Consider the following 87,768-nt stretch of genomic DNA (forward strand, 5'->3'; position numbering starts at 1 on the left):
CAATAATTAAAGCTACAAAGGATATTTTTCATCTATTAGAGGAAAAAGATCGTACCAAGGGAATAGTTTATAGTGATAAGCATACTGGGTATGAAAAAGAAACTAATATGCTATTTGTAAACGCTCTAACTATAGTGATTTTGATGTTAGTGTCATATGCGGCTTACGGTTATCACTTAAAGTCTATTTCATCTAAGATTGAGTTAGCCAAATATAAGATAATAATTAAAAATCGTGAAGATAATATGTGTGGTCATATTATTAGTAACGTAGGTGATAATATAGTTATATGGGATTACAGCTCTGATAAAGTTGTGGCTTTAAACAAGAGTGCAGTCGAAAGTTACAGTGAGATGAGGTTGTCTCCACCTCCATTTGAATACAAATTGATATACCCTGATGGAACCTCAACGCCGCGCAAACATGGCTGGACTTCACAACCCCCCAGAAATATAAGAATAGAAACTGAAGACACTAAGAAAGCACTTAAAGAGTGGAAAAATAGTTTCCTAAAGCAGTGCTCCCACTCAGGATGAAAATATATTTTTAGTGACTATTTAAACGCTAATTGCGCTAAGTTGGCTTCCTAAATAAGTTCTGACTGGTAAATTTTCTCTGTTAATCTTTAAAGTTATTGTCTAATAGTTGAATGACTTTTAAACCTTTGGGGGTTATTTTTGCTTAGTCGCAAACAGTTCATTAACCTCTACACACCTTAACCCCAATTCCCGCATGTTTAAGCGCAATAATCTGCCCCTTACCGTTATGTGCCATAGCGAGCATATCACCCGTATTTATATTACTTTCTACCGCGTGTTTACCTTTTAAATCACTCAACAGCGAATGCTTAATTTGCACTAGCACCTCGTCATTACAGCTGACTATATACCAGTCGTTATCTACCTTCACTAGAGTGCCGTATTCTATGTGGCGTTGTTGGTGGCGGCGTAAATCATTAGCGAATTGGCTGTCGAGTGCGTGTTTTTGCTCTGTAATAGAGCTTGCGTAGCTGCCGGATGGATTTATTTCGTGTGTTTTAATAATTGAATAGTCGTGAATGTCTATAGTCTTAAGTACGCTGTTAAGCACGGTTTTGGGCTCTGTATTTATTATGTTGTTATTATCAAACACAATAAATGCAAACACACCCAGTGCGCAGGCTAGGCTGATTAGCTGTAGCGTAAAGCCGATTTTTTTAGGCTTAGTGTGCGTGGCTTTATTAAGTAGCACTTTTTGCTGATCACTTGTAAGTGTAGTGCGCGCTTTTCGCTCTTTGTAATGTTGTGTGAGCTTTTGATCAAACGGCTCATCAGGCTTGTTCATTGTTTGCTCCTAATAAACGTTTAAGGTTTTGCTTGGCATAGCGCAGCCTTGTTTTAATGGTCTCGAGGCTGCTTTGCGTTATAAGTTCTATGTCGGTGAGCGAAAAGCCTTCTTGTTGTAATGTAATGGCTTCGCGTTGTACAAAACTCAGTTGTTTAAGTGCGGCGTCGAATGCTTCGTAACTTATATTTGTATCGCTTTGCTCACTTTGCTTTGCGGGTAAATACGTGTTTTCGTCAAACTCTACAAAGTGTTGTTGCCTGCGGTATTCGTCAATGAGTGTGTTGCGGGCAAGTTTAAATAACCACGCTTTGGGTGTGGTTTGTGCTTGGTAAAGGTGGCGCTTTTCGATTACTTTTAGCCATGTTTGTTGACTTACGTCGTATGCTAAATGCGTATTAGATTGCGTAACAAGGTAGTGGTATAAGTCGTTACTGTAGAGGGCGATAAGCTGCTCTAAGTAACGATTGTCGCCACTTTTTGCGTAACTTGCCATGCAGTCCTTGCTTGGCGTTTCAAATAACCATGACTTAATACTTAGTAGCATAGGCGTTTAGTCCGTTAAATAGAGTTATCTAATTTAAAATCGAGCTGTACAGTTTGACCTGTTTGTAATTGTGCCACACCTTCAATTACTTTGGGGCGATATTTCCAGCGTTTAATGGCTCTTATTGCTTCGCGGTCAAAGGTACGTTTTGGCTCGGCGTTAATAACTACTGGGTCGATTACCTCCCCCGTTGGCGAAATACTAAAGCTTAGTTGCACCCAACCTTCAATACCATCGCGCGCTGCTGTTGTTGGGTATTTAGGGCTAATGCGCACAATGGGTGTTGCATCTCCCGTTGGGCGATTAATGGTGTTGTTAATGTCGCCACCAAAATCGTCAATTGTAATCGGCGTAAAGTCGCTAATTGCCAGCACAGGATCGGCTGATGTATCAAGCGGTGGAGCTTTTTGCGGCACTTTAGGCATTGGCGGTGGCGGCTGTATTTTTTGTATATGCCTTAGCTTTGAATCCTCAGGCGCCTTAAAAATTTCTACTATAATATCGTCCCCTGGTTTTACCGGTGCGCGTTGCTCGCCACTTATTAAATATTGCATAAACGCAAAAGCTGCAAAAGTCATCGCGGCGCCGCCGATAACGGCAGTCGATGTTTTAATAAATACTGGGTTGTTAGGTACTTCAAGTGTGTGCATAAGCCGCTCCAAATTTTATTGACCACTACAATTAGGGTGTTTTCAAAGCTATAACGGGTGGCAAATCAAAAAGGGGTGAAATAATTTTATAAAAAATGTGGGGTTTAGTTACAATAGCCATTCGCAAATATTAAAACTTAACTTTTTAGGCTGTTATGCAACTCATTGAAATAAATAAAGCGCGTTACCGTAAACATTTAAACCGTGTTATTGCAGGATGTGGTATTGGTTTGGCGGTAGGCAGCTTGGCTATATCGCAAACGCTGATTGCTTTATTTCCTGATGAAAGTGGTAGCCACTTTCATTGGAACTTAATAGGCGTTGCTATTACTAGCGTTGGGCTTGCGTGGTTACTTCATAAATATCGTACACATACGTTTATGACAGAAGTTGTTTATGTGTGGGAGCTTAAAAAAGCACTTAATAAAATAACCCGTAAAATGGCTAAGTTAAAAGCCGCTGGCCGTGAAGGTAATGCCGATGCGTTATTAGCGATTCACTATAGCTACGCGGGCTCTCGGTTATTGTGGCAGTTAGACGATAACCTAATCACTATGGACGATTTAGCCATTAAACAAGCTGAGCTTGAATCTGTTGCAGCGCAACATAACGTAACGCTTAACGTTGAAGATTACGACGCAAGTATTTTAAAACAGTTTTAAAGCTTAGGTTTTTAAATTAGTTAGAGGAGCCTTAATGAAAAAAGTACTCATAGTTTGTTTAGGTAATATTTGCCGCTCGCCAACCGCAGAGGCGGTATTAAAAGCCCGTGCTAAAAAACTAGGCGTTAACGTTAAAGTTGATTCGGCAGGGACTATTGGTTACCACGAAGGTAAAACGCCTGATAGTCGCTCAATGGCAGCAGGGGAGAAGCGCGGTTATAGTTTTAAAGGTATTTATTCACGTAAAGTACGCACAAGCGATTTTACTGAATTTGATTTAATTTTAGCGGCCGATACACAAAATTTAGCTGATTTAACAGCGCAATGCCCTGAGCATTTACGCTATAAGCTGGCGCTATTTTTAGAATATGGCGAGCAAGCCCAAAGCGCTATTCCCGATCCTTATTACGGCGGCGATGATGGCTTTGAAAATGTGCTCGATTTAATTGAAGCGGCTAGCGACAAAATACTCGCTAAAATTTAATCCCTATTTTATTACTAAAGCTAAATTTAACGAGCTTTTTGTCGTATTGCATGATGTTCCTAAAGTAAGTACATTTTATACTTACTCAAAGGGAACTTTATGAAAAAAAAAATATTACTACTCACTTTATCTATCGCTTCTTGTTCTACTTTTGCTAACGATGTTAGTTTTTCGATTGGGGGTGGCTATCCTTATTTAGTTATTCCTGAAGTGTCTTTGTCGGCTAACGACGACACACAACGCTGGTATGCAAATTATAAACTAGGCCTTGATGATGGTTTTTCAGCCGGTTTTGAACAAGCAGTTAGCGATAATAAAAAACATGCTTTTGGCGCGCTTGTGGGCGCTATTGGTGCAAGAGATACAGACCAAGAGTGTGAAAGTTCAACTAATGATGTAGCAACTGACTTTGCTAATACGCTAGGTTGTGTAATTGGCGGAATTTTTGATGAAGAAACAACAAACGGCATAGGGCTTACTTACAGCTATAACTTTAATGGATTGAACAGCGCTGGTTTTAGATTAGAGCTAGATGTGGGCTATGGTAAAGCAAGCGATAGCAACGAAAAAAGAGCCGATGGCGGTATTAGCGTAAGTTACGAATTTTAACTACGTAGAATTTGTATTAGTTGGTATTAAAAAAGGCGCATAAAGCGCCTTTTTTAATGAGCCGCTTTTAGTGGCGGTTAATTTTAAAGTCGAGCTGTACCTGAGAAATAGCGCTAACGGGTTTGCCATTTTCAAACTTTGGCGCGTAACGCCATTGCTCAAGCGCTGCTTTGGCTGACTTTTCAAATGCGCTGCCGCCTTCAGAGCTAAGTACTTTTGGGTTTTTTACAAAGCCAGCTGCGTCTACCTCAAACTCCATAATAACGCTACCATCGGTACTAAATCTGGCTTTGTGCACTGGGTATTTAGGATTAACACGATAGAGTGGTGTTTGCTCTTGCGATTCTTTCCATGGCACCATTTGAGCGATAGCGAGGCAGTGTTTAGTTGCTTCTTCGCTTTTGCCTTGTTTTTCGTACAGACCTACAAGTTTAGAATGAGCGGTTAGCTCAGCACTGTGATCGTATTTTAAGTTATCGTCAAACGCGGTAACTATGTTGTTTAAGCGCTCAATTGCCTGATTATATTTTTTACTGCCTTCGGCAAATACGGCTATTAAAAAGTTAGCTTTAATTTGCTCTACCGAGCTACTAGGTAGATTTTCACGGTAGTATTCGTCGGCTTCTTCTAGGTAGTTTTTCGCTTCGCGATATTTTTTAGAGCTAAACTTTTTAGCAAGCAGTGATGCCGCTTCTAGTTTCATGTCGGCTACAAACTTAGGCTTATTTTGTGTTTTAGCTATATCTATTACTTGTTCTAAAAAGTTAGCTGCTTTGTAAGCTGATGTTGTGTAGTTAGCTTGGCCGAGCAGTGCATCAATTGTTTCTATTGATAGTTTACCGTGGTTTGCAGCTAAAATAGTATGGGCTTCGTTATAAAGTGCAAAACGCTGTTCGTTTAGCTCATCGCCGTAGCCTTTTATTGCTTTAGCGTAATTAATAGCTAAGTTGGCAGTATTGTCGTCGCTTTTACCGTAAACGGCTTTACCTGATGTGTAAGCAAGTTTGGCAGTTTGTTGTACGTTTTTGTCTGCTTTAACTGCTGCTAAATAGCTTTGGTATGCTTGGCTAAATACCGCTTGAGGATCGCTTGCTTGGCTGGCGAGTGCTGTAGTACTTAAAGTTGTTGCGCTCAAAGCAGATAAACTTAAGCCTATAAATAAAGCGAGTTGCTGACGTTTCATAATAATCCCTATTAACTTTTAAATTGAAACTAGGTTGACGTAATTACAACAGTTTCTTATTAATATAATTTTTGACTGAATGGTAAAACTACTTAAAGGCGTTCAAAATACAGTTCAGCTTGAGTTGTTGCATTTACAGGTTTTCCATTTTTAAACTTTGGAGCGTAACGCCATTGTTTAACAGCGGCTATCGCTGATTTTTCAAACGCTTTAGAACCTTCAGAACTAATAACCTTAGGATTTTTCACAAAGCCATGGGTATCAACAGTAATCTCTAATATAACTATTACATGACTTTTAGTTTCACCGCGAGGGTATATAGGCTCGGTTATGTAGAGTGGATTTTGCTCTGAGGTATTTTTCCAGTGCGTATTTTTAGCAAAGGCTAAGGCGTGTTTAGTCGCTTTATCGCTTTCATCTTGTTTTTCATATAGCTGAACTAAGCCAACATGTGCATTAAGCTCAAAGCTTTGATCTAAATTTTTATATTTATCAAATAAGCCAACTATACGGTTTAGCCTTTTAGTTGCTTTGTCGTAATCTTTACGGCCACTCTCAAATGAAACCATTAAAAAGTCAGACTTTATACGCTCTACTGCATTATCAGGTAGCTGGGCTTGGTAATACTTATCTGCATCTTGAGCGTATATTTTCACTAAAGAGTATTCGCTATGGCTAAACCTATAAAGTAATGTTTCTGCAGCTTCAAATTGCATATTGGCGACAAGGCCTGGGTTATTTTGTAATTCAGCGATTTTAATGAGTTGCTTAAAGTTTTTGACTGCGATATATGATTTATTGGTATGAGTGGCTTTGGCTAGTAGCGTATCCATAGTCTCTATTGAGTTTTCGCCATAGTTTTTAACTAAAATACGGTGGGCCTGTGAATACAAATCAAACCGTTTCTTTTCATTGCCATTCCCTATAACCATAATGTTCTTTGCAGTATAATTATTGATGGCTTTGGCGTAGTTAATAGCAAGCTTTGCCGTTTCATTGCTATTTTCTCCATATAGAGCGAGCCCTTTTTGATAGGCAAGTTGTGCTTCTTTTTCAGCTTGTTCTTTGGCTGCAACAAATGCTGAGTCAGTTTCTTCGGCGTTTGCAGATACAACTTGAATGCTATTTACTTGGTTTGCGAAAGTGGAGTTAGCAAAGGCTAATAAGCTTAATCCTATCGATATGGCGAGCTGTTGGTACTTCATAATAATCCCTATTATTTATTAGCCCATAAAATTACCAAAACTATCAAGGTTTGTCATTATTTTAGGTAAATTAAAGTAAACAAGCGAGGTTGTAATATTCGGGTTATTAATTGCTTAACGATCATTGAAAATAACGCCTGTCGTCGCCATATATTTGCCATAAACAGTCTTGTACTACGGTGTATTTATCCTATTTTGTGATATTATCACTTTATTGTCGTGTCGTAGTTATTTAAATATTTGGATTTGTCGTGGCGCAAGTAAGAGCAAGAGTCCAGCTTAATGTTGGCAGAAATAGTGATATCCCTGCAGAAATAATCTCATTTACTGATTTAAAAGATGGTAAAGAACATATTGCTATGGTGTTTAACAACGCTGATACAGAGCAAGATGTACCGCTTATTCGTATGCATTCAGAGTGTTTAACAGGTGATGTATTTTACTCATCGCGTTGTGATTGCGGCGAGCAGCTAAATGAATGTATTGAAATGATGCACGAGCAAGGCGGTATTTTATTGTATTTACGCCAAGAAGGTCGTGGCATTGGTTTATACAACAAAATTGATGCTTACGTATTGCAATCGCAAGGTATGAACACCTACGAAGCTAATAATCATTTAGGCTTTGCTGATGATTTACGTGACTTTTCGGATGCTGTGTTAATGCTTAATGCGCTTAATTTAAGCCACGTTAAATTAATGACCAATAATCCTAAAAAGCTTAACGCATTAAAAGATGCCGGTATTAATGTTGACTCGGTTGTGGGCACGCATGCGCACATTAAAGCGGGTGTTGCGGGTAATAAATCGTACCTAGAAACAAAAATTAAGCATGGCGCGCATATGTTAGATATTAAGAAAATTAAAAAACCTTAATCATTTAATTACGTTTCGTCTATTAATACCCCCTCACGCCAAGTTATACTTGGCGTGTTTCGTTTTAAATTAAGAGCAAGTATGTCTACACAATTACGAATTTTTAAAGCCGATGCAGGGCTAAAGTGGTTAAAAGCCGGATGGCTTATTTTTAAAACCCAGCCAGCAACCTTTATTTTTATGCATTTATTTATTGGTATTGTAGGGCTGCTGTCTTTATTTTTACCGCTGCTGCAAGTAGTAGCAGCACTCGCTACGCCATTTTTAACCGCAGGGTTTTACCAAGCGGTGCTTAGTAAGCAGCAGGGCGGAAAAATTATGCTAGCCGATATTCTCAAGCCATTTACGGCTAAGGGAAATCGCTTAGGGTTATTGCGTTTAGCACTTTATCAAATGGGTGCGGGCATTTTAATGGCGTTACTTGCTAATGGCTTATTTGCCGATGCAGTGGCTGTTATGAGCCAACCAGGACTTGATCCAAACGTAGCACTTGAACAAATGCTTGAGAGTATTTCGGGCGCGAATGTCATTTTGTTTTTTATGGCAATGCTAATTTATTTAACGGCGTTTGCTTACGCTGTACCGCTTGTTTATTTTAGTAAAGAAACACGTATTTTAACGGCGCTTAAAAAATCGTTAATGGTGTTTTATCATAACATTTTGCCACTTGGCGTTTTTGGCCTTATTTGCGCATTATTTATGGCGCTTTCGATGTTCTTATCGTTCTTACCACTGTTGATTTTAATGCCGATTTGCTACATTAGCTTTTTTGTATCTTATCAAGCCATTTTTATGCCTGTTGTACCACCAAGTGACGACATTAATGTTAAGCCACTTAGCAGTGAAACAAGCGGGCGTTTTGACGCTTAATGGATGATAAATTAAAGCAAAAACTAAAAAACTATGTACTTTGGTTACTAGGGCGCCAAGAATATTCGCGTCGTGAGTTAACGCTTAAATTACAGCAAAAAGAAGCCACAGAAGAGTTTATTGAAACGCTGCTTGATTGGTGCGAAAAGCATAATTTTATTAACGAGCAGCGATACTGTGAAGGCTTTGTAAGAAAACACATATTTAAATGCCACGGGCTTAAGCGAATACAAAGCGAAGCTATGGGCAAAGGGATTGATCGTTCGCTACTTGAATTGGTAGTTGAAGAGCTTGAAGTAGATTGGTTTGAGCTTGCGCAGGATGCGTACAATAAAAAATATTCGAATACACCGGCCGATCTCGATTACAAAGATAAAGCTAAGCGCGTGCGCTACTTAATGTATCGGGGTTTTAGCTACGATGAAATTAATTTTGCAATGCAAGCACAGTAAATACAGGTGAGACTTTCAAATGCAGCACATGACTACCGCACAAATTAGGCAACAGTTTTTAGACTTTTTTGCCAGCAAGCAACATCAAATAGTACCTTCTAGCTCGCTTATACCGGGTAACGATGCCACGTTGTTATTTAACAATGCCGGCATGGTGCAATTTAAAGATGTATTTTTAGGCGCAGAAAGCCGCCCTTATACACGTGCGACAAGCTCGCAGCGCTGTGTACGTGCTGGCGGTAAGCATAACGATTTAGAAAACGTAGGCTACACTGCTCGCCACCATACATTTTTTGAAATGTTAGGTAACTTCAGCTTTGGTGATTACTTTAAGCAAGACGCGATTAAGTTTGCATGGGAGTTTTTAACTGAGGTAGTAAGCCTACCTAAAGAAAAACTTTTAGTAACTATTTATCACGATGACGAAGAAGCGTTTGGTTACTGGGCTAACGAAATTGGCTTGCCAGAGGACCGCATTATTCGTATTGCGACCTCAGACAACTTTTGGTCTATGGGCGATACTGGTCCGTGTGGTCCGTGTTCTGAAATATTTTATGACCATGGCGAGCATATTTGGGGCGGTCCTCCGGGCTCTCCTGAGGAAGACGGCGACCGTTTCATCGAAATTTGGAACCTTGTATTTATGCAATACAACCGTCAAAGCGACGGTACAATGTTGCCTCTACCTAAGCAATCTGTTGATACGGGAATGGGCCTTGAGCGTATTTCTGCTATTTTGCAGGGCGTGCATTCAAACTACGAAATCGATTTATTCCAAGGCTTAATTGCTGCTGCTGCAAGTGTTACTAATGCACAAGACATGGACGACAAGTCACTACGCGTAGTGGCGGATCATATTCGTTCGTGTGCGTTTTTGATCTCAGACGGTGTTATGCCATCTAACGAAGGCCGTGGTTATGTACTGCGCCGTATTATTCGTCGTGCTGTGCGCCACGGTAACAAATTAGGTGCACAAGGTTCGTTTTTCTATAAATTAGTTGCTGCGCTAATTGAGCAAATGGGTCAAGCGTACCCTGAGCTTGCTAAGCAACAAGAAATTATTGAAAAAGTATTACGCATTGAAGAAGAACAGTTTGGTAAAACACTTGAGCGTGGCTTAGCTATTTTAGAAGAAAGCTTAAGCGACCTTAAAGGCGATATTATACCGGGCGACTTAGTATTTAAACTTTATGATACGTATGGTTTTCCAGCTGATTTAACGGCCGATGTTGCGCGTGAGCGCCAGATGACAATTGATCATCAAGGCTTTGAAGAATGTATGGCTGTACAACGTAAAACAGCGCAACAAGCGGGTAAGTTTGGCGCTGATTACAATGACCAATTAAAATCAGATAAACACACTGACTTTAAAGGTTACGACAGCACACATTACAGCGCGACCGTTATTGAAATTTTTGCCGGTGGCGAAGCTGTTCAGTTATTAGAAGATGGTCAACAAGGTATTGTAGTACTAGACCGCACACCGTTTTACGCTGAATCAGGCGGTCAAACGGGTGACACGGGTACTATTACAGTTGCTGGTGGCGAATTTAATGTTACTAATACCACTAAGCTTGGTAATGCTTTTGCTCACCACGGTACTGTACAAGGCCGTATTGGTGTTAACGATAAAGTTGACGCCACTATTGATGATACGCGCCGCGACAGCATTAAGAAAAACCACACAGCTACGCATATTTTACACGAAGCACTACGCCAACTATTAGGTGACCATGTAGGCCAAAAAGGCTCACTTGTTCAGCCAGATCGTTTACGTTTTGACTTTTCGCATTTTGAAGCAGTTACTAAAGATGAGCTACGTGAAATTGAGCGTGTAGTTAATGACGAAATTCGTCGTAACTTTGCACTTAATACTGAGCTTATGGCTATTGATGATGCTAAAGCGAAAGGTGCTATGGCATTGTTTGGCGAAAAGTACGATGACGAAGTACGTGTAGTTACTATTGGCGACTACTCTATTGAGCTTTGTGGTGGTACTCACGTTGAGCGCGCTGGCGATATTGGTTTATTCAAAATTGTATCTGAAAGCGGTATTGCCGCAGGTGTTCGCCGAATTGAAGCGGTAACCGGTGCAGAGGCTGTAGCGTACGTTAGCGAGCAAGAGCAACAACTTAGCGATGTTGCAGCTTTAGTTAAAGGCGATAGCGCATCGGTACTTGAAAAAGTAACTGCGTTGCTTGAAAAATCTAAAGGCCTTGAAAAGCAAATTGCACAGCTTAGCGATAAGCTAGCAAGTGCAGCGGGCGCGTCTTTACTTGATTCGATTGTTGAAATTAATGGCGTTAAGCTACTTGTAGCAAACGTTGAAGGTACTGAATCTAAAGCGCTTCGCAGTATGGTTGATGACCTTAAAAACAAGATTGGCTCAGGTGTTATTGCACTGGGTGTTGCCAGTGGCGACAAAGTAAGCCTAATTGCCGGTGTAACGAAAGACTTAACAGGCAAAGTAAAAGCCGGTGAGTTAGTTAATCATATGGCAGGTCAAGTAGGTGGTAAAGGTGGCGGTCGTCCAGATATGGCACAAGCTGGTGGTAGTGAGCCACAAAATCTTGCTGCTGCACTAGATAGCGTTACAGCTTGGTTAACTGAGCGTACTTAAGCCTAAGTGGCGCTTATTGTTCAAAAATTCGGTGGCACTTCGGTCGGCTCAATAGAGCGAATTGAAGCGGTCGCCGACCTTGTTGTTAAAACCAGGCAACAAGGACATCAAGTGGTTGTGGTGCTCTCGGCTATGTCGGGAGAAACCAACCGCTTAATTAACCTCGCCAAACAAATTGATACTCGCCCGAGTAGCCGTGAACTAGATGTACTTATTAGCACCGGAGAGCAGGTTTCTGTATCACTGCTTGCTATGGCTATTATCAAACGTGGTCATTCAGCTGTAAGCTTATTAGCGGATCAAGTCAATATTCTAACCGACAACATGTTTGGTAAAGCTCGTATTGCAGAGGTTGCTGCTACGCGCTTAAAGCATGAGCTTGAGCATAATCGTATTGCTATTATTGCTGGGTTCCAGGGACGTGATATTGAGGGCAATATTACAACGCTTGGACGCGGCGGCACCGATACATCGGCTGTAGAAATAGCAGCGGCTATAAAAGCCGACGAATGCCAGATCTATACAGACGTTGACGGCGTATATACTACAGATCCTCGTGTTGAACCTAACGCGCGCAGAATGAGCCAAGTTACTTTTGCCGAAATGCTAGAGCTGGCAAGTTTAGGCGCAAAAGTTTTGCATATTCGCTCGGTAGAAGCTGCAGGTAGACACAATGTGCCACTTAGGGTGCTTTCTAGTTTTAATCCTGATGAAGGCACATTAATAAGTTTTGAGGAGAACGATATGCCAAGCAAGGTGGTATCGGGAATTGCGTTTAATCGTGACGAATGTTTAATTAAAGTAGATGGTGTGCCAAGCGGTACGCAATATCTTTCAAAAATATTGAAACTTTTTGCTGATAATGGCATCGAAATAGATATGATTAATCAAGTTAATCATATCTTTGAAAAAATAGACTATGCTTTTACTGTGCACTCGAATGATTATCTGCAAGCACTTGAATTATTGAGCGAAGATCAAGCTCAACTCAGTGCTCGAAATATAAGCGGGTTACCAACGGTAGCTAAAGTTTCTGCTGTTGGAATGGGTATGAAATCGCATTCTGGTGTAGCAAGTTTATTTTTTGATGCATTAGCGCAGGAAAATATTAATGTGGTTTTAGTCTCGACTTCTGAGATCAAAATTTCAGTTTTAATAGATGAAAAGTACCTAGAGTTGGCAGTTCGTGCATTACACAAAGCATTTTTAACAGAAAATGGATAGATTGAGAGTTTTTACTTACTTTTCAGTCTAATTTTCATTAGTATGTTTAAGCGGAATCTTATAATTTTTATTGGAACATGGGAGCAAGAGAATGCTAATACTAACTCGTAGAGTAGGTGAAACCCTAATGATTGGTGACGAAGTAACAGTTACTGTTCTAGGTGTTAAAGGAAATCAAGTTCGAATCGGTGTTAATGCACCAAAAGACGTATCAGTGCATCGTGAAGAGATTTACATGCGCATACAAGCTGAAAAGTCGAACCCTAATCCGGGCAATGCTTAATCAACACGTATACGTAGTTGAGTAATTAACTCAACTAGTCAAAAAGCCACTCACTGAGTGGCTTTTTTGTTTATAAAGGCGAGTATTTCTGGGGTTAGTATTTGTTTTGAAATGTACTGCATTCCGCTTTTATTTTTAATAATAATACCTTGCTGAGTATCTATTACTTCGCTTATGTCTTGCCAAGTTAGCTGAAAGCTTTTGTAATGATTAGCCGATTTAATGCCTTCTTCATCAAAGGTAAGTGTAACCTCAGAGCCCGACGCTCTGCTGAGCATTTGTCTGGTTACCCACCAAGGTCTGCGATAGTAAAAAGCGACGCACTCTAGTACACCTAGCATGATCATAAACGATCCTAAGTAATGATCGTTTAAAACATAAATGCCAAATAAACCAAGCGCAACGAGGAGTACAAGTAAAAAGTACTTAGGTTTGGCGCGCTTACTGTACGGGAGTGACTCATCAAAGCACTCGTAAAAGTAAGGTTTATCTAGTGTGTAGGTTGTTGTAAATGCCATATTGCCTTGCTTTAAATATCGTTTTTTTTATTTTAACAAGCTAACCGCTAAATGAGCAGCTTTATAGTCAGTGATTTTATTACAGGCACAAAAAAACGGCCCTAAGGCCGTTTTTTAGCGATACAAGAAGAATTAACAGTTAGTTTCTTCAGCGTTTACGCCTTCTTTAACATTTTCACATGCATCTTCTACTTTGTTTTGCACGTCAGTTACTGCTTCGTCAATACGTTCGCCTGCGTCTTCTGCATGATTATCTTCACAACCCATGATGAAGAAACTTGCGAATAGACCGATTAGTGCTGCTTTTACAGTTGTTGAATTCATAATGTAATTCCTTGTAAGTATTAATTAAATTTTAGTGTTTGTTAGTTGAATGCTTTATCTACCTGGGTGATTTACCACGTAGTGCACCTGAAACTAATGAGATCACTAAAAGTACTAAAAAGATAAAAAATATAATTTTTGCTATACCAGCTGCGGCACCTGCGATGCCACCAAAACCTAACACTGCAGCGATTAAAGCAATAACTAAAAATGTAATTGTCCAGCGTAACATTGTTTTCTCCTTGGTTATCAAATTTGCTCACAATAACTAATGCCAGTTACATGCCAAAGTTTATTTTTTATTAATATCAATAGCTTATGTTTTTTGGTTGTATTTTTAGTTATTTGTTAGTTAGTAACTTTTACGCTTTGTTATGTAAGTTATTCACACTGTTACAAATTGCTGGCAAAAATCCGCTAAGAATAATTTTTTTGGTAAGACCAATTAACAATTGGTGCGTATTTTTATACTTATTATAAAGTTTGGTGTTTATTTTTATTAAGTTGAATAGTTAATTAACAACTTCTATATAACTATTAGCTATAGTCGTTATTTCCTAAATGTATTGTAGGGCGCATGATTGCTGGGTTATGGCATGTAAATAAGTTGATTGTTATGTTGTTTATAGTTTAATTGGTTTTACCAATTTACAAGATGTAGACAAAGCGACTAGTTTTGTTATTATCCAGTGAATAAATATTTAATTAAATCGATTTTTTATTTTCGATATTGGTTTCAAGGGGGAGAAAAATGGATATAGGTGCTCTACTCACAACGGCTGGTAGCTTAATGCTAACTGGTATGGTTGGGGTGTTTGTATTTCTGTCGATATTAATTGGTGCAGTAACGCTTATGTCTAATTTGGTGACGCGCTATAGCGAACCAGAAGCATCACCAGCTAAATCACCGTCTTTTAAATCTCAAGGTGTGCCAAATGAGCACATCGCTGCTATTAGTGCTGCCATTGCTCAGTACAAATCAAATAATAAATAAGGGGCACACACATGGCTAAATTAAAATTAACAGAATTGGTATTACGCGATGCGCACCAATCATTACTCGCAACACGTATGCGCCTAGACGATATGCTACCGATTGCTAGCAAGTTAGACGATGCAGGTTACTGGTCTATTGAATCGTGGGGTGGTGCTACATTTGATTCGTGTATTCGTTATTTAGGCGAAGATCCTTGGGAGCGTATTCGTGCGCTTAAAAAAGCGATGCCTAATACTAAACAGCAAATGCTTTTACGCGGTCAAAACCTATTGGGTTACCGCCATTACGCTGATGACGTAGTTGAAAAATTTGTAGAACGCGCACATAAAAATGGCGTTGACGTATTTCGTATATTTGATGCAATGAACGATGTACGTAACTTAGAAACAGCGATTAAAGCGGCTATAAAAGTAGGCGCACATGCTCAAGGTACTATTTCATATACTGTAAGCCCTGTTCATACGCTTGATATGTGGTTAACTCTTGCTAAGCAATTAGAAGATTTAGGCTGTCACTCAATTTGTATTAAAGACATGGCGGGTTTATTAAAGCCGTACGATGCTGAAAAACTAATTAAAGCACTTAAAGAAACCGTATCGGTTCCTATTGCTATGCAGTGCCACGCTACAACTGGCTTAAGTACTGCGACTTATCAAAAAGCGATTGATGCAGGCATTGATATGCTTGATACCGCTATTTCATCTATGAGTATGACTTACGGACACACCGCAACTGAAACGATAGTATCGATAGTTGAAGGTACCGAGCGCGATACTGACCTTGATTTAAACCATCTAGAAGAAATTGCTGCTTACTTTAGAGATGTACGTAAAAAATATGCGGCATTTGAAGGTAGCTTAAAAGGGGTTGATGGTCGTATTTTACTAGCTCAAGTACCTGGTGGCATGCTTACAAACATGGAAAACCAACTTAAAGAGCAAGGCGCGGCAGATAAGCTTAATGAAGTTTTACTTGAGATCCCACGTGTACGTGAAGATCTTGGTTTTTTACCTTTAGTAACACCCACGTCGCAAATTGTAGGTACTCAAGCAGTACTTAACGTGCTAACCGGTGAGCGTTATAAAACAATCACTAAAGAAACTGCTGGCGTATTAAAAGGTGAATATGGCTTAACACCAGCACCAATGAATAAAGAGCTACAAGAGCGTGTGCTTGATGGAGCTGAGGTTATTACTTGTCGCCCTGCAGATAACATTGCACCAGAGCTTGCAACGCTTGAAGCTGAATTATTAAAAGAAGCGCAAGGTTTAACATTTGCTGATGATCAAATTGATGATGTACTAACTTATGCATTGTTTCCACAAGTTGGTTTTAAGTTTATTAAAAACCGCAACAACCCTGATGCATTTGAGCCTATTCCTACTGTTGAAGATAAGAGCAATAAGGTAGCACCAAAATCAGGCTCAAATAATAGTAGCGTTAAAGCTGAGCAATACAGCGTAAAAGTAGACGGTAAAGTTTACGATGTAGTTGTAGCGCAAGGTGGTGAACTCAAAGAAGTAACTTTAAAGGATTCTGAGCACATTCCTCAGTCTGCTTCAGTTGCATCAGGTGAAACACTTAATGCCCCTTTAGCCGGTAATATTTTTAAGATTAAGGTAAAAGCTGGGCAAGTTGTTAACGAAGGCGATGTAGTGATTATTATGGAAGCCATGAAAATGGAAACTGAAATACGCGCTACGCATACCGGAACAATCGCTGAAGTGTTAGTTAGTGAAGGCGATGCTGTAACTACCGGCGACGCTATGATTGCATTAGCTTAGGAGTAAATAGAGGATGGAAGGTATTTTAAACCTCTGGAATGCTACTGGCATTGCTAACTTTACAATCCCATCGTTAATTATGATTGCGGTAGGGTGTTTATTACTGTTTTTAGCGATAGCTAAAGGTTTTGAACCATTATTACTATTACCAATTGGTTTTGGTGCAATTTTAACAAATGTACCTGTGGCAGGTTTGTCAGACCCAGGTGGGCTATTGTATTACGTTTATTACGTGGGTATTGATACGGGGATTTTTCCGTTATTGATATTTATGGGAGTAGGGGCGCTGACCGACTTTAGCGCGCTTATTGCAAACCCACGTATGTTGCTATTAGGTGCGGCTGCACAATTTGGTATTTTTGCTACACTGTTTGGCGCAATATTACTTAACTATGTGCCAGGTTTTGAGTTTACTCTACAGGACGCATCGGCTATTGCCATTATTGGTGGTGCAGATGGACCAACGGCAATATTTTTAGCGTCAAAACTGGCACCTGATTTACTTGGTGCAATAGCGGTAGCCGCATATTCATACATGGCTCTTGTGCCAATTATTCAACCGCCAATTATGCGTGCGTTAACAACCCCAGAAGAACGTAAAATTAAGATGCCAGAGCTTCGCAAAGTATCTAAAAAGGAAAAGATTATTTTTCCTCTAATGGTACTTAGTTTAACGGCTATGTTTTTACCGGCTGCTATACCGCTTGTAGGTATGTTTTGTTTAGGTAACTTAATGCGAGAGTCGGGTGTTGTTGATAGATTAAGTAACAGTGCTCAAAACGAAATCATCAATGTTACAACTATATTTTTAGGTTTAGCTGTAGGCTCAAAGCTTGCTGCAGATAAGTTTTTAACTGTTGAGACGATTGGTATTTTAGTGCTTGGCGCACTGGCTTTTGCAATTGGTACGGCATCTGGCGTATTTATGGCAAAAGGACTTAACCGTATATCTAAAACACCTATAAACCCATTAATTGGGGCGGCAGGTGTATCGGCTGTGCCAATGGCGGCACGAGTAGTTAATAAAGTGGGCCTTGAAAGTAACCCACATAACTTTTTACTTATGCATGCTATGGGACCCAACGTAGCGGGTGTACTTGGTAGTGCAGTTGCTGCGGGTATTTTATTAGCACTTGTTGGCTAATAATTAACGTGGTAGTTAATAAATGATTTAGCGCAGTTTACTGCGCTTTTTTTTGTTCTTAATTTGTTCATCGCTAAATAGTTTCTTGTTCAGCGCTTTTTGTTTACAGTAACAGCTCTTCAAAATTTTAAGGATAGTTATCATGCTTCACACACCTTTAGCAAAGCACTTACCTCATGTTAGTAAGCTTGTATTCGGATGCATGGGTCTGGGCGGCGGTTGGAATAAAGACGCAATCACTGATGCACATGTTAAGCAAACTCATGAATGCATAGATAACGCTATTGAAGGTGGCATTAACTTTTTTGACCATGCTGATATTTATACTTTTGGTAAAGCGGAGCAGGTTTTTGGTAAAGCATTAAGCGAGCGACCAGAGCTTAGAGAGCACATGTATATTCAATCTAAGTGTGGGATTCGTTTTGAAGATGACTTAGGGCCAAAGCGCTATGATTTTTCATCAAAGTGGATTGAGCAATCAGTTGAAGCATCCTTGAAGCGATTAAATACAGACTATTTAGACGTACTTATGCTACATCGTCCTGATCCACTCATGGAAGTTAACGAAATTGCTCGTATATTTAGTTGCTTAAAAGAAAGCGGTAAAGTGCGCAATTTTGCCGTATCGAATATGCAGCAACATCAAATGAATTTTTTACAGCATGCACTTGATATGCCGATTGTGGCTAATCAAATTGAGGCTAGTTTACAAAAACATCAGTTTGTTGATGAAGGTGTATATGCCGGTAACAGTGACGGTAAAGATCTTAATTTTACGCCCGGTAGTATTGAGTACTGTCGCCATTTTGAAATTCAAATTCAAAGCTGGGGCAGTTTATGCCAAGGATTATACAGCGGCAGTGATTTATCAAACGCATCGCAGGCTGATATAAACACGAGTCTTTTAGTTAATAAGCTGGCTGCACTTTATGATACGTCTGCTGAGGCTATTGTTATTGCATGGTTACTGCGCCATCCCGCATCTATTCAGCCGATTATTGGAACAACTAATGCCAAGCGTATTAAAGCCTCTTGTGATGCTGTAAACGTACAACTAACTCGTGAGCATTGGTATGCACTTTATGTAAGCGCTAAAGGCCATGAGCTACCATAAGTAGGGCACTAATATGAATATATTCGTTATTTTAATTGGTTTGTTTGTCGCGCTAGCGATACTTATTCCATTGCTTGAAAAATATCAAAGTAAAATAGGGCTCAACGGTGCAACCAAATACAGCAAATATATTTGGCCATTAGTGATGATGTCCTTAGTGATTCAGCTCATTTATGTACTAATGTACTAATGGTTTTTAGCGTATACAAAAAAGCCTTTGCAGGTTTAACCTGCAAAGGCTTTTTTAATGTTTATTAATAAACTTTATTTAAGTGCTAACTGTAGCTCGCGATTACGCTCAAGTTGGGCAATAAAGTTATCTGCAATAGGTTTAAACTTAGCAAGTTCTGAGCGAGGTAATGGCTCTGATTTGGGAAGTTTTACTGTTTTAGGATTACGGTGAACGCCATTTACTAAAAATTCATAGTGTAAATGCGCGCCAGTAACACGACCAGTAGAACCTACAGTACCAATTTGTTGGCCCTGTTTAACTTTTTGGCCCGTTTTAACTAGTTTCTTATTTAGGTGTAAGTACTTAGTTACATATTGTGTGCCATGGCTAATAAATACGTAGTTACCGTTGTACTTGCTGTAACCCGCTTTAACTACCTTACCGTTACCTGATGCAACCACCGGTGTGCCAGTGCGTGCTGCAAAGTCGATACCACGGTGCGCTCTAACTTGCCCAGTAACTGGGTGTAAGCGACGAGGATTAAAGCTCGAACTAATATACTTAAAGCTTACAGGTGCACGTAAAAATGCTTTTTTCATGCTACGCCCTTCAGGCGTATAAAAATTGCCGTCGGTATGGCGAATCGCTGCAAAGCGCTGACCTTGGTTTACAAATTCAGCGGCAATAATTTTACCGGTACCAATAAACTCGCCATCAACATAATGAGACTCATAAATTAAGCCAAACACATCGCCTTTACGAATGTCGTTTGCAAAATCAACATCCCAACCAAATATGTCAGCAAAGTTCATTATTTGACGTTCGCTTAAACCTGCCGCTATTGCTGAAGTCCAAAAGTTGTTAGATATTTCGCCGCCAGCGGTTTTGGTTAGCGTTTCAATTTCTTTACTATCAATAGCTGTATCGTAGTTACCTTCTTCATTTAAGGTAACAAATAAAGTATCGGTTTTTGAAATCACATAGCGCAGTTGAGCCAAAGAGCCATCTTCAGCTGTCGCAAAGCTAAGTATTTCACCGGGGTGAATTTTAGTTAGCTTGCGCGTTTCTGCGTTAGTGTTAATTAGTTTATGGAGCGTTTGAGCTGAAAAACCAGCACGTTTGAAGATAATTGCTAAATTGTCGCCATTTTTAACTTTATGATCGACAAAGTCGTATTCTGGTAACTTTTCTGCTGCTTGCTCTGAATTTAACTCAGTTAATTTTTCGTTGTCATCAACTTTAACTTGTAACTCATAGCGCTTGCCTATCTCTAATGCATCTGCATTATTGTCTTTAGAAGCAGTCGCTTTTTCAGAAGGAAGAAATGCCAAGCCGGCAATAGCAGAAACTAAACCTAAAATAAGCAATTTGTGTTTTTTTGGGAGAGTGTTAACCACGTGAACCATAACGTGCCTTTTTCTGCTGTCAAGATAATAAATACATAATATTGCAGGATATACTTAATAATGTACGAATACTAGTGCTTTGTAGATTTAAACTAACCTTAAACTACGCTAAAATCAGGGTTAAGAAGCCTTTTTTAACGTCCTATCTAACTAAGACTCAATTCATTTTGTTTAGTTGCATTAATAACTTAAAAAGTTATTTTAATTAGGTAGAAATTTGTTATGTTAGCTACATATATATATTCGGTTTAAACCTATATTAAACCGTGATTACAAGTAACTAGTCCGCCCCTTCGTAGGCAGAATTTTGGAGTAACACAAAGTGGATTTACAAACCGCTCTAGCAGAGATAAAACGCGGTGCAGAAGAAATATTAATTGAAGACGAACTAGTTGAAAAACTAAAGTCGGGCAAAAAGCTAAAAATAAAAGCTGGCTTTGATCCTACAGCCCCTGATTTACATTTAGGGCACACTGTACTAATTAATAAAATGAAAACCTTTCAGGATTTAGGTCATGAGGTTATTTTCTTAATTGGTGACTTTACTGGCATGATTGGCGACCCAACAGGTAAAAACGTAACGCGTAAACCACTTACTCGCGAAGACGTACTAGCCAATGCCGAAACATATAAAGAACAAGTATTCAAAATTCTAGATCCTGCTAAAACCACTGTTGCATTTAACTCTACTTGGATGGAAAAGTTAGGCGCTGCAGGTATGATAAAACTTGCTGCTAACCAAACAGTAGCGCGCATGCTTGAACGTGATGACTTTAAAAAGCGTTACGGCAGCGGTCAACCAATTGCAATTCATGAGTTTTTATATCCACTGGTACAAGGTTGGGATTCGGTTGCACTAGAGTCAGATGTTGAACTGGGCGGTACTGATCAGCGCTTTAACTTGCTCATGGGTCGTGAGCTACAAAAAGTTGAAGGGCAAAAGCCGCAAACAGTATTAATGATGCCATTACTTGAAGGTACTGACGGCGTTCAAAAAATGTCTAAGTCGCTTGGTAACTATATTGGTATTACTGATGCGCCAAACGATATGTTTGGTAAAATAATGTCAATTAGTGATGTGCTAATGTGGCGTTATTACGATTTATTAAGCGCGCTTTCTATTGAAGAAATTGCAGCTCAAAAAGAACGTGTTGAGCAAGGTACTAACCCGCGCGATATTAAAATAGAACTAGCTAAAGAGTTAATTGCTCGTTTTCATAGTGAAGCTGATGCACAAGGTGCACATGATGATTTTATTCAGCGTTTTCAGAAAAAAGCGTTACCAGATGAAATCCCAGAGCTGACAATCACTATCGCAGAAGATACTATTTTAATTGCTAACTTGCTTAAAGAAGCAAATTTAGTAGTTAGTACGTCAGAAGCAATGCGTATGATTAAGCAAGGTGCAGTTAAACTTAACGGTGAAGATAAAATCACTGACACCAAACTTGAAATAGCAAAAGGCACAACAGCTATTTACCAAGTAGGTAAACGTAAGTTTGCAAACATCACTGTAGCTTAAATACCGTTTGAAAACTAAAAAACCAGCCTAGGCTGGTTTTTTAGTGCTCGTATTTTGGGGTCTGTAAATAGTTACGAGGTAGTCACTAAATAGTCACTAAATCACTTTTAATATTTCAATACTTACAATTACTAACAACCAAAATACACGCGCCTGATTTAATCTATTAATTATTACAGGTATATCCTCGGGTGTAGGTAGTCTATCAGTACCTATACGCATTTTATTAAAGCGAGTACCCAAATAAACTGCAGGCCCGCCCAGCTGCACACCAAGTGATGCAGAGCATGTGCTTAGTAGCCAACCTGTATTTGTTTGGTAAAAATGTCTGCCATAATGCTTTATGTAGTGCATGCTTTGTTTGCTCGCTCTACTTGCTGCAATAGTTAAAGCGAGTAAGCGCATTGGAATATACTCAATAATAAACAAGAGAGTTTTAAGCGGTTTTAAAAAGTAGCTATTTGGGGATATATCACTACGCCAGGCTTGTTGTATTAAAGTAAGCAATCGATAGGCGAGGGCAGCAATAGGGCCAAAGGCTAAAAATATAAATATAACTACGAAATAGTATCGAGCAGTGCGCAGTATTAAGCTTTCAATTAATGCTTTAATAATACCAGGAGATGAAAGCCTATTAACTTCACGGGCAAGCAGTGGTTTTAGTAATTCGCGTGCTGTCGATTTTTGATTTTGTTTAGTTAGCTTTGCAATGCGAAGTGCTTTTTTATCAATACTCTTACTTTCTAAGCATAAGTATAAAATAAGACCTGCGAGTAATTCAGGGTAAAAAGCAAACTCGAGTAGTAGCACTACAATAATGAGAATGACACTTAAAATGAGCGTGCTTGCGAGTATAGCTGCCAAATATTGATAGCTTTTAGGTTCTTTGCTTTTGTATATGCGCTTGCCAATAGCACTAAAAACAGCATTTAACGCTGTATTAGGATGATACCAGCTAATAAGGGGAATAAAGCGCTCAGCAAGGAGCGCTAGTATGAAGGCAATAAAGTCCAAGTGGTTTTGAACAATATTGCTAAGCATTTACAGAGACACTGCAGTTAGCTTTTCTAAAAGTGCGACAACCATTTTAGATGAGTTGATTGATGCTGTTTCTAGGTATTCTTCAAATGATTGTGGTGACTCTTTACCTGCTATATCAGACATTGAGCGAATTACAACAAATGGTGTGTTAAGCGTAAAACACGTTTGTGCAATTGAAGCGCCTTCCATTTCAACGGCAAGCATTGTAGGAAAATCACTGCGTGCTTTATCGATACGCACAGGGTCACACATAAATGTGTCACCAGTACAAATTAAGCCAACAAGTGTTTTAACATCACTGATTTGTTCGATTGTTTGTTGTGCTGCTTCAACTAATTTAGGGTGAGCTGCAAAGCCTGCTGGCATTTGTGGTACTTGGCCAATTTCGTAGCCAAAAGCAGTAACATCTACATCGTGATGACGTACTTCTGACGAAATTACTACGTCGCCAACACTTAGAGAAGGATCGAATCCACCGGCAGAGCCTGTGTTAATTACGCAATCAGGTTTGAAGTTATCAATCAGTAAGGTAGTTGCAATTGTTGATGCTACTTTACCAATACCAGATTGAACAAGTGTTACTGTGTTACCAGCCAATTCACCAGTATAAAAAGTGAAACCTGCTTTAGTTAAAATTTGTGGGTTTTGCATCGCTTCACGTAAAATTTTAACTTCTGGCTCCATTGCGCCAATAATACCAACATTCATAATGTTTAATTCCTGAGTTTGAATCACTTGATTATACGTGAAGTTAGCAATAAAAAACAAAAAAGCGAGCTTGTTTATGAGCTCGCTTTAAATACTTTTTAGGAGAGTATTTAATTTGGTTTTTAAATTTCAGCTAAAGCAGTTGTTTGTGCTTTGGCTTGAGAAGGTGAAAGTACCGCTGGCTTATGTGAGCGATTACGAACAGGGCGCTGCGTTTGTGTTGCTGCAGGCTTACCAAGTTTAAACATAATTGCATCGCGTACTTCAGAAGGACGGTAGCCTGATTTAACTTTCATACGAATATGTGGAATGCCCGCAGACTCTAGTGCACCGTTTACAAACCAGTCGCGTTGAGCTTTGTGACCATCTTTATTCGCATTGTTAACTAGGTCAACGGCCGCAACAATAGTGAGTTTTTCTTTATCGATTAATACAAAGTCGAGTTGCTTATTTTTAGCTTTAGCTAAAGCAGCACGTTTAGATTTAATAGAAAGACCTTGCTTACAGTCAATAACGTCAATTAACTTAACGCGACTAACAATTTTATATTGATCGCCTACAGCACGCTCGAGAAGATTTAAAAAAGCGCCTTCAACCTGCGTAAAAACAGTTTGCTTGCGGGTAAAAGGATACGGGTTTCCGCCATCGTCATTAAATTTTGACGCAACAACAGAAGCCCCGACAACTAATACTAGAATTAATAATAAAGCGAATTCCATACGGTAACTCCATAACAACAAATTGACACTGCTCAAATAAAGCAATTTACGTGCCTAAAAAGTATGAGTTATAAAATAATTACCAACTGTTTGTAAAAGCTAAAACTATGTAGCTATTAAGCTTTGTATCCACCTTCAATACCTTTAACCGCAATAGCTACAGCATCGTGTGCATGGAGTGATTCATAATGGTTTATTTGCAGCCAGTAATCGCTGTAATTGTCAGCATCTAGCAAGGCTTTAATTTTACGCGCTGCATCTTCACAAAACATAAGATTTTGACCATTTAAACGGGCAAATTCTTGCTCGTCTTCGCGTTTTACTGCCGCTTGTACAGGCGTTTTAAGTTCAGCTTCGAGGGTGTTTATTAGAGTCACTACGTCAAATTCTTGAATATTGCTATCAAGCTTTACTTTTACGTTGGCAATAGAGCGCTGCGAGTGAGGTGTAGCAACTATGCCTTGTGTAGTGCCTAGCCATTCGTGCACATCTTTTTGGCTTAAAGTTTCTTGGTTAAACTTTTCGTTAAACGCGTTTTGTATAAGCTGGCGTGCAAGTGCTGCAGAGCAAGGGCATGTTGAAGAATAGGTAACATCTACGGTTAGCTCGTAGCTAATAATGTTATTTTCAATTGTACTGGTAAGTACAACTGGGTAGCTTTTCCAGCCCGCTTTACCACTTAATAGTGATTTACGGCGTAGCGGTAATTCAAATTTAAATTCAATTTGTGCTTTATCACTCAGCCCTTCGTGGCTAGTTATAAAAGTATCGAGTGCTTGCGCTATTGTTTGCGGATTGACTTGCTGCTCAGTTGAAAGCAGGTCAAGTGCTAAAAATAGACGTGACATATGAATGCCTTTGGCATCTTCTTTATGCAAATTTACAAATGCACGAGCTTTGGCATTTACTGTAACTGGAGATAAGTCTCGTGACTCAAAAATAAATGGCAGTTCGATTTCGCCCATGCCAACCCAGTCTAATTTACCTGTTTGTAAAGCGGGTGCAGTGTCTGCTATATCTGGCATATTGGTTTGCATGTGCGCTACTCGTATTTTGGAGATAATAAAGCGGGGCATTTTACACTAAATAATTTATTGCTGAAATGATGAGTTTAAGAGATGAGCAAAATCAAACATGAAAAATTCTGTTTTTATCGCACAACATGGGTAGTGGTAGGAGAAAAATGCTAAAATCTGGGAAAATGGTATGTTTATACATGCGCATTGCCTTCTTTATATTTAAGCACACAGCTAAGAGATAAAATTACGTATGACCGATTATTCTTTGAGCCCTTGGGCTCGGGTACTTTCCAGCTCAATAACGCGATTTGGTGAATTTAAAACCGCAGCTATTTGTTACACTTTATTTTTAACTGTATCTCTTATTTTATCGAGCATGTTTTATTATGTTGCGATAGGCGAATTACACCTTGTTGATATTTTGGCTGTGGTATTTTTTACTGCTGTGGTTTCTCCTTTAATTATAAGTGTATTACTTAATTCAATTCGTCAATTAGATGCCTCGTATGCTTATTTAGATAGCGCAACCAAACAGGAAAAACTCTTAAACCAAACCCTAAAAGACAACATTAGCCGTTTAAATATTGAAATTGATGAGCGTAAAATGGCATTTCATGCCAAGCATCGCGCTATTGAAGAGCTGCGCCGAGAAATTGCTGAGCGTAAAAAAACACAACAAGAACTTGCCCAACAAAGTATGTTGCAACGCTCAATCGTTGATTCATCTCCCGATTTATTTTATTACCGCGATAACAACGGTGTATTTGCCGGCTGTAATAAAATGTTTGAAGAGGTAATGGGAAAATCAAGTAGTGAGCTAATAGGAAAAACGGTTGAGCAGATATTCCCGAGTCATTTTTTATCTGAGGTTTTAGCAACCGATAAAGAAGTAGAGCAAAGCCATAAAGCGCTGACTATCGATGTGGGTTATGAAGTAAATGGTGAAACACGTTGGTTTGAGCTGCGTAAATTACCTTTTATAAATGATGACGGTGACTACATTGGTTTACTGGGTTTTGGTCGTGATATCACTAGCCGTAAAGAAGCAGCACAAGCGCTCGAAACTGCCTATAAAGACAAAGGTAAGTTTATTGCTACGCTGAGCCATGAACTACGTACTCCTTTAAATGGCATTGTTGGTTTAACGCGTATGTTATTAGATACAGAGCTTAATAAGCAGCAGCGTAGTTGGGGTAATACTATTTTTTCGAGTGCTGAAACACTCGGTAATATTTTTAACGATATTATAGATTTAGATAAAATAGATAGAGATCAGCTCGATATAGCAACTAATTCTATTAATGTGTCAGACTTTATAAACGATGTAGTTAATTTTGCAGGCTTAATAGCAGAGCAAAAAGAGCTTGAGTTTGATATTAAGCGCAATGGCATACTTGATGTTTACGCGCAGCTCGATCCGACTCGATTACGCCAAGTTGTTTGGAACTTAATTAACAACGCCGTTAAGTTTACTCAGCAAGGCAAAGTAACACTCGAATGCAGCAGAGAAAATCGCGTAGAAGGCCCATGGTTAGTTATTAAGGTACTAGATACAGGTCAAGGTATTCCACCAGAGCAGCTTGCCCATATATTTGATATGTATTACAAAGCGCCGGATTTAAAAGGGACTAACGCGATAGGCTCAGGTATTGGTTTAGCTGTAACTAAGGCACTTGTAAGTGCAATGAAAGGGATAATTACGGTAAATAGTACTGAAGGCGAAGGAAGTTGTTTTACAGTGCAAATACCGCTTAGTTTATGTGTTGCACCAACAGAGCAAAGTTATGTTGGCCGTGGTTTGTATATTCTACTAGTAGAAGATGTGCCTCTTAACGCCGAAATTGCTACAAATCTATTAGAGCAACGAGGCCATGAAGTGTTATGGGCTGAAACCGGTGAAGATGCACTCTCATTCGTCGAAACCGAAGATGACTTAGATTTAGTACTACTTGATATGCAATTGCCAGATATAAACGGTGACGTGGTTGCTAAGCAAATACGTTCAGATAGCCACTTTGATAAATTACCTATTGTTGCTTTAACTGCCAATGTACGCAGTGCTGAAAAAGAGCTTGAAGGTATATCAATACAAGGTGCGTTGGCTAAGCCAATTAACACAGTTAAGCTTGATAAAATGCTGGCTGACTTATTTGGCATTAAACAAAGTGAATGCACAGAGCCACAGCTAAAAGTAAGTGAAGAAGCGCTAAAGGGCATTGATGCACACTTATTAGATATTGAAACAATAGAAGACTTTGTAAATTCGATGGGCTTGGTTGTATTTAGACGCAGTAGTCAGTTATTTGAAAAGCTAAGTCCACAATATCAGCAAGAATTACTTACTTCATTAAATGCCGGCGATAGAGAAGAGTATGAATCAGTAGCGCATAAACTTAAAGGTGCGGCTGGATCGGTAGGTTTAAATGATGTGCAGCTTCATGCCAAAATAATGGAGCATGGTGCGATTGATGAATCTGATGAAGTGTTAAAGCAGTGGTTAGATGTTTTAGCAGATAAAATAAATGAAGGACAAAAAGCCCTTCATTTATTTTTACAGCAATTAGAGTAAAACTAATTAGCTCTAATTAAGCGTCAATTTTACCAATGAAACGGTAACCTTCACCATGGATGGTGCTGATTAACTCTGACGTTGAGTTATCACTTTCAAAATGCTTACGAATGCGACGAATAGTAACATCAACAGTACGGTCATTTGCACGAAGCTCACGGCCTGTCATGTGCTTGATTAATTGCTCACGACTAAAAATACGACCTGGAGAATCAAGCATTAAACGAAGTGCTCTGTACTCACCTTTTGGTAAACGTTTAGCGTCGCCATTTGGAGAAGTAAGACAACGGCTATTCTCATCAAGTTCCCAACCGTTAAACGTAATAACACCATTTGTTTCTAGTGCTGACTCTTCACCGCCTAAAGCAGTACGAGTAATAAGGTTGCGAGCTCTAATAGTTAATTCACGCGGGTTGAATGGCTTAGTAACGTAGTCATCTGCGCCAATTTCAAGACCTAAAATACGGTCAACATCGTTATCACGACCCGTTAGAAATATAAGACCTACTTTACGCTTTTGGCGTAATTCACGGGCTAAAATAAGACCGTTTTTACCAGGAAGGTTGATATCCATAACTACAAGATTAACGTCATCGTTATTTGTAAGCTTGTCATGCATATCATCGCCATCAATGGCTTCAATAACTTTGTACCCTTCAGCTTCAAATAAACTAACTAGGTTCAGTCGAGTTACGTCTTCATCTTCTACGATTAGAATGACTGGCGTTTGCATTATTAATTAACCTTTTGGAATATTTTATTTATAAAAAAAACCGGTGACGAATTTATAACCGATTACTAGAGATTATAGGATTATACCCATTTGTTAACAAGGAAAAAACAAATTGGATAAAAATAAAACAGTAGGGTGTCCAAAGTCTACTAAAAAGGGCAGTGCAAAAACTACTGTTTAATTGATATATACGTGGATGTAGCTATTTGAATCATAAAGTCGAAGCCATTTTCCTTTAATAATTGATACATCATTCAATCAAACAAGGTACTTAAAATAATCAGACTAATTCAAAGCAAAACTATATCACTTTCTAACCTTTCATCAATGTATGTGATACAGCAAAGATAAAAAAGTTCATAAATCGCTTGGTAATATTTATTTAATGCAATTAAATAATGTTACGCGCTTATCACATGCCTCATTAATGAGGTCATTAAATGCTAATTCAAGGATAAATTTTAAATATATGCACTTTTTAGTGATCTTTATTTAAGGAATAGTAATTATAAAGCGAGCACCGTGTTTTTCTTCAAGATCAAACATAACTCTTCCGCCAAGTGCTTGTGTTACTAGGTTGTAGACCAAGTGCATGCCTAAGCCGCTTGCGCCTTGTCCACGCTTTGAAGTTACAAACGGGTCAAAAATTCTATTTTTAATGTTTTTATCAACGCCTTGACCATTGTCAGAATAAACTATTGTTAATTTTTTCCCTACTAGTTCTACGTCAAAGCGAATTTCATTATTTTCTTTACCTATAAATCCATGAATCACAGAGTTCATAAGCAACTGCTGAAACACTTGTTGCAGAGGTTCAGACTTACTATGAATAGCCAAGTCGGTCGGACAGTTAATAATAACGACAGGCTTTTTAGGCAGTAGTTCAGATTGAATCGATGTTAAAACATCACTTATTAATTTATGTACATTAATATAGGTATTAACACCGTCGTCTTGAATAACGGCCACTTTTTTAAAGTTAGATATCAGGTCTGCGGCACGATTTAGATTACGATAAATTAAGTCTAAGTTTTCAATACCTTCATCTATAAAGCGTTTTAGATGGCTTGAGGTAAGTTTTTTATCGTCAAAGCTTTGCTGTATATCTGCCAGTTTATCTCGAAGTAATGTAGAGCCTGTAATACCTAGCCCTATTGGTGTATTCACTTCATGGGCAACCCCAGCAACCATTTGCCCAAGCGATGCCATTTTTTCGTTTTCAACAATTTGCGTTTGGTACTGATGCATTCGCTCAAGGGTTGATAAAAGCTCTTGATTTGCTTCTCTGAGAGCGATTGTTCGCTGGTTTACTTTTTCTTCAAGGCTTTGGTTTAGTTGTTTTATTTCTTGTTTATCTTTTTCGTGGCGCTCAAGTTGCTTTTTGGTGCGTGTAAGCATGATATTTAAACTATTTGAAAGAGCGGTTATTTCTTTTACATCGGTTATTGGCGCGCGTGCATCATAGTTATGATTTTTAGATACATCCTGCAATAGCATGCTTAACTGCTCTATTGGCTTGGCTATACGTCGTTGAACTTTTATAGCAATAAAGTAAACAACGATTAAAATTAATAGAGTTAATAGCACGTCTATTAATATTTTTCTCTCAATATAAGTCTCTAAACTTTCGAGGCTCCCTCGCATATATACATAACCTACCAACTTTTCGTTATCGTAAATAGGGCGGGTTAGTTCAATATGATCGCTCGTAATTCGTGGCGTTTTTAGCTCATCAACACTGTCTATTCTTAACGGCACTGGAGGCGTTTTTTTTGCATTAAAGCTAATAAAAAAAACAGGTTTTTGAGATGCTTTTTCTATTGAATAAATATGTATGTTTTTTACAAGGGGGATATTTTCAAATGACTTGAGGCGTTTTTCTTCTGTTTTTCTATCATCTTCAACTACTGATTTACCAGCATCAAAAGCTACAATTTCAGAAAGGATGACGAGTTTATTAATGATTAATTGCTTTTGCTCTTTTACGCTTAAATAAGTAGATATCGAAATAGATAGCGACAAGCAAATAGCTGTAATAAGCATAATTAAATTTATGAGTGCTTTGCGAATGCTACTTTGATGAACTTTTTTAGGCATTATTTCGTTATCGCCTGAATTAATTTTGATTATTTAGAGTTTTAGTTTAGCAAAGACGGGAGAAAATGAAGGAAAAAAGCTAAATTAATTCTTATATTTATGCGAAGGTTAGCTTGAGCGCGTTTGCACTCAAGCATTTTTAAAAATAATACTAGCTGCTATATACGGCAAACTTGTTATTTTTAAATACCGTTTGGTAGCTTTCAAATTGCGTTTCTAAAATAGGCGGGTATTTTAAAAAGCTATTAGCAACAATATTCAGCTTTCCTATTTTAGTTAAATGCTGTTTTGCATTTGCTAAAAATGTTTCTGCTACTGTGTAGTCGGTTGCAATACCTGTATGAAAAGGTGGATTGCTAATAATTAAATCAAACTTACCGGTAATGCTTTTAAGGCCGTCACTTAATATCGCTTCGCCTTTGATGCTGTTAAGCTTTAGAGTCTGCTGTGTTGCGTAAGTTGCCAGTGCACTTACATCACTACACACAAACTCGAGTGCTGGATTATGCAGCCCTAAAAAGGTTGCTATTAAACCTGCGCCACAACCAAAGTCGAGAACCCTACCTTGCTTAATTGTCGGTGCGTTTTCGAGTAGAACTTTCGTTCCCATATCTAAACTACCGTGATTAAACACCCCTGGGACACTAATAGCTGTAAACTCGGTGTCGGCAACATTAACAACAAACTTTTTATGGTAGGTCGTAATATCAAAATCAGGGTGCTGGGTAATCTCAGCAAATGAGTAAAGAACGCAGTGCTTAGCTGAATCAATTTTGTTACTAAACTCAGCTTTACCAGCTAATTGCTTTTCAATTGATTTAACACCACTTTTGTTTTCACCTACCACCAATAGTTCGGCATCATCAGTAATAGCAGATCGAATATTATCAAGCGCCATTAATAACTCAGGTTTTGATTTAGGATAGTAAAGAATAACTAAATTGTAGCCGTTACCAGGTATTGTGTGATTTACACAAATCTCAACGTCTTTGGTGTTTTTAGCAAACTCACCGTTAGCATGGTTGTAGCTAAATGCAGTTACCTTGCTTTGCGGGTTAAGTTTTTTAAGCTCTGTTAAAAAGCCATCTTGAACAAAGTTGACCACCAAGATAGATTTGCCCGTTAGTGCCTCGCTATTACGAAGTAACAGTAAACTTGGGTTGGTTAGTACGCTCATAAATGGCTTTGCCTTACAGTATGTTTAGTTTTATTAAAAATAAAAGTGAGTGCTTAAAGTTACTAATTACTCAGTACGTTCAAACATTAAATCCCACACGCCATGACCTAGGCGATGTCCGCGTTGCTCAAACTTAGTAAGCGGGCGCAAATCTGGACGTGGAACATAATCGTTTGTTTCTGATTGGTTTTTAAAACCAGGAGCTACATTCATTACTTCGAGCATATGCTCTGCATAGTTTTCCCAATCTGTTGCCATATGAAAAACGCCACCCATTTTCAGTTGGGCTCTTAGTTTTTCAACAAACTCAGTTTGCACGATACGGCGTTTATGATGACGCTTTTTATGCCAAGGATCAGGGAAAAACAACTGTAGTGTTGTTAAGCTTTCATTAGGTATACAGTCTGCAAGTACTTCAACTGCATCGTGTTCAAAAATACGTAAGTTAGTAATGCCTGCTTCATCGGCATCCATTAAACAAGCACCAACGCCTGGGCGGTGTACTTCAATACCAATAAAGTTTAGGTGAGGGGCATTTGTTGCCATTTCGACAAGCGATTTACCCATACCAAAACCAATTTCTACTACTACATCGTTGTTGTTGCCAAAAACTTCGCTTAAATCAAGCATACCGTTTTTATGCTCTAGACCCATTGTTGGCCAGCATTTTTCGATTGCAGCGGCTTGGCCTTTGGTTAATCGACCTTCGCGTTTTACAAAACTGCGAATGGTGCGGATGTATTTACCTTCTTGCTTAGCTTGCTCAAGGTTAGTGTTGCTTGATTCACTCATATTATTGGCCTGACAAAAACAATGTGTTTAAAAATGGTTGCATATTATCCCTGACCGAGCCCGCAATCACAAGTATTAGCTGGTTTTACACGCCCTATAGCTTGATCTTTTTATTAACTACAATAGACTGAGCCGCCATTGAGCATCAGTAAAAGTACAATATGTTGGATTTAAATAAAGAACAGTCTAATTCGTTTTCTAATCAAGTCGTTGATTGGTATCACCTTCATGGGCGTAAAACACTTCCATGGCAGTTGGGTAAAACACCTTATAAAGTGTGGGTGTCTGAGGTGATGCTCCAGCAAACTCAAGTTATTACTGTTATCCCATATTTTGAAAAATTTATGCAAAGCTTTCCAGATATTATTGCTTTAGCCGATGCTGATGAAGATTTAGTACTGCATCACTGGACCGGCTTAGGGTATTACGCTCGTGCGCGTAACTTACATAAAACAGCTAAAATAGTACGTGACAAGTACCAAGGCGAATTTCCGCAAACGCTTGATGAAGTAATGGATTTACCGGGAATAGGGCGCTCTACTGCCGGGGCTGTTTTATCATTGTCGCTTGGACAGCATCATCCAATTTTAGATGGGAATGTTAAGCGAGTCTTAGCGCGCTACTTTATGATAGAAGGTTGGTACGGTGTTAAAAAAGTCGAAAACCAGCTTTGGCATTTATCAGAGCAATTAACACCTAAAAATAATGTCACCGAATTTAATCAAGCTATGATGGATTTAGGTGCGAGTGTTTGCTCACGCAGCCGGTTTGATTGCGAGGCTTGCCCATTAAATTCAGGTTGTGGTGCTTTTAATGCAGGTAAAGTAAAAGAGTTTCCACATTCTAAACCTAAAAAAGCAGTGCCGAAGAAGAGTTGTCATCAGTTAATTGTTCAGTGTGGCGATAAAGTGCTTATGGAAAAACGCCCTAACAGCGGTATTTGGGGAGGACTATTTGGCTTTTTTGAATTTAATGAGTACGAGGAGCTTCAAATGTTTTTAGCTCAGCAAGGATTAGAAGCCAACTTAGTAGAGCTTGAAGCGTTTATTCATGTGTTTTCACATTTTGAGCTGAAGATTAATCCGCATGTGCTCAATGTTAAGAACATTCCTGATGTAGTAAATGACAAACAATTAGTGTGGTATCCGCTTGATCAATCAATAGAGGTTGGCCTAGCAGCGCCAACTAAAAAGTTGGTTAAACAAATTACAGCAATAGTATAGAATAGCCCCATATTTAGCGTTAGAGAGAATCAATCATGGCACGTACAGTATTTTGTCAAAAGTTACAAAAAGAAGCCGAAGGGCTTGGCTTTCAGTTATACCCTGGTGAAGTTGGTGAAAAGATTTTTAATAACATCTCTAAAGAAGCGTGGGGTCAGTGGCAGCATAAGCAAACAATGCTTATTAACGAAAAGCATTTAAATATGATGGATCCAGAGCACCGCACATTTTTAGAAGAGCAAATGGTTGGCTTTTTGTTTGAAAACAAAGATGTGGAAATTGAAGGTTATCGACCGCCTGAAAAATAATATTTTGAACATAAAAAAAGGGCTAAATAGCCCTTTTTTTGTGTGCGATTATTTAATCACTTAACTCATCTTCTTGCTCAGAGATTTTAATTTGTTCTTTTAAAAATTGAGCTGCCTTAGAGTATTCAATTTCTAACTTATCTCTTAAGTCTATTAATTCATCGGTAGTGAGTTCACCTTTTTTACATTTATCTTCAAATGCACTTGAAAGTTCAGCCACCGTTAGGGCACCAATTGTTTTAGAGATCGATTTTAATTGATGACACCCTTCAATAATCTCATCTAAATCGTTAACCATAACGCCTGAATTAATCCCCTTAATTAGCCCTTGGCTTTGTTCTAAATACATTTTGAAAAAGCGTAACTGTTTAGCTTCGTCACCATTTACATATTTAGCAACTGCTTCCATATCAATAGGTAGCGCCATGGTTTGATGGATAACTACATTTGGGTTTTGGCTTTGCTTATCGCTCCAGCGTTTTAAAGTGTCCTCTAACGCGTTTAGCTCTATAGGTTTGGTAATGAAGTCGTTTATACCTACGGCTAAGCAACGCTCTTTTTCGCCTTTAAGTGCGTTTGCTGTTACAGCAATAATGTAAGGCTGTGCATCAATTGATTCTAATAGCTCTGCTTCGTTACGGATTTTTTCGACCATATCGTAACCCGACATTTTAGGCATGTGTAAGTCGGTTAAAATAAGTGAGTAATCACCTTTTCTCCACATATCTAAGCCTTCTTCACCGTTGTTTGCTATCTCAACGCCAAAACCTAGTATGTGTAATTGATCGGTCAGCACTTGTTGGTTTAGAAGGTTATCTTCAACAAGTAAAACCAATTTGTTTGATTTACGAGCTTGCTCAACATTTAAATAGTTATTAAGTGTTTTGGTTTTTTTAATTTGTTTAGGTGTATGCAAACCTGCAGCGACTAAAATAGACAGCATAAAGTTAGACTTACATAAAGGAGAGGCATTAATATAAAAAATATTATTATGATTTATAGCCGCTTCATCAAGCTTACTTAGTACAACAACTTGTTGGTTATAATCCTCTAATGAATAAAATAAGCGTCTTAGCAGCGCGTTTGTTTTATCCATATTGTCTATGCCATCAGCCACCCAAATAATATCTTGCGAATGTTGATGCTCTTCAATTTCTTCTTCTGTGTGTGCATAAACTATTTTAGCGCCCATAAACGATAAATAACGGTACATTGTTTTTTCACGTTCTAGGTGATTACTAACTACAACAATTTGCTTACCATTTAATGCACCTTTGTGTGCGTACTTAATTCTACCCGATGTGCTAAACGGCAGTTCAACAGTAAACTCACTGCCAATTCCTGTATGGCTAGTTACATGAATAGTCCCTAGCATAAGCTCAGTTAAGCTTTTACAAATAGAAAGACCTAAACCTGTCCCTCCATATTCTCGGGTAATCGAATTTTCGGCTTGAATAAACGGATTAAATATTTCGCGTAGTTGTGCCTGCGACATGCCTTTACCGTTATCAGTTACGCAAAAGCGTAAGGTAAAGTGATCAGTCGTATTATGTACCACCTCTACTGATATTTTTACATGCCCTTGGGTTTTTTCATCAGTGCTCGTAAATTTAATTGCGTTGCTACATAGGTTATAAAGAACCTGACGTACACGTACGCTATCACCGGTAAGATTTATAGGAATATCTGGTGCTATTGCTAGCTCTAAATCAAGCTCACGTTTTTTAGCAACAGATGAGAGCACACGAGCAACTTCTTCAATAGTATCGGTTACCGAAAATGGGATCGGGTCAATATTTAGCTTTCCAGCCTCAATTTTAGAAAAATCTAAAATATCATCCAAAATGCTCAATAACGAAAATGCTGATTCACGAATAATCGTACTTAAACGATGCTGAGCGCCATCAAGTTCGGTCTGGCGCAGTAAATCAATAGTACCTATAACACCATTCATCGGTGTTCTTATTTCGTGACTCATCGTTGCTAAGAATGTTGTTTTAGTTTCGCTTGCTCGCTCTGCTTTTAATGTGGCTTGCTCAAGCGCTAAGGTACGATTTTGCACTTCGGCTTCTAGGCCATTTTGTAATTTATAAAGCTCTTTTTGTGCAGAGTCATTCTCGCTCATTGCAGTTTGTACTTTTTGTAGCAATAAGTTGATGTTTTTTGCTACTACACCTAAACCAATATCAAGTTGCTCATCAACATTACTATTGTAATTAGCATCTTCAGTGATTGCCTGTAACTCTTGAGTAAGAGTGTCAGTACTTTTACGTAAGCGCGTATTAATGTACATATTAAACATTAAAGTAAGTATAAATAATGCAGCAACACTCGCTATCGCGATGATGTAAGCGATAACTTGAGAGTCTTGAGCGCTTAAAGGCGTGGCTGGTATGTTTTGCTTAATAATAAGCTCGCCAATGGGCTGATCGTTTAACAATAGTAGGTGATGCAGGATACCTTCTTCTTTTAAGTGCTTTTCAGTTTTAACAGAAGCGATGGCTGGTTTACTGCTGCTATATACCAACTGAGTATCTGATGTAGCATTGAAGCGATATAGAGTATATTCAAAGTCACCGTCTAATAAGGAGGTTAAATCAAGTAACTGTTTTACTTTACCTTGACCATACATAGTTAATGCATCAACCATAGGTAAGTCTAATCTATCGGCAAGCGTTACAATATTAATAGAGGATGCTGGTTGGGCTGTCTTAACTTCAGTTTGTGTATAAAATGAGTGGGCAACAATGGCGAGCGCTGTTACAGCAATATTAATGATTAAAAAAAGTGGCAGTAAGCCTTTAACTGGCGATGAGAATTTACTCTGCATTGATTGTTTCCAATTGATGTGTTTTTACTACGATAAGTCCCTATCGTACGTATCTAAGCTAATCGTAACATTTACAAAAAATAATTCACTACGGTTTTAGTCTGATTTAGTTATATTTATTTATAGTTATAGCCCGATTTGTGGTAAAAATGAACGTTATTAATAAAAAACGTACTGAGTTGTCTGAAAACTGTTCAAGCAGTTATAAAGAATAAAAAAAAAGTTGACTTGTAAGGGCAAAACTCGTTTAATACGCCGCACGCCCAGATAGCTCAGTCGCTAGAGATGAGTGGGAATTGTATTAAAAATCCTTTAAGATTTTTAATTAGCACTGTTTAAGTGCCTCGATAGCTCAGTTGGTAGAGCAGAGGATTGAAAATCCTCGTGTCCCTGGTTCGATTCCGGGTCGAGGCACCATTTATTAAAGTAGTGGTGTTTAATCAACAGTTTAAACATTATTACGCGTGCCTTAGCACACAGTTTTGTGTGCCGACTTAGCTCAGCTGGTAGAGCAACTGACTTGTAATCAGTAGGTCAACCGTTCGACTCGGTTAGTCGGCACCATTTATTTAAAGTTAATTGTAAAGTATCACAATTAACTAGCACAGTTTATGTGCCTCGATAGCTCAGTCGGTAGAGCAGAGGATTGAAAATCCTCGTGTCCGTGGTTCGATTCCGCGTCGAGGCACCATTTACTTTAAGTTCTCAATCTTTAAAATTGAACGTGCCTTAGCACACAGTTTTGTGTGCCGACTTAGCTCAGCTGGTAGAGCAACTGACTTGTAATCAGTAGGTCAACCGTTCGACTCGGTTAGTCGGCACCATTTATTTAAAGTTAATTGTAAAGTATCACAATTAATTAGCACAGTTTATGTGCCTCGATAGCTCAGTCGGTAGAGCAGAGGATTGAAAATCCTCGTGTCCGTGGTTCGATTCCGCGTCGAGGCACCATTTATTGAAAAGCCTTGCTTATGCAAGGTTTTTTTATTTTAAGTGCTTTATAAAAGTTCTCAATCTTTAAAATTGAACGTGCCTTAGCACACAGTTTTGTGTGCCGACTTAGCTCAGCTGGTAGAGCAACTGACTTGTAATCAGTAGGTCAACCGTTCGACTCGGTTAGTCGGCACCATTTATTCAAAAGCCTCGCTTATAGCGAGGCTTTTTTGTTTTCAACTTGAGAATTAAAAATACCCATAGTTAAGAGCAAAGCAACTGACTTGTAATCAGTAGTCTGTATAAGTTATCCGTTCGACTTAGTTAGTCGGCAGCATTTATTCAAAAGCCTCGCTTATAGCGGGGCTTTTCTGTTTCTATATGTCTAATACCAATCCGCAATAATACTTAATCAATTTGAGGGATTAAATCTGCCGTTAACTGCGTTAAAAATTTCTGATATAAGACAAAAATAACGAAATTTTTGCTTTGTTATCGACACGATTTTCTTACCTCAAAATAGATCACTTAATTAAGCGAATTGGTATAATCTCTTAGACACACTACAAAAAGTTAATTTTTTATTATTAAAAATTGCTGATCATTTGCTCATTTTTACCGTATAACTGGCTATTATGTTAGTTCATCGCTAGCTATGTAATGTTATGTAAAGTAGGTTGAGCAAAAGTTGCCAAAGTGCTTGAATTACGTTCATAAATAGCAGTAATTTAGGTTTAATTATGATTTGGCAATGCAAGCCAACCCTATTGGCAATTAGTGTGATGCTGCTTAGCGGCTGTGCGAGTGATTTTAACTCGTCTCAGCGCATGCAAGCGCCTAATAATATGCCACAGCAATGGCAGCAAGAAGCATCAAGCTCGGTATTAAAAGTACAAGAGCAATGGCTTACACAACTACAAAACCCTACGCTTAACAAATTTGTACAACAAGCACTTAAAAACAACCAACAGCTTTTACAAACTAGTTACGATGTAGAAATTCAAAAACAACAGCTTATAGTATCGGGTGCTGCGCTTTGGCCTAGCCTCGATTTATCAACGCGTACTAGCCGTAGTAAAGACAACCGCCCAGTGAGCTACGACAACGCAAGTTCAGTTAGTTTAAACTTAACTTACGAGGTTGATTTATGGGGTAAGCTTTCTGATTCAAAGCGCGAAGCTAATCTTAACTATTTAGCGCAACAGGCCCGGTTTGAGCAAGCTAAACAGCAACTCGTTGCTGATGTAGTAACTGGCTGGTTTGATGTTGTTACATCGCAACAATTACTCGATTTATTTAAACGTCGCGAAGCCAATGCACAGCAGAGCCTTGATATTATCGAGTCTGGCTATCGCCAAGGTATAAACGAAGCACTCGATGTATATTTAGCCCGTAATGAGCTCAATACTGAACGCGCTCGCATTGCCACTCAAACGGCAAACCTATCGGCTTCAGCACGTGTACTTGAGCGTTTACTGGGTGAATACCCAAAAGGTGCCATTACTGCTAGAAGCGACTTACCCGTTATTAATACCGATATTCCACTAGGCTTACCTTCTGAACTTATAACACGTAAACCTACGCTGCGAGCAAGTTGGTATGATCTTTTAGCCACCGACGCTTCATTGGCGTATGCGCACAAACAACGCTTTCCAAGTTTAGATTTAACAGCTTCACTAAGTGATAGCACCGACAGAGTAAGCGACTTGTTTTCTCCATCAAGCCTTGCATGGTCGTTATTAGGTAGTATTTCAGCACCGCTTTTTGAGGGCGGACGTTTAAAAGCGAATGAAGAAATAGCGCGCCTTAATACTCAAAAGCAAGAGCAACTTTATTTGCAAACGCTTTACGATGCATTTGGTGATGTAGAAAATGCGATTTCGCAGCAGCAGTCCCTCAAAGCGCAATATAGCAGCACCCTTGAGGCGCAAGAAAATGCACTTGCTGCAGAGCAATTGTCGTTTGAGCAATATCAAAGCGGTTTGGTAACTTACACTACGGTGCTTGACGCACAAGACAGGTCTTTCGATGCGCAAAGCTCCTTAATCGACATTAAAAACCAATTAATAGCTAACAGAATTAACTTACACGTTGCCCTTGGTGGTGATTTTGCAAAGCCCTCAAGTGAACTAAAGAGCAATAATGATGAAAACTAAAACAGCAAAAATTATTATTCCAGCGGTGGTTATTATTGCCACTATTTTAATTGTTATGTTTATTAAAGGTAATCCGCCAGAGGCTAAACGCTTTGGCTCACCTCCTAAAGCATCAATAAGTGTGGCTGCGCTTGAGCTTAAACCACAAAATTACCAAGTGATGATTGATAGCTACGGTACGGTAAAACCACGTACACAAAGTTTATTAGTTGCTCAGGCATCTGGGCAAATAATTGAAGTAAGTGATGACTTTAGAGAAGGCGGCTTTTTTGAAAAGGGCGATGTACTTTTAAAGCTAGACGACAGAGATCATCAAGCTGAAGTTAAATCTGCTCAAGCCAATTTATTAACGGCAGAGCAAGGCTTATTAGAAGAAAAGGCACGTGGGCAACAAGCTATTACTGATTGGAAACGCCTTGGCGGCTCAAATCAGGCAAGCAGCCTAGTACTGCGTGAACCACAACTTGCAGCAGCCGAAGCAGAAGTTTTATCTGCTCAAGCAGTACTTGAAAAAGCCATGCTTGATTTAGAGCGCACTAAAGTAACCGCGCCATATGCGGGTCGTATACTTAGCCGTAGTGTTGATTTGGGGCAAGTTGTTACTAACAATACCCAGCTTGCCACTATTTACGCAATCGATAGCGTAGAGATTCGTTTACCGATTAAAAATAAAGATCTTCCGTTCGTAAATTTACCAGAGCAATATCGTGATGGCGCCAAAAATCAAGCAGGTTCAATTGTTAAATTTACCTCTGACTTAGTGGGTGAGCAAACGTGGCAAGGGCAGCTAGCGCGTACCGAAGGTGCTATAGATGAAGGTGCACAACAGCTTTACGTAGTTGCTAAAATTAACGACCCATATAAAGCAACGGCTAATAACCAGTACCCAATAAAAATAGGGCAATACATAAAGGCGCAAATTACCGGTAAAACAGTTCCTAACGCACTTATAATCCCTAACAGTACTATTTATCAAGGGACGTATGTTTATGTTGTTGAAGAGGGTGTACTTAAACGTAAAGACATTACACTTGCTTGGCAAAATGCGACACAAGCGATGATAAAAACGGGATTAAATCCAAATGATAAACTGGTTATTACTCCACTAGGGCAAGTGAGTTCTGGTACTCAGGTAAGTATTTTAGGCGAACAAAGCACAGAGCAACCTAAAAGCCGAGGAGCTAATGGGCAAGGTAAAGGAAAGCGCCCGACGCCAGAGCAGCTTGAGCAAAAAGCAAAAGAGCAGGGTATTAGTGTTGAAGAGCTAAAAAAACGCCGCGCAGCAAAACAAGGAGATAAGCCATGATCGCTTGGTTTGCCAAAAACCATGTTGCTGCTAACTTATTGCTAGTAACGCTGTTACTGTCGGGACTTTTTAGCTTATCAAGCAAAATACCGCTTGAGGTATTTCCTTCATTCGAAACTGACATGATAAGCGTAAATGTAAGTTTGCGTGGTTCAACACCAGAGGATGTAGAGCAAGGTGTAACTATACGAATAGAAGAAGCCGTACAAGATTTAGAGGGCATAAAGCAAATATTTAGTCGCTCTTCTGAAGGTTCTGGCTCTGTGACAATAGAAGTGGAAAGCGGTTACGACCCTCGTGAGCTTTTAGCTGATATAAAAAGTCGTGTAGACGCAATTAACACTTTTCCAGCCGATGCTGAAAAGCCGATAGTAGCGCTTGCTGAGCGAATTCGTGAAGTTATCGCGGTTACCGTATCGAGTGACTATGGCGAAAAAGAAACCCGCGAATACGCAGAAACAGTACGCGATCAAATCCTACGTTTACCTAATGTAACGCAGGTAGAGCTAAGTGGCGTTCGTGATTACGAAATAGCCATTGAAGTAAGCCAAGATATTCTTCGTCAGTACGATTTAAGCTTGGCACAAATATCGAGTGCTATTTCTAACTCAAGCTCAGATATTTCTGCTGGTAACTTAAAAACAGAAGGCGGGGACGTACTTATAAGCTCTAAAGGGCAAGCATATCGTAAAGATGAATTTGCCAGCATTGTTGTTAAAAACCAAGCCGATGGCACTATTATTCGCTTAGGCGATATAGCAACTATAAAAGATGATTTTGAAGAAACACCAGTACGTACTCGCTTTAATGGTAAACAAGCTGCATTTATCGACGTATATCGAATTGGTCCACAAAGTGCGATTACAGTTGCTGACGATGTTAAAAACTACATAAAAGAGCAACAAAGCTCTCTCCCGCAAGGGTTTGAACTAAGTTACTGGGATGATGATTCGGAGCTGGTTAAAAGTCGTATTTCGACCCTTACTACCAATGCTTTACAAGGCGGTATTTTAGTACTCGCTTTACTTACTTTGTTTTTACGCCCTGCAATTGCATTTTGGGTATTTATTGGTATTCCGGTTTCGTTTATGGGGGCGTTTATAGCGATGCCTATTTTTGGCGTAACCCTTAATATTATGAGCTTATTTGGCTTTATATTGGTACTGGGGATTGTTGTTGATGACGCCATAGTTACCGGTGAAAACGTTTACACCCATCTAAAAACAGCTAAGTCGGGCGAGCAAGCCGCAATTTTAGGTACTCAAGAAGTAGCAACACCAGTAACATTTGGTGTGTTAACTACCGTTGCTGCCTTTTTACCTTTGGCCTTTATTGAAGGGGCGCGTGGTGCCTTGTTTGCACAAATACCGGTAGTAGTTATTCCGGTATTATTGTTTTCATTGATTGAATCTAAATTTGTACTACCAGCACATTTAAAATATATAAAACTACGCCACGAAAAAGGCGAACCTTCAAAGTTTGATGTTATTCAACAGCGTTTTGCAGATGGATTTGAAAACGCGATTTTAAAATACTATCAACCCACTTTAAATTTAGCACTGCGCCATAAATTGGCTTCGGTAAGCTTGTTTATTGGTGTATTTGTTATAATTTTAACCATGATCACCAGCGGTTGGACTAAGTTTGTATTTTTCCCGCGCATACCAAGCGAAACAGTCCGCGTTAACTTAACACTACCAACAGGTACACCGTTTGAAGTAACTAATAAATACGTAATTGACATGTCGCAAAAGGCGCAGCAATTACAAGAAAAGTACCGCGACCCAGATACTGGCGAAAGCGTTATTTTAAATATATTAGCCACAACAGGCGGGCGTGGTGGTGTATCTAATTCAGGCTCTGTACGCTTTGAAATAACACCGGCTGAAAAGCGTGAATCAGACATAGGATCACGAGAACTTGCCAGCGAATGGCGCGATTTAATTGGCGTAATACCAGGCGCCGAAAGTTTAACGTTTAGAGCCGAAATTGGCCGAAGTTCTGACCCAATTGATGTTCAGCTTAGCGGCACTTCGTTGACTATTTTACAAGACGTGGCTGATCACATTAAAACCCGTTTATCGACCTATCCAACGGTATTTGATATTGCCGATAGTATGTCCGACGGTAAAGAAGAGTTACAAATAGAGCTTACGCAACAAGGTTTAGCGCTGGGCTTAAATAGAGTCAATGTAGCTGGGCAAGTACGTAACTCGTTTTTTGGCTCGCAAGCACAACGTATTCAGCGAGGCAGAGACGATGTACGTGTAATGGTACGCTTACCTATAGATGAGCGCCGCTCTGTAGCTGACCTACAAAACATACTTATAAATACGCCTGATGGAGGCTCAGTGCCTTTATCGCACGTGGCAACACTTACTGCTGGGCAAAGTCCATCAACTATTAATCGAATAGACCGTTACCGCACATTAAACGTAACAGCCGATATCGAAAAAAATAATACCAACATGACCATACTGCAGGCTGACCTAACGGAGTATTTAGATGGTTTAATGCAGCAATATCCTGGAGTAGATTACAAACTAGAAGGTGAGGCTAAAGAGCAAAGAGAGTCGTTTGGTTCGTTGGCTTGGGCACTTGTGTTTGTATTTTTCATAATCTATGCGCTATTAGCAATACCGCTTAAATCTTACTTACAACCAATCATAGTAATGAGTGTAATCCCATTTGGCATGATAGGTGCTGTAGTAGGGCATTGGATTATGGGAATGGACTTAACTATTATGAGTTTACTCGGTATGCTTGCGCTAACCGGGGTGGTGGTAAATGATTCATTAGTACTCGTTGATTTTATTAATAAAAAGCGCAGTGAAGGTGGTAAAGTTCTCGATGCTATAAAAATTGCAGGTGCATCGCGTTTTCGCCCTGTAATGCTAACTAGTTTAACGACCTTTATTGGTTTAATGCCATTACTGTTTGAAAAAGCCACTCAAGCACAGTTTTTAATACCAATGGCGGTGAGCTTAGGGTTTGGGATTATTTTTGCTACCTTTATTACTTTATTGTTAGTACCAATAAACTACATGCTAATGGAGCGTTTTCAAGGTTGGTTTAAATAACTTCACTCTTAAATACGTGATTATTAAAGCTGTAGGTAAGTAATTACCTGCGGCTTTTTTTATAAGTTAAAAGTAATATTAGACAATTGAAGATAAGTGAATAAAAAATTTAGATAAATATAAGAGTAAATAGGAAGGTTAATTTTTTTTGATAAAGCCTTTTAAAGGCGAGGGTTTGCTAAAAAGGTGTTCCCCAAGATACGGTACTCGGTTTCAGTCCTGAAACCAGAAGGTTTCAGGGCGGGAATCTGCGGTTTACCGTAGGCTTCTCAGTACATGCCGAGCCTGCACAATAGTAGACGAACAGAAACCCTGGTATAAAATTTATCGGCTCAGGGACTTAACTAAGCTCCGGTACCCCAGGGAACAATTTAAGTATATAAGACATAATCCAATCCTTAAACCCCAAACGTAAAAAATTATATCGTTCGCTTAGTTTTTCCGCACCTTTAACTCATCATTTACTTTATCGCATGGTTTTTGAGCTTGATCATACAATTAATTGGAGTTGCTTTTTATCGAGTGGTAGCATTGCCTTAACTTGCAAAGCGAAGATTCGATTATGAACGATTTACCCGATTACGAAAAAGCTCAACTGCTTTTAGAAAAAAACGAAATATTTGTATCACCTGCTGAAGCGCATGGTGTAATTAGTGGTTTACTTGCGTGTGGTTTAACCATTGACGACAAAGAATACTTAGGCCTTTTGAGCGATGTGTTTAACGATGGTGAATCGTTTAGTAACGATTTAAAGCAGTTTTTTGGCACTATTTATAAGCAAGTAGTCGCGAGCTTTAATGATGATGAATTTCAGTTTGATTTATTTTTACCAAGCGACGATGAAACACTCATCGATCAGGCTAATGGCCTCGTATCATGGGTAGCGGGTTTTATGCTTGGTTTTGGTTTAAAGCAAAAAGACTACGGTAAACTATCGAGCGATGTTAAAGAGGTTATTACTGACTTTAGCGAAATTACTCGCCTAGATACTACTTTTGAAGAAACCGAAGAAGACAGCCAAGCGCTGCACGAAGTGATTGAATATGTGCGTGTATCAGCACTACTTTGTTTTGCAGAGCTTGGTAAAGAGCAAAGCACGCAAAGTACTAAAAAAACACTTCATTAACTTTTAAAAAGTAAAACGGGTTGGTTAATAATGGTTGAAGTACAAAAGTCAGAATTTAAAGCACGTCGCGAGCGCTTACTTGCTCAAATGGATGAAAATAGCGTTGCTATTATTCCCGCTGCGAGCGAAGTGACGCGCAGCCGCGATACCGAATATGCATTTAGACAAGATAGCGACTTTTTTTACTTAACTGGCTTTAACGAACCCGACGCCGTACTTGTACTCTGTAATAACAGCGATGCACCCAGTACTTTATTTTGCCTAGATAAAGACAAGCTTGCAGAAATTTGGCATGGCCGCAGAGTTGGCTTTGATAAAGCTAAAAGTGACTACCTGTTTGATGAAGCTTACCCGCTAAGTGAATTAAACGATAAAACACTCGATATGCTAAATGCAAAAAATGCGCTCTATTTTGCACAAGGTGCTTACCCCTCATTTGATACCAAAGTGTTTTCGTTACTAGGTACACTTCGAAGTGGCTCTCGAAAAGGCCTCAAAGCACCGAGTACTTTAAAAGAAATACGCGGCCTAATTCACGAAATGCGTTTGTTTAAATCGCCAAGTGAGATAGATGTTATGCGAGAAGGTTGTGAAATTAGTGCGCGAGGGCACATGCGCGCCATGCGTTTTTCACATGCCGGAGCTACTGAATTTCAGCTAGAAGCAGAGCTACATCATCATTATGCAATGAACGGTGCGCCGCATCCTGCGTACGGCACAATTGTTGGTAGTGGCGACAACGCCAATATTTTACATTACACGCAAAATAGCGACGTATTAAAAAATGGTGATCTGGTACTTATAGACTCTGGGTGCGAGTTACAAGGTTATGCTGCTGATATTACGCGTACATTTCCGGTAAATGGTCAATTTAGCGAAGAGCAAGCCGCGCTTTATAATATTGTACTTAAAGCGCAAGAAGTTGCCTTTGATGAAGTAAAACCCGGTGGTTATATGTCGCATGCTAATAAACTAGCAATGGAAGTAATGACCCAAGGTTTACTCGACTTAGGTATTTTAATTGGCGACTTTGACGAGCTAATGGCAAAAGGTGCGTGTAAAGAATATTACATGCACGGGCTTGGGCATTGGCTTGGTTTAGATGTACATGATGTTGGCGAATACAAAGTAAATAACGCTGAGCGTGCATTTGAGCCTGGTATGGTACTCACTATAGAGCCAGGGCTTTATATAAGCGAAGACTCAAGCGCACCGCAAAAATACAAAGGCATTGGTATTCGTATCGAAGATAACTTGCTAGTTACCGAAAACGGCCATGAAAACTTGACCCTAAGCGTACCTAAAAAAATTAGCGATATAGAAGCACTTATGCAAAGTGCTAAAAACGTATAAAGCTCGGAGAGTAAAGTGGCTAAGCAGTTTGATGTAGTTATTATTGGCGGTGGTTTAGCGGGAGCAAGCTGCGCATTAAGTGTGGCTAAAACTAATCCCGCGTTAAATATTGCCGTTGTAGAAGCGAATCAAGTAACCGGCGACTACCACCCAAGCTTTGACGACAGAAGCATTGCACTTGCTCAGCAATCGGTAGAGTATTTACAAAGCCTCAATTTATTTGAACAAAATGCCCCTTACACCGCAGCAATCAAAAAAGTGAGCGTGTCTGATAGAGGCCACTTTGGCAAAGCGCACATTAATTGCGACGAATTTGCTAAGCTCTCACTTGGTTACGTAGTAGAAGTAAATCCATTTGGCCGAGCGCTCCACCTGCGTTTAACGCAGTCAAATATTACGCTTTTGTGCCCCGATAGCGTAACTGCCATTGAGCAAACTCTGCATAGCAATACACTCACCCTACAAAGCGGCGAGCAATTAAATGCAGCACTATTGGTTATTGCTGATGGCGCACAATCACCAACACGTAGTTTACTTGGGCTTGGTTTTAATACCCAGCCTTATGAACAAGGCGCTATTATTGCTAATGTAGAAGTGGCTGGTGGGCATAATAATCATGCCTTTGAGCGCTTTACACAAAACGGGCCTATGGCGTTATTACCCATGAGCAATAACCGTTATTCGTTAGTGTGGTGTATGCGCCAAGATCAGGTTGAACAGCACATGGCACTCAGTGAGCAAGGTTTTTTAAGTGCACTGCAAAGCGCGTTTGGTTATCGCGGTGGTCAATTTACTAAAGTAGGCATGCGCACGAGTTACCCGCTCGTTTACGGGCAAGTTGAGTCTTTAACTGCGCACCGTACAGTGGTTATTGGTAATGCTGCACATGCTATTCATCCTATTGCAGGGCAAGGTTTTAATTTAGGTCTTCGCGACGTACAAGTACTTAGTAATTTAATAGCAGATAGCCAGCACGATTTAGGCAGCTATGCGTTTACACGTGAATATTCAAAAAAACGCAGTGATGATATAAAAACAGTAATGAGTTTAACAGATGCACTTGTTAGGCTTTTTTCAAACTCATCGCGAGTGCTCGCATTGGGGCGCAGTATTGGGTTGTTTTCGATGGATTTATTTCCCGCATTAAAAGCGCCATTAGCCAAACAGTTAATGGGGCAAGTTAAACAAGGTAGGCGTTTATGAAGCAAGCACAGGTTTGTATTGTAGGTGGCGGCTGTGTAGGGCTAACACTAGCACTTGGATTGGCAAAAGCCGATATAAGCGTCGTTGTACTCGACGGCGCACCAACACAAGCGTTACCAACTGACGAATATGGTTTGCGTGTAAGTGCGTTAAGCATTGCAAGCCAAACCTTGCTTGAACAATTAAATGTATGGCCCGAAATTATCGCACAGCGAGCGTGCGCTTATACACATATGGATGTACGTGATGCCGACAGCTTTGGCAAAATAGCGTTTAATAACGAGCAACTTGAGCTTGAACATTTAGGCCATATTGTTGAAAACGACATTATCCGCTTTGCGCTTATAAAAGAGCTAGAGCAACAAAGCAGTGCAACACTAATGTTTGATACACAGTATCAGCAAATACATCAAAGCGAATCTGATGTATTTATAACACTTAAAAGCGGCGAGCCAATTATTGCAAAACTGCTGGTGGCGGCTGATGGTGCAAATTCAGCTATACGTAAACAATTTAATATGGCGCTTAGCTTTAAAGATTACGATCACCATGCGCTAGTCGCGACAGTTAAAACTAAAGAGCAACATGCAAACACCGCACGCCAAGTCTTTTTACCAACAGGGCCACTCGCGTTTTTACCATTGAGCGATGAGCATACTCATTCAATTGTGTGGTCTACCAGCCCCAATCATTGTGATGAATTATTAGCAATGGACGACACCGCCTTTAATAAAGCCGTAATGGCTGCAATAGATGGTCAATGCGGGCTGTGTGAAGTGCAAAGTGCGCGCACTGCTTTCCCACTTAAAATGCGCTACGCCCAGCAATGGGTTTCAGGCAAAGTGGTACTCATTGGCGACGCTGCACATACAATCCATCCACTTGCAGGGCTTGGTATGAACCTAGGCCTAAAAGATGCGGCTTATTTAATTGAGCTACTCACAAGTGATAGCAAGGAGCTTGCAAGCACGCGCACACTTCGCGATTACGAACGTACCCGTAAGCTCGATGCGCAAAAGCACATAGCCATGATGCAAGGGTTAAAAGAGCTATTTGCAGGTGCAAATCCGGTTAAAAAACTTATCCGCGGAGTAGGGCTGTCACTCGTTGATAATTTAGGCCCAATAAAACACCTGTTCGCCAAAGAAGCGATAGGCAAATAAGTAGGTTGGGTTGAGCGAAGCGAAACCCAACGGATAAAGTAAAGTGATGAGCTTGATTAAAAAAACGATGTTTAATTTAAGTGTCGGTTTTGTTTTATGGTGGTTTTAAATATATTAAAAGCTGCGCTTTTTACGCGAGCAAGCTCAGCGTCTACATGCAAAGTTTCACACTGAGCTTAATTTTACCTGTAGGCGTTTAGCTTGCTGACGCGACGAGCGTAGCTCGTAATTACTATCATTAGCTAAAAAGTGCTTTGCGTTAAATCAGTTACAAATTCTCTTGTGCTTCATTCACCATATCCTTGAGCGCATCAATTAACATTGGATCTCGCGAGTTTTGCTTAGCAAGTTCTAATGCGTGTTTCATACTGGTGACGGCCTCTTTGAACTGCTTATTTGCAGTATAGCCTTGCGATAAACGCATGTGAGAATAGGCAGCATTAGGGTAATGGGTAGTAAAGTGTTTAAGCGTGGTAATAGCTTTAGCTGTGTTACCAAATTTTTGCTGGCTATGAGCAAATTCTACGTATACATCTTGTGGAATTTTAAGCTCAAACCCATATTTATCACTCAGTGCTTGGTAATAACCTGTAATGAGCGATACATCAGCAAACTTTCCGTGCTCGTCAGTAACGCTAAAAATTAGGTCGCCAAATAAGTGAATTAGGCTATCGCTAAGGGCTGGTAGTATGGTGCCCATATGACTAAAGGTAGGGTAATGCTTATATTCCCATTTTAGCTGTGTGGGCATTTGTTGCTCTAAATTTACTAAAGTATTTAATACACCTGTATAAAAGCGTGACCCTTCACTTGCTACACTAATAAATAACGATTGACCGCCTTTAGGGTTTTTAGTGTATTTTATAATATTATTTTTTAATTCTTCATCACTCCACCAACTGTTTGGGCTTATAGCTATATAGTTATTAAATAACTCAGGCTGATTAACTAAAGTATAAAGCGCCAAAGTACCTGCATTAGAGTGGCCAATTAAGGTGTTGTAGCCGTTAGTTGAGTAATTACTGTTTATATAAGGCATGAGTTCATCAGACACAAAGTTTAAAAACTTGTCGGTTTGTCCAGCTTCAGGCCATTTGTTTTTAACAAAAGTTTGAAACTCTGTTTTAGGCTCGCCTTCTACTTTTGGTAAATAATCGCGAACACGGTTAGTTGTATCAATACTAACGAGCATTGCGTTAGGTATCTGCTCGTAATCAACAAGGGATTTAATAACACCAGACACCGTATGAAAGTGCTCAACACCATCAAGTAAATAAATAACATAAAGCGGCTGATCGTCTTTTACAGTGTCAGGTATGAAAATTTTAATGGGTCTGTCTTCGTTAAGTATTTTTGACTGCAGAATGACTTTTTTACCAACGGTTATGTCAGTTGTATTGGTTTTTGCGTGGCTTAAAAATGGTGTACTAAAAGTAAGTATTAATACAAGCGATAGTAAGAGCTTCATAAATATCCTTATTTAATAATGTATTGCTTAATAATTGCACGGCTTTAAGCTTGAGTAAATGTTTATATTTTCGGGGTAAACATAAAGCTTAAGCAATTAAAAGCTATCGCTTTTCACGCGAGTAAGCTCGGCTTCTACAAGAGATATTACACTCTGCGCTTAACTTTTGCGGTAGGCGTACAGCTTGCTGACGCGACGAGCGAAGCTCGAAATGTTTACCTTTAAACACTTATCTATAAAAGCTTAAAAAACCTGCTTGCTTAATTATCCGTCTAAGCGTAAAATGCGCGCTCATTTCGGCTTTTAAACTATTAATTCCTTGCCTTAAACCGACCGGCCGAAACGGTAGAAGGCTCTATTAACCGTAAGGAATATCCATGCGTCATTACGAAATCGTATTCATGGTTCACCCAGATCAGAGTGAGCAAGTTGCTGGTATGATCGAACGTTATACTGGTTCTATCACTGAAGCTGGTGGTGTTATCCACCGTCTTGAAGATTGGGGCCGTCGTCAATTGGCTTACCCAATTAACAAGCTTCATAAAGCTCACTATGTTCTTATGAACGTTGAAGCACCAACTGAAGTAATCAGCGAGCTAGAAACTACTTTCCGCTACAACGATGCAGTGCTTCGTAACTTAGTTATCCGCACTAAAACTGCTGAAACTGAAGCGTCTCCTCTTGCAAGAGAAGAGAAGAAAGAAGCACCAGCTGCTTAATTGTTTTGAGTCCTAGCATGGCATGTAATCAGCAGTTACTATAATGGTTAGCCCATATATGAATCAGCTGGTTATATCTGGGGTAGTTTGTAAAACTCCCAAGTTTAGCCAAAGCCCTGCTGGCATCCCGCATTGTATTTTTGTTGTAGAACATAAATCGATGCAAACCGAAGCAGACCTTAACCGTAATAGTTACGTGAGGCTTCAGGTAGTTGCCAGTGGAAAGCAAATGCAACAACAGACTCAACATTTGCACGTTGGGCAGGCATTGCAAGTGAGTGGTTTTTTAAATCGCCACGAAGGTCGTAACGGCCTTAGCCAATTGGTTTTGCATGCTCAGCATATAGAAAGAATTATTTGAGGAATTAATCTCATGGCACGTTATTTCAGACGTCGTAAGTTCTGCCGCTTTAAAGCGGAAGGCGTAAAACAAATCGATTACAAAGATCTAGCTACTCTTAGAAACTATGTTACAGAAAGTGGCAAAATCGTACCTAGCCGTATCACAGGTACTAGCGCTAAATTTCAGCGCCAGCTAGCAACTGCTATTAAGCGTGCTCGCTACTTAGCCCTTCTTCCATACACTGACTTACATAAGTAAGCAGCGGATTAACAGTTTTTAAAAGGTGTAGAAACATGCAAGTTATTCTACTAGATAAGATCGCTAACCTAGGTAGCCTAGGTGAACAGGTTGTAGTTAAATCTGGTTTCGCACGTAACTTCCTTTTCCCTCAAGGTAAGGCAGTTCCTGCGACTAAAGCTAACATTGAAACGTTTGACGCTCGTCGTGCAGAACTTGAAGCGAAAATCGCTGAACAGTTAGTTGCTGCACAAGCACGCGCTGAAAAACTAGAAGCATTAGCAGAAGTTACATTAGTATCTAAAGCTGGTGACGAAGGTAAGTTATTCGGTTCAATCGGTACTCGTGACATCGCTGACGCTATCTCAGCTGTTGGTGTTGAAGTTGCTAAGTCAGAAGTTCGTTTGCCTCTAGGTACTATCCGTGAGACAGGTGAATTTGACGTATCAATTTCAGTTCACTCAGACGTAACGGCTACTATTAAAGTAATCGTAATCGCTGAAGCTTAATTTTTAATTAAGCGACAAAAGCCGTGCTATTAGCACGGCTTTTTTGTGTCTGTAATTTGGCTAACTTTATTAGTTAAGGGCACTGTTAAATACAACCTCGTACAAGCCCTTTTTTTATTCAATTATTTTTTCATTCCCTTTAAACCTTTTCGAACTGTTATTACGTCTAACTTATCAATACACTAACTCAATAATAATAATTAAAAGGCGACATCACGGATGTTACACGTTAAACCCGAACAAACGCCTTTATGCGAAGCTAAACTCATTGAGCGTGTTAAATCAGGTGATCAAGGCGCATACACAACGCTTTATGAGTTACATATAAAACGAGTCTACGGTTTATGTCTACGCTTATTAGCGGACCAAGCGCATGCTGAAGATGCAGCCCAAGAAGTGTTTGTACAGGTATGGCGTAAAATAGCGCAATTTGACGGTCGCTCGCAGTTTTCTACTTGGCTTTACAGCGTTGCCAGTAATGTTGCGATTAACTACTTACGCAAGCAAAAAAATTGGCTGCAAAAAGTAGTGAGCATTGAATACTGCGGTATGGATGAGCAATCAGCTAATGACTGCAAAGGCTTAAATGGTCTCGATAAATTAATAGTAAGGCTTCCTGAGCGCGCACGTATGGTGTTTGTGTTGTTTGCAATCGAAGGTTACAGGCACGAGGAAATAGCCGAGCAATTAGGTATGGCTGTTGGTTCAAGTAAATCGCAATATCATCGTGCTAGGCAGCTACTACAAGAGTGGTATGAAAATGAATAAACCAAATTTTGACGACTATTTAAATGAGTCATTAAACACGCTTGATAAAGACATTACGCCACAAAAAGACCTGTGGGCGGGAATTGAGCGAGCAATGGTTAGTAATAAGCAGGACCTAAAAGGCACTGCTATTTGGCCAAAACTAACAGCAATAGCTGCCTGCACGTTAGCTGCTTTAATTGCTGTAAATCTATTTGTTATAGCGCCCGAGCCACAACCCGTAGTGGCTATAAGTGATTACTTTTCGGCGCAAAAAAACAGTTTGTTGGTTGAATATGAAAATAAAGAAGCATTGACCACTAACTGGCAAACGCAGCTACAAGAGCTTGAAAACGCAGAGCAAGCAATAAAGCAAGTTCTTAAAAATGAGCCACAAAACCAAGCGCTACTAACAATGTTAGCGCAAATATATCAACAACAACTTGATTTAATTAACAAGGTGCATGCGCCACGTTGGCAGCACATTTAGGAGTACGACATGAAAGCGATTTTATTAGGACTGAGCTTATTTCCGTTGGCGGTATTAGCGGGTGAAAAAATAGATAAGCAAATAGACGTACCAAGTGGCGGCACTATTTTTATTGAAAACCAACGCGGTGATATACATATTACAGGCTGGGAGAAAAACGAATTTAAAGTATCTGGCGAGCTTGATGACAAAGCCGAGGGTTATGAGCTTAAAACAAATGGCGATAAAACTCAGTTTATTGTAAAAATGCCACGTAAATCAAATTGGGGTAATAATGGCGATGGCTCAAGCTTAACCATATTTATGCCTAAAAGCAGTAGTTTAGAGTTTGCTGGCGTTAATGTATCGGTGACTGCAAAAGAGTTAAAAAATGGCGCTGAAGTTGATGTGGTTAATGGCGAAATTACAGTAGATGATATTGCCGGTAATATTAAGCTCACCACCGTAAATGGTGATGTGAACGCTGAAAACTTAAACGGTAATATTCAATTTGAAACCGTAAATGGCGAAATTAACGATAGAGAATCAAGTGGTGAACTACGTTTTAGCGCTGTTAATGGCGATATTAAATCAACCTCAAGCGCCAATGATGTGCGCCTTGAAAATGTAAATGGCGATATAGATTTTACGCTATCGTCAATTAAAAACTTACGTATTAACACGGTGAATGGCGAAGCCGAAGTACATATTAAAGAGCTTTTAAAGGGCGGTGATGTACGTTTTGAATCGGTAAGTGGCGATGGTGATTTTTACTTTCCTGACAGCGTATCTGCAAATTTTGAAATTAAAGCGCACGCTAATGGAAAAATCATTAATAAAGTTACTAGCGATAAAGTCAGTAAAGCTAAATACGGCCCAGCCAGTGATTTAGAATTTAGCATTAATGGCGGTAATGCTAATGTTGAAATGGATACAATTAGTGGACGCATAGAGCTTCGTATTAAATAACGCTCATTCACCTTCACGATTACAAAAAGCAGGAAAAGATTTCCTGCTTTTCTATTTGCACAGCCCCTTCAAGTCGATAGAATAGAGCCATTCAATTTTACTACTGTGAAGTTATGGCCAAACCAGATAAGCAAGTCGATACACTTAAAGTTCCTCCCCATTCAATAGAAGCTGAACAATCTGTTTTAGGTGGCTTAATGCTTGATAACCAAGCTTTTGACCGCGTAGCGGAGCTTGTTGTATCACAGGATTTTTATACCCGCACGCACAAGTTAATTTTTGAGGCGATGACGGCACTTGCTGAGATTGGCGATCCGATAGATTTAATCACTATTTCTGAAAGTTTAGAAAAAAATAATAAACTTGCAGGAATTGGTGGCTTTGCTTATTTAGCAGAAATAGCTAAAAACACGCCAAGCGCTGCTAACATTGACGCTTACGCAAGTATTGTACGCGAACGTGCTGTTGTACGTGAAATGATTGGCGTAGCGAACGAAATTGCAGAAGCGGGTTTTAACACCGAAGGGCGTACCAGTCACGACTTGCTCGATTTTGCCGAAAGCAAAGTGTTTAAAATCGCTGAGCAACGAACAAAAAATAATGAAGGCCCGCAAAGCATTCATAGCATCCTTGAAAAAACCGTTGATAAAATAGAAGAGCTTTATCAATCACCACAAGATGGTGTTACGGGTGTAAGTACAGGTTATGCCGATCTAGATAAAATGACGACAGGCCTGCAACCTTCTGACTTAATTATTGTTGCAGCGCGTCCATCTATGGGTAAAACTACCTTTGCGATGAACCTTGCAGAACATGCTGCAATGACTCAAGACAAACCAGTATTAATTTACTCTCTAGAGATGCCTTCAGAACAAATTATGATGAGGATGTTAGCGTCTCTTGGCCGTATTAACCAAACTAAGGTACGTACTGGTCAATTAGATGATGACGATTGGGCACGACTTTCATCAACAATGGGCTTGTTGATGGAAAAAGGTAAAATGTACGTTGATGATGCGTCGGGCTTAACACCTACCGATGTGCGTTCACGTGCAAGGCGTATAGCCCGCGACCACGGTGGCATTAGTATGATCATGGTCGATTACTTGCAGTTAATGCGTGTACCAAGCCTTGCTGATAACCGAACGCTCGAAATTGCTGAAATTTCACGTTCACTTAAAGCACTAGCAAAAGAGCTAAAATGTCCGGTTGTTGCGCTTTCGCAGCTTAACCGTACGCTAGAGCAACGTGCCGATAAACGTCCTATTAACTCAGATTTACGTGAGTCAGGGTCGATAGAGCAGGATGCCGATTTAATCATGTTTATTTACCGTGATGAAGTTTATAACGAAGACAGTACTGACAAAGGTATTGCTGAAATCATTATAGGTAAACAACGTAACGGCCCAATTGGTAAAGTGCGTTTAACATTCCAAGGTCAATTTTCTCGCTTTGATAATTACGCGGGACCAGCGGTAGATGACGATTACTAATGCGCTTAGCCACTGCTGAAATTAATTTAGCTGCACTTGCGCATAATTTAGCGCAAGTTAAGTGCTTTGCACCTAACAGCAAAGTAATGGCGGTGCTAAAAGCAAATGCTTACGGGCATGGTTTAGTAACGATTGCGCAGCATTTAAATAATGCTGACGCATTTGCTGTGGCGCGAATAGATGAAGGGCTTGCCCTTCGAGCTGGGGGCTTAACAAAGCCAATAGTTTTACTAGAAGGCTTTTTTAACAAAGCCGACTTACCTATTTTACTCGCTAATAACTTTCAAACTATTATTCATGATGAATACCAATTAGCCGCGCTTGAAAAAGCAAAGCTCGATGCGCCAATAACATGCTGGTTAAAAGTAAATACAGGTATGCATCGACTAGGTATTGCGCCAGAGCAGTTTGAAGAGTTTTATAACCGCTTACAAAAAACACCTAACGCCAAAAATACCGTTAATTTAATGACACACTTTTCGTGTGCTGATGATGTTGATAATGCCAAAACGGTTCAACAAATCACGTTATTTGATAACTTAGTGAATGGCATTGACCAAGCACATTGTTTATCAAATTCAGCCGGTATCATTGCATGGCCAAACGGACATGGTGATTGGGTACGCCCTGGGCTTATGCTATATGGCGTATCGCCAATGGCAAATAGCGTTGGACAGCAACACAAGTTAAAGCCTGTTATGCGCTTAACTACGCGCGTAATTGCAGTGCGTAATGTACCAGCTAATGAGGCGGTAGGGTATGGCGGACGTTGGAAAAGCGATAAACCAACCAAGTTAGCTGTTGTGGCTATGGGTTATGGCGATGGTTACCCTCGGCACGCTAAAGAGGGCACACCAGTAATAATTGGTAAGCAGCGTTATGGTATTGTTGGCAGTGTTGCTATGGATATGATTAGCGTAGATATAGGCGTTAATGAGCACAATATTAAAGTGGGCGACAGAGTCACTATGTGGGGCCCTGAGCTACCAGTTGAAGAAATAGCATTATGCGCTGATACTATCCCTTACGAGCTATTATGTAATATTACACCGCGCGTAAGTTATGAGTATCAGCGTTAATACAGCTATAAAGCGGTACTTACTCTTTTATAAAGTATATGTCGCTAAAGCCCATACGGGCAAATTCTTGGTCGCGAAAGTTACGAACAGAAGCAGACCCTTTTGAGGTCATTTCTATTTGCTGTACCATGCTCAAGTAACTAGTTAGATCAATACCTTCGGCAGCAGCAATTGCTTCATACATGTCATGGTATTTATCTTTAGCGAAATTAATCTCGCGCGGTTCGTTTTTAAATTTGTAGGTTATTCTACGTGCCATATTAAGCTCATTTCAATTGAGTGTTGCAGCGATTTTACACTGTATTTAATAACGGCTCTAGCATTGAATGACTTGTTGTAATCGGTAATTAAAATAAAGAGTCAAAAATGAAATTATCAGTAGAGATCAGTAAATACCCACTTCACCAAGATTATATCCCGTTTATTCAGGGCTTTATTGACAGATTAAACGAATACGATGATTTAAAAGTGATTACTAACACGTTATCAACGCAAATTTTTGGTGATTACGATTTAGTAATGCAGGTGTTAAGTACCGAAATTAAACGTTCATATGAAGAATTTGGTAAAGCTATTTTTGTATGTAAGTTTCTCTCTGGCGACTTATCGCCTGAATAACCTATAATACCAACCTGCATAAATCTTTGATCAATTTAACGAATTAAATTGCACTATAACGTTGTTAAAAATTTTTTATTTAGAACAACTAGATACAAAAATTTTTGCCTAGTTCTAGCGTAATTTTCTTAACGTTAAATAGACCCCGTATATAAGCAGATTGGTATAACAATCGGCACAACTAAACGGTAACTGCATAATATGGACTTTTTAACACAAACCTTAAGTGGTTTTACAGCAATGTCGCATTGGGAGTATATTGCGGTAGGGTTGTCGATGGCTTATTTATTATTAGCAATAAAAGAAAGCTTATGGTGTTGGCCAGCGGCATTTTTTAGCACGCTCATTTATACAATAATGTACTGGAATGGCGCATTGCTTATGGAGTCATTACTTAATTTTTATTATATGTACATGGCTGTATTTGGCTGGGTTGTATGGCGTAAAGGCAAAGCTGCAAATTTAAATATTACATCGTGGTCGATAAACCGTCATGCTGTTTTAATTAGTTTAACAACCGTAGCTGCAATAGTTATTGGTTACGTTATGCAAAACTATACTCATGCCGATTTTGCTTATCTTGATAGTTTTACAACGTGTTTTGCCGTAGTAACTACTTACTTAGTGGCTAAGAAAGTCCTCGAAAACTGGCTGTACTGGATTGTAATAGATGCCGCTTCTATGTATTTATATTACGAAAAAGGCTATTACCCAACGCTAGCACTCTTTATATTTTATACCATTATGGCAGCGTGGGGCTTTAAAACTTGGTACGAAGAGTACGAACAAAGCCAAGCTAAGCCTCTAGCACAGCTTTAATCAATGATTGAGCATACTCAGTTAGTAAAAATGTGTAGTGCGTTTATAGAGCCTACAAGCATTGTTTCAAGCGAACGATTACTTAATGGCTTTAGTAACGATAATTTTTTAATACGTACCGAGCAACAAGGGTATTTGTTAAAGTGTTATAAAAGCCATTGGCCAAGTGACGGCCTTGAAGCGCAGCGCTTTTTAAGTGACTTTAATATATGTCCTGCGCCTATTTGGCTTGATAAAGAAAACGGTCGTGCGGTATTTAATTATATTGAAGGCAAGAGCGCGCAATCGGATATAACGCTTAGCTTTATTAATAAACTTGCTCAAGTGCACAATTACAAAGTGTCTACCGCGCCAATGGATATAGCTAAAGAGCTTCATTTTTATCAAAGCACCGACGTATATACGCAATATAAACCTCAAATAGAGAAGGCACTCAAAGCCGTTGCAGCTATGTCATTTAATGCAGGCTTTTGTCATAACGACTTAGTAAAAGACAACATTATTGTAAATGCTTCAGGCATGTATTTAATTGACTTTGAATATGCACAAACTAATGATGTGTATTTTGATTTGGCAGCCCTTGCAGTGAGCTTTAATCTTAATGAGAGCAGTGAAAGTGCATTGTTAAATAACTATAAAAATAGTATCGATAAAACAAAAACGTTTAATCCTTCAATGGATAAGCTGAATTACTATAAGCTGTTTTTTTTAGTGTTATGTATTGGCTGGTATGAAGAGCGCAGCATAACTAGTAAATCTGTAATGTTACGCGCGCAGCTAACTAAACTCGTTAATAATACTTTTTTATAGATGTTAAAGACCACCAAAGCGCTCGGCGAGCTCTTTGTATTTTGTTACTTCGGCTGTATCAAATTGTGGTTCACCATTTTCATCTTCTGATTTCGCAATTAATAAACTTTCTCTAGAGAGGCGTTTTACACGCTCTACTTTTACACCTAAAAACTCAGCAACTTGCTCAGTAGACATTAAACTCATCATTATTTCCTCGTATTAAATCCATCCGCACAGCGACAATCATAGTTTCAATGTTACTAAACCGTTACTGTTTCCTATTCAATAAGAATAAATAGCGTGTTTTTAAGCCATTGTGAAGTGTTTTATTTAAAAGAGTTTAATTAATAAGCATATAAGCTGATGTTACTGGTATTTATTTAAAGATCTCTTTATCATTGCTGATGCTAAAGCACTGATATCGCGAGTTGGTGTGGCGGCAACAAATGTGCTCTCGTGGTGAAATGGATATCACGTGGCCCTCCGGAGGCTGAGTTGTAGGTTCGATCCCTACCGAGAGCGCCATTTGCTTTTACATCTACTAATATTCCCCTCTATATTATCTAGCTTCTCATTAATTACTTTTGTATTTAAAAATGTATTACTGCATAAATTTTGAAATTTTATTGTAAGAACAGCTTTCTAGTTATTTATACAATGCAAAATTGCATTATTCAAAATGTTATCTAACGTTATGTATGCATATACGACGAAATTATAAATGAGGAAAACCGATTCAATGTTAAATAGTCAGTTAGAAATACTCGCTCAAGGACATGCTTATCTTGAAAGTGTAACTAAAGAGGATTATTCGCAAATCGTTGCTCCTAATTTCATTAGTTCAGCTGGGTCACATATGCGCCACATTATCGATCATTACCAATCTTTAATGACGGGCTTTGGTATAAATAATATTGATTACGATAGTCGCCTACGCGGCAGTAATATTGAAAGTAACCCCTGTGAAGCTATAAAAAAAATTGCAGAGATAGCATCGTGGATTGAACAGCTAAGTACAGATGATTTTAATAAACCGCTGTTACTTTCAAGCGAAGTATCAATTAAAAGTAAAAATGTACAAACTGTAACAACCTCATTAGCACGAGAGCTTATATTTGTAGGAAGCCATGCAGTACATCACTATGCGATGATTTCACAAATTACCTTTGCACAAAAAGCATCATTCGACCAGAACTTTGGGTTAGCACCAAGTACAGCCACTTTTTTGAGAGAAAAAAGCCAACAAAGCCAATTAAAATCACTGCAAAGTTAATATGTGCACTTTAAGTTACTTCCTAACTGATGATGGCTACGAGTTATTTTTTAATCGTGATGAACAAAAAACGCGAGAAATGGCAATCGCCCCGAGTAAGCACACAGATAACGCAATTTACCCTATCGATCCGCAAGGGGGTGGTACTTGGCTTGGTGTATCGCATTGGGGGCAAACATTAGCTTTATTAAACGATTATCAAAGTGCATTTGATATAACAGCCGTAAAGCACAGCAGAGGCCTCTTAATCCCGCATTTACTAAGCAATAAGACCCCTGCATTGTCTCAATTAAAAAATATGGATTTATCGGGTTACGCGCCTTTTAAATTGTGTATTTTTCCGGATAAATTATCGCTAAATAATGGTCACATCGCTTTTGTTCGGTGGGACACAAAAAAATTAATCGATTGCCAAGTTGAATCGCTTGCAACGTCGTCAGGTGTTGAGCTTGAAACGGTGACACAAAAGCGTAAACAACAATTTAAGCAATTTATTGACTTAAGATATCCTGCAAGTGAGCAGTTTTTAGCATTTCATTACAGCAAAGCAGAGCAAGGCCAATATGGTGTAAATATGCAAAGAGAAGATGCAATGACGGTCAGCATTAGCCATATTAAGGTAGGCAATACTATTCGCTTTAATTATTTTGATAAGCAGTCTCAGCTCATTAGCAGCATTAGTTGTTTAAAAGTGGCTGCAGCTTAACTAAATATTTTTATAGCCATAACTATTACATAATTAAAAACAAAAAAGTCGATGTAATTAATTACATCGACTTTTTTGTTAACTGTATTTTACCTGCAGTATTAATACAGCAGGTGAAAATTATGAGTGATTTATATAATCATCTTTTTTATCACCAAGATAGAGCTTAAGTAGCTTTTCAGGCGCACTTGGTAGGTGCACACTTAAAAGTAATCCTGGGGTGTGATTAAAGTTACTGTCAATTCCCACACAATGAAATTGAGCGCCTAGCTTATGATATTGCTTTAATAGAATTGGTATGTCTTTTTTATCTTCTTCTATTCCCATAACCAATGTTGATACATGATCTATGTTTAACGTGTGATCACTAATAAAGTCTTCAAACTCTGGATGAATTTTATTATTAAAAGGCGTATTGGCGCTAACACCTTGTTTATTATTAACCATTGCATGGTCAATAATTGCGACAGAACGAGGGTCGTAAAGCTTACTTAATGAAACCGTGCCATATAAAGTCCTATAACGTGGGTTTTGCGCCATAAACGCACCGATCCCTTTAAATAGCAGTAATAAGCCATGGTAACTGCCTTGATGTTTTTGAACTATAAACGAGCGACCCATTTCCAAGCACGGCTGTTGTTGATTAATAAAAGAGGGTTCAAAATTAAACATTTGCGATAAATAAAGGGCGCTCACGTCGCTATTTTTTTGTAATAAATCAGTTTGTCCAATTCGATAAGCTCCAATGATCTCTTCATTTTTATGATCAAAAATAAATAAATGCATGTAGGTTGCGTCAAACTTATCGGTATCACATGGCTCGCCGCTTCCTTCGTTTAATGTACGAAAGGTTATTTCTCTAAGGCGTGTTATTTCAGCAACACAATTAGGTATTTGATCTTGATAACCGTAATAAACGGAGTAACTTTTAAAGTTTAATAAGTGCTGCTCGCTTGGTAAGCTAGCAAGTTCACTCGTCATTTTTGTTTTATCAACATCCAGCATAATCGCTTTTAGCTGCATTGATTGGGCATCGTCTTGCCAAGGTGTTACAAAGCGTTCATCGTTTAAATAGCAAAGCAGGCGCGCAATATCGTTAATGTCGTCAGTTTTCTCAAATTTATTTAATAACTTGGGTGTAAGTAAATTACCAGCACCTAAATTAATGGACCTTTTTTGAATTTTAAGTAATTCACGTATTAGCATTAATAATCTAAATCGGTAGTAAATACGTCCCAAATTGTAAAACATAGGGCTATTTTGACCACTAATAAACACAGGTAATAAAGGGGCTTGTGTTTTTAAGGCTAGTTGAGCCGCTAAGCGATTCCATTGACCGTCGGTTACACGTTGTTTTTTTGATTGAAAAAACGAAACCCTGCTAGCAGGAAAAACCACAAGTAAACCATCGTTATTTACATGTTTAAAACACTGTTTAATTGCACTGGTATTAATGGCTGCTTTTGGTTTTAGCGGATTGGCAAAAATAAAATAGTCTTTAATTTCTGTAAATATTTTTAAACCAACGTTAGCCATTACTTTAGTATCGCTACGATAATGGGTGAGTAATTTAGCAATTATTACGCCCTCAATCATGCCATAAGGATGGTTACATACTACTATGCAAGGGCCTTGCTTAGGTATTTTGTTAATAACACTTTGTGCCCCAAGTACATTAATACCCAATACATTTAAAAGCTTTTCACTAAACTCCTGCTTATCTAAACCCGATAAATTATTAGAGAGGTATATATCACGCAGTTTATTTATACCTAATAAGCTATCGAGCAGTGGAGCGGCTGCTTTTAATATATGACCCAAAGGCGAGGCTGTGTTTATTGCAGCCACACTCAGGTTTGATACGGGGTGGTTTAGTTTTGTCATATATTAGTACTCTTAAGAATTTAAAGCAGTTGTTATTAAGTGCTGTGTATATTGAGACCGAGGCAAAACAATATTATGTTCAAGAAAGGTTAATAAAGTTCGCTTTTTTATAATGATTAGATAAATTTTATAGCTAAATCACCTGCTTTTTAGTGATAAGCAATTTAGTGTAGTTGAGATGAGAGTGTTTAATTATTAAAAAGTAAAATAATCAGAATTACAATACAGCTCAAATAGGGCTGTAAATAATGCTTTTAGTCATATATAACTACTTACAACTCAAAAACTAGACTTTTAGGCTTAATTAATGCTATTTAAGGTACATATTCCTTAATAGAAAAATCCCGCCTTTATGCTAATTACTTTGCCCGTGTCTGAGCTTACTCCTGGTATGTATGTTGATAGCGTTACTAAGCAACATGAAGGGATCAATAGCATAAAAATTAAGACCAGTGGCTTAGTACGCGATAGATCTATTATTAAGCGTTTAGTCTCTGAAGGGGTGCTTGAGCTGCTTATAGATTTTGCTAAAGGTGATGCCCCAGTTCCTGCCAAATATAAGCCTCAAAGCAAACCTAAAACATCTAATAGCCAGCAAAAAGCCGAAAAAACACCTATAGCAATCTCAATTGAACAAGAATTTGCTAAAGCGAGTGTCAATTACGATCAGCATGGCCGAAAGCTACAGTCGTTATACGGTGACTTAACATCTGGCCTGAGTGTTAATATAAAAGTGCTTGATGAAATAGCCAGCGAAATAGTCAGCTCAGTTTTTCGTAACGCCAACGCCATGACTATTCTTACTCGTATAAAAGACAAACATAGCTATAACTGGCGGCATATGATCAACTGCGCCATTTTTACCGCTGTATTTGCTAAATACTTAGGGTACAAAATGGCTGTTGTGCAAGAGCTTGCCATGGGCGCGTTACTTCATGATTTAGGCCAAGCTAAATTACCGCAGGGTATATTTTCAAAGCCAACTAAGGTTACTAATAATGAGCTCTTAGCTATTAAAAAGCATGTAGCGCAAGGTTTGGGTTTAGTTAAAGGCGAGAAGGGTATAACACCCCTTATGCTTGATATGATAGTGAATCATCATGAGCGCTTAGATGGCTCTGGTTATCCGCGAGGCCTACAGGCAGAGAAGTTAAGTCGTCCAGCGCGTATAATGGCAATTGTAGATGTGTACGATGCAATGACTGCCGATAGAATGCATCAAGATGGTGATGAACCAATCAACGCATTGCGGTACTTATTAGCCAATAAGCAATTGTTTGATGGTGAGTTAGTACAGCGTTTTATAAAGTGTTTAGGGGTTCATCCAGTAGGAACTATTGTAAAATTAACGAATGAACGTTTAGCTTTAGTGCTTGAAGGGAACGTATTAAATCCTATTAAACCTAAAATTAAGCTATTTTATAATGCTAAGCACAATCATCATGTTACACCGAAAGACATCGATTTAAGTGAGCACACCCAAGAGCTTAAAATACTATCAAGTGTTAAGCCCTTAGATTATCAGATTAATTTGTCTCGCCTGTTAAAAGAGCATTTGTTGAACTAGTTTTACTGCATTGCCTTTTTTTAGTTTGTTTTGCAGAAATAAACGCACCCAAAAAGCAATTTCCCATCAGTGTTAACCATAACAAAGTGCCTAGCTCTACGTGCAATGCAAAACAACACAGCGCTAAAGAAATCAACGCATTTAACATTGCCCCTAGCCAATAATGGTTTACGGGGTTATCGCATTGTCCTGCTTGAGTACATGCACAGTAGTTTGCTTTGTAAAAGCAAAACACACTCGCCCCACAAAATATTAGCCCTGTAATAATAAATAAAATGATCACAGTTTTACTTCCATTGCGATTTTATAATGAGTGTAAGTTGCTACTAATTTCAAGTCAATCTAAATGATAATTAATTACATTTAGAGTGTTTACTCTAATACCACACTTCTCATCCGATGAGTTTTAAATAGTTGTTAAAATGTCGTTAAGAAACATGTTTTTTACTGTCTTTTGACGTATTCATAGAGTTTTTTACAAAAAATTAAGGTAGTGTAATCACGTTTTAAATCCTAATAACAACACACATAGTACCCAGACAGTCAGTTTGGTTAAGGACTCAACAATGAAATTTTCTAAAACTCTTATTGCAGCTTCGCTTGCATTTGTTTCAGCTGATAGCTTTGCAGCTGCGTTTCAATTATCAGAGCAAAATGCATCGGGTTTAGGCCGTGCATACGCTGGTGAAGCTTCTATTGCAGACGATGCGTCTGTAGTTGCACGTAACCCTGCACTAATGACTTTATTTAAAGATAAGCAACTAAGTGTTGCTGCTATTGGCGTAATTCCAGATGTAAGCTTAGAAGGTGAAGGCGCGCCAACTGGTATTGATCAATCTTCATTAGATGACGATAGCATTGCACCAAGTGCAGTGGTACCAGCAGCTTACTTTACTATGCCTTACAACGATAAAGTATCGCTTGGTTTTGGTGCATTTTCTAACTTTGGTTTATCAACAGACTTTGACGATGACTACTCAGCAGGACAGATTGCTGGTAAAACAGAAATCTTCACTGTTAACTTAAATGCAAGCGTTGCTTATAAAGTTACTGAAAAGTTTAGCTATGGTATTGGCTTAAACGTAATTTACGCTGACGCAACAATAGTGCGTCATGCTGGCTCTGGTTTACCATTCGCTGCAAATAATGAAGTTGTGAACTTGGAAGGTGATGATACAGGTTACGCTTTAAATGTTGGTTTAATGTATCAGCTAGATGATAATAGCCGTTTTGGTTTTAATTATCGTACAGAAACAGATATTACATTCGAAGGTGAATACTCGAATCAAATACCAACAGCTTTTGGTGGATTGAATGGAGCTGAACTACCTGGCTCTGTCGAAATCACACTTCCTGCAATAGCTGAGTTTTCAGGTTCTCATCAGTTAGATGAAAAACTTGGTCTTCATTACAGTATTTTATGGACAGGTTGGAGTAGCTTTGATTCATTAGAAGCACAAGTTACAGCTCCAACTGGCGATAAGTTTAGCGCATTTAATAAAGATGAAAGCTTCTCTGATTCATACCGTTTCGCTGTTGGTTCAGATTACCAATATAACGAAGATTTATTACTTCGTGCTGGTGTAGCATTTGATCAGTCTCCAGTATCACAAGATCACCTGTCGATCTCTATCCCAGATACCGATCGTTTCTGGCTTTCATTCGGTGGTAACTACACAATTGATCAAAACTCTAACGTTGACCTTGGTGTAAGTATTATCCGTGGTAAAACTCAGAACTTTGAAGAAGATGGATTTGAGTTTGAATCAGAAGGTAATGCAGTACTTATTGGTGCTCAGTACAACTACAAGTTTTAATGTAGAAGTGTCTTGTGGTTAATCACAGGGCACAAAAAAGCCGCTCACTTTAATTAAAGTGAGCGGCTTTTTTAATGCCTATTAAATAGTGTTAATAGGCATTTTATGAAAGCTTATAAGCTTTCTATTTTAGTTTTTTGCTCAAGTAGCTTAGTTTTAGCATCGCTAAATTCAGCCAGTTTTGCATTTTCTTTAGCAAGTACAGCTTCAGGTGCGTTGTTTACAAACTTTTCGTTAGCGAGTTTGTTTTGCACTTGTGCTAGGCCTTTTTCTGCTTTTTCGAGTTGCTTATTAATACGCGAAAGCTCGGCTTCTACATCAATTAAGCCCGCCATTGGGATCATGATCTCAAGGTTGCCAACATAAGACGTTGCACATGCTGGTGCGTCGTCTTTGTTTTCAAGCATTGTAAACTCTTCAATTTTTGCAAGTGATGCTAAAAATGATTTGTTTTCTTCAATGCGTCGCACGTCGTCGCTCGATGCATTAGCAAGTAATACGCTAAGTGGTTTACTTGGACTAATATCCATTTCACCACGAATATTACGAATAGCTAAAATGAATTGTTTAACCCACTCCAAGTCATCCATCGCTTTAGCATCAACGCTTGCTTCATTATATACAGGGAACGGCTGAACCATAATGCTGGTGTTTGCTGTTTCAAGGCCTGCAAGTGGTGCAACACGCTGCCAAATAGTTTCAGTGATGTATGGCATCATTGGGTGCATTAAACGCAGTAAGCTTTCAAGTACAGTAATAAGTGTATTACGTGTACCACGTTGCTGCGCTTCATTACCTTTAAATAATACCGGCTTAGTTAGCTCTAAGTACCAATCACAAAATTGGTTCCAAGTGAATTCGTAAAGTGTGTTAGCAGCTAAGTCAAAACGGTAGTTATCTAAATGCTCTGTGTAGGTTTTAACGGTTGCTTCATATTGACCTAAAATCCAGCGGTCAGCTAATGAAAGCTCCGTTTGAGCACCGTTTGCAAAACCACAGTCTTGCTCTTCTGTATTCATTAATACGTAACGGCTCGCGTTCCATAATTTGTTACAGAAGTTACGGTAACCTTCAAGGCGGTTCATATCCCAGTTAATATCACGACCGGTAGATGCCATTGCAGCAAGGGTAAAGCGAAGGGCGTCGGTGCCGTGTGCTTCAATACCGCCTGCAAATACTTTACGCGTATCTTTTTCGATTTTAGCGGCAAGTTTTGGCTGCATCATGTTACCAGTACGTTTTTGTACTAGGTCTTCAAGTTCAATGCCGTCAATCATGTCTAGTGGGTCAAGTACGTTACCTTTTGACTTAGACATTTTATCGCCATTGTCGTCACGTATTAAGCCAGTTACATATACGGTTTTAAACGGAACTTGTGGTTTGCCATTTTCGTCTTTTACAAAGTGCAGCGTCATCATAATCATGCGTGCAACCCAGAAGAAAATAATATCAAAACCAGTTACCAACACGTCAGACGGGTGGAAGGTTTTTAAATCATCGGTATTTTCTGGCCAACCTTGTGTAGAGAAAGTCCAAAGCGCTGATGAGAACCACGTATCAAGTACGTCTTCGTCTTGGCTTAGCGTTACGTTATCTGCAATGTTGTTTTCACGGCGTACTTCAGCTTCGTCGCGACCAACAAATACGTTACCTTCATTGTCGTACCAAGCTGGGATACGGTGACCCCACCAAAGCTGGCGTGAAATACACCAATCTTGTACGTCGTTCATCCACGAGAAGTACATGTTTTCGTATTGCTTAGGTACAAATTGAATATCGCCGTTTTTAACAGCGTCTTTTGCAGGTTCAGCAAGTGGTGCAACACGTACATACCATTGGTCGGTAAGTAGTGGCTCAATTACAACACCAGAGCGATCGCCGTAAGGAACCGTTAAACCATGGTCTTCAATTTTTTCAAGTAAGCCAAGTTCTTCAAATTCTGCCACAATTGCTTTACGCGCTGCAAAACGATCAAGGCCGCGCAAGCGCTCAGGAATTGGCGCATCAAACTCAAGCTCTTTACCGTCAAAGGTGTATGTTTCACCTTGGGTTAAAATAGCGGCGTCTTTATCGAAAATGTTGATCATCGGCATTTGATGACGCTTGCCCACTTCGTTATCGTTAAAGTCGTGCGCTGGGGTTATTTTTACACAGCCCGTACCTTTATCTTTATCGGCATGTTCGTCAGCAACAATTTTAATACGACGATTAACGATAGGTAATAAAATTTCTTTACCGATTAAATCTATGTAGCGTTCGTCATCAGGGTTTACTGCAACACCTGAGTCGCCAAGCATGGTTTCTGGACGGGTAGTTGCTACTACTATGTAGTCTTTTCCGTCTTGCGTTGTAACGCCATCAGCCAGTGGGTAACGTAAGTTCCACATGTGGCCTTTTTTGTCTTTGTTTTCAACTTCAAGATCAGAAATAGCAGTGTGTAATTTAGGATCCCAGTTTACTAGGCGTTTACCACGGTAAATTAGGTTTTCTTTATGAAGGCGTACAAACACTTCTTTAACGGCTTCAGATAGGCCATCGTCCATTGTAAAGCGTTCACGATCCCAATCAACCGATGCGCCAAGGCGACGAAGCTGCTTGGTAATAGTGCCGCCAGATTCTTTTTTCCATTCCCAAATTTTATTAATAAAATCTTCGCGGCCTAAATCGTGGCGTGTTTTGCCTTCTTCGGCATGCAGTTTACGCTCAACCAACATTTGCGTTGCAATACCTGCGTGGTCAGTACCTACTTGCCATAATGTGTTGTTACCTTGCATACGTTTAAAACGCGTTAGGGTATCCATTATTGTATCTTGGAAGGCGTGGCCCATGTGTAAGCTACCAGTGACATTTGGCGGCGGGATCATAATTGAATATGGTACGCCTTGGCCAGATGGCTTAAAGTAGCCTTTTTGTTCCCAGTCTTGATATAGAGACTGTTCAATATCTTGCGGATTGTAGGTTTTATCCATTACACAGAACCTTAAATAAGTACTTAAATTAGTTGGTTAGTTTGCCTGATTGGCTAGCTATTAATATCTTGCGTGGTGAGATTGGCACCGAGTTGGCGTAGCTTTTTAAAACGCTCGCGGGCTGCTTGCTTAGCAGCTGGTTCTACGGGTACAAAATCAAAAACTTGGTTAAACCGACGAATGTAATCCGGTAACTGAGTAGCCAAGTTAATTAAAACTTTACGATTGCCAACAGGTGGCGTAATACCAATTTCTACAGGTGCGCCGCCTTTAGGGCCTTCACCTTGTAAATTATGTGGCACAAAACTATCTGGATCGAATGCCCAAATTATTTCATCAATGGCACAGGCTGCTTCGTTATCGTTAACACAAATAAACACACGCTGCCCATTTCGATACTGATCGGCTGCAATTTGAGCTGCCAATGCAAAATGATCGTCAGCCTTCGCTTTAGACTCATCTTGTTGCTTTAGAACGAAAAATTTAGCGTTCATGTTCATTGTATCGGGGTTTCCCATGACATTGAATGTATACCAAATTGATATACATAAATTAAGAGGCAGATTTTGCCATATAACGGGGTTTGCTTCAATTAATACACAAATAAATAAGGCGCCAAATGGCGCCTTATAAATAGCTAAATAGATTATTAATCGTGCGTAGCTTCGCTTACACCCGCTCGGTTTAATAAATACTGAGTAAGCATAGGAACAGGACGGCCCGTTGCGCCTTTTTTAGCGCCACTGCGCCACGCTGTACCGGCAATATCTAAATGTGCCCAATTATACTTTTTAGTAAATTTAGATAAGAAACATGCCGCAGTAATAGTACCCGCAGAGCGTCCACCTAAGTTCGTAAAGTCAGCAAATGGGCTTTCTAGTTGATCTTGATAGTCATCCCATAACGGTAACTGCCATGCACGGTCGCCACTTTGCTCAGACGCTTTTAATAAATCGTGCGCAAGTGGGTTATGGTTTGATAGTAAACCAGTAGCATGCGCGCCAAGGGCTACAATACACGCGCCAGTTAGCGTTGCTACGTCAATAACCGTATCTGGATTAAAGCGTTCAACATATGTTAGTGCGTCACATAATACTAAGCGGCCTTCAGCGTCGGTGTTTAACACTTCAACTGTTTGCCCTGACATTGTTGTTAAAATATCACCTGGGCGATACGCATTTGAGCCAGGCATGTTTTCACAACCCGCTAAAACACCAATAACGTTAATCGGCAATTGCATTTGTGCAAGTGCACGCATTGCGCCAATAACGCCTGCTGCTCCGCCCATGTCGTATTTCATTTCGTCCATGCCTTCGCCTGGTTTTAATGAAATACCGCCTGAATCAAACGTTAGACCTTTACCAACAAGTACAATAGGGGCTTGGTCATCAGCGGCGCCTTTGTAGTTAATAATCGACATAATCGATTCGTTATCACTACCTCGGCCAACAGCTAGGTAAGAATTCATACCAAGTTCTGCCATTTGCTTTTCGCCAATAAGATCAACAGTAATGTTGTCAAAATCAGTTGCCAGCTCTTGTGCTTGTTCACCTAAGTACACAGGGTTACAAATATTTGGTGGCATATTAGCTACGTCTTTACATAGCTTACTACCTGCTGCAATGGCTAAACCATGCTCAATAGCGCTTTCGCCAATAGTTAGTTCGCGTCGTGTTGGTACGTTAAACACCATTTTGCGAAGTGGACGACGAGGGTCTACTTTTTTACTTTTCAGTTGGTTAAACGTATATAGGCAGTCTTGCGTTGTCTCAACTGCCTGACGTACTTTCCAGTAGGTGTCGCGACCTTTAACGTGTTGCTCTGTTAAAAAGCAGACTGCTTCCATAGAGCCCGTTTCGTTTAAGGTATTAATAGTTTTAGAAATGATTTGTTTATATTGCTTATCATCAAGCTCACGCTCTTTACCACAACCAACAAGCAATATGCGCTCGCTTAATACATTAGGTACATGATGCAATAATAAAACTTGGCCTGGCTTACCTTCTAAATCGCCACGGCGAAGTAAATTAGAGATATAACCATCACTAATTTTATCGAGTTGTTCACCAATGGGGGATAACCTACGTGGCTCGTAAACGCCAACCACAATACATGCGCTGCGCTGTTTTTCTGGGCTACCACTTTTTACGTTAAATTCCATTGTTACTCCTGGTTTTGAGTCGTTTAAGTTACTAAGTTGGGGCTAAAAAAGTATTTTCTAGTCTTATCTACGTAACTTATGTAAGGATAATTCTTATTTTAGCTGATTTTGTTAGGGCCTGTTGACCTTTCAGGATTAAAATTTGTTCAATCTAGGGGCTATTTAATCGCGGCGCGAGGTGTGTAACTTAGTGGGCTAAGTAAAAACCGAGCAACAAAGAGTAAATTGCCCCTAGGCAGAACCCTTCGGGCAGCGCATGTTTGGCATTTATGCTGCGTTATCGCCTATTTATGGGGAATAACCACACTACATAGACTCTGCCTTGCCTAAATACCAAACGTACTGCTGCAAATTTAACCTCGAAAGATAAACAGGCCCTAGACTCTTACTGTGTAATTGAACTTTATATGCTTAAGGGCTACTAATGCAACATTATATCGTGCACTTAGGTAGGATAATTAAATTTGATGGCTTATAATAATAGCCTATTTGCCGGTATTAATTGGGTAAAATAGCTATTTAACTATTCAATTCTCACTATCGTAGTGAAATTCCATGTTTAACAGGGGCGAGCATTGCTAATTTTCCGTTATTTGACCGCTGAGGTTTTAAAATCGCAGGTCGCCGTATTTTTAACTTTAATGACAATCTTTTTGTCACAAAAGTTAGTTGGTATTTTAGGTGATGCCTCTGAGGGCAGCATTCCTGCTAAATTAGTGCTATCGATGATTGCACTAAAACTTCCACAACTAGCCTCGCTAATACTTCCGCTGAGTATATTTTTAGGCATTATTTTGGCTTACAGCCGTATTTACGCAGATAGCGAAATGACCGTACTTAAAGCCTGTGGCGTAAGTGAATGGTATGTTGTGCGCGTAACGCTTATATCAAGCGTTGGGCTTGCCTTATTAGCCGCTGCATTGACTATGTATATAGCGCCGTGGGCAAGCGAGCAAGAGTATCAATTAAAAGAACAAGCCAAAGCCGATGCGGGATTATCTGCACTCAGAGCTGGGCGGTTCCAAGAAACCGGTAACGAAAAAGCCGTGGTGTTTATTCATAATATTGAAAAAGGCGGCAAAGAGCTTAATAAGGTATTTGTTGCACAGTTACCTGATAGCGAAAAAGGCAATCTAGCGCGCTTAGTATATGCAGAGCAAGGTGTTGTGGTTGAAGCCGTAAATGGTGAGCAACAGCTCGTGCTAACAGACGGTAAACGTTACGAAACAGATGGCACAACGCCTGCACTTAATTTAACAGAATTTGATGGTTACAGCGTACAAATACGAGAACAAGAAATAGAGCATCAACGCCGTAAATTAGAGGCTGTGCCTACTAATCAATTACTCGCCATTAATACTCCAGAATCTATTGCTCAATGGCAGTGGCGACTCGCTATTCCGTTATCAATTCCGTTACTTACCTTACTGGCAGTACCGCTAAGTGTGGTTAATCCTCGCCAAGGTAAATTTGCAAAACTAGTGCCTGCTATAAGCTTGTACTTAGGCTATTTTATTTTACTAAATGCCGCTAAATTTGCAGTTGAAGATGGAAAAATTCCGCCTTCAATTGGCTTGTGGTGGATTCATCTAAGTGCCTTGTTTATAGGTGGATTATTAATTATAAAAGGGCGACCGTTGGGCGCTTGGCTTAAAGCCGTTGTAACTAAGCGGGAGTTAGGCTCATGATGAAAACGCTTGATTGGTATTTAGGGCGCAGTATTTTACAAACTACCGGCTTTGCATTATTGGTACTTGTTGGTATTAGCACCTTAATTAAGTTTATCGACCAGCTAAAGTCGGTAGGGCGTGGCAGTTACGATTTAATGACCGCAATGCTTTACACGCTTTACACAATACCTGGTGACTTAGTGGTGTTTTTTCCGATGGCTGCGCTAATTGGTGGCTTAACGGGTTTGGGGGCACTTGCCTCAAACAGTGAGCTGGTAGTGATGCAAGCGGCTGGTATGTCGCGCTTACAAATAATTGGCTCTGTGATGAAAACGGCCATATTTATGGCTGTATGCATGATGGCACTTGGCGAATGGGGTGCACCTGAAGCGCAATTACACGCTAAAGAAATGCGTAACCAAGCAATACATGGCGGCGATGTATTTAACACACAAAAAGGTGTATGGGCTAAAGACGGCAGCAATTTTATTAATATTGAAGATGTTGACGAAAACGGCAGGCTCAACGGGGTACACATGTACCACTTTGACAAATCGTTAGAGCTTACCCAAATCACTAAAGCAAAAGATGCACTGAGCCGAAAAGAAGGCTGGCTACTTCGTGATGTAAATAAGGTTATTATTACGAGCGAAAAAACCACAACAGAGCAACTACCAGAAGAGTTTTACCCTTCACAATTGACCGCTGAAAAGTTAGGGGTTGTTTCGGTAAAACCAGAGTCACTTTCATTTACTGGGCTTTGGTCGTATTTAACTTACTTAGAGCAAAACGAGCAAGACACCAGTACCTACGAGCTCGCTCTGTGGCGTAAGTTGATGCAGCCTGTATCTGTAGCGGTAATGCTGCTGGTGGCGCTCTCGTTTATATTTGGCCCACTGCGTACCGTTACTATGGGCGCACGTATTATTATGGGTGTTGTAACGGGGATCGTGTTTCACTTAACTAATGAAATATTTGGCCCTGTAGTTATGGTTTACCAAATACCTGCCATTATAGGGGCGGTATTACCCAGTATTATATTTATAGGCTTTGCGACATATTTGATGAATAAACGGGTATAGAGTACCTATTCAAAGCATTAAAAAGGGTGACCAGTGGTCACCCTTTTTGCTTTTTAATTACTGCTTAATTACCGCTTAACTCACGATTCGAAAAGTTGGTATTAATCAAGCTCACTATAAATACGTCTGTTTTCTTCTTTAGTAAGTGCAATAACTTCTGTTTTAGAGAAGTAATCTTGCAGTGCTTTTTTGTTTTTAAAATCTACTAACACCACCAAATTACCCAAACCGAGTAAAGCGCTAACGCTGCGGATAATTGATTGCGGCCAGCTAATTAAATTACCCTCAAGAGTTTGTACTTTTAAACGCCATGCACGCATGCCAATGGTTTGCCCGCTTTTAGTCCAAAAGTAGCCAAAAAATACTAAGGTAACAATAATTAAAAGAGCGGTACGAATACCCGAAAGAAGATTTGAATTTTGAATAAAGGCAGATACATCCTCTGCGCCATTTAAACTAATTACATCGAGAGAAATAAGCCCTTGTACTGCAAATAAATACAGCACTACAGTTAACATCGCAAACGCAATAATGGCTAACGTATCGTAAACTAACGACGCAAAACGGCGCCAAAAACCAGCACGTGGAAACTCACCCGACATAAATACACTCTCACTATTAATATGCGAGCTAGTTTAGCAAAAAAGCTTACAAATACTAAGACATGTTGATGCTTAGAGAGGGAATTGATTTTATTGCTTTAAGTTATTGCCTACAGGGGAAATGAAAAAGACCCTGCTATTGGTAGCAAGGCCTTTTAATTTATAGCGGATTTAACCTAGCTTTATGGCAAGGTATTTTATGTCGTCACCACTTATTTGCGGTAAAAAATAAATATCGCCGTATTTAAAATACTGCTGCGAGTTAATTATTACGGCCTGTGCTGCCTGAGGTAATGAATCGTAAGTTTGGCCCAAGCTATAATCATTCACATTACCCACTTTTATTGCCTGATTAAGACGGGTTGGTGGCTCATCAACCACTGTATAACCGTCATTATTTGCGACGTAATACACGTTTTGATATGTGTAGTAGGTGGTATTGTGATGCTTAAAATGCCTGTAATTTCTTGGTAGCGTATTTATACGCAGGCCTCTAGGTGGCGTAACTACGTGGTAGCCTCTTTTAGCTTTACGGTAGTAAAGGCCGTCGTTAAATGTAAACGAAATACCATTAAATCTAATCGATGCGCTATTGCGTGGTAAATGGTTTATAAATCGATTTTGTCTGTAAGCGACTGAATTATTATGGTTTGTTAAGTAGTTATATTTGCGCTGGTTGTAGCGGTATTGTTCACGCTTTTCCTGCTTGTACTTAGCAAGTTTACGTTTTTCTTGCTTACGGTCTTCTCGTTTTTCTTTTTTATGCTCAATACGCTGCTTTTTTTCATGGCGGCGTTCATCGCGTTTATATTCAACACGTTTGTCGTGGTCACGTTTAAAGCTTTTATCATTCTCTCGCTCGTTTTGTGCTCCAAGCGCAGAGCCTGATACTGCGCCAATGGCGAGCAGTGCAGGTAGTAAAAAAGTAAGTTTCATAGTATTGCCTCGTTTATGTTTTTACATAACTGGGCTCAATACTAGCGGTTCAAACTGAATGTTAACTGACATACAACAGTAAACGGAGCTATGCTTACAGCTTTTTACATTTTACTGACGGTTCTTGACATAATATCTAGTTTTTGACGATTTTTAAGGGTAATTCTGTGCTTTTTAAGGGGGTTTATTACGAGAGATATTTTAATAATATTGCTATTAAATTATGTATTTGGACTTTTTTGTTGTGCTTAGAAAACGTTATTTCCGTGCATTTTTAGATGTGATAATACCAATAATAGAATTTAAGTGGTGTAAAAAGCTAAGTTTGCGGCACGTTGTTTATTGCCGCAAACATGACTTTATATTTTAAAGTGCGCATTTATCTTTTAATAAATTTAAGGCTAGGGTGATACGTTATGACATTAACTTTAACAAATGCTGTGTTATTAACGTTTCTTTTAACAACTTTAACTGGAACATACTTGATTACCTTAGTTTGGTTAATTTTTTTCAGTTCTCGTTTTAGCTGAACCTTTTTATATTCTTGCTTTGTATATCTATCATGTGGTGCTGCAAATGCAGAACTAGATAAAGTGCCAATAACTAATAGTGCAGGTAGTATAAATGTAAGTTTCATAATATTGCCTCGTTTGTGGTTAACATGGCTAGTATTGACGTTTGAAACTGAATGCCAACTGCATGCAGGGCAACTGTAGGGAGGCTTTACACCCTTTTACTTATCTTTACTATTCTTGACGCTAATACCAAATCCGCAGTAATACTTAATCAATTTGAGAGATTCAATCTAACGCTCACTCTATTAAAAAATGACTGATATATGGCTGCATAAATGCAGAAGGTAGAAAAATGAAAGAGCAATTGTCGAGAACAACTAATAACAAATTCAGCAGTGTTATCAACACCGTTTTCTTACCTCAGAACAGGTAGCTTAATTAAGCTACCTGTTATAAAACCGTATCGGTTCTATACCAATACCAATACCAATACCAATCCTTATCCCATATATCGTTTAGAGTTTAGGTTGGCTACTTTTGATAAAAAGGATAATCGCTATAACCTACTTCAGTACCGCCATACATAGTGGCTGCATCGGCCTCGTTAAACGTCCAATTATTCGCTATACGCTCTGGTAAATCAGGGTTAGCTATAAATGGGCGACCAAATGCAAATAAGTCACCGTAACCTTCACCTAAAATACGCACCGCTTTTTCTACTGTGTATTTACCAGCATAAATAATGCGACCTGAAAATTCAGCTCGTACTGCTTTATAAAATTCTTGTGGTAAATCAGGAGCATTTTCCCAATCAGCTTCCGCTATTGATAAGTAAGCAATGCCAGCTTGCTCAAGCACTTTAACGGCTTGTACATAAGTATGATGAGGGTTTGATTCTACAAGTCCTAGATACACTCGTGTTTCATCTGTGCTTTCAAATAAAGGAGCAAAGCGAACACCTAAACGATCAGAGCCTACAACGTCACTTACCGCTTCAACTATCTCTTTTAAAAAGCGCAGGCGATTACTAAGCGTTCCACCGTATCGATCGTCACGGTTATTAGTATGTTCAGAAATAAACTGATTAACTAAATACCCGTTAGCACAATGAAGCTCTACGCCATCAAAGCCTGCTTCTAGAGCATTACGTGCAGCTTGCGCATACATGTTTACCAGTTCGCCAACTTCAGTTGTTGTTAGTGCACGAGGCTCACTTGGGTCAACCAATGCGCCTTCACCAGGTGCGGTTTCAATAAATACTTTTACATTGTCAGCAATAATATCTGAAGGGCCAACCGGTTTACCTGAATTTGGTTGTAGCGTGGTGTGCGATACGCGCCCTACATGCCAAAGCTGAGCAAAAATAACACCGCCTTTAGCATGTACTGCATGTGTTACTTTTTTCCAGCCTTCAATTTGTGCTTGCGAGTGAATACCTGGGGTCCAAGCGTAACCTTGTCCACGAGGTTCTATTTGTGTGCCTTCGGTAACCATAAAACCAGCCGATGCCCGCTGCGCATAATACTCAGCCATTAATTCATTAGGAATATTGCCAGGCTGAGTGCTGCGAGAGCGAGTAAGAGGTGGCATCACAATACGGTTTTTAAGTGTAAAAGGGCCAAGCTCAATTGATGAGAATAAAGGGGCGGTATTAACTAATTCTGATTTCATTTTAAATTCTCTTATAAAGCAAACAAAGGCTTAAATAGTGGTTAAGCAACATTGGCAGCATAGAGATTTAAAGATACAATTTGAAACAACACTTTTTTGTGCAGCATACAATTATGAATGGTATTAGTCGGCTCGATATAAAACAGTTAAGAGTACTCAGTAGCTTATTAGAACTGCAAAATCTTTCGCAAGTAGCCAAAAAAATGGGGTTAACGCAACAAGCTATTAGTGAGCAACTACGAAAGCTACGAGACTTATTTGACGATCGCTTGTTTATTCGCCAAGGTAATAACATGGTTGCTACTCCTAAAGCGCAAGGACTCAAGGCGCCTGTTAATCATATTCTAAAGCAATTAGAATCGTTACTAGAGCCCGAGCTGTTTAGTCCGCAAACTTATAAAGGTGTGTTTACCATAAGCGCAACCGACTACGCCACGCAGGCTTTATTGCCGCAATTATTTAATATTACCCGCCGCGAAGCGCCAGGTTTAAAGCTGATTGTGCGCGACTTTGCATCCGACAACGTTAATCAACTTATAACGGCAGGTGAGCTTGATTTGCTGATAAGCTTTCCAGAGTTTATACCCGCCAACCTTTCTTATATCACTTTGTTTGAAGAACAGCATTTGTGTATTACCGGTATAGGTAATACTACTTACACTGAACCTTTGAGTTTGGCGCAATTTGCAAAGCATTCACAGTTAGTGGTGTCGCCATCGCGCGCTAATTTGCGTGGTTCGCACGATCAGTGGTTTGAAAGCCAAGGGCTAAAACGTAATATTGTAATGTCGGTCCCGAGCTTTTCAGCGGTGCCCGATATTTTACATACAACCGATATGCTCGCGTTTTACCCCTCAAGATTATTACCAAATAGCAAAGTTAAACAGCTAAAAATAGAAGCTCTGCCTCCTACATTTAAAGTAATAGCCGCATGGCATCCGCGTACCAATAACAGCCCAATCCATAAATGGTTGATAGAGCAATTACAAAACTTATAACGATATAAAACATCTAAAGTGACTACTTTTTACTGTTAAATTAGCAACCCAATATTTAGATTAAATCATTTAACCCCTCCTTAACCCTCGACCTAATAAGCTATGTGTAATAGTACGAATTAGGCATAGTTAAATGGTTTATTTTAAAAAGCACTCAACCGGTTTGTTACTTGCGCTTAGTTGCACGCTTGCTGCGTGTAGTAGTCAGCCAAGCTATCAAGGTAATAGTACTGAGCAGTCGCTAAAGCAACATACAAACTGGCAGTACACGCAAAGTAACGCACAGCAAGTAAATTACATTACCGATTTGGTGAATATAGAAGGGCTTGATTCGCTTATTGAGCAAGCTGTTACTAATAATCCATCGTTTAATCAAGTGCATGTTGCATTAAAACTAGCTTATGCGCAGCGTGATGTAACCGCTGCAAGTCAGTGGTTTAGTGTAGATGCAGGATTTGACGCGCAGCGCAGTGAAACCGAAGGTACGCAATACAGCTCATCAGTAGGTATAAGTTGGGAAGCCGATATATGGCAAAAAATTGCTGACAACGTAGCCGCGCAAGATATGACTATTGCCAGTAACCAAGCTACTTATCAAGGTGCTAAAGACACATTAGTAGCGAGTGTTATTCGTACTTATTTAAATATTATTTTGCAGCAAAATTTACTCGATATAGAGCAACAACGTTTAGTTGTTTTACAAAATAATGAGCAAAGTATTGTAGAGCGCTACCAATATGGGTTAGGTGATTTAGAAGCGCTTGATACCGCCCGTACTAGCACGGCATCTACCCGCGCGACCATTGCCGATTACGAAGAACAAATAGCAAAAGCAAAGCGTGCTTTAATGCTAATTGTAGGCACTGATAAACTTCAAAACCTACCAAGTATATTAACACTGCCAAGCGTTATTGAGCCATTAAGTACATTACCAGAGCAAGATTTAGCGCGCCGACCTGACTTACAAAGTGCCTATTACAACATTCAGGCAAAGCATTACTTGGTTGATGTATCGTACAAAGAGCTACTACCGAGTATTTCGCTTTCGGCATCACTGAGTGATTTAGCAAGCACGCCAAGCCAAGCATTATTAACTAGCCCAGTGTGGAGTTTATTGGGTAGTTTAAGTGCCCCTTTATTTGAAGGTGGAGCACTGCGTGCACAAGTTGATATTGCAAAATTAAATGCCGAGCAAGCGTTTTGGCAGTACCAAGATACGCTGCTAAGTGCGGTAAACGAAGTTGAAAATGCACTCGGGCAGGAGCAATCATTAACCGAGCAACAACTGCAAATTAGCAATGCACTTGCCAGCGCTCAACGCAGCTTTAGTAACTATCAAAGTAAGTATCAACAAGGTTTGGTTGATATTTTAGATTTGCTAACAGTGCAACAAAAAGTATACGACCTGCAAGCCCAGTTTAGCCAAATAAACTACACCCTTTTAACTAACCGCATAGATTTAGGCCTTACTTTGGGCCTTGGAGTATCGTCATGAAAATTTCGCCAACACCGGTTGTTGTAACGCTTGTTGCTATTGTTTGTATAGGGCTTGCTATTATGTATAACGGTCAAAAAATGGCTGAACAAGCAAATAGCCCACAACCTGCCGCTATTAAAGCTATTGCCCCAAATGTATCGGTAATTAATGCAGCTCCGAGCACTTATCAGGCTTATGTTAGTGGGCATGGTGAAGCTAAAGCGCATTGGTCACTTAGCTTAAAAGCGCAAGTTAAAGGCGAAGTAACCAGTATGAGCGAGCAATTTGCGACCGGTAACTTAATAACTAAAGGGCCAGTGCTTGCAAAAATTGATGACACCGAATACTTACAGGCCCTAGCTAGCGCAAAAGCAACATTGGCTGATGCAAAACTAGCACTGCAAGAAGAGCAAGATTTAGGTGAGCAGGCAAAACGTGAATGGGATCGCTCAGGCGTTACGCAAGCACCAAGCTCGCCGCTTGTATTTAGAACGCTGCAATTAGAAGCCGCGCAAGCTACGCTCGATAAAGCACAATATGCACTTAAAACCGCGCAGCGTGATGTAAATAACACCCAGTTAAGTGCACCATTTGACGCTGTTATTTTATCGCGCGATATAGATTTAGGTACTTATGTCAGTATTGGCGATACGCTTGCCACGCTAAACAGTACCGACAAAATAGAAATAACCGTGCCGCTTTCATTAAGCCAATGGCAAAACTTAGCAAATAATAAATCGGGCGAGGTTATTTTAAGTGATGTAACCACGAATACTAAATGGAATGGTTATATTGCACGTTTTGAGCAACACCTTGATGATAGCTCACGTCAGCGCAGCGTAATTGTTGCCTTAGATAAACCCTTTGAGCAAGCAACGCCGTTACTGCCTGGCACATTTTTAGCGGTAGAAATTGCCGGTAAGCAGTTAAGTAACGTAATAAAACTACCTGCTTCTGCCGTATCTCAAGATGGTTCAATTTGGTACGTAAATGATCAAAACAACTTAGTAAGCATACAAGCCAATAAAGTATTTGAGCGTGGTGATTACGTATATATTTCGCCAGTTGCAGAGCAAAGTACTTTAAAAGTAGTAACGCGCCCATTAGTAAGTTACCTAAGCGATATGAAAGTAAATCCAATTGTTGAGGAGATACAATAATGAGCCCTCATCAAGCACCTCAATCACCCAGTAATAATAATCCGCTGCACGGTATTATTAATTGGTTTGCAAATAACTCTGTTGCCGCTAACTTATTGTTAGTTAGTGTGATTGTAATGGGTATTATGTCGCTTTCGACTTTACGTAAAGAGGCATTTCCGAGTTTAGAGCCGGATATTATTTCGGTATCGGTGGTTTACGACAGTGGCGATGCATTGCAAGCCGAAGAAGGTATAGCGTTAAAAATTGAAGAAGCGCTCGAAACCGTATCGGGTATTAAACGCATTACTTCTACATCCGATGCTAGCGGCAGCCATGTAAGCATTGAAAAAAGTACTGATTACTCACTCGATGAGTTACTTGTTGACGTTAAAAACCAAGTTGACGCTATTAATAACTTTCCGGCAGATGCCGAGCAACCTGTTATTGATAAAGCCCGTAGGCAAGATCATGCATTAACGCTGCAACTTTTTGGGGATGCCGATCGCCATACATTACAAAATCTGGGCGAAAAACTTAAAGCCGATTTATTAGCGCAATCAGGCATTAGCGACGTAGCGCAGTCGGGTGTGATTGACCCGATGATGTCCATAGAAATCGACGAAGGTAAACTCCAAGCCTATGGCTTAACTATTAGCGATATAAGCGAGGTCATTAATAATGAGTCATCAAGCCCGCTTTCGACTAGTTTACGCGATAGTAGTAAAATTATACGCTTAAAAGCCGCTGACCAAGCTTACTGGCAGCGCGACTTTGCCAATATTGTATTGTTGACCACTGCATCAGGCACACAAATTAAGTTAGGCGATGTAGCAACCGTTACCGACTCATTTGCCGAAGATAGCAACTCATTAAGCCGTTATAACCAACAAAATGCCGTAGGCGTTGAAATTTTAATGGGCGATAACAGCGATATAACTACCATTGTTGAGCAAGCTAATAGCGTAATAGATAAATGGCACGAAAGCGGTTTATTACCTCAAAACGTAGAGCTTGAAAGCTGGCACGACAAAAGCACCATGATCACCGATCGTTTATCGCTACTTACTAAAAACGCGGTGACAGGTATTATTATGGTGTTTGTAATACTTGCCATATTTTTAAACGTACGCGTAGCGCTGTGGGTGGCTGGTGGCTTGCCGTTTGTATTTTTTGGTACGCTTTATTTTATGACCGATGGTTACACCGCACTGACCATAAACGAAATGACCACCTTTGGCTTTATTATGGCGCTGGGCATAGTGGTAGACGATGCCGTTGTTGTAGGCGAGAGTATTTACACCACACGTAAAAAGCATGGCGATACATTAAATAACACGGTTTTAGGTACTATGAAGGTTGCCGTGCCAACAATATTTGGGGTGTTAACCACCGTTGCCGCGTTTGTGGCGCTTTCGAATGTGTCAGGTAACTTAGGTAAAATTTACTCTCAATTTGCTACCGTAGTAACTATTTGTTTACTGCTTTCGGTTGTTGAATCAAAACTTATTTTACCATCGCATCTAGCCCACATTAGTACCAAGCGCCAAGTTAAAAAAGGCTTAGCAGGTCTGTGGTCAAAAATACAACATGTTGCTGATAGCGGCTTAAACTGGTTTAGCAAAAACATTTACTGCAAGGTTATTGAATTTTCACTGCGCTTTAGATACGCCGTAGTGGCTGCGTTTATCGCTTTTTTTTATACTGGTTATTGGCATGCCAATGACAGGCACAGTTAAAGTTGGTTTTTTCCCAAGTATTGCAGGCGACACCGTAACAGCCGATTTAGTTATGCAAAACGACGCTGCTTATGGGCAAACAAACACAAATTTACTAACGCTTGAGCAAAGTGCATTACAAGCTGAGCAAAACTTAATGACCAAGTTGAGCTCTGACAAAAGCGAAATAACCAGCCTTCAAGTTGTTAGTAGCAGCGACACCAGCGGTGAAGTAAGCGTTGAGCTATTAAACGAAGGCGCTTTTACAGCAAGCGAATTTGCTCAAGAATGGCAGCGCGTAGCAGGTAGCCTTGAGGGCAGTAAAAAATTACAAATATTAGCCACGCGTAAAATGGTCGATAACTTTAAAGTTGAGCTTAAAGCGTGGGACGACGAAACCGTAATGGCGGCGGGCGCACTATTTAAGGAGCGCTTACAAAATACCGCAGGCGTTAACGGAATAGACGACAACTTAAACCCAGGTCAGCCACAGCTTAAATTTACCCTAAATGCACAAGGGCGCGCGCTTGGCATGGATACAGCCAGTTTATCAAAGCAAGTACTGCAAGCTTTTGGTGGTGCAGTTGTACAGCGCTACCAACGTAATAAAGACGAAGTTAAAGTACGTGTACGCTACCCAGAAGATGCTCGTAAAACACCTGCGGATATAATGCAGTCGCGTATTCGCCTGCCTGATGGCACCGTTGTACCTTTAGTTAACGTAGCCACAGTAAGCAGTGAATATCAGCAAGATGAAATAACCCGCATTGATGGACTACGTGCAATTTATTTAAGCGCCCAAGTAGATAAAAACGTGATTGCTCCAAACGAGTTAGTTGCTAACTTAAAGCGCGACTTAATTCCTGAGTTAACACAGCAATTTCCTAACTTAAGTGTGTATTTTGCAGGAGAGGCAGAACAACAAAGCGAAACCACCAGCTCAATGAGCACTATGTTTGTAGCGGCTTTATTAGTTATTTACGTGTTGCTGGCTATTCCGCTTAAATCGTATATTCAACCAGTACTAATCATGGTGGCAATTCCGTTTGGTATTGTGGGCGCTATTTTAGGACATTGGTGGAACGACTTAACCATTAGTATATTGTCGTTAAATGGTATTTTGGCGCTCAGTGGGGTAGTTGTAAACGACAGCTTATTACTTGTTTCACGCTTTAACGAACTAGTAAAAGAAGAGGGCATGAGCACGCACGATGCCATTGTTGAGTCGTGTACGAGCCGGTTACGTGCGGTATTACTTACCTCAATTACAACGTACGCAGGCTTAGTGCCGCTACTTAGCGAAACCTCAATGCAGGCACAGTTTTTAATCCCTGCTGCGGCATCACTTGGCTACGGTATTTTGTTTGCCACGGTTATTACCTTAATACTTATACCGGCATTATTGATGATTCAAACAGATGCTAAACGCGGTATTGATGCTGTGCTAATATCGCTAGGTGCTAAAAATAAAACGCAGGAAGTAGCCTCTTAATGATAAACGTACTACTGGTTGAAGACGACATAGATTTGGCAACCACCATTGTTGATTATCTCGAAATTGAGTCAATAGAGTGTGACCATGCAAGCAATGGCGTAATGGGTTTAAATTTAATAGAACGTAATCAATATCAAATGATTATATTAGATGTAAACATGCCCAAAATGGACGGTTTAACCATGTGTAAAACATTGCGTGAGCGAGGCATTGATATACCAGTATTAATGCTGACAGCGCGCGATAGCCTCGACAATAAGCTTGAGGGGTTTGCAGCCGGTAGTGACGACTATTTAGTAAAACCATTTGCCATGAAAGAGCTAGTAGCGCGGGTTCAAGTATTAGCAAAGCGTAAAAGTGGAGAGGTAAAGCGACTTACATTTGCTAACTTAACACTTAATTTAACCGCGCATACAGCAACAGTGGCAGCGCACAGTTTAAAGTTATCACCCATTACTTTTAAGTTATTAGAAGTGCTTGTACGAGAGCAGCAAAAACCGGTAACCCGACATGTAATTATGCAAGCAATATGGGGCGACGATCAGCCAGACAGCAATAGCTTAAAAGTGCATATTCATCATTTGCGTAAACAGCTAGAGCAAGCGCATTGCCAAGCCGTACTAGAAACAATACCCAGTGTAGGGTTTGCGCTAAAATTAAAAAATGAGACACAAGCATGAAAATTAGACCCAGCCTGAGGTTGTATTTTTTTGCCACCATGGTGCTTTTAAGTTCATTAATGGCAATTGGCTTTTCGTTTTTAAGTGTTAATTATTTTATTGATGGCTTAGACCGAGGGTTAAATGGAGTTATGTTTGAGCTTTCGCAAACCACTGAGATTGAAGATGGGCAGCCAAAAAATATTGTTGGATTTAATGTGGCGAGCCGTTGGGAAGACATGCCAGAAATAATACAGCAAAAATTTGAAGTAGCGCCAAATGAAGCCGGTGTACTACAAAAAGTGAAAGATAACACCTCATTGTTTGCTATGCCTGCAGACTTGTTTTTTGTTGTTTACTATCAAAACCCAAATGGCGAGGCGCGTTATATATCGCGCATTATGCTTGAAAAAAATCGCCCTAAAAGAATGGGGAGTGTAAAACCAATACACCGCATGACATTGATAGCCATTACTGGTTTTGCAGCCATTGCCTTATTTACCTTCTTTTTGTTTATGGTAATGAAAAAAATAGCTAAGCCAGTAGAGTCACTACGTGGTTGGGCTAAGTCGTTAAATCAAAATAATTTACAAAACACGCCGCCCGACTTTACCTATAACGAACTAAATACCTTGGCAACGTTAATACGCAGTAGCTTGCTTTCTGCTCACGACAGCCTTGAGCGAGAACAGCGCTTTTTAAGTTATGCGAGCCACGAGTTATGTACACCAATTTCGGTTATTCGTAGCAACGTTGAATTACTTAACCGCTTAAGCGAAAAAGCACCTTTAAGCGATAAACAACACCTTACACTGCAGCGAATAGAGCGCGCCGGTTTAACCATGAGCGATTTAACCGAGACGTTATTGTGGCTTAGCAGAAATGACGACCAGCAAAGTGCACCAGAGCCCGTAAACCTAGCCGAAAAAATAACGACCTTGGGTAACGAACTCGATTATTTACTCAATTCAAAACAAGTTGATGTACTTATAAATACCGATAACCAAAATACGACTATTAATACCGAAGCCACCGCATGCCACATTGTGCTTACTAACTTAATACGTAATGCGTATCAGCATACGCAACAAGGGCAAGTGCGAATTACTCAGCAGGGTAGCCGTGTAATTATAGTAAATAGCAGCGAACAAACTGATACGCCACACACTGCTAATAACACAAACAAGCCCGCTAATATTGGCTACGGTTTAGGATTAGAGTTAAGCGAAAAAATAATAAAACGACACGGTTGGGTATACGAAGTGAACGACATGCCTGGGCGTTATGAAGTGGTGGTCGATTTTAGTTAATACGCTTTTTTTAATACTTAACCTGAACTCTGGTTAAGAGATTTACTAACATATTGAATCATAGTGATATTTAAATTTATTTTCTCTAGCTAGAGATTTTCAGTGAAAATAAGGCGAATTTACGCGTCAATAGCTGGTCTATTGCAAGTAGATTCAACGCAGTTAGCGCTGAAAATAGCTGCTTGAGATAGATTTATTATCCAGAGTTTAGGTTACTTGGATTTGAAATATAAAAACCGCGCTAAGGCACTTTTAAAAAAGCTTTAGCGCGGTTTTTTTACATTCAAAAATATTTAATTTAACGCTGAGAATATAAAAACTTAGTGATAGTAATGTTTTAAGTAATTTGCTAA

The 87,768-nt window shown here is 39.5% G+C and carries 79 protein-coding genes, 7 tRNA genes, 1 other RNA gene and 1 pseudogene; 57 read left to right on the forward strand and 31 right to left on the reverse strand.

Annotated features, from left to right (window positions below):
- The coding region (locus CXF76_RS15850; protein WP_157823355.1) for a hypothetical protein at positions 1–536 on the forward strand (536 nt) is incomplete at its 5' end.
- Positions 537–699: 163 nt separating this feature from the next.
- Here CXF76_RS15850 and CXF76_RS15855 read toward each other — a convergent pair.
- Genes CXF76_RS15855 through CXF76_RS15865 form a run of 3 tightly spaced genes read right to left on the reverse strand, consistent with a single transcriptional unit; the run spans position 700 to position 2,520 of the window.
- The gene (locus CXF76_RS15855) at positions 700–1,323 is read right to left on the reverse strand and encodes a hypothetical protein (RefSeq protein WP_024590088.1); all 624 of its coding nucleotides are present in this window, start codon (positions 1,321–1,323) and stop codon (positions 700–702) included.
- Complete coding sequence (locus tag CXF76_RS15860; RefSeq protein ID WP_024590087.1) at positions 1,310–1,870, reverse strand: sigma-70 family RNA polymerase sigma factor; 561 nt, start codon at positions 1,868–1,870, stop codon at positions 1,310–1,312. Before CXF76_RS15860 ends, CXF76_RS15855 begins: the two co-directional genes overlap by 14 nt.
- Positions 1,871–1,884: 14 nt before the next feature.
- Entirely contained in the window at positions 1,885–2,520 is a 636-nt protein-coding gene (locus CXF76_RS15865) for an energy transducer TonB (protein WP_024590086.1), read from the reverse strand.
- Positions 2,521–2,675: 155 nt separating this feature from the next.
- Here CXF76_RS15865 and CXF76_RS15870 point away from each other — a divergent pair, with 155 nt between their 5' ends.
- The 3 genes from CXF76_RS15870 (at position 2,676) to CXF76_RS15880 (ending at position 4,275) form a co-directional block, all read left to right on the forward strand.
- Entirely contained in the window at positions 2,676–3,182 is a 507-nt protein-coding gene (locus tag CXF76_RS15870) for a DUF3087 domain-containing protein (protein ID WP_007583795.1), read from the forward strand.
- A gap of 34 nt (positions 3,183–3,216) precedes the next feature.
- The gene (locus CXF76_RS15875) at positions 3,217–3,666 is read left to right on the forward strand and encodes a low molecular weight protein-tyrosine-phosphatase (RefSeq protein WP_010555493.1); all 450 of its coding nucleotides are present in this window, start codon (positions 3,217–3,219) and stop codon (positions 3,664–3,666) included.
- 99 nt (positions 3,667–3,765) lie between these two features.
- Positions 3,766–4,275, forward strand: coding sequence for a hypothetical protein (locus tag CXF76_RS15880; RefSeq protein ID WP_101164115.1), 510 nt, complete (start codon positions 3,766–3,768; stop codon positions 4,273–4,275).
- Positions 4,276–4,342: 67 nt separating this feature from the next.
- Here the strand turns inward: CXF76_RS15880 and CXF76_RS15885 are convergent, their stop codons facing one another.
- Both CXF76_RS15885 and CXF76_RS15890 read right to left on the reverse strand, forming a co-directional pair.
- On the reverse strand, positions 4,343–5,458 hold the full coding sequence (locus CXF76_RS15885) for an energy transducer TonB (RefSeq protein ID WP_101164116.1): 1,116 nt from the start codon (positions 5,456–5,458) through the stop codon (positions 4,343–4,345).
- A 92-nt stretch (positions 5,459–5,550) separates the two neighbouring features.
- Entirely contained in the window at positions 5,551–6,663 is a 1,113-nt protein-coding gene (locus CXF76_RS15890) for an energy transducer TonB (RefSeq protein WP_024590083.1), read from the reverse strand.
- A gap of 251 nt (positions 6,664–6,914) precedes the next feature.
- Here CXF76_RS15890 and CXF76_RS15895 point away from each other — a divergent pair, with 251 nt between their 5' ends.
- The 6 genes from CXF76_RS15895 (at position 6,915) to csrA (ending at position 12,987) form a co-directional block, all read left to right on the forward strand.
- Positions 6,915–7,538 carry a GTP cyclohydrolase II gene (locus CXF76_RS15895; RefSeq protein WP_007583803.1) on the forward strand — a complete coding sequence of 208 codons (624 nt, stop codon included), beginning with the start codon at positions 6,915–6,917 and terminating at the stop codon, positions 7,536–7,538.
- 81 nt (positions 7,539–7,619) lie between these two features.
- Positions 7,620–8,408 carry a BPSS1780 family membrane protein gene (locus CXF76_RS15900; protein ID WP_007378958.1) on the forward strand — a complete coding sequence of 263 codons (789 nt, stop codon included), beginning with the start codon at positions 7,620–7,622 and terminating at the stop codon, positions 8,406–8,408.
- Positions 8,408–8,860 (forward strand): regulatory protein RecX, encoded by a 453-nt coding sequence (locus CXF76_RS15905; RefSeq protein WP_007583805.1) that lies wholly within the window; start codon positions 8,408–8,410, stop codon positions 8,858–8,860. Before CXF76_RS15900 ends, CXF76_RS15905 begins: the two co-directional genes overlap by 1 nt.
- 19 nt (positions 8,861–8,879) lie before the next feature.
- The gene (gene alaS / locus CXF76_RS15910; protein ID WP_101164117.1) at positions 8,880–11,480 is read left to right on the forward strand and encodes an alanine--tRNA ligase; all 2,601 of its coding nucleotides are present in this window, start codon (positions 8,880–8,882) and stop codon (positions 11,478–11,480) included.
- Between the two features lie 6 nt (positions 11,481–11,486).
- Complete coding sequence (locus CXF76_RS15915) at positions 11,487–12,704, forward strand: aspartate kinase (RefSeq protein WP_101164118.1); 1,218 nt, start codon at positions 11,487–11,489, stop codon at positions 12,702–12,704.
- 91 nt (positions 12,705–12,795) lie between these two features.
- Complete coding sequence (csrA, locus tag CXF76_RS15920) at positions 12,796–12,987, forward strand: carbon storage regulator CsrA (protein WP_004587515.1); 192 nt, start codon at positions 12,796–12,798, stop codon at positions 12,985–12,987.
- A gap of 50 nt (positions 12,988–13,037) precedes the next feature.
- Here csrA and CXF76_RS15925 read toward each other — a convergent pair whose 3' ends face one another.
- The 3 genes from CXF76_RS15925 to CXF76_RS15935 all read right to left on the reverse strand — a co-directional run bounded on the left by CXF76_RS15925 (position 13,038) and on the right by CXF76_RS15935 (position 14,061).
- Positions 13,038–13,505 carry a YcxB family protein gene (locus CXF76_RS15925; RefSeq protein WP_024608368.1) on the reverse strand — a complete coding sequence of 156 codons (468 nt, stop codon included), beginning with the start codon at positions 13,503–13,505 and terminating at the stop codon, positions 13,038–13,040.
- Between the two features lie 132 nt (positions 13,506–13,637).
- Entirely contained in the window at positions 13,638–13,829 is a 192-nt protein-coding gene (locus CXF76_RS15930) for a hypothetical protein (protein ID WP_007378921.1), read from the reverse strand.
- 58 nt (positions 13,830–13,887) lie between these two features.
- Positions 13,888–14,061 (reverse strand): DUF1328 domain-containing protein, encoded by a 174-nt coding sequence (locus CXF76_RS15935; protein ID WP_002961939.1) that lies wholly within the window; start codon positions 14,059–14,061, stop codon positions 13,888–13,890.
- A gap of 519 nt (positions 14,062–14,580) precedes the next feature.
- On the opposite strand from CXF76_RS15935, the gene CXF76_RS15940 reads away from it, so the two are divergent.
- From CXF76_RS15940 to CXF76_RS20725, 5 genes are all read left to right on the forward strand, one after another.
- Positions 14,581–14,823: an OadG family protein gene (locus CXF76_RS15940; RefSeq protein WP_007583814.1), complete on the forward strand. Its 243-nt coding sequence runs from the start codon at positions 14,581–14,583 to the stop codon at positions 14,821–14,823.
- 11 nt (positions 14,824–14,834) lie between these two features.
- Positions 14,835–16,610 carry a sodium-extruding oxaloacetate decarboxylase subunit alpha gene (gene oadA, locus CXF76_RS15945; RefSeq protein WP_101164119.1) on the forward strand — a complete coding sequence of 592 codons (1,776 nt, stop codon included), beginning with the start codon at positions 14,835–14,837 and terminating at the stop codon, positions 16,608–16,610.
- A 13-nt stretch (positions 16,611–16,623) separates the two neighbouring features.
- Positions 16,624–17,754: a sodium ion-translocating decarboxylase subunit beta gene (locus tag CXF76_RS15950; protein WP_002961942.1), complete on the forward strand. Its 1,131-nt coding sequence runs from the start codon at positions 16,624–16,626 to the stop codon at positions 17,752–17,754.
- 142 nt (positions 17,755–17,896) lie between these two features.
- Entirely contained in the window at positions 17,897–18,868 is a 972-nt protein-coding gene (locus tag CXF76_RS15955; RefSeq protein WP_007583820.1) for an aldo/keto reductase, read from the forward strand.
- A gap of 13 nt (positions 18,869–18,881) precedes the next feature.
- On the forward strand, positions 18,882–19,058 hold the full coding sequence (locus CXF76_RS20725) for a hypothetical protein (protein ID WP_165722091.1): 177 nt from the start codon (positions 18,882–18,884) through the stop codon (positions 19,056–19,058).
- A 74-nt stretch (positions 19,059–19,132) separates the two neighbouring features.
- Here CXF76_RS20725 and CXF76_RS15960 read toward each other — a convergent pair whose 3' ends face one another.
- Positions 19,133–20,446: a peptidoglycan DD-metalloendopeptidase family protein gene (locus tag CXF76_RS15960; protein ID WP_007585425.1), complete on the reverse strand. Its 1,314-nt coding sequence runs from the start codon at positions 20,444–20,446 to the stop codon at positions 19,133–19,135.
- Positions 20,447–20,768: 322 nt separating this feature from the next.
- On the opposite strand from CXF76_RS15960, the gene tyrS reads away from it, so the two are divergent.
- On the forward strand, positions 20,769–21,968 hold the full coding sequence (tyrS, locus tag CXF76_RS15965; protein ID WP_007585427.1) for a tyrosine--tRNA ligase: 1,200 nt from the start codon (positions 20,769–20,771) through the stop codon (positions 21,966–21,968).
- Between the two features lie 96 nt (positions 21,969–22,064).
- Here the strand turns inward: tyrS and CXF76_RS15970 are convergent, their stop codons facing one another.
- From CXF76_RS15970 to folE2, 4 genes are all read right to left on the reverse strand, one after another.
- Positions 22,065–23,009, reverse strand: a complete 945-nt coding sequence (locus CXF76_RS15970) for a cobalamin biosynthesis protein CobD/CbiB (protein ID WP_024607950.1) — start codon at positions 23,007–23,009, stop codon at positions 22,065–22,067.
- On the reverse strand, positions 23,010–23,717 hold the full coding sequence (mtnN, locus tag CXF76_RS15975) for a 5'-methylthioadenosine/S-adenosylhomocysteine nucleosidase (protein ID WP_024607949.1): 708 nt from the start codon (positions 23,715–23,717) through the stop codon (positions 23,010–23,012).
- A gap of 122 nt (positions 23,718–23,839) precedes the next feature.
- Complete coding sequence (locus tag CXF76_RS15980; RefSeq protein ID WP_007582968.1) at positions 23,840–24,436, reverse strand: DUF2726 domain-containing protein; 597 nt, start codon at positions 24,434–24,436, stop codon at positions 23,840–23,842.
- 116 nt (positions 24,437–24,552) lie between these two features.
- A complete protein-coding gene (folE2, locus tag CXF76_RS15985) occupies positions 24,553–25,473 on the reverse strand; it encodes a GTP cyclohydrolase FolE2 (protein ID WP_024607948.1) in 921 nt (306 codons plus the stop codon).
- 232 nt (positions 25,474–25,705) lie between these two features.
- Between folE2 and arcB the strand changes: the two genes are divergently transcribed.
- Complete coding sequence (gene arcB, locus CXF76_RS15990; protein ID WP_101164120.1) at positions 25,706–28,024, forward strand: aerobic respiration two-component sensor histidine kinase ArcB; 2,319 nt, start codon at positions 25,706–25,708, stop codon at positions 28,022–28,024.
- Positions 28,025–28,040: 16 nt separating this feature from the next.
- Here arcB and arcA read toward each other — a convergent pair whose 3' ends face one another.
- The 4 genes from arcA to trmB form a co-directional block, all read right to left on the reverse strand.
- On the reverse strand, positions 28,041–28,757 hold the full coding sequence (gene arcA, locus CXF76_RS15995; RefSeq protein ID WP_002962549.1) for a two-component system response regulator ArcA: 717 nt from the start codon (positions 28,755–28,757) through the stop codon (positions 28,041–28,043).
- Positions 28,758–29,249: 492 nt separating this feature from the next.
- Positions 29,250–30,854, reverse strand: coding sequence for a sensor histidine kinase (locus CXF76_RS16000; protein WP_007582962.1), 1,605 nt, complete (start codon positions 30,852–30,854; stop codon positions 29,250–29,252).
- A 151-nt stretch (positions 30,855–31,005) separates the two neighbouring features.
- Positions 31,006–32,031, reverse strand: coding sequence for a methyltransferase (locus tag CXF76_RS16005; RefSeq protein WP_101164121.1), 1,026 nt, complete (start codon positions 32,029–32,031; stop codon positions 31,006–31,008).
- Between the two features lie 66 nt (positions 32,032–32,097).
- The gene (gene trmB / locus CXF76_RS16010) at positions 32,098–32,823 is read right to left on the reverse strand and encodes a tRNA (guanosine(46)-N7)-methyltransferase TrmB (protein WP_007582957.1); all 726 of its coding nucleotides are present in this window, start codon (positions 32,821–32,823) and stop codon (positions 32,098–32,100) included.
- Positions 32,824–32,984: 161 nt separating this feature from the next.
- On the opposite strand from trmB, the gene mutY reads away from it, so the two are divergent.
- Positions 32,985–34,046: an A/G-specific adenine glycosylase gene (gene mutY / locus CXF76_RS16015; RefSeq protein WP_101164122.1), complete on the forward strand. Its 1,062-nt coding sequence runs from the start codon at positions 32,985–32,987 to the stop codon at positions 34,044–34,046.
- A gap of 35 nt (positions 34,047–34,081) precedes the next feature.
- Entirely contained in the window at positions 34,082–34,354 is a 273-nt protein-coding gene (locus tag CXF76_RS16020) for an oxidative damage protection protein (protein WP_007582954.1), read from the forward strand.
- Positions 34,355–34,406: 52 nt separating this feature from the next.
- Here CXF76_RS16020 and CXF76_RS16025 read toward each other — a convergent pair whose 3' ends face one another.
- Positions 34,407–37,184 (reverse strand): ATP-binding protein, encoded by a 2,778-nt coding sequence (locus CXF76_RS16025; protein WP_101164123.1) that lies wholly within the window; start codon positions 37,182–37,184, stop codon positions 34,407–34,409.
- 341 nt (positions 37,185–37,525) lie between these two features.
- Between CXF76_RS16025 and CXF76_RS16030 the strand changes: the two genes are divergently transcribed.
- The 9 genes from CXF76_RS16030 (at position 37,526) to CXF76_RS16070 (ending at position 44,659) form a co-directional block, all read left to right on the forward strand.
- Positions 37,526–37,601, forward strand: a tRNA-Phe gene (locus CXF76_RS16030).
- A gap of 71 nt (positions 37,602–37,672) precedes the next feature.
- A tRNA-Thr gene (locus tag CXF76_RS16035) sits at positions 37,673–37,748 on the forward strand.
- 51 nt (positions 37,749–37,799) lie between these two features.
- Positions 37,800–37,875: transfer RNA gene (locus CXF76_RS16040), tRNA-Phe, on the forward strand.
- Between the two features lie 57 nt (positions 37,876–37,932).
- Positions 37,933–38,008: transfer RNA gene (locus CXF76_RS16045), tRNA-Thr, on the forward strand.
- A gap of 51 nt (positions 38,009–38,059) precedes the next feature.
- Positions 38,060–38,135, forward strand: a tRNA-Phe gene (locus CXF76_RS16050).
- 102 nt (positions 38,136–38,237) lie between these two features.
- A tRNA-Thr gene (locus tag CXF76_RS16055) sits at positions 38,238–38,313 on the forward strand.
- A gap of 544 nt (positions 38,314–38,857) precedes the next feature.
- Positions 38,858–40,273 carry an efflux transporter outer membrane subunit gene (locus CXF76_RS16060; RefSeq protein WP_101164124.1) on the forward strand — a complete coding sequence of 472 codons (1,416 nt, stop codon included), beginning with the start codon at positions 38,858–38,860 and terminating at the stop codon, positions 40,271–40,273.
- Positions 40,263–41,579, forward strand: coding sequence for an efflux RND transporter periplasmic adaptor subunit (locus tag CXF76_RS16065; RefSeq protein WP_010554901.1), 1,317 nt, complete (start codon positions 40,263–40,265; stop codon positions 41,577–41,579). Before CXF76_RS16060 ends, CXF76_RS16065 begins: the two co-directional genes overlap by 11 nt.
- Positions 41,576–44,659 carry an efflux RND transporter permease subunit gene (locus CXF76_RS16070; RefSeq protein WP_024589701.1) on the forward strand — a complete coding sequence of 1,028 codons (3,084 nt, stop codon included), beginning with the start codon at positions 41,576–41,578 and terminating at the stop codon, positions 44,657–44,659. The genes CXF76_RS16065 and CXF76_RS16070 overlap by 4 nt, the downstream gene beginning before the upstream one ends.
- Positions 44,660–44,845: 186 nt before the next feature.
- On the opposite strand, the gene ssrS is transcribed toward CXF76_RS16070, so the two are convergent.
- Positions 44,846–45,028: non-coding RNA, 6S RNA (ssrS, locus tag CXF76_RS16075), on the reverse strand.
- A gap of 193 nt (positions 45,029–45,221) precedes the next feature.
- Between ssrS and CXF76_RS16080 the strand changes: the two genes are divergently transcribed.
- Genes CXF76_RS16080 through CXF76_RS16095 form a run of 4 tightly spaced genes read left to right on the forward strand, consistent with a single transcriptional unit; the run spans position 45,222 to position 49,504 of the window.
- Positions 45,222–45,785, forward strand: coding sequence for a UPF0149 family protein (locus tag CXF76_RS16080; protein ID WP_007587323.1), 564 nt, complete (start codon positions 45,222–45,224; stop codon positions 45,783–45,785).
- A 30-nt stretch (positions 45,786–45,815) separates the two neighbouring features.
- Entirely contained in the window at positions 45,816–47,138 is a 1,323-nt protein-coding gene (gene pepP / locus CXF76_RS16085) for a Xaa-Pro aminopeptidase (protein ID WP_101164125.1), read from the forward strand.
- A gap of 15 nt (positions 47,139–47,153) precedes the next feature.
- The gene (gene ubiH, locus CXF76_RS16090; RefSeq protein WP_101164126.1) at positions 47,154–48,341 is read left to right on the forward strand and encodes a 2-octaprenyl-6-methoxyphenyl hydroxylase; all 1,188 of its coding nucleotides are present in this window, start codon (positions 47,154–47,156) and stop codon (positions 48,339–48,341) included.
- On the forward strand, positions 48,338–49,504 hold the full coding sequence (locus tag CXF76_RS16095; protein WP_101164127.1) for an FAD-dependent monooxygenase: 1,167 nt from the start codon (positions 48,338–48,340) through the stop codon (positions 49,502–49,504). The genes ubiH and CXF76_RS16095 overlap by 4 nt, the downstream gene beginning before the upstream one ends.
- A 268-nt stretch (positions 49,505–49,772) precedes the next feature.
- On the opposite strand, the gene CXF76_RS16100 is transcribed toward CXF76_RS16095, so the two are convergent.
- Positions 49,773–50,972, reverse strand: a complete 1,200-nt coding sequence (locus CXF76_RS16100) for an alpha/beta hydrolase-fold protein (protein ID WP_101164128.1) — start codon at positions 50,970–50,972, stop codon at positions 49,773–49,775.
- A 377-nt stretch (positions 50,973–51,349) separates the two neighbouring features.
- Here CXF76_RS16100 and rpsF point away from each other — a divergent pair, with 377 nt between their 5' ends.
- The 9 genes from rpsF (at position 51,350) to alr (ending at position 57,537) form a co-directional block, all read left to right on the forward strand.
- Positions 51,350–51,691, forward strand: a complete 342-nt coding sequence (gene rpsF, locus CXF76_RS16110) for a 30S ribosomal protein S6 (RefSeq protein ID WP_007378473.1) — start codon at positions 51,350–51,352, stop codon at positions 51,689–51,691.
- A gap of 43 nt (positions 51,692–51,734) precedes the next feature.
- Positions 51,735–52,052 (forward strand): primosomal replication protein N, encoded by a 318-nt coding sequence (gene priB / locus CXF76_RS16115; RefSeq protein ID WP_004588456.1) that lies wholly within the window; start codon positions 51,735–51,737, stop codon positions 52,050–52,052.
- A gap of 12 nt (positions 52,053–52,064) precedes the next feature.
- A complete protein-coding gene (rpsR, locus tag CXF76_RS16120; protein WP_007378475.1) occupies positions 52,065–52,292 on the forward strand; it encodes a 30S ribosomal protein S18 in 228 nt (75 codons plus the stop codon).
- A 35-nt stretch (positions 52,293–52,327) separates the two neighbouring features.
- The gene (gene rplI / locus CXF76_RS16125; protein ID WP_002962755.1) at positions 52,328–52,780 is read left to right on the forward strand and encodes a 50S ribosomal protein L9; all 453 of its coding nucleotides are present in this window, start codon (positions 52,328–52,330) and stop codon (positions 52,778–52,780) included.
- A 219-nt stretch (positions 52,781–52,999) separates the two neighbouring features.
- The gene (locus CXF76_RS16130) at positions 53,000–53,548 is read left to right on the forward strand and encodes an RNA polymerase sigma factor (RefSeq protein WP_101164129.1); all 549 of its coding nucleotides are present in this window, start codon (positions 53,000–53,002) and stop codon (positions 53,546–53,548) included.
- On the forward strand, positions 53,535–54,017 hold the full coding sequence (locus CXF76_RS16135; protein WP_024607941.1) for a hypothetical protein: 483 nt from the start codon (positions 53,535–53,537) through the stop codon (positions 54,015–54,017). Before CXF76_RS16130 ends, CXF76_RS16135 begins: the two co-directional genes overlap by 14 nt.
- Before the next feature lie 9 nt (positions 54,018–54,026).
- Complete coding sequence (locus CXF76_RS16140) at positions 54,027–54,965, forward strand: DUF4097 family beta strand repeat-containing protein (protein WP_101164130.1); 939 nt, start codon at positions 54,027–54,029, stop codon at positions 54,963–54,965.
- A gap of 113 nt (positions 54,966–55,078) precedes the next feature.
- The gene (gene dnaB, locus CXF76_RS16145) at positions 55,079–56,458 is read left to right on the forward strand and encodes a replicative DNA helicase (RefSeq protein WP_007587308.1); all 1,380 of its coding nucleotides are present in this window, start codon (positions 55,079–55,081) and stop codon (positions 56,456–56,458) included.
- Positions 56,458–57,537: an alanine racemase gene (gene alr / locus CXF76_RS16150; RefSeq protein ID WP_101164131.1), complete on the forward strand. Its 1,080-nt coding sequence runs from the start codon at positions 56,458–56,460 to the stop codon at positions 57,535–57,537. The genes dnaB and alr overlap by 1 nt, the downstream gene beginning before the upstream one ends.
- 19 nt (positions 57,538–57,556) lie before the next feature.
- On the opposite strand, the gene CXF76_RS16155 is transcribed toward alr, so the two are convergent.
- Positions 57,557–57,796: a DUF2960 domain-containing protein gene (locus CXF76_RS16155; RefSeq protein ID WP_077537056.1), complete on the reverse strand. Its 240-nt coding sequence runs from the start codon at positions 57,794–57,796 to the stop codon at positions 57,557–57,559.
- 107 nt (positions 57,797–57,903) lie between these two features.
- Here CXF76_RS16155 and CXF76_RS16160 point away from each other — a divergent pair, with 107 nt between their 5' ends.
- The 3 genes from CXF76_RS16160 (at position 57,904) to CXF76_RS16170 (ending at position 59,784) form a co-directional block, all read left to right on the forward strand.
- Complete coding sequence (locus CXF76_RS16160; protein ID WP_101164132.1) at positions 57,904–58,155, forward strand: hypothetical protein; 252 nt, start codon at positions 57,904–57,906, stop codon at positions 58,153–58,155.
- 201 nt (positions 58,156–58,356) lie between these two features.
- On the forward strand, positions 58,357–58,974 hold the full coding sequence (pnuC, locus tag CXF76_RS16165) for a nicotinamide riboside transporter PnuC (protein ID WP_007587303.1): 618 nt from the start codon (positions 58,357–58,359) through the stop codon (positions 58,972–58,974).
- 3 nt (positions 58,975–58,977) lie between these two features.
- Complete coding sequence (locus CXF76_RS16170; protein WP_101164133.1) at positions 58,978–59,784, forward strand: phosphotransferase; 807 nt, start codon at positions 58,978–58,980, stop codon at positions 59,782–59,784.
- A 3-nt stretch (positions 59,785–59,787) separates the two neighbouring features.
- On the opposite strand, the gene CXF76_RS16175 is transcribed toward CXF76_RS16170, so the two are convergent.
- Positions 59,788–59,970, reverse strand: a complete 183-nt coding sequence (locus CXF76_RS16175) for a hypothetical protein (protein WP_007587299.1) — start codon at positions 59,968–59,970, stop codon at positions 59,788–59,790.
- A 246-nt stretch (positions 59,971–60,216) separates the two neighbouring features.
- Here CXF76_RS16175 and CXF76_RS16180 point away from each other — a divergent pair.
- The 3 genes from CXF76_RS16180 to CXF76_RS16190 all read left to right on the forward strand — a co-directional run bounded on the left by CXF76_RS16180 (position 60,217) and on the right by CXF76_RS16190 (position 61,745).
- A tRNA-Arg gene (locus CXF76_RS16180) sits at positions 60,217–60,291 on the forward strand.
- Between the two features lie 214 nt (positions 60,292–60,505).
- Positions 60,506–61,039: a hypothetical protein gene (locus CXF76_RS16185; protein ID WP_024589710.1), complete on the forward strand. Its 534-nt coding sequence runs from the start codon at positions 60,506–60,508 to the stop codon at positions 61,037–61,039.
- 1 nt (position 61,040) lies between these two features.
- Positions 61,041–61,745 (forward strand): NRDE family protein, encoded by a 705-nt coding sequence (locus CXF76_RS16190; RefSeq protein WP_101164134.1) that lies wholly within the window; start codon positions 61,041–61,043, stop codon positions 61,743–61,745.
- A 120-nt stretch (positions 61,746–61,865) separates the two neighbouring features.
- Here CXF76_RS16190 and CXF76_RS16195 read toward each other — a convergent pair whose 3' ends face one another.
- Positions 61,866–63,629, reverse strand: a complete 1,764-nt coding sequence (locus tag CXF76_RS16195; protein ID WP_101164135.1) for a lysophospholipid acyltransferase family protein — start codon at positions 63,627–63,629, stop codon at positions 61,866–61,868.
- A 352-nt stretch (positions 63,630–63,981) separates the two neighbouring features.
- Here CXF76_RS16195 and CXF76_RS16200 point away from each other — a divergent pair, with 352 nt between their 5' ends.
- On the forward strand, positions 63,982–65,196 hold the full coding sequence (locus CXF76_RS16200; protein WP_007587289.1) for an HD-GYP domain-containing protein: 1,215 nt from the start codon (positions 63,982–63,984) through the stop codon (positions 65,194–65,196).
- Here CXF76_RS16200 and CXF76_RS20820 read toward each other — a convergent pair.
- Entirely contained in the window at positions 65,156–65,479 is a 324-nt protein-coding gene (locus CXF76_RS20820; protein ID WP_101164136.1) for a hypothetical protein, read from the reverse strand. The genes CXF76_RS16200 and CXF76_RS20820 overlap by 41 nt on opposite strands.
- Positions 65,480–65,762: 283 nt before the next feature.
- On the opposite strand from CXF76_RS20820, the gene CXF76_RS16210 reads away from it, so the two are divergent.
- Entirely contained in the window at positions 65,763–67,013 is a 1,251-nt protein-coding gene (locus CXF76_RS16210) for an outer membrane protein transport protein (RefSeq protein WP_101164137.1), read from the forward strand.
- Between the two features lie 113 nt (positions 67,014–67,126).
- On the opposite strand, the gene CXF76_RS16215 is transcribed toward CXF76_RS16210, so the two are convergent.
- The 3 genes from CXF76_RS16215 to pepA form a co-directional block, all read right to left on the reverse strand.
- Positions 67,127–69,982, reverse strand: a complete 2,856-nt coding sequence (locus CXF76_RS16215) for a valine--tRNA ligase (RefSeq protein WP_101164138.1) — start codon at positions 69,980–69,982, stop codon at positions 67,127–67,129.
- Positions 69,983–70,035: 53 nt separating this feature from the next.
- The gene (locus tag CXF76_RS16220) at positions 70,036–70,482 is read right to left on the reverse strand and encodes a DNA polymerase III subunit chi (RefSeq protein WP_002962020.1); all 447 of its coding nucleotides are present in this window, start codon (positions 70,480–70,482) and stop codon (positions 70,036–70,038) included.
- Between the two features lie 149 nt (positions 70,483–70,631).
- A complete protein-coding gene (gene pepA, locus CXF76_RS16225) occupies positions 70,632–72,143 on the reverse strand; it encodes a leucyl aminopeptidase (protein ID WP_101164139.1) in 1,512 nt (503 codons plus the stop codon).
- Positions 72,144–72,718: 575 nt separating this feature from the next.
- Here pepA and lptF point away from each other — a divergent pair.
- Together lptF and lptG are read left to right on the forward strand one after the other, a co-directional pair.
- On the forward strand, positions 72,719–73,831 hold the full coding sequence (gene lptF / locus CXF76_RS16230; RefSeq protein WP_101164140.1) for an LPS export ABC transporter permease LptF: 1,113 nt from the start codon (positions 72,719–72,721) through the stop codon (positions 73,829–73,831).
- Complete coding sequence (gene lptG / locus CXF76_RS16235) at positions 73,828–74,895, forward strand: LPS export ABC transporter permease LptG (protein ID WP_024603537.1); 1,068 nt, start codon at positions 73,828–73,830, stop codon at positions 74,893–74,895. The genes lptF and lptG overlap by 4 nt, the downstream gene beginning before the upstream one ends.
- A 101-nt stretch (positions 74,896–74,996) precedes the next feature.
- Here lptG and CXF76_RS16240 read toward each other — a convergent pair whose 3' ends face one another.
- The 4 genes from CXF76_RS16240 to CXF76_RS16255 all read right to left on the reverse strand — a co-directional run bounded on the left by CXF76_RS16240 (position 74,997) and on the right by CXF76_RS16255 (position 78,619).
- Positions 74,997–75,497 carry an RDD family protein gene (locus CXF76_RS16240; RefSeq protein ID WP_101164141.1) on the reverse strand — a complete coding sequence of 167 codons (501 nt, stop codon included), beginning with the start codon at positions 75,495–75,497 and terminating at the stop codon, positions 74,997–74,999.
- Positions 75,498–75,668: 171 nt separating this feature from the next.
- Positions 75,669–76,433 (reverse strand): DUF6515 family protein, encoded by a 765-nt coding sequence (locus CXF76_RS16245; RefSeq protein WP_024589716.1) that lies wholly within the window; start codon positions 76,431–76,433, stop codon positions 75,669–75,671.
- 379 nt (positions 76,434–76,812) lie between these two features.
- On the reverse strand, positions 76,813–77,070 hold the full coding sequence (locus CXF76_RS16250; RefSeq protein WP_010554878.1) for a hypothetical protein: 258 nt from the start codon (positions 77,068–77,070) through the stop codon (positions 76,813–76,815).
- Between the two features lie 409 nt (positions 77,071–77,479).
- Positions 77,480–78,619 (reverse strand): alkene reductase, encoded by a 1,140-nt coding sequence (locus tag CXF76_RS16255; RefSeq protein ID WP_101164142.1) that lies wholly within the window; start codon positions 78,617–78,619, stop codon positions 77,480–77,482.
- An 80-nt stretch (positions 78,620–78,699) separates the two neighbouring features.
- Between CXF76_RS16255 and CXF76_RS16260 the strand changes: the two genes are divergently transcribed.
- From CXF76_RS16260 to CXF76_RS16285, 6 genes and pseudogenes are all read left to right on the forward strand, one after another.
- Positions 78,700–79,617 (forward strand): LysR family transcriptional regulator, encoded by a 918-nt coding sequence (locus CXF76_RS16260; RefSeq protein WP_198551862.1) that lies wholly within the window; start codon positions 78,700–78,702, stop codon positions 79,615–79,617.
- A 133-nt stretch (positions 79,618–79,750) separates the two neighbouring features.
- Complete coding sequence (locus tag CXF76_RS16265) at positions 79,751–81,112, forward strand: TolC family protein (protein WP_101164144.1); 1,362 nt, start codon at positions 79,751–79,753, stop codon at positions 81,110–81,112.
- Positions 81,109–82,254, forward strand: a complete 1,146-nt coding sequence (locus tag CXF76_RS16270; RefSeq protein ID WP_101164145.1) for an efflux RND transporter periplasmic adaptor subunit — start codon at positions 81,109–81,111, stop codon at positions 82,252–82,254. Before CXF76_RS16265 ends, CXF76_RS16270 begins: the two co-directional genes overlap by 4 nt.
- A pseudogene (locus tag CXF76_RS16275) lies at positions 82,254–85,443 on the forward strand (efflux RND transporter permease subunit). The gene CXF76_RS16270 and the pseudogene CXF76_RS16275 overlap by 1 nt, the downstream one beginning before the upstream one ends.
- A complete protein-coding gene (locus tag CXF76_RS16280) occupies positions 85,443–86,126 on the forward strand; it encodes a response regulator transcription factor (RefSeq protein ID WP_101164146.1) in 684 nt (227 codons plus the stop codon). Before CXF76_RS16275 ends, CXF76_RS16280 begins: the two are co-directional and overlap by 1 nt.
- Positions 86,123–87,415, forward strand: a complete 1,293-nt coding sequence (locus tag CXF76_RS16285; protein ID WP_101164147.1) for a sensor histidine kinase — start codon at positions 86,123–86,125, stop codon at positions 87,413–87,415. Before CXF76_RS16280 ends, CXF76_RS16285 begins: the two co-directional genes overlap by 4 nt.
- Positions 87,416–87,768 lie beyond the last annotated feature (353 nt).

It is taken from the genome of Pseudoalteromonas sp. 78C3 (assembly GCF_002836695.1).
Classification (GTDB): Bacteria; Pseudomonadota; Gammaproteobacteria; order Enterobacterales; family Alteromonadaceae; genus Pseudoalteromonas; species Pseudoalteromonas arctica.

Bases quoted from the DNA above. Each gene is read 5' to 3' on its own strand.
- CXF76_RS15855 (WP_024590088.1), bottom strand. From the start codon at position 1,323: ATGAACAAGCCTGATGAGCCGTTTGATCAAAAGCTCACACAACATTAC.
- CXF76_RS15860 (WP_024590087.1), bottom strand. From the start codon at position 1,870: ATGCTACTAAGTATTAAGTCATGGTTATTTGAAACGCCAAGCAAGGAC.
- CXF76_RS15865 (WP_024590086.1), bottom strand. From the start codon at position 2,520: ATGCACACACTTGAAGTACCTAACAACCCAGTATTTATTAAAACATCG.
- CXF76_RS15870 (WP_007583795.1), top strand. From the start codon at position 2,676: ATGCAACTCATTGAAATAAATAAAGCGCGTTACCGTAAACATTTAAAC.
- CXF76_RS15875 (WP_010555493.1), top strand. From the start codon at position 3,217: ATGAAAAAAGTACTCATAGTTTGTTTAGGTAATATTTGCCGCTCGCCA.
- CXF76_RS15880 (WP_101164115.1), top strand. From the start codon at position 3,766: ATGAAAAAAAAAATATTACTACTCACTTTATCTATCGCTTCTTGTTCT.
- CXF76_RS15885 (WP_101164116.1), bottom strand. From the start codon at position 5,458: ATGAAACGTCAGCAACTCGCTTTATTTATAGGCTTAAGTTTATCTGCT.
- CXF76_RS15890 (WP_024590083.1), bottom strand. From the start codon at position 6,663: ATGAAGTACCAACAGCTCGCCATATCGATAGGATTAAGCTTATTAGCC.
- CXF76_RS15900 (WP_007378958.1), top strand. From the start codon at position 7,620: ATGTCTACACAATTACGAATTTTTAAAGCCGATGCAGGGCTAAAGTGG.
- CXF76_RS15905 (WP_007583805.1), top strand. From the start codon at position 8,408: ATGGATGATAAATTAAAGCAAAAACTAAAAAACTATGTACTTTGGTTA.
- alaS (WP_101164117.1), top strand. From the start codon at position 8,880: ATGCAGCACATGACTACCGCACAAATTAGGCAACAGTTTTTAGACTTT.
- csrA (WP_004587515.1), top strand. From the start codon at position 12,796: ATGCTAATACTAACTCGTAGAGTAGGTGAAACCCTAATGATTGGTGAC.
- CXF76_RS15925 (WP_024608368.1), bottom strand. From the start codon at position 13,505: ATGGCATTTACAACAACCTACACACTAGATAAACCTTACTTTTACGAG.
- CXF76_RS15930 (WP_007378921.1), bottom strand. From the start codon at position 13,829: ATGAATTCAACAACTGTAAAAGCAGCACTAATCGGTCTATTCGCAAGT.
- CXF76_RS15935 (WP_002961939.1), bottom strand. From the start codon at position 14,061: ATGTTACGCTGGACAATTACATTTTTAGTTATTGCTTTAATCGCTGCA.
- CXF76_RS15940 (WP_007583814.1), top strand. From the start codon at position 14,581: ATGGATATAGGTGCTCTACTCACAACGGCTGGTAGCTTAATGCTAACT.
- oadA (WP_101164119.1), top strand. From the start codon at position 14,835: ATGGCTAAATTAAAATTAACAGAATTGGTATTACGCGATGCGCACCAA.
- CXF76_RS15950 (WP_002961942.1), top strand. From the start codon at position 16,624: ATGGAAGGTATTTTAAACCTCTGGAATGCTACTGGCATTGCTAACTTT.
- CXF76_RS15955 (WP_007583820.1), top strand. From the start codon at position 17,897: ATGCTTCACACACCTTTAGCAAAGCACTTACCTCATGTTAGTAAGCTT.
- CXF76_RS20725 (WP_165722091.1), top strand. From the start codon at position 18,882: ATGAATATATTCGTTATTTTAATTGGTTTGTTTGTCGCGCTAGCGATA.
- CXF76_RS15960 (WP_007585425.1), bottom strand. From the start codon at position 20,446: ATGGTTCACGTGGTTAACACTCTCCCAAAAAAACACAAATTGCTTATT.
- CXF76_RS15970 (WP_024607950.1), bottom strand. From the start codon at position 23,009: ATGCTTAGCAATATTGTTCAAAACCACTTGGACTTTATTGCCTTCATA.
- mtnN (WP_024607949.1), bottom strand. From the start codon at position 23,717: ATGAATGTTGGTATTATTGGCGCAATGGAGCCAGAAGTTAAAATTTTA.
- CXF76_RS15980 (WP_007582968.1), bottom strand. From the start codon at position 24,436: ATGGAATTCGCTTTATTATTAATTCTAGTATTAGTTGTCGGGGCTTCT.
- folE2 (WP_024607948.1), bottom strand. From the start codon at position 25,473: ATGCAAACCAATATGCCAGATATAGCAGACACTGCACCCGCTTTACAA.
- arcB (WP_101164120.1), top strand. From the start codon at position 25,706: ATGACCGATTATTCTTTGAGCCCTTGGGCTCGGGTACTTTCCAGCTCA.
- arcA (WP_002962549.1), bottom strand. From the start codon at position 28,757: ATGCAAACGCCAGTCATTCTAATCGTAGAAGATGAAGACGTAACTCGA.
- CXF76_RS16000 (WP_007582962.1), bottom strand. From the start codon at position 30,854: ATGCCTAAAAAAGTTCATCAAAGTAGCATTCGCAAAGCACTCATAAAT.
- CXF76_RS16005 (WP_101164121.1), bottom strand. From the start codon at position 32,031: ATGAGCGTACTAACCAACCCAAGTTTACTGTTACTTCGTAATAGCGAG.
- trmB (WP_007582957.1), bottom strand. From the start codon at position 32,823: ATGAGTGAATCAAGCAACACTAACCTTGAGCAAGCTAAGCAAGAAGGT.
- mutY (WP_101164122.1), top strand. From the start codon at position 32,985: ATGTTGGATTTAAATAAAGAACAGTCTAATTCGTTTTCTAATCAAGTC.
- CXF76_RS16020 (WP_007582954.1), top strand. From the start codon at position 34,082: ATGGCACGTACAGTATTTTGTCAAAAGTTACAAAAAGAAGCCGAAGGG.
- CXF76_RS16025 (WP_101164123.1), bottom strand. From the start codon at position 37,184: ATGCAGAGTAAATTCTCATCGCCAGTTAAAGGCTTACTGCCACTTTTT.
- CXF76_RS16060 (WP_101164124.1), top strand. From the start codon at position 38,858: ATGATTTGGCAATGCAAGCCAACCCTATTGGCAATTAGTGTGATGCTG.
- CXF76_RS16065 (WP_010554901.1), top strand. From the start codon at position 40,263: ATGAAAACTAAAACAGCAAAAATTATTATTCCAGCGGTGGTTATTATT.
- CXF76_RS16070 (WP_024589701.1), top strand. From the start codon at position 41,576: ATGATCGCTTGGTTTGCCAAAAACCATGTTGCTGCTAACTTATTGCTA.
- CXF76_RS16080 (WP_007587323.1), top strand. From the start codon at position 45,222: ATGAACGATTTACCCGATTACGAAAAAGCTCAACTGCTTTTAGAAAAA.
- pepP (WP_101164125.1), top strand. From the start codon at position 45,816: ATGGTTGAAGTACAAAAGTCAGAATTTAAAGCACGTCGCGAGCGCTTA.
- CXF76_RS16095 (WP_101164127.1), top strand. From the start codon at position 48,338: ATGAAGCAAGCACAGGTTTGTATTGTAGGTGGCGGCTGTGTAGGGCTA.
- CXF76_RS16100 (WP_101164128.1), bottom strand. From the start codon at position 50,972: ATGAAGCTCTTACTATCGCTTGTATTAATACTTACTTTTAGTACACCA.
- rpsF (WP_007378473.1), top strand. From the start codon at position 51,350: ATGCGTCATTACGAAATCGTATTCATGGTTCACCCAGATCAGAGTGAG.
- priB (WP_004588456.1), top strand. From the start codon at position 51,735: ATGGTTAGCCCATATATGAATCAGCTGGTTATATCTGGGGTAGTTTGT.
- rpsR (WP_007378475.1), top strand. From the start codon at position 52,065: ATGGCACGTTATTTCAGACGTCGTAAGTTCTGCCGCTTTAAAGCGGAA.
- rplI (WP_002962755.1), top strand. From the start codon at position 52,328: ATGCAAGTTATTCTACTAGATAAGATCGCTAACCTAGGTAGCCTAGGT.
- CXF76_RS16130 (WP_101164129.1), top strand. From the start codon at position 53,000: ATGTTACACGTTAAACCCGAACAAACGCCTTTATGCGAAGCTAAACTC.
- CXF76_RS16135 (WP_024607941.1), top strand. From the start codon at position 53,535: ATGAAAATGAATAAACCAAATTTTGACGACTATTTAAATGAGTCATTA.
- CXF76_RS16140 (WP_101164130.1), top strand. From the start codon at position 54,027: ATGAAAGCGATTTTATTAGGACTGAGCTTATTTCCGTTGGCGGTATTA.
- dnaB (WP_007587308.1), top strand. From the start codon at position 55,079: ATGGCCAAACCAGATAAGCAAGTCGATACACTTAAAGTTCCTCCCCAT.
- alr (WP_101164131.1), top strand. From the start codon at position 56,458: ATGCGCTTAGCCACTGCTGAAATTAATTTAGCTGCACTTGCGCATAAT.
- CXF76_RS16155 (WP_077537056.1), bottom strand. From the start codon at position 57,796: ATGGCACGTAGAATAACCTACAAATTTAAAAACGAACCGCGCGAGATT.
- CXF76_RS16160 (WP_101164132.1), top strand. From the start codon at position 57,904: ATGAAATTATCAGTAGAGATCAGTAAATACCCACTTCACCAAGATTAT.
- pnuC (WP_007587303.1), top strand. From the start codon at position 58,357: ATGGACTTTTTAACACAAACCTTAAGTGGTTTTACAGCAATGTCGCAT.
- CXF76_RS16170 (WP_101164133.1), top strand. From the start codon at position 58,978: ATGATTGAGCATACTCAGTTAGTAAAAATGTGTAGTGCGTTTATAGAG.
- CXF76_RS16175 (WP_007587299.1), bottom strand. From the start codon at position 59,970: ATGAGTTTAATGTCTACTGAGCAAGTTGCTGAGTTTTTAGGTGTAAAA.
- CXF76_RS16185 (WP_024589710.1), top strand. From the start codon at position 60,506: ATGTTAAATAGTCAGTTAGAAATACTCGCTCAAGGACATGCTTATCTT.
- CXF76_RS16190 (WP_101164134.1), top strand. From the start codon at position 61,041: ATGTGCACTTTAAGTTACTTCCTAACTGATGATGGCTACGAGTTATTT.
- CXF76_RS16195 (WP_101164135.1), bottom strand. From the start codon at position 63,629: ATGACAAAACTAAACCACCCCGTATCAAACCTGAGTGTGGCTGCAATA.
- CXF76_RS16200 (WP_007587289.1), top strand. From the start codon at position 63,982: ATGCTAATTACTTTGCCCGTGTCTGAGCTTACTCCTGGTATGTATGTT.
- CXF76_RS16210 (WP_101164137.1), top strand. From the start codon at position 65,763: ATGAAATTTTCTAAAACTCTTATTGCAGCTTCGCTTGCATTTGTTTCA.
- CXF76_RS16215 (WP_101164138.1), bottom strand. From the start codon at position 69,982: ATGGATAAAACCTACAATCCGCAAGATATTGAACAGTCTCTATATCAA.
- CXF76_RS16220 (WP_002962020.1), bottom strand. From the start codon at position 70,482: ATGAACATGAACGCTAAATTTTTCGTTCTAAAGCAACAAGATGAGTCT.
- pepA (WP_101164139.1), bottom strand. From the start codon at position 72,143: ATGGAATTTAACGTAAAAAGTGGTAGCCCAGAAAAACAGCGCAGCGCA.
- lptG (WP_024603537.1), top strand. From the start codon at position 73,828: ATGATGAAAACGCTTGATTGGTATTTAGGGCGCAGTATTTTACAAACT.
- CXF76_RS16240 (WP_101164141.1), bottom strand. From the start codon at position 75,497: ATGTCGGGTGAGTTTCCACGTGCTGGTTTTTGGCGCCGTTTTGCGTCG.
- CXF76_RS16245 (WP_024589716.1), bottom strand. From the start codon at position 76,433: ATGAAACTTACTTTTTTACTACCTGCACTGCTCGCCATTGGCGCAGTA.
- CXF76_RS16250 (WP_010554878.1), bottom strand. From the start codon at position 77,070: ATGAAACTTACATTTATACTACCTGCACTATTAGTTATTGGCACTTTA.
- CXF76_RS16255 (WP_101164142.1), bottom strand. From the start codon at position 78,619: ATGAAATCAGAATTAGTTAATACCGCCCCTTTATTCTCATCAATTGAG.
- CXF76_RS16265 (WP_101164144.1), top strand. From the start codon at position 79,751: ATGGTTTATTTTAAAAAGCACTCAACCGGTTTGTTACTTGCGCTTAGT.
- CXF76_RS16270 (WP_101164145.1), top strand. From the start codon at position 81,109: ATGAAAATTTCGCCAACACCGGTTGTTGTAACGCTTGTTGCTATTGTT.
- CXF76_RS16280 (WP_101164146.1), top strand. From the start codon at position 85,443: ATGATAAACGTACTACTGGTTGAAGACGACATAGATTTGGCAACCACC.
- CXF76_RS16285 (WP_101164147.1), top strand. From the start codon at position 86,123: ATGAAAATTAGACCCAGCCTGAGGTTGTATTTTTTTGCCACCATGGTG.